The sequence below is a fragment of the Oxalicibacterium sp. genome (assembly GCF_035565035.1).
GTDB lineage: Bacteria > Pseudomonadota > Gammaproteobacteria > Burkholderiales > Burkholderiaceae_D > Oxalicibacterium.
The window spans coordinates 1-113999 of sequence record NZ_DATMTD010000098.1 but is presented as its reverse complement, the minus strand read 5'-3'; the positions used below and the strand labels follow the sequence as shown (position 1 = coordinate 113999).

Genomic DNA, 113999 nt, shown 5'->3' with positions numbered 1-113999 from the left:
GAGATACGGGTTGTGGAACAGGCCCATATCGTATTTCGCACCGAGGATTTCACGCACGGCGTTGTCGATTTCCTGAATGCTGACTTCACCGGATTTGACCAGATCCGGCAATTCGCGATCGTAGACCTGGTCGGCCATGCTCATGTCGATTCCGGCCTTGATCGCAAGCCTGGCCGCTTCGCGTTCGTCTTTCGCCACGCCATGCTTGAGCAGTTCGGTGATCGCGCCGTGGTCGCTGACGGTCACGCCCTTGAAGCCCCAGTCCTTGCGCAACAAATCCTGCATCAGCCAGACGTTCGAGGTGGCCGGTACGCCGTTGATTGAATTGAGTGCGACCATGACGGCCCCGGTACCGGCGTCCACCGCGGCGCGATACGGCGGAAGATAATCGTCGTACATGCGCATCGGACTCATGTTGACGACGTTGTAGTCGCGTCCGCCTTCGACGGCACCGTACAGCGCGAAGTGCTTGACGCTGGCCATCACACGATCAGCCGCGATCGGCAGGGTCGGGCCCTGAAATGCACGAACCGATGCCTTTGCGATCTGCGAAACGAGATAAGGATCTTCACCGAAACCTTCCGATGTGCGTCCCCACCGCGGATCGTGCGTGATGTCGACCATCGGAGCAAACGTCATGTCGATGCCGTCCGAGCTGGCTTCCATTGCGGAAGTGCGCGCACTTAATGCAATCGCATCCAGGTCCCAGCTGGATGCCTGCGCCAGACTGATCGGGAAGATAGTGCGCAATCCATGCACCACGTCATAGGCGAAAAACAGCGGGATCTTCATGCGGCTGTTCCGGACGGCGGCGTCCTGCAGCGGCCGGTTGTCGGCGCGCGTGACGGTGTTGAACATGCCGCCAATGCGGCCTTCGGCGATTTCCTTCAACAATTTCGGTTGCGGCATATCCGCGCCGATGCTGATCAGGCGCAGCTGGCCGATTTTTTCCTCGAGCGTCATTTGCCGCATCACGTCTGCGATGAAGGCCGGCTTGTCGTTGAGCAGTGCGGGATTGATGTCGGCACGCGCCACAGGACCGGCAAAGCCGGTGAACACGACCACGGCCAGCAGGTAGAACGTCTTCAATGAAGGGCGCTTCGGGCGGAAAATGGGAAAGAAATTTGCGGTACCGTATTTGTTGTCGTGATTGGCTGGCACTGTTGATCCGTTCGTTCAAATGTAAGGGCGAAAAGATGTTTCCGTTCAAGCGAAACATCTGCGCGATTGCCGGAAGATCGCATCCCGCGCTGCATGGGATCGAAACAATGGCAGGAAAGTTGCAAGTTGTCTGCATGCGGAAGCACGCATCATCACCGGATTTACGCTCTGGTCGCTATGATATTCTGTTCGGCTTTCTGCGAAGATACAAGCGCATGGCGTGATTCCAGCGTGCAAGCCTTCGACATCATGTGCAATATTTCTTGCGCATGGCTTTTGAAAAATAATGCAACCAAGGCGCTGAATGCCCGTCAGAGCACTGTTGAACAGTTGCCGCATCCTGCCGGTTTTTTGGAGAGATTTGTGATTTTTACCGAATTCAGCAGTTCTGCACGTCAAAGAACATTAACTGTTTCCCTTTTTCTGATCGCTGTTTCCGCATTGCTTGCATCGGTCCAGGCGCAGGCGTTTTCGCTCGACGACGTCACCGCCAGGGCTAAGGCCTTGATGCAGAAGCCGTACATTGCGCCCGTCAGCAATCTGCCGCCGGTCTTCAGTCAGATGCAGTTTGCCGATTATCAGAAAATCCAGCCGCGTCGTGACAAGTTCGAATGGCGCGATCAGGACACGCCGTTCAAGCTGGCTTTTTATCATCAGGGCATGCAATTCAACACGCCGGTAAAGATCAGCGAAATCGTCGGCAACAACGTGCAGGAAATCAAATACGATCCGCAGGATTTCGACTTCGGCAATCTGTCATTCGACAGCAAGGTCACCAGCAAGCTCGGCTATGCGGGATTCCGTGTGCTGTATCCGATCAATCGCGCAGGCAAGGAAGACGAGATCATGAGCGTGCTCGGCGCCAGCTATTTCCGCGTGATCGGCAAGGACCAGATCTACGGATTGTCCGCGCGCGGGCTGGCGATCGATACGGCGCTGCCGAGCGGAGAGATCTTCCCGCGCTTTACCGAGTTCTGGATCAAGCGTCCTGCGCCGCAGGACAAGCAGCTGACGATCTACGCGCTGCTCGATTCTCCGCGCGCGACCGGCGCCTATCAATTCATTCTCAAGCCCGGTGCCGATTCGGTGGTCGATGTGCAGGCGCGCGTATTCTTGCGTGATCAGGTCAACAAGCTCGGCATCGCACCGCTGACCAGCATGTTCCTGTTCGGCCCCAACCAGCAAGTGAACAAACGGAATTATCGTTCCGCGATCCACGATTCGAACGGACTGGCGATTCATGCCGGTAATGGCGAGTGGTTGTGGCGACCGCTCAACAATCCGCAGAACCTGACTGTCAGCACATTCCAGATCGAGAACCCGAAAGGGTTCGGCCTGCTGCAACGCGGTCGCGAATTCTCGCGCTTCGAGGACCTGAAAGATCGTTACGACCTGCGTCCTAGCGCATGGATAGAACCGCAGGGCAACTGGGGCAAGGGCAAGGTCGAACTGGTCGAAATCCCGACGGCCGACGAAACGAACGACAATATCGTTGCCTTCTGGACGCCCGATGAACAGCCGCGCAAAGGCGTGCCGTTGAAGGTCGACTATCGCATGCACTGGACCATGGATGAGCCGGCCCTGCATGACAAGGACACGGCGTGGGTCAAGCAGACGTTTCATACCGCAGGCGAACAGACACAAGCCAATCTGATCCGGCACTTCGATGGCAGTACGGCATTGATGGTGGATTTTGAAGGCCCGGCTCTGGCAAACCTGCCGGGCAATGCGTCGGTGGGATCGCAAGTCAGCGTCGGCGACAACGCTGAGTTGATCGACAGCGTGCTGCAGCCGAATCCGGTTATCAAGGGATACCGGCTGACCATGCGGGTAAAGATCAAGGATCCGCAGAAAGCAGTCGAAATGCGTGCAGCATTGGTCAGCGATGGCAAGACCTTGAGCGAAACCTGGAGCTATCAGTTGCCGCCACATTCGGGCGCATACGCGACGTATTGATCAGCAGGAAGTCATCGCGTTTAGTTTGTTCGCTTAATGGAAAAAGGGCCGGAGAAATTCTCCGGCCCTTTTTAATTTTTTATTGCGTTACGCCGGCATTGAAATTTCCGACAATGTTGCGCCAACTGTTTCGATGTCCGCACTCTCGACGGCAAAATCTCCGAGGGCAACGATGCCGACCAGACGCTTGTTCGCGTTGAGAACGGGCAGTCGCCGGATCTGGTGATCACTCATGATGCGCGCGGCGGCTTCCAGCGAATCCGTTTCGTAGGCCCACACGATGCCGTCGGACATGACGTCGCGCACTTTGGTGGTCGGCGATTTACCTTCCGCGATGCCGCGAATAATGATGTCACGATCGGAGATTGCGCCGATCATGCGATCGTTTTCGCCGACCGGCATCATGCCGAAATCGCCGTCGCGCATCTGTTCCGCGGCTTCCATGAGCGTGGCGTCCGGGCTGATGACCTGCACATCGGTGTTCATCACTTCCTTCAAGGTTTGCATCACGACTCCTTTACAACCGGGTTTGTTTATGCGAACAGGGGATGAAAAGTCGGCGGCTAGCGCGACAGCGCTTTCTCCAGTTGCGACTTGTTCATCTTCGAGCGTCCTTCGATGCCCTTGTGGCGTGCTTCGTTGTAGAGCTGTTCGTAAGTGCGGCCGGCGGCACCGCTGTGCGAACGCTGGCCGCCGCGTTTCGACGGCGACATGTCATGCGTTGACGTACGGCTCGTTTCCTTCGCTTCGCCGTGTTGCGCGCGTTCCTTGTTCACCGTGCGTGCGGCAATTTCTTCCGCACGCCCCGCGCTTTTTCCGCGGCTGCGAACGCTTTCCTTGATGTGCTGGTACTGGCGTTCGCGCTTGTTACTCCATTTTCCTTGTGGCATGACGTTCTCCTTCGATGTGCCGTTCCTTGTTACGGCAAGGAAGGGTGGCTCAACCGACATTGCGCTTGCCGCGCGGATGTTCGGATGTCTGCCAGTCGAGACTGCGATAGTCGGGACCGCCTGCGGTGCGATAACCATTGTTGAACTGTGCACCGCCGGTGCGGCCGGAGTTCGACGAGCGGCTTCGTTTGGATTGATCATTGCGTTTGCGTGCGTCCATTTCGGTTCCTCTTCAGTGCTGAAGTAGATGGAAGATGAAGTGATGCTGCGATGTTCGGTTGTTGCGTGCAGCGTGAACAAAAAGTCTACGCTTTGGACAATGGCCGACATGTAGGATTTTTTTGTGATGTCGTGTCAGAAAACAAAGCGGATTTGCGGGCAGGTATTGCGATTGATTGTCCGTTGGCACTTCCCGGGCGCAGTCTGGTCAGACAGGTTTGATCATGGAGGTTCTGATGGGCATACAACAACCGACGCCGCCGGAAATTCCGGTCGTTCCGCAGCCGCAACCGAAAATCGCTCCCTACGAAGTGCCGCAGCCGGAAATCCCGCCGCCATCGCCTGAGCCTTCGATTCCTCCCGGGCCGGAAGGGCCGGAAATTGTGCCGGAGCATTCACCGCCGGAAGCGCTGCCATTGCCGCCTGAACACGTCTAACAGGCATTAAGTGAATACAAACTAACTTGAATTTGTTGTTTTAAAGCATAGTTTCGGACAAGAGAAACACTTCATGCGATAATGCGAATCATTATCAATTAAGCGTGATCGGTTCTCATATGTTGTTGCGTTGGAATACCTTGCGTCTCCCTGTAACGGCGCTCCACTTTGTTTTATTTGGCCTTTTTGCCACAGCCGCAGGTTCGTTGGTTTATGCACAAGAAGTTGTGTCCACAGAAAATGTTCTGCCAGCGATCAATGTCAGTGGTGCGACTGATATCGACTATGGTTTTACAGCACAGAAGGCGGTCTCTAGTACCAAATCAGATAAACCTCTCTTCGAAACGCCACAATCGATCAGCGTATTGACACGTGAATTGCTTGATTCACGTCAGGTGACTACGTTAAACGAAGCGATTCAAACGACGGCAGGCGTGTCATCAGGCGGTTTCGGCCGACGTGGCTGGGACGACTTCTCGATTCGGGGGCAACGTGCTTCGGAGTCCATTTATGTTGATGGTCTAAAGCTTGGGCAGTCGAACTGGATTGCACAGGAAGTGTATGGCGTTGAACGCATCGAAATCGTGAAAGGTCCGGCATCGATTAATTTTGGACAGATGCAGCCCGGAGGTATTGTCAATATGGTCAGTAAGCGTCCGCGGCAGGAGGCCTTTAATGAGGTAGGGTTTTCAGTAGGCAGTTACGGATACAGGCAAGGGACATTCGACTTCGGGCGTCCGCTGCAATCGGAGAATGGCAAGGCGGCTTTCCGAATCAACGGCATGGCGTCAGATTCGGACGATCCAACCGATTTTGTCTATTTCAAGAATCGGTATATTGCGCCATCGCTATCCCTGGATTTTGGGCCACGGACCGATTTCACGATTTTGACTGCCTTCGACAAACGCGAATACATACGTCAGCAAGGGTTGCCGACAAAAGGCACCTTGCAAGCCAACCCCAACGGAAAACTTGATCGTGATCTGTTTATTGGTGATCCGGGGATTGGTCCCTACGAAGCGGAACAGGCATCGATTGGCTATTCGCTGACACACCGTTTTGACTCTGGTTGGAAGTTGCAACAGAATTTCCGCTGGCAACAGATCGATATGATTGGCCGCGCGGTATTCGTCAGAGGGGCATTGCAAAACAATACAACTCAACCGCGTAGTGTGACGTTCCAGGACGTGCAGGGAAACAACTACGGACTTGATACGAATGTTGAAAAGGCATATGACATTGGTGGCTTGCGTCATACGGTCATGGTGGGTTTGGATTTGAATCGGGATGAATTGCGCAATGGAAGCAACTCCTGCAATATCGCTTCACTGAACATCTACAACCCTGTATATAACCTTCCTTATACCTGCAACAATCCGATGTCGATGGAAACCACAACGGTTTCCTACGCGGCACTGTATTTGCGTGACCAGATCAAAATCAACGATCGCCTGAGCGTGAATCTGGCACTCCGCCATGACCGCGTCAACACGAAGACCGTCGATAATCGCAACGGCGATAGGCAGAATGAAGACAGCAGCGCAAACACCGGTAATGTCGCACTCATGTATCAGGTAACGCAGAATATCGCCCCTTACATCAGTTACGCGACATCCTTCCTCCCGATTACGGGCACTGATTTCTTCGGCACACAATTCAAACCGGAAGAAGGTGAGCAATCGGAAATCGGCGTCAAGTTCCAATCCGATGATAAGCGGTTGAATGCGAGTCTCGCCTATTACGACCTTACTCGGCAAAATGTGACGGTGGCTGATCCTGATCCGACGCATCCGAATTCCAGTGTGCAGATCGGTGAACAGCGCAGCAAAGGCTATGAAGCCGAGATTACCGCTGATTTGCGGAATGGATGGAGTTTGCAAGGCGCGTTGTCGCTTGTCGATGCGGAAATTACCGACGACACGACAGCAAGCAATATCGGCAAACGCTTGCAGAACGTGCCTCGCCGTACTGCCAGTGCATGGGCGAATTATCGTTTTCGTGATGGCGTGCTAAGCGGGTGGGGTGCCGGTTTGGGCGTGCGTCATGAAAGTTCGAAGACCGGACCCGCCGTCAGCTTTTCTGTCCCTGGTTATACCGTTGCAGATGCCAATGTCAGTTATCAGGGAGCGGGTTATCGCGTCATGCTGAACGTGAAGAATCTGTTCGACAAAGATTACTACGCTGGCACGTTGAATAATTTTGTCGTGCCGCTCGGCGATCCGCGTACTGTCATGCTAAAAGCCGTGTTTGACTTTTAACATGCTCTGATGGCCGCTTCCCGCCGCACGCTTGTCATTCTGTACGCCTTGCATTCATGGGCGGGAATTGTCACGGGACTTTTGCTGTTCGTGGTCTGTTTTTCCGGTTCCGTGATGGTGTTCAAGAACGAGATTGATCTGTGGGCAAATCCTTCATTGAAGAATTTGCCTCATGTGGCGCACCCGGCCGGACCTGACGCAGTTCTTGCCAGTTTGCATGCGCGTTATCCCGATCTCAAAGCCGAGGGCATGCTTCCACCGGATGACGTCAATTCGGCATGGTTCGTTTTTGCCAAACCATCAGACAGCCAATTGCGTGTGAAAATTGCTGCGCGTCCGGACAACGGTGAGGTCATCGGTCCGGTGGATAGCGAACTGGGGCAATTCTTTCGCATGCTGCATGTTTTCCTGTTCTTCGGTCCACGCTGGATTGTGGGCTTTCTTGGCGTGGCAATGTTTTTCTTGATCGTCTCCGGATTCGTCATTCATCGCAAGATCATCAAGGAATTATTCACTGTTCGCTGGCGCAAGAGCTTTCGTTTGACAACCTCTGATTTGCACAAAAGCGTTGGTATTTGGGCATTGGGATTCCATTTAATGATTGCGTTCACTGGCGCATGGCTTGGACTGACGCCTGTATTCGAGCGCGCGTATGCCTACGTCATTGGCAATACCAAGACGGAGGTTATGCAAAAAACGCGTGTGAAGACCGCCGTTCAGGTGCCATCGCAATCGATCGACCGGTTACTGGTGAATGCCGCGCAGGATTTGCCGGACTTGCGCGTGAAACGGATTGCATTACGTCCTGCAGAACAGGGAAGTGCGGTGTCCTTTTACGGACCGCTTGATGGACTTTTATTCAGCAACGCACACGTTACTTATCAGGCAGGAAAATTAAAGGAAAAGAACGATCCGCGCCTGAGCGGCTTCTGGAGTCAATTCAACGGTTTGATGGAGCCGTTGCACTTCGGTGATTACGGCGGGCTGGTACTGAAGTGGCTTTATTTTCTGATTGGCTTGAGTCCTGCGCTACTTTCTCTGAGTGGAACCTTGTTGTGGATTGAACGACGAAAATTGAAACAACGCCAGCGCGGCAATGCCCGCAATGTCATACAGGGAAAACAGAAGCATGTTTGAACGCAGCATGATCGGTTTGCACGTGACTTTCGCCGCGGTATTTGCGCTACTGGCATGTGCCGCCATTTGGTGGGGAGTTGATTTCGAGTTATTGTCGGCGCGCAACGGCCATGCAGCCTGGTGGTTTCTTGGTATCTGGTTATTACTGAGCCTGGCAATTGCTTTCATTCCCCCGAGTATCGTTACCGTATGGCGCACGGGTTTGTTTTTCTGTATGGCGGTACTGGTCTTGGTTGTCATTGCCGGTATTCGGCAAAATTCGCCGCTCGCCATGGATATGGCAGTGGCGTTGATGGTTATCGCAGCACCGATCATGTTTGTCACACAGAAGTTGCGTGCTCAGCCTGCAAAGTCGGTCAGAAATACAGCGCCTGTGCTTGCACCTCCGATGGCCAGACAAAAAATAAACTGGAGTCGCCGATTATGCTGGTGTGTACTTGCCTTGTGCATGCTGGAAGCATTCCGGCTTGGGCAGGTTAGCAGCAATTTGCTCAAGGGAGTCGGTAGCGCAGGCATGCTCCTAAGTTTTTTCGTGATGCTGCCGGCCTTGTCTGTGTCGACCTGGTTTCCACGAATAGCCAGTGCTTGCTGGTTTTTGGCGGCGGCATTGTTGATCGCCATGGCTTGGTATTCGTCTAGTATCAGTAGCGCACTTGGTGTCGCCCCAGTTGTAATTTGTGTAGTTCTTCTATGGCGCACGAAGCCGCAGGACATCAGTAAAAGCGAGTTGCCACAATGATTCTTCTTTCCTTGAGCATGACATTGTTCAGTTGCTTCTGGATCAGTTGCTGGTATGCGGATGCCAATGCACGTACGATTGATCAGGCGCAGTTGCCGGAAATCGTACGACGGCATGGCAAACGTATTGCGATGATGGGCGCTATCGCACAGTTGGTTCTTTCAGCAATGTTGATTGGTACGGCAACAGGGCCGTTACTGGTCGCCGTGGCATGGATGACGATGGGGAATCTGTTCGTTCTTTGCATCAATGCCTGGCCGAAACAGGTATCCCGCTGGGGATTTGCGCTGGGGATAGTCGGTGCAATCGGATTAATGTTCGCGTGATATATCGTGAGCCGATTGCCTGCAGGAATAAAATGAATCGGAACGTCGCTCCGATTCATTTTGCATATCAGGCAGCGACGCGCGACGCAATGTGCGCCAGCGCTTCTTCCACCTGATCGACCAGGATCAGGCAAAGGTCGCCGGATTGCAATGTATTCAATGCAGTATCGATGGCGAGAAATTCGCCCTGAATTTCATTGATCGACTGCGTGCGTTTTGCCTTCGACAATCCTTCGCGCAACAATCTCACCACTTCGCCGTCGGCGCGTCCGCGCTGACATTGATCTTCATACAGGATGACATCGTCGAATACGTCGCCGAGGATTTCGGTCTGGCGACGGATATCGTCGTCACGTCGATCGCCGGCGCCGCTGATGACGACGAGACGACGCTTCGATGACATGGCTTCGACTGCGCTGGTCAGTGCCTGGATCGCATCCGGGTTGTGACCGTAGTCGGCGATGACGGTCGCGCCGCGATGGTTGAACAGGTTGAAGCGGCCGGGTGTCGTGTCTGCGCCGTTCTGGAATGTGCGCAAGCCTTCGAGCGTGATGTTCCAGTCAAGGCCGAGACCCCATGCCGCGCCGATGGCAGCCATGGCGTTTTCCACCTGGAAGCCGACCGCGCCGTTGTGCGTGATCGGAATCTCGGCGACAGGAATGCGATGTTCCGACTTGCCTTCCGCCGCGACGATGTCGCCGCCGTCCAGATAGACGACACGCTTGCCTTGTGCGCGATGCGCGGCCAGCACAGCCTGGCTCGCATCTTTTGCGAAGAAGATGATGCCGCCCGGGCAGCTTGCCGCCATATTGGAAACCATCTTGTCGGCGGCGTTCAGCACGGCAAAACCGTTCGGCGCGACGTTCTGCACAATGACGCGTTTGACGACGGCGAGGTCTTCCACGGTGGAGATGTAGTTCAGCCCGAGATGGTCGCCGACGCCGATGTTGGTGACGACAGCGACGTTGCAGCGATCGAACGCGATGCCTTCACGCAGAATACCGCCGCGCGCGGTTTCGAAGACCGCGGCATCGACGTCCGGATGCTGCAGCACATTGCGTGCGCTGCGCGGACCGCTGCAGTCGCCGGTATCGATACGCTCGTTTTCGATGTAGACGCCGTCGGTGGTGGTCATGCCGACGCGGTATTTGTTGGTGCGCAGGATGTGCGCGATCAGGCGTACCGTCGTGGTCTTGCCGTTGGTGCCGGCAACCGCGACAACCGGAATGCGGCCGTCGTCGCCTTCCGTGAACATGCTGGAGACGATCGCTTCGCCGACCGGGCGGCCCTTGCCGAACGATGGCTTGATGTGCATGCGCAGACCCGGCGCTGCGTTGACTTCGACCACGCCGCCGCCTTGTTCTTCCAGTGTCTGGATCACGTTTTCGCAAACCAGATCGACGCCGCAAATGTCGAGACCGATCATCTGTGCGGCTTCGACCACGCGTGCCGCCAGTTGCGGATGCACGTCATCGGTAACATCGGTCGCCGTGCCGCCCGTGCTGAGGTTGGCATTGTCGCGCAGCAGAACCGGTGTGCCCTTGGCAGGGACGCTGTCGAGCGTGTAATTCTTTTTCGCCAGTGTCGCCAGCGTGATGCTGTCGACGCGAATCTTGGTCAATGGCGTAGCATGACCATCACCGCGCAGTGGATCGAGATTGACCTGTTCGATCAACTGCGCAATCGTGTGTTCGCCATCGCCGATGACGGCGGGTGGCGAACGGCGGGCGGCGGCGATCAATTGCTTGCCGACGACCAGCAAGCGATAGTCCTGTCCCGGCAGGTAGCGTTCGATGACCACATCGTCACAGATCTTGAACGCGACGTCGAACGCGGTTCTGACCTCGTCTTCCGTCTTCATGTTGACGGCGACGCCTTTGCCCTGATTGCCGTCGCGCGGCTTGATGACGACCGGTGCACCGATTTCCTGCGCGGCTGCCCAGGCGTCGTCGGCAGTCGATACCGAACGGCCGTCCGGTACCGGCACGCCGGCGGCGGCCAGCATCTGCTTGGTCATTTCCTTGTCTTGCGCGATGGATTCCGAGATGGCGCTGGTAAAGCCCGTTTCGGCAGCCTGAATGCGGCGCTGCTTGCTGCCCCAGCCGAACTGGACCATGCTGCCTTCGGTCATGCGGCGATACGGAATGCCGCGGGCGACGGCGGCATCGACGATGTTGCCGGTGCTCGGTCCGAGACGGATGTCTTCATCCAGCGAACGCAGTTTTGCCAGCGCTTCGGCCAGATTGAACAGGCGGTCGTCGACGGCGGCGATGCACAATTCCATTGCCAGATCGAATGCCAGACGGCCGACCTGTTCTTCCGTGTATTCGACGACGACCTGGAAAATGCCGTGTTCGATGGTGCGGATTGCGCGGCAGAAGGTGACCGGGCAACCGGCCTGCGCCTGCAGTCCCAGTGCGGCAGCGGCCAGCACGTGGGCGATGGACATACGGCCTTCGTCGCGCGTGACATCGAGAAACTTGATTTTCGGGAACAGCGCGCGCACGCGATTTTCAAAGCCGGTCATCGCGCCGATGTCGTGCTCGATGTCGCTGCACGACACGATGGCTTCGAGTGACGTGTGCCGACTCCAGAGATTGGGGCCGCGCAGCGCGCGGACGCGAGAGATTTCCATCAAGCTTTCCTTGTCGAGAGAACGCGGCCGATGGTCTGGTCGTTGTGATGCAGTGAACGATGCATTGGACTGTACCTCGGCCGCTTCTGTCTGTCTGATTTCATGGTGAGCGTTGTGCGGTCAGGCGGCAGCCGTCATGCTGGCGTGCTGGAAGGTTTCGATTCCAGTGCGCACGAGCTGGGCGTCGAGACCGAGCGCCCAGGCAGCCGCGACGGCGGCCAGTACGGATGCTGCAACCGACGGCTGGCTGGCTGAATCGGCATACGGACCGGCAACGGTTTCTTCTGCGCCGGTAGCCAGAATGATCTGGCCGTTGCGCACGAACACACTGCGACCGTTTCGGGCACGATGTTCGGTGATGACGGGTTCGTCGGGCGATACTGCAAAGAAGATCACTTCGCCATCGCACAACGATGCCAGTTCGGCCACGCGCGCATCGGCAGCATTCAGTACCGCGACGCCGTCCGGCAGCACGAGATCGACCTGCGTGCGTGTGACGCGTGCCATCTGGTCGGCATCGTCGATGTAGAACTTCGGCAGACGATGATCCGGATCGATATTTGTGACCACGCCGACCTGACAGCGGTCGTAGGCGAGGCCTTCGGACAGGATGGCTTCTGCACCGTTTTCGCAAATAGCGGTTTCGACCATGCGATTCATCAATACCTGATGCGCGGCGCGCCAGTTCGCGCTGTCGCGCTTGACGACCTGGCGTTCATGCAGGAACAGGCCGTCGCGGCAGGCGAGGCCGACGTATGTGCCTTGCAGGTGCAGCAGCCATGCGATCAAACGTGCAGTCAATGTGGTGCCGTGCGAACCGGTGACGCCGACGACCGGGATGCGGCCGGTTTCGGTTTCTGCAAACAGGTGATCGACGATGGCGCGCCCGACCGGGCGTGGCACGCCGCTGGCCGGTTTCAGGTGCATCAGCAGGCCGGGGCCGGCGTTGACTTCAACGATGGCAGCGCCTTGCTCGGCCAGCGGCCGAGAAATATCTTCGGCAACCAGGTCGATGCCCGCGATGTCGAGTCCGACCACGCGGGCGGCCAGCGATGCCGTGGCGGCGACGCTTGGATGAACCAGATCGGTGACATCGAAAGCGACGTTGCCGTGGCGCTGCACGAGGACTTCCTTGCCGGCAGGCGGAACCGATTCGGTGGTATAGCCCTGGCGCGACAGTTCGAGCAGGATGACGCCCGGGTCGTCGGCTTCATCGATCAGCAGCAGGTTCAGCGGGCAGTCCTCACCGGAACCGCGGCGCGGATCGCTGTTGAGTTGCGAGTTGATCAGCTCGGCGATGGTCGATTTGCCGTCGCCCACGATGGATGCCGATTCGCCGCGTGCGGCGGCAACCAGCTTGCCGCCGATAATCAGCAGGCGATGTTCGTTGCCGCGAATGAAGCGTTCGACGATGACTTCGCTGCCTTCGCGATCGGCCAGTTCCCAGGCTGCTTCGACTTCGGCTTGCGTATTCAGATTGGTGGAAACGCCGCGACCGTGGTTGCCGTCGGACGGTTTGACGACGATCGGCAGGCCGATGTCTTGCGCAGCTTCCCATGCGTCGGCGGCACTGTCGACCACGCGGCCTTCCGGAACCGGAATGCCGCAGGACGCCAGCAGGCTTTTGGTCAGTTCCTTGTCACCGGCGATGCTTTCGGCGATGGCACTGGTCTGGTCGGTTTCGGCAGTCCAGACGCGACGCTGCCTGGCGCCGTAACCGAGCTGGACCAGATTGCCGTCATTTAGGCGCAGCGACGGAATCTTGCGGTCGATGGCGGCATCGACGATGCAGGCGGTGCTGGGGCCGAGGGCGACGTCTTCATGGATTGCGCGCAGTTTGTCGACGGTGCCCTGCACGTCGAACGGCTTGTCTTCGATGGCGGCCATCACCAGATCGCGGGCGGCGACGAGGGCGGCGCGGCTGACTTCTTCGTAGCGGGCGCGAACCACGACTTTATAGACACCGCGTTTGGAGGTCTCGCGCGCCTTGCCGAAACCGCTCTGCATGCCGGCCAGATTCTGCAGTTCGATCATCACGTGTTCCATGATGTGACCGGGCCAGGTTCCCTCGCGCAGGCGCATCAGGAAGCCGCCGCGTTCGCCGACGCCACAGTGATGTTCGATCAGGCTGGGCAGGAATGCGACCAGACGCTCGTAGAAACCGGGAATGGTGTTGGATGGCGAATCTTCCAGTTCACCGATATCGACCCATGCCTCCAATGCCGGTCGATACGTCCAGATATTCGGTCCCCGCAGACTCATCACATCGATGATCTCGATGGTTTTGTTGTTCATCAGATAATGAAATCGATTATGGAAGCCAAAATGGATTTGGCTGAAAAAGGACACTAACGCGCTTGCTATTCTTTCGGTTTACACGGAAGCCGATTAATTTTTTACGCGTGGCCGAATGATACTAGCAATCCCCGTTTGGATATACTTGCCGCCACTTGAAAATAAACGCTTATCCTGAATACAACAGCATGAATTTCTGCTTTTCCAGAATTGCGCACCTGCCTTGATGAAAAACGCTCCACACTCTTCCCCGACAGCAGGAAATACCATCTCGCCGGCATGGCAGGATGTCCAGGCCCAATTGGGCGAGGGCGAAACCATTCTTGCCCGGCTGGAACTGGACCTCGATCCGGGGCTGCATTTCACGCCGGGCATTCTCGTCCTGACCAGTTTGCGTCTGTTGACGCGCTACCGCGATAGCGACTGGCAAAGCTGGACCTGCACGTCCGAGCTGGTATTGCGCCATCACGATCATGCCGGCGTCGGCACGCTGGAATTGCTCGACAGCGCATCGCGACGGGCATTGTGGCGCTACACGCTGGGCCACAACCCGGATGCATTGCACCTGATCGCCGAATTCGAGGCGCTCGGCAAACGGCTCACATCGGGCGTACCGGCCGAAACACGGCAGGCAATCGAGGAAGAGGAAGACGGCGACGAAGACGATGCGGAAGTTGCCGAAGAACAGGCACCGCCGGCTGCGCTGTTCCGTCTTTGGCGTTTCGCCAAGCCTTACAAGGGGCAGTTGATTCTCGGCTTCATCCTGACGCTGCTGTCGACCGCCGCGACGCTGGTGCCGCCGTACCTGACGCTGCCGCTGATGGATAACGTGCTGATTCCGTATCAGAACGGCGCGCCGATCGATACCGATCTGGTCAGCCTGTATCTCGGCGGGTTGTTTGCATCGGCGCTGGTGGCGTGGGGGCTGGGCTGGATGCGCACGTACATCCTGGCGCTGGTCAGCGAACGCATCGGCGCCGATCTGCGCACCACGGCCTACGAACATCTGCTGAAACTGTCGCTCGAATATTTCGGCGGCAAACGCACCGGCGACCTGATGACGCGCATTGGTTCCGAAACCGATCGCATCTGCGTATTCCTGTCGCTGCATCTGCTGGATTTCGCGACCGACGTGCTGATGATCGCGATGACGGCCGGCATCCTGATTTCAATCAATCCGTGGCTGGCACTGGTGACCTTGCTGCCGTTGCCGTTCATCGCATGGATGATTCACGTCGTGCGCGACAAGTTGCGTAACGGTTTCGAGAAAGTCGATCGCATCTGGTCGCAAGTCACCAACGTGCTGGCCGATACGATTCCGGGCATTCGCGTCGTGAAAGCCTTCGCGCAGGAAAAACGCGAAGCCGCACGCTTTCGCGATGCCAACCAGCACAATCTGCAGGTCAACGATCGCGTCAACAAGGTGTGGTCGCTGTTTTCGCCAACGGTGACCTTCCTGACCGAAATCGGCTTGCTCGTCGTGTGGGCGGTCGGTATCTGGCAAGTGTCGCGCGGGTTGATCACGGTCGGTGTGCTGACTGCCTTCCTCGCCTACATCAGCCGCTTCTACACGCGTCTGGATTCGATGAGCCGCATCGTGTCGGTGACGCAAAAGGCGGCGACCGGTGCCAAGCGCATCTTCGACATTCTCGATCATGTTTCCAGCGTGCCGGAAGCCATCAATCCGATGAAGCTGGACAAGGTGAAAGGTGAAATCACGATCAACAACATCGGCTTCCGTTACGGCAATCGTTCGGTGATTCGCGGCCTCGACCTGCACATTCGTCCGGGCGAAATGATCGGCCTGGTCGGTCACAGCGGTTCGGGCAAGAGCACGCTGGTCAATCTGATCTGCCGTTTCTACGACGTGTCGCAAGGGTCGATCATGGTCGATGGCATTGATATCCGCTCGGTCGCAATTCCGGAATATCGCCGCAACATCGGTCTCGTGCTGCAGGAGCCGTTCCTGTTTTTCGGCACGATTGCCGACAACATCGCCTACGGCAAACCGGATGCGACGCGCGAAGAAATCATCGCTGCCGCACGTGCCGCCAACGCGCATGAATTCATCCTGCGTCTGCCGCACGGCTACGACTCGATGGTCGGCGAACGCGGACAAACGCTGTCCGGTGGCGAACGTCAGCGCATCTCGATTGCACGTGCGCTGCTGATCGATCCGCACATCCTGATTCTCGATGAAGCGACATCGTCGGTCGATACCACGACCGAACGCGAGATTCAGAAAGCGCTCGACAACCTGGTGAGCGGTCGCACCACGATCGCGATTGCGCACCGTCTTTCCACCTTGCGTCGTGCCGACCGCATCGTCGTGATGGATCGCGGCCAGATCGTCGAGATCGGTTCGCATGAAGAACTGCTGGCGCGGCAAGGCGCGTATTACAAGCTGTATCAGGCACAGGCGCGTCAGGCAGAGAACGATCTGCTGGAAGATGCGGCACTGCTGAATGGAGGCAATGCATGAGCGACTTTCAACCCGGCTTTCAACTGACCCGCAACGCGTTTGCCAAACTGACGTTTACCGGCGCCGACGGCATCGTGCACGAAGGCGTGGTGCCGGTGCGCGCGTTTCCGATCGCTGCACCGGAAACCGGCATCGCCATCGTCAGCGCCGACGGTCACGAGCTGGCGTGGATCGACCGACTGGACGATCTGCCGGAAACGTTGCGCGCATTGGTGCAGGAAGAACTGGCGAACCGCGAATTCCTGCCGGAGATCCAGCGCATCAAGCACGTCTCCGCCTTTGCCTCACCCAGTACGTGGCAGGTGGTGACGACACGCGGTGATGCCACGCTGGTGCTGAAGGGCGAGGAAGACATTCGGCGTATCGGTGAATCGTCATTGATGATTGCCGACATGCATGGCGTGCAGTTCCTGGTCCGCGACCTGAAAAAACTCGACAAGCCGAGTCGCAAATTGCTGGATCGTTTCCTGTAGTCGAATTGCCGAGCGCGATCGCCGATTCGGCATCGTGTATTGTCATGTTTCGTCCAAAAGGAGCTGCGATGTCCGATCAAGTGCGGGACCGTCTTCCCGCGGTTTTACGTCATCTGTCGCTGCCCGTCATGGCCGCGCCGATGTTCATTGCCAGTGGCCCCGCACTGGTCGCCGCGCAATGCAAGGCCGGCATCGTCGGCGCTTTCCCTGCACTGAATGCGCGTCCGGCAGAAATGCTCGATAGCTGGTTGACAGAGATCAGGGACGAACTCGCCGCGTTTCAGCAAGCGAATCCATCGGCGACCATCGGGCCGATCGCCGTCAACCAGATCGTCCATCAATCCAATGACCGTCTCGCACACGACGTCGAAGTGTGCGTCAAACATCGCGTGCCCATCATCATCTCGTCATTACGCGCGCCACCGCGCGAGATGATGGATGCGATTCATGCTTACGGCGGTATCGTGCTGCACGACATCATTTCCCTGCGCCATGCGGAGAAGGCGCTGGAAGCAGGTGTCGACGGCTTGATCCTGGTGGCGGCAGGAGCCGGTGGACATGCGGGTTTGCTGTCGCCGTTCGCACTGGTTGGCGAAGTGCGCAAACTGTTTGACGGCCCGATCGCGTTGTCCGGTTCCATCGCGACCGGCGACGCGGTGCTGGCGGCGCAGGCGATGGGTGCCGACTTTGCCTACATCGGCACGCGCTGGCTGGCCGCGCAGGAAGCGAATGTGGCACCTGCGTATCGCGACGCCATCGTCGCATCGACGGCCGCCGATGTGGTCTATACCAACCTGTTCACCGGCGTGCACGGCAACTACCTGCGCGCGTCGATCGTCAATGCCGGGCTTGATCCCGACAACCTGCCCGTCGCAGACAAATCGAAAATGAATTTCGGTTCCGGCGGCGCCAGCAAGGCGAAGGCATGGCGCGACATCTGGGGCGCGGGGCAGGGCGTCGGCCTGATCGACGATGCGCCAAGTGTGGCCGATATCGTGCGACGACTGACCGTCGAATACAACGCGGCGAAAGCGCGTCTGGCAATTTGACGATACTCAATTGCGACAAATGAAAAGGCCGTTCCCTTTTCGGAAAACGGCCTTCGTCATTTACGAGGTTGAACGCGGCGTCAGAAGCCCATGCCCTCACCCATGCCGAGCAGCGTTACAACGCCGAGAATCGCGAAAATCACCGCGGCAATCCGATGCACCAGTGTCACCGGCATGCGACCGGCCAGCTTGTTGCCGCAATACACTGCCGGCACATTCGCCAGCATCATGCCGGACGTGGTACCCGCCAGTACCGGCCAGAACGCGTGGAATTTTGCTGCCAGCGCAATGGTCGCGACCTGCGTCTTGTCACCCATTTCCGCCAGGAAGAAGGCGATCAGCGTCGTCATGAACACACCGTACCTTGCGAATTTGGTATCGCCCTCATCGAGCTTGTCCGGGATCAGCGTCCAGCCCGCCATCAGCAGGAACGAGATGCCGAGTATCCAGCGCAACACTTCGGGTCCGAGAACCGTCGTGATCCAGGCGCCAACGGCCGCGGCGAAGGCGTGATTGAACAATGTCGCAACCAGAATGGCCGCGGCGATCGGTAACGGTTTGCGGAATTTTGCGGCGAGGAGAAAAGACAGCAGTTGCGTCTTGTCGCCGATTTCAGCGAGGGCGACGATGCCGGTCGATACGAAGAAGGATTCCATCGGGGTAAGACTTTCCTGGGCCGGACGAATAACCAAAGACCAAACAACGACTCCGGCCCAAAGCAAGTCGTCAGTTTGATCAATGGTCTCGCCAAGTCTTTCGACTATCTGCACCATGGCCTGCGGGCCAAGAATGTTGACGCAGATTCCCTTGTTGCCAAAGGCCGGCTACTCCCCAATGTTCGGTCGCCATCATAACAGAATCGCCCGGCGTCGCGAATCGTTTCGGGCGGGGAATTTTCTCTTGTTCTTTTACTCATACCAGATGAGCGACATGCAACGTTGCATGCGGTCAGGAATTTTACGCAGGCAATATATGAGGAGAACAGAGATGAAATCGACCATGAAGGAAGCGCATGTCAATACCGACAAGCAACATGACAAGACGGAAGAAACGCAGCATGCGGATGAACTGAAGTCTTCGCCGCGTCTGCCCCACGAGCGGGACGAATCGTTCGACCAGCAGAGCGATGCTGGCGGAGAGGTGCGCCAGAGCATCAAACAGGCGCACGATGATATCCAGGAAGGCCAACTCGATACCGATCGTCGCGGCATGCCCGGCGTGGAAGAAGTACGGCGCGACGATCCGGACGCCACGCAGAAGAAGGTGCCGGCATCGTCGCACATGCCTTCGAGCACACCGAAGAAATGAATTATTCTTGATGCGAAGAACAAAAAGCCCTCGTCACGAGGGCTTTTTTATGTCGGAGTCGGACGATGGTCTCAAACGAATCAGTCCGACACGCGCACATCACCCGACGCCGCCGAGCGGGTGCCGGGCAACGGCTGGTTGCTGCAGCCGTGATAGGCGAAAGCGACCGATGTCTTGACCTTGTCGGATGTGTTGACGCCAGCCGCGTGGAACAGCAGGCTGTGGAAGAACACGACATCACCCTGGTGCAGTTCGACGGCGGTTCCTTGCTGGAACAGTGCCTGGTTTTCCGGGTGTTCGGGGCGCAGGAATAGCAATTCGTCGAGTCGATCCGGTGCAATCGTCAAACGGTGCGAGCCGGGAATGAAACGTAGGCTGCCATTGCTTGTCACCTCGTCGCCAAGCGCCAGCCACACGCAAACCAGATCCGGCTGCGTGAACGACCAGTAGCGGATATCGCGATGCCAGCCGGTCGCCGTGCCGTATTGCGGATGCTTAGTCATCACGCAGTTGTGATGTGCCAGTGTCAGGCATACCGGTTCGCCGAACAGCTGATGTACCTTGCCGACCACGCGTGGATCTTCCGCCCAGGCGCGAAAGCAATCGTCGCGATCGTAGGCGCCGCGCAAGCGCCGCACGGTGCGACCGCCTTCGGCTTCGAGCGATGCCGGCGCACCTGCATAGCCGAGTTCCGCCTCGTACTCCAGCGGCTGTTGCGCTTCCTGCAATTGCCGTTTCGCCACCTTCAGCATCCGTTCGCAGGATGCGGTATCCAGCATGTTCCTGAAAACCAGATAGCCGTCCTTCTCGAATTGTGCGACCTGCGCAGCCGACAAGGCGGGTTCCGTTGCGTTGGTGGTGTTGCCCATGATTTTTGATGCGTGCGATGGAAGACGGTCAGTGTAACGCCGATTTTTTCAGCGTGCTGACCGGGAAAATCCTGTTTGTGCTTTCAGTCCGCTGCAGGCGCTTCGTCCTCGGTACTTTCGTTCCTCGCGGTTGCCGTCGGCGATACCGCGATGCGATTGCGGCCCTTGGCTTTTGCCTGATACAGCGCCTTGTCGGCACGTGTGAAGAAGTCGGCTGGCGTTTCCTCGCGTGCGTATTCGGCGATGCCGAGGCTGGCGGTCAGCAGAATGTCGCCGCCGCGCAGCGCGAAGTCGTGATTGGCAATGGTCTGCCGCATTTTTTCTGCAATCGCAATGGCTTGCTGCAACGGGCAATCTTTCAGCAGCACGAGAAATTCCTCGCCGCCCCAGCGGGCGACGATGTCGTTGTCGCGCACGGCACCTTTTGTGATGGTGGCGATTTCCTGCAGGATGCGGTCGCCGGCCAGATGACCGTGATTGTCGTTGACCAGCTTGAAGTAATCGATGTCGAACAGGACTGCGCAAAGCGGGCTGCCGCGCCGTTCGCTATCGAGTATCGCCTGCTGGAAAATCATCTCGAACGCCTGACGATTCAACAAGCCGGTCAGCGTGTCGGTACCCGCGATGGTTTCCATCAGCTGCTGCGAACGATTCACGATGAACAGCACGATGCTGAGGATCAGTAGCGTCACGAGCGCGCTGATTGCGATGTTGATGTAAAGAATGCGCTGCAACGGAACCACATCGTCCGTGATGTCCTGTTCCACCAGCAGATACCAGTCGAGTTCCGGAATGAAGCGGGAACTCAGCAAAATCGTTGTGTCGTTGCGCGTGTATTCCAGCTGCGTCGGCGTGATGCTCTTGTTCAGAATCTGTTTGGAGATGGCAGAAATGCCGGGCAGTCTGGTGATCGAACCATGCACGTCCTTCATCGATTTTCCGGTCATCTTGATGATGCCGTCGCGATCGACGAAGAAAATCGTGCGATGAAAACGTGTCTGGTAACTGTCGAGAATGTCGGTCATCGTGTCGAGCGTAAGACCTACGCCTGTTGCGCCGATGAAGTTGCCCTCGTAATCGAACACGCGATGGTTGATGAAGATCGTCATCGCGTCGCGGTTGGCCATGTCGATATCGACATTGGTTTCATAGTCGGTCTTCATGTCCCGCACGCGGTAGTACCACGCATCCCGCGGCTCCTTTTCCGCGACTGTTTTCAGCAAGCCGTCCGCATAGTAATAACGACGCGTGCCTTCCGATACGAGAAAGCTGCTGATCGTGTTGTATTTTTCCTTGACCTGCTTCAGGTAGCGGGCGATCTGGTCCGTGTCCTTTTCACCGTTGATCATCCAGTCGCGCAGGAAGGTATCGCTCGCCATCAGCGACGAAATGAAAACCGGCCGCAGGATGTCCTTCTGGATTTCGGAATAGATGTTGTCGCTGGTCAGTGGCAGCGCTTGCTCGACAACGCGCTGGCGGATGGTGTCGCGCGAGACAATATAGCTGGCGATGCTGGTGGTCAGGAAGCCGGCAACCAGCAGCAGGCTGATCCAGGTGAGCAGACGGTATTTTTCCGGAAGAGTGCGCATACGTTCGAGAAAGGAATCAGCTGCAGAAAACAGTGCGCGCACGGAGGAGCGGCATTCTTTCGGCATCGCGCATTATAAGGAGGACGGCTTGCGCGATGTTGAAAATTTGTGCAGCGTGTTGCCCCGGGATACCCGTCAGCCGGGCAATCCGTCCGGGATGTAGTGGTTGCCGGCGGCGTTCCATTTCTCGACATGCCACTTCCAGTGGATGCGGCCGGTCACGTTACCGTTTTCGTCCAGCCCTTCGACCGGTCCGTGGAACACGGCAAACATCACGCCCCCGTTCGGGCTGACCGGCTGATGCACGGCACCCTCGTTTTCCCACAGATAGCTGCCTGCATCGAAGCGCGTGTCCGGATCGTCCTTGTAATGAAAGCCGCCTTCTAGCATGTAGCCTTCAACTGCGCCGACATGACGATGGATGGGAGCTTCCGCACCGGCTTCGAACCTGATCAGCAACGCGAAGCCGCCGGTCGATGCATTTGCGTGCAGCAGCTTGAACTGCGCGCCCGGCATCGCCCAATCGAGCCATTCCATCTTGTCGGAACGGCAGGTGAAGAGTGTATCGAGGGGCATGTGTGAAGAAATATTGGTCATGGCATCAGGAAAGCGAAGGAATGCGGAGTGCATCGGGGACTGTGGCCACCGAAAGCATTCACATATAATAAAAATTCTATAACGATAGCCAACATCATGACGCGTATCTGCCCGAAGTGTTCGTACATCCGCAAACCGACTGACGAGGCGCCGGAATGGCAATGTCCGTCCTGTCAGGTGGCATACATCAAGGCAAGTGGCGAACCGGTCTCGACGAACTATGGCCGCTATGGCGCGCCTGTCATCAAAAGCAAACCGGCGTCATCGGGCGCGTTGAAATGGGTAATTCTAATTGCTGTCGTCGGTGTCGCTGTCATGCTCGGAAAACCGTTGCTGTCCCACAAGCAGCCGGTTGCGGCGGACGCATCGATTAGCCAGCCCGAAGTGACATTGTATGCGACCGAGTGGTGCGGTTATTGTGCGGCTACACGTGAGATGTTCGACAAGAACGGGATTGCTTACAAAGAACTGGACGTGGAAAAGAGTACGGCCGGTTATGAAGGTCACAAGAAATTGAACGGGAACGGCGTGCCGTTGATCGTCATCGGTGATGAAGTCATTCGTGGCTATAACGAAGAAAAAATTCGCTCCAGCCTGCAGCCGTGGTTCCATCGCGATAAACAGGGCGTGTGATACTGACGAGCCAGCAAGAGCAAAAGAGTAAAGGATTGATCCAATGCGTACGACAAAACTTCCTTCCGGCGAAGCCGTTCCCGTCCTCGGGCAAGGTACCTGGTACATGGGCGACGAGCCGCGCCGCCGCGCCGATGAAATCGCGACGCTGCGGCAAGGTCTCGATCTTGGCATGACGCTGGTCGATACAGCGGAAATGTACGGCGACGGTGCGGCGGAAAAACTGGTCGGCGAGGCAATCGCCGGTCGTCGCGATGAGGTCTTCCTCGTCAGCAAGGTGCTGCCGAGCAATGCGTCGCGCAGCGGCACGATTGCCGCATGCGAGCGCAGCCTGCGTCGCCTTGGCACCGATCGCATCGATCTTTATCTGTTGCACTGGCGCGGTCGCACGCCATTCGCCGAAACCATTGCGGCGTTCGAAGCGTTGCAGGATGCGGGCAAGATCCGGCACTGGGGCGTCAGCAACATGGATGTTTCCGACATGCAGGAACTGTTGCGTGCGCCGGGCGGCGATGCGGTCGCGACCAATCAGGTGCTGTACAACCTGACGCGGCGCGGCATTGAATACGATCTGTTGCCGCAGGCGCAGCAACGCGGTTTGCCGCTGATGGCGTATTCGCCGATCGAACAGGGCCGGCTCGCCGATTATCCGGAACTGGAAGAGATTGCCGAACGGCAGGGCGTGACGGCGGCGCAGGTTGCGCTGGCGTGGGTGTTGCGTCAGCAGGGCGTGATTGCGATTCCCAAAGCGTCTCGGCCGGAACATGTGAAACTGAATCGCGCTGCACTTGATCTGAAACTGACGCAGGAAGATCTGGATGCACTCGACGATGCGTTCACGCCGCCATCGGGTCCTGAGCCGCTGGAAATGATCTGACGTTCGATTGACGTTTGGTTACGCTGAATATGCGCCGCTTCGCCGGCGCATTTTTTAATCCGATTCGACCTTGACGGCGCCGCGCAGCAGATCGACCGCCTGCTTGCAGAATTCTTCCGCTTCACGGACTTTCATGCGCACGACCAGCGTGACGGCATCTCCGTACTGCGCATCGCAGACAATCGCATCGTGCTGTTCGCAATGACGACGCAGTGTCGACTCGTCGGCAAATTGCAGGATAAAGCGTCGATTGCACATGGGTTTGACTGGCGCCAGTTCGGCCGTTTTCACCGCTTCTGAAATGGCCTGACCATAGGCGCGCGTCAGGCCGCCGGCACCCAGCTTGATGCCGCCCCAGTAGCGCACGACCACCGCCAGCACGTTGAACAGTTCCTTGTGCACCAGCACGTTGTACATCGGTCGCGCCGCTGTGCCGGATGGTTCGCCATCATCGTCCAGCCCCGAATCGCCATCGCACATCAGCACCCAGCAAAAATGCACGGCGTTCGGATGCTGCACGCGCAATTCGGCCAGTTTTGCCTGCGCTTCGGCGCGCGTCGTCAACGGATACAGCAGAGCGATGAAGCGACTCTTCTTGATCTCGATTTCGGCAGAAGCGGGAGCGGCGAGCTGATACATGACGATGGGAAAAGCGGCGAAGACGCGATGATAAGCCATCCGCCATCTTTGCAGCCCGTGCGATTCATGCCGCAAGCGTCGTGACTGCGCAATTGATCAGGGCGCCGCCGGCAACCAGCCAGCCGAACAGCAAGGCGGCAAGAATCAGCGGTTTGAGGCCGGCGCGGCGGATTGCGGAAAGATGTGTCGTCAATCCGAGTGCGGCCATCGACATCGTCAGCAGCCAGGTATCGATCGCGGTAGCGTCGCGATGGAAGTCAGCCGACAGCGGCATCACCGTATTCAATCCCACGATCAGCAGAAAGGCAAAGGCGAACCACGGAATCGTTACGCGGGAAGCCTTGCCGTCGTCGCCGTCATGCGCTGCATTGCGGCGCATCCAGACAGACAGCGCGAGCAGAAACGGCGCCAGCATCATCACCCGCACCAGCTTCGCAATGACGGCACTATCGGCGGCCTGCGGACTGATGGAGCGCGCGGCAGCCAGTACTTGCGCCACCTCGTGCACCGTCGATCCGATGTAAATGCCGAAACCGGACATATCGGCAGGCAACAGGTGCCAGTTCAGATTCCACTGATACAGCAGCGGATAAACGACGATCGCCAGCGTGCCGAACACCACCACGGTGGAAACCGCAACCGTCACCTGCTCCGCACGTGCCTTGACGACCGGTTCCGTCGCCATCACTGCCGCCGCACCGCAGATCGCACTGCCTGCACCGATCAACACGGAAGTGTGACGATCCAGTCCCAGTACTTTTTGACCGAGCAACAACGCCAGCGCGAAAGTTGACGTCAGCACCAGCGCATCGATGACGACGCCGGCCGTGCCGACATGGGCGACATCATGGAAGGTCAGGCGAAAACCGTACAGCACAATGCCGGCGCGCAGCAGGGTCTGTTTGGAAAACGACACGCCGGGTCCGCAATATACGGCGATGCGCGGATAAATCGTGTTCCCGAGCAGGATCCCGAGCAGGATCGCGACGATCAGTGCGCTCAGTCCATGCGACTGCAGCCAGGGCAGATCGCCCAGCGTAATCGACACCATGGCAATGGCTGCACTCAATGCCAGGCCGGACACGCAATGCAATGCACGCGTGCCGACACTGTTGCGGTCGAAGATCAGGTTGGAAGAATGCATGACGTCTCCGATAGCGGCGGATAGCCGCGAGTTGGAGACAGTCTATGGAATGCCATTTAATTGATAAAACGATTTGTTTATCTATAATCGACCATAAAAACAGGTAAATAGACATGGAGCATCGGTATGCGTCTCACCTTGCGTCAATTGCAAATCTTTCTGGCGGTCGCCGATCGTGGCAGCACCATGGCCGCCGCCGAGGCGGTGGCGCTGTCGCAATCGGCCGCCAGCGCAGCATTGAATGAACTGGAAAGTCTGCTCGGCATACATCTGTTCGATCGCGTCGGCAAACGGCTGATCATCAACGACAACGGCCGCATGCTGTTACCGCAAGCGCGCCAGATGCTGGATGCTGCGGCGACGATCGAGGAGCAGTTCCACCAACCCGATGCCGCTGCTGCGAGTGGCTTGCATATCGGCGCCAGCACGACCATCGGCATTTACCAGTTGCCGCGCATGCTCGCGCATTTTGCGCAGATGCCGACACCGGCGGCACCACAGGTGACGATTGCCAACACGCGCGACGTAGCAGCCGCGGTGGCGGCTTTCGACGTCGATATCGGCCTGATCGAAGGTCCCTGTCATGAAGCGGAATTACATGCGGAACCCTGGATGACCGACGAACTGGTCGTGGTGTGCGCACCGCATCATCCGTTTGCGGGTCGGGATGGCAAGGTTCCGCTGGCCGATTTGCGACAGGCCGGCTGGCTGTTGCGGGAACCCGGTTCGGGTACGCGTGAAGCGGTCGAACATGCATTGCTGCCGCATCTGCACATGCTGCAATCCGCTGGTGAGTTCAGCAATTCGGAGGCGATCAAGCATGCGGCGGCGGCGGGGCTCGGGCTGGCTTGCCTGTCGCGACTGGTGGTGGCGGATCTGGTGGACACCGGCCGACTGGTTGAATTGCGTACGACCTTGCCGCGTTTGCAACGTCATTTCTATCTGATTGTTCGAAAAAACAAGCTGCTGTCTGCGCGGCTGGAATTTTTCATGCAGTTTTGCCGGCAGTGGGCCGGTTGAGCAGCAGATGTAAAGAATTCGTTAAATGTTTCTGCCAATTCATCAAGTCATTCACAAAGTTGCCGATAAATAACTTCTATGCCGCTCCCCCGCAAGAGAGCAAGGCGGGCGTCACGGCGTTGTCATAAGGGCCGAACGTCCGGGTAAGCAGGGCAGGATCGCCATTGTTTGTTAACCCTATGAAAGACACGTTCAAATGAAAAATCTTAAAATCGGCCAACGCCTGGCCCTGAGTTTCGGTAGTGTCGTCGTCGTACTGATCATCCTTGCAACAGTCGCTTTCTCCCGCATCGAACGCCTTGACCAGGCGATCACTCTGACCAACGAAGATCGTTATCCGAAAACGGTCCACGCCCACACCATCAAGGACGAACTCAACGAAACCGCGCGCAACATGCGCAATGCATTGCTGATGACGAACCCGGCCGAGATCAAGACCGAGCTCGACAACATCGGCCAGAGTTCGGACGTCATTTCCAAATCGCTCGGTGAACTCGATCGCACCATCCAGTCGGAAGAGGGACGTCGTCACATGACGACGCTGGTCGAGGCGCGCAACCAGTTTGCGCCGCTGAAGGACAAATTCGTCACGCTGATGCGTGACGGCATGAAAGAGGAGGCGCTGGTACTGCTGTTCGCAGAGTTGCGACCAGCGCAACTGGCGTACATGACCGGACTCGACAAGCTGGTGGATTTCCAGTCAGGTCTCATGACCAAGGCAGGCGATGAGGCACACGATATGGCGAATCAGGCACAGACGCTGGTCGGTGTGTTGTCGCTGATCGCAGTTGCCATCAGCCTGATTCTCGCATTTCTTGCCACGCGCAGCATTACGCGTCCGCTCAGCCAGGCAGTCGGATTGGCGCGCAAGGTGGCGGATGGCGATCTGACGGGCACGATTACCGTCACATCGAAAGATGAAACCGGTCAGTTGCTGCAAGCGCTGAAGGACATGAACGAAAGTCTGGTGAAGATCGTTTCGCAGGTCCGGGTCGGTACCGACACGATCGCCACTGCATCGACGCAGATCGCCACCGGCAATCTGGACCTGTCGTCGCGTACCGAACAGCAGGCCAGTTCGCTGGAAGAAACGGCGTCGTCGATGGAAGAACTGACGTCGACCGTCAAGCAGAACGCCGACAACGCGCGCCAGTCGAATCAACTGGCAATGACGGCGTCCGAAGTCGCCGTGCGCGGTGGCGATGTCGTCTCGCAGGTCGTCGACACCATGGGTTCGATCAACGATTCCGCCAGCAAGATCGTCGACATCATCGGCGTCATCGACGGCATTGCTTTCCAGACCAACATCCTGGCGCTGAACGCCGCGGTGGAAGCCGCACGGGCCGGCGAACAAGGCCGCGGTTTTGCCGTGGTCGCCTCGGAGGTGCGTACGCTGGCGCAACGTTCTGCCAGTGCCGCGAAGGAAATCAAGCTGCTGATCAACGACTCGGTCGACAAGGTCGCTATCGGTTCGCGCCTGGTCAACGATGCGGGCGACACGATGAAGGAAGTCGTCGAAAGCGTGCGCCGCGTTACCGACATCATGGCCGAGATCACCGCTGCCAGCCAGGAACAGACCGATGGCATCGAGCAGATCAATCAAGCCGTCATGCAGATGGATCAGGTTACGCAGCAGAATGCCGCGCTGGTCGAGGAAGCCGCGGCCGCTGCCGAATCGCTGCAGGATCAGGCCAGCAATCTGTCGCATGTCGTCAGTGTCTTCAAGCTGGATGGCAATGCGGTCGTGATGCCGGCTTCTGCACCGAGGGCTGCGCCAAAGCCTGCGGCAAAAGCGCCGGCTGCACAACCTAGATTGAAATCCCTGCCGGCACGGACCGAACGGAAGGAACCGCAGACCGTCACCGCCGGTGGCGACGAATGGGAACAGTTCTGATACCGGACATCGATCCGGTTGAATCGAAAAAGGCCATGCAATTGCATGGCCTTTTTCATGGAGTGACGAACGCAGGATCGCCGTCGTTCAACAGCCGGACATTACCAGCGCAGCACGCGTGGACCGATCAACACACCGATGACAGTCGGAATCATGATGCCGACCAGATACCAGAAGCCGACAAAGGGCGCGGCAATTTCAGGGCAATGCAGCGAATACACCATGGTCGCTGCCGCACCGGCCGCAAAGCCGGCCGTCGCACCGGCCAGTCGCAACCGCACCGGCGCCAGATTGCGCATGATTTTCAGCACGGCGACAAACAACGGCATTGACAGCAAGGCGATCAGGAACGGGCAATAACGCCAGGTCTGTCCCCAGAAAAGCTGTGCACGTTCTCCCGGTGCTGCATGCATCAGGGAGATTGCGCCCACGATCCAGATCAACAGCACCGGCAAGGCGATCAACAACGGCAACATCGTGATGCGCGTGCCGGGCGTCGACAGGCGTGCAGAAGCAACCCAGCCCACGGCTGCAAGGCAGACAACGAAGGCAATCTTGATCCAGAACGCCGGCATCATGATCAGCTCGTTCAGGTTCGGCCGCATGCCGAGGAAAGTCAGCATCATTCCAATGCTTGCCAGAAAGCCGAACGAGACGAGCAGGACGAATCGCTGCACCGGCATCGCCGGGGCAGAGACGTCCGGCCCGCTGGCCAGCATGTTGATCAGGTCATCTGTTTTCATGATTCATCCCGCAATTTTGCCGCCAGCGTTTTCAGCCCGCGGTGGACCGCCACCTTGACGGAGGCCTCCGATATTTGCATTGCTGCAGCCGTTTCCCGAACCGACAAGCCATCCACTTTTGTGTGGAGGATCGCGATACGTTGTTGTTCCGGCAGCAGGTCCAGCACCTTGCCCAGATCGCGCCGGGCATCGCTGCTGTCCGTATCCGCGGTCGAAAACAATTCGTTCTCGTCATCCAGCGGATCGTTCAGCATTTCGTGGCGCGCATGACGACGCAGCCAGTCAATGAGTTTGTACTTCGCGATCGCGTGAATCCACGCAGTCAGGGGCGCGTTCCGGTCATAGGTCATCCGCTGGTTGTGAATGGCCAGCAATGCTTCCTGCACCAGATCCTCGACTTCATCCGGCCAGCGGTTGAGCCTGCGCCGCAAGAATGCACGGAGATGGGTCGTCGTCGCCTGCAAAAAATGACGGTAGGCAACCGCATCGCCATCCATCCCCTGCACCAGCAGAGTGCGCAGCTTCGACTCCGCCTCGCTGAGCGCAGGTCGCTGTTCTCCCTTATGTATTCGCTGCATCTGCACTTTCGGTTACGCCGTAACGTAAATAAATATTTGGGGTTGAAACAGAAAATTCTTTTGATGACATGTAACCAATCCCGTTTCGGCCGCGAACTACCTTGCACATTCACTGAAACACGATGAAACGGTAGCGCAGATGAAACCAATCGCACTCACAGTCATGGCATGCATACTCGGCACGGGGGCGTCATCCTATGCCGGGAATATATCGGAAGTCAAAGGCACGGAAGTCAAAACCGCGGAAGTCAAAAGCGGTCCGTCAACCGCCGCGCTGGTCGAACTTTACACCAGCGAAGGCTGTTCGAGCTGCCCGCCGGCAGACAAACAGTTAAGCAAATTGAAGGAACAGCTTGGCCCCGATGCTGCCATTGTGCCGTTGTCGCTGCACGTCACGTATTGGGATGCAATCGGCTGGAAGGATGTGTTTGCGCAAAAAGCCTTCGATACACGACAAGGCGATCTGCTCGAAGGCAAGCCGAACCGTGTTGTCTACACGCCCCAGTTTTTTGTCAGCGGCAACGAGTTGCGTACATGGCGCAATGATTTGCCGGACACGATACGCCGAATCAATGCACGTCCTGCACCGGTTGCCATCACACTGAAGACGGCATCGGCAGAAAACGGCAAAGTCTCGCTGGATGTGCTGACGCAATCCGTCGGTGCCAAACAGGTCGATGGCGATCTGTACGTGGCGCTCAGCGAAAACGCTTTGTCTTCCAAGGTTCTGCGTGGCGAAAACAGCGGTGTCACGCTGCATCACGACAACACGGTACGCCTCTGGTACGGCCCGATCAAGTTGAAGCAGGGCACGGCGCAATTCCGTCAGGAAGTCAGTCTGCCCGGTGGCTGGAATCGCCGCAATCTGCAAGCCGTCGCGTTTGTCCAGGAACCGAATGACGGCAATGTGCTGCAAGCTGTTTCTACCGCGCGAGGCCTGTGATGAATCAATCGACGATGCAAACCGCGCAAGTTTCCGCACACGGCAATCGCACCATCCATCCGATCTGGCTGCGTCTCACGCACTGGTCGAATGCGCTTGCTGTCATTCTGCTGGTGACCAGTGGCTGGCGTATCTATAACGCGTCGCCATTCTTCGAATTCCGTTTTCCTTCCGACATGACCTTGGGCGGCTGGCTCGGTGGTGCACTGCAATGGCATTTCGCCGCAATGTGGTTGCTGATCATCAATGGCCTGATCTATCTGGCGATCAATATTTTTTCCGGTCGGCTGAAACGACAGTTTTTCCCTTTGACGCCGCGCCAGATCGCCGTCGATCTGCTGGCGGCGTTGAAAGGCAAACTGGCGCACGCCGATCCGCGTCATTACAACGCCGTGCAACGCGCTGCCTACCTGTTCGTCATTCTCGATATCGTCGTGATCGTGATGTCCGGTCTGGTGTTGTGGAAGTCGGTGCAGTTCCCGATGTTGCGTGAATTGCTGGGCGGTTACGAATCGGCGCGTCGTGTGCACTTCTTCGCGATGTCGGCACTGGTCGGATTCTTCGTTGTGCATGTCGTGATGGTGGCGCTGGTGCCGCGCACGTTGATTGCAATGATTCGCGGACGCTGAGGAAAACATCATGATCAAGAAAAAAATCACTTATTCCAAGGACAGCGAGTTGATGCTGGCCGATGCGATCCGCAAGTTCGCCCCTTCGCGTCGCGCCTTTCTGCAACGTACGGTCACGCTTGGCGGCCTGGCATTGCTGACAGGTTGTTCGCTCGATGACAACAGCAGCATTGAAGCTGCGCTCGGCAAGGTGTCGAGCCTGAACGATCGCATTCAAGGCGTGCTGTTCGATCCGAACAAACTGGCACCGACCTATCCCGATTCGATGATCACGCGACCGTTTCCGTTCAATGCCTTTTATGGCGAAGACGAAGCGCCGGAAGTCGATGGCGACGAATGGCGGCTGGAGCTGAGCGGCCTGATCGCGGACAAGACGCCATGGTCGTTGCGCCAGTTGCGCGCGATGCCGCAGGCGGATCAGATTACGCGTCACATCTGTGTGGAAGGCTGGAGTGCGATCGGTAAATGGGGCGGCGTTCCATTCGGAACTTTCCTCAAACGTATCGGTGCCGATCTGAATGCGAAATACGTCGGCTTCAAATGTGCCGACGACTATTACACCAGCATCGACATGGCGACGGCCTTGCATCCGCAGACATTGATGGCACTGACTTATGACGGCCAGACCTTGCCGACCAAGTACGGCTACCCGATGAAGCTGCGCATGCCGACCAAGCTTGGCTACAAGAATCCGAAGCACATCCACGCCATCTTCGTCTCGAACACCTATCCCGGCGGTTATTGGGAAGACCAGGGCTACAACTGGTTCGGTGGCAGTTGAGTTGCGCGTGTTGCGAATTCCGGCAATGCGGTTTCAAGCCTTTTGTTTTTGCAGTCCCCCGTCGTTCCCGCAGTATTTATTTGCAGTTCTTTTATTCACTTTGAGAGGAAACATCATGAAGAAAATCACTACCGCCATTCTGTCCGCAGCACTGTTGATGTCGACCGCAGCTTTCGCACAAGACGCCATGAACAAGGATGCGATGTCGCATGACGGCATGGCGAAAGACAGCATGTCCAAGGACGGCATGAAGAAGGATCACATGTCGAAAGACAGCATGTCCAAGGACGGCATGAAGAAGGATCACATGTCGAAAGATGGCATGAAAAAGGATGAAATGGCACACGACGGCATGAAAAAGGATGACGGCATGGCCAAAGATGGCATGTCGAAATAATTTTTGACAGAGCATCGATGCAACAAAAACGGCGCCGAGGCGCCGTTTTTTCCTTGTCTGTCGCGACTGACGATGAGGTCAGGTCAAGTAGTGAGCGGCTTGTAGCGAATCCGTTTCGGCTTCGCACCTTCCTCGCCCAACCGCTTCTTCTTGTCGGCTTCGTATTCCTGATAATTGCCGTCGAAGAACGTGACCTGTGAATTGCCTTCGAAAGCGAGGATATGTGTCGCGATGCGATCGAGGAACCAGCGATCGTGCGAGATCACCATCACGCTGCCGGCGAATTCCAGCAACGCATCTTCCAGCGCGCGCAGCGTTTCCACGTCCAGATCGTTCGACGGTTCATCCAGCAGCAACACGTTGCCGCCCTTGAGCAAGGTCTTCGCCAGATGCAGACGACCGCGTTCGCCGCCGGACAGGTTGCCGACGATCTTCTGCTGGTCGCCACCCTTGAAGTTGAAGCGACCGAGATACGCACGCGACGGCATTTCAAAACGGCCGACGCTCAGGATGTCGGCGCCGCCGGATACGTCCTCGAACACGGTCTTGGTATTGGCAAGATCGTCACGCGATTGATCGACCAGCGAGACTTTTGCGGTCTGCCCGATCACGACTTCGCCGTTGTCCGGTTTGTCGAGACCGGCAATCATCTTGAACAGTGTCGATTTACCGGCGCCGTTCGGACCGATAATGCCGACGATCGCGCCTGGCGGCACGATGAACGACACGTTGTCCATCAGCAGACGATCGCCGAATGCTTTCGACACGTTCTTGAATTCGATGACTTCATTGCCCAGACGCTCTGCGACCGGAATGAAAATCTCCTGCGTCTCGTTGCGCTTCTGGTATTCGTATTCGCTCAATTCGTTGAAACGGGCCAGACGTGCCTTCGATTTGGCCTGACGCGCTTTCGGATTCTGACGCGACCATTCCAGTTCCTTCTGCAGCGATTTCTGACGTGCCGATTCGGTCGCTTCCTCCTGCTTCAGCCGAGCCTGCTTCTGATCGAGCCACGATGAGTAATTGCCTTTCCACGGAATGCCGCTGCCGCGATCGAGCTCGAGGATCCATTCGGCTGCGTTGTCGAGGAAGTAGCGATCATGGGTGATGCCGACGACGGTGCCCGGGAAGCGCAACAGAAACTGTTCCAGCCACTCGACCGATTCCGCATCCAGATGGTTGGTCGGCTCATCCAGCAGCAGCATGTCGGGTTTGGAGAGCAGCAATTTGCACAGTGCGACGCGACGTTTTTCACCGCCGGACAGCACGCCGATCTTGGCGTCCCACGGTGGCAGGCGCAATGCGTCGGCCGCCATTTCCAGTTGCAGGTTCAGGTTGCCGCCATCGGACGACGAGATGATCGCTTCGAGGCGCGCCTGTTCGGCGGCAAGCGCATCGAAGTCGGCGTCTTCTTCCGCGTATGCAGCGTAGACGGCGTCGAGTTTGGCTTGTGCTTCGAATGCTTCGCCGAGGCCGGATTCGACTTCCTGACGCACGGTTTTTTCCGGATCGAGTTGCGGCTCCTGCGGCAGGTAGCCGATGTTCAAACCCGGCATCGGACGCGCTTCGCCCTGGATGTCGGTGTCGATGCCGGCCATGATTTTCAGTAGCGTCGATTTGCCGGAACCGTTCAGACCGAGCACGCCGATCTTGGCGCCGGGGAAGAACGACAGCGAGATGTCCTTCAGGATTTGACGTTTCGGCGGCACGATCTTGCCGACGCGATTCATGGTGTAAACGTAGTTTGCCATTGCAGTTCCGGTTGTTTGACGAGATACAAAACGAGAGGTACAAAAAGAGATACCAAAGTGCCACAAGGATAACCGATGGCGCGCTGCCGCGGTATGTGCGGTGCGGTCGCGCGGATAAATCGAGGTGGAAAATCCGGAACGAAACTTTTTGTATTTGTAAATACGGGCGACGGCGATTCGATGCCGATTCAACGCTGAAGCAACATCGTCCCGTGCAAGGCGGGCGATTTTCTTGCATTATCGAGTTGCTTGGCCTATTGTGCCTCGCACTATCTTAGCTAGTAGAGAGTGTTCTTTGGCTTCACCGGACAAAAAAAGCAGTCTCGCTGCATTGACCCTGGCCGCAGTCGGTATCGTCTACGGCGACATCGGCACCAGTCCTCTGTACACGATGAAGGAAGTGTTCTCGAAAGAACACGGCCTGCCCCTGACCCCTGAAAATCTGATCGGCGTGGTTTCGCTGATTGTCTGGGGCCTGATCATCATCGTCTCCCTCAAATACGTCACGCTGATCCTGCGCGCGAACAATCGCGGCGAAGGCGGCATCATGGCGCTGATGGCGCTCGCGCTGTCTTCCGTCGGACGGCATTCGCGCTGGTACTTTCCCTTGATGGCAATGGGCCTGTTCGGTGCGACGCTTTTCTATGGCGACAGTGTGATCACACCCGCCATTTCCGTGCTGTCGGCGATCGAAGGCCTGAGCGTGGCGACGTCGACCTTCGATCCCTACGTGGTGCCACTGACCGTTGTCGTATTGGGCGGCCTGTATTCGTTGCAGGCCCGCGGTACGGGTGGCATCGGCAAGTGGTTCGGACCGATCATGGTGTTGTGGTTTGCGGCGCTGGCCGTGATGGGCGTCATCAACATCATCGATGAGCCCTCAATCCTGTATGCGCTCAATCCGCTGAATGCGTTGCACTTCCTGGAAGGGAACAAGCTGCTCGCCTTCATCTCGCTCGGCGCGGTGGTGCTGGCGTTCACCGGTGCGGAAGCGCTGTATGCGGACATGGGCCACTTTGGCGCCAAGCCGATCCGCATGGCGTGGTTCATGATCGCCTTCCCGGCACTGGCGCTGAATTACCTGGGGCAGGGCGCGCTGCTGCTGATGCATCCGGATGCCGTCAACAATCCGTTCTATCAGCAACTTGGTGCATGGAGCATTTACCCACTGGTGATCCTGGCGACGATGGCCGCGATCATCGCATCGCAGGCGACGATTTCCGGCACATTCTCGATGACCAAGCAGGCGATTGCACTCGGCTTTTTGCCTCGCATGAAGATCGAATTCACCTCCGCCAGCCACATGGGCCAGATCTATATTCCAGCCGTGAACTGGCTGCAGATGATGGTCGTGATGATGGCAGTGATCGGATTCGGTTCATCTTCCGATCTGGCGGCGGCGTACGGTATTGCAGTGACGGCGACGATGACGGTGACGACCATCCTGACCTTCTTCGTGATTCGTTATCGCTGGCGCTACAGCCTGCTACTGTGTTTCGGCGCAACCGGCTTCTTCCTCGTGATCGACGTCGGCTTCCTGTCGGCCAACATGCTGAAACTGTTCCATGGCGGCTGGTTCCCATTGTTGCTGGGTACAGTGCTGTTTACGATCATGCTGACGTGGAAGCGCGGTCGTGAACTGGTGTTCGAGAATCTGCAAAGGCATGCGATTCCGCTGGAGGATTTCCTGTCGTCGCTGTTCGTTGCACCGCCGACGCGCGTGCCGGGCACGGCAATTTTCCTGCGCGGGGAATCGGACGGCGTGCCGCACGCAATGCTGCATAACCTGTCGCACAACAAGGTGTTGCATGAACGCGTCGTGTTCCTGACCGTGCACATGAAGGAAGTGCCGTACGTGCCGGTGGAAGATCGCGTACGCGTACAGACGCTGGGTGACGAGTGTTACCAGATGAATGTGTATTACGGCTTCAAGGATTTGCCGGATATTCCGCTGGCGCTGGAGCAGGCGAAGGACCAGGGACTGGAATTCGAAATGATGGAAACCTCGTTCTTCATTGCACGCCAAACTGTTGTTGCGCATCCGACGCGCGGCATGGCGTTGTGGCGCGAGCATATTTTCGTCACGATGTCGCGCCACGCGCGCGGTGCCGCCGACTACTATCAAATCCCGTCGAACCGCGTGATCGAACTGGGGACAAAGGTCGAGATCTGATCGCACGTTCTCGCGTAAGTCAAAAAGAAAAAGCGCTGTCGGAACAGCGCTTTTTTTCATGGACGTTCGGACAGCGTGGTCAGTTCGCCGACGGCTCGTCGAAGAAGAATTCGAACGAATCGTTCTTCTTGCCGTTGTCTATCAATCCGTCATTGATCAGTTCTTCGTAATAGCAGACGCGATTGCGGCCGCTTTCCTTTGCGTGATACAGCGCCTGATCGGCGTGGCCGAGGATGACGACCGGCGTTTCCTGCGTGATGGCGGCGAAGCCGACGCTGACGGTAATCTGTCCGACCTGCGGGAACGGATGCTGCTCGATGTTACTGCGGAAGCGGTCGAAGATCATGCGTGCATCGGCCAAGGTAGTGGAGCGCAGCAGAATCACGAATTCCTCACCGCCGAAACGGAACACACGGTCCTGCGAACGGAACGAGGAGCGCAACACGTTGGCGACGAGGATCAGCACTTCATCGCCGTACAGATGGCCGAACTTGTCGTTGACGCGCTTGAAGTGATCGATGTCGACCACGGCCAGCCACTGTGACTTGACGTCGCTGTGATGGCGTCGATCGTTGCAGTCGGACGGTTCGTGCGTCTTGCTGTTGATCATGCGCGCGAATTTTTCATCGAAGGTCTTGCGGTTCAGCAGACCGGTCAGCGAGTCGCGTTCGCTGTAATCGAGCAGACTCTGGTAATTGCGGTAGACGCTCAGGATGCCTTCCATTACCTGCAGCATTTGCGGCGAGAACGGCTTGTCGTTGACGATCTCGAGACAGGTCGACACCTTTTCGTTCTGCCAGATCGGAATCCACAATGCATGGTCGCCGTCCAGGCGCGCTTCCTCCATGCGGTTCTTGTGCTGCGCGATGCAATTCACCAGACACGGAAAATTGACGATGGGTTCGCACGGATGGTCGGCGGAACTGTTTTCCTCGTCGAACGTCTGCACCTTGTTGTCGGTGATCCAGACGCGCGGGCGGACCAGCAGGTCACCATGCGACTGGAACAGTTCCAGGACACGTGCCTGGGCAACGCCGACCATGTTCAGCAAGGCGCTCATGATCGAAATATCGAGCAGGTCGTGGTCGCGATGGCCGGTAATCTCCACCAGATGACCCAGCAGAGATTCCATCTTCAGCGGTTCGGAATCGATCACCCGGCGGTCCATGGTCGGGTGTCGATCGAAGTAAGCGGTTGAATCCAGTTAGGCATGCGGGCTTCAGGAAAAAAATCCGGTTGCGATCGGGAGTTGAAGCAAGGCAATAATTGTATGGCTGATTTTTATTGTTGCCCATCTTATATGAAGAGATTGTGGCAATCCCGTGCGCACCCAACGGGACACCATATTTAACGTTTCCATTCCTGTTCGGCCACAATCATTGTTACAGATGCAACAAAAAATTTCCGCAAGGAAATACTATGTCGCCACCCTGATCCTCTTGACCTTCCCATTGTGGCAAGCGTTAAAGTGATTCCGTTACTTACGAAAAGGAGTTTCCATGTACGAGCTACAGGTAGAAAACATGAGCTGCGGGCACTGCGTCAACGCGGTAACGAAGGCGGTGCAGGCGATCGACGCGCGGGCGACAGTCAATGTTGATCTGGCGCAGCGCAAGGTGCGTGTGCAATCCGCTGCGGCGCTGGAAAAAATCAGCGGCGCAATTGTCGAGGCCGGTTACCCGGTAACGGGCAGTTCGACGGTGTGACGACCCCGGGACGACGGGAATGACGTCCATGGCGCGTCAATGAAAAAAAGCGAGTCGTGATGACCCGCTTTTTTTGTTTGGGTGGGGAATTCAGTGCTTGCAGTGGCCGACAGCTTGATCGCCTGGTTCTGCGAGGCCCTGCAGGATCGGACATTCCGCGCGGGCGTCGCCGCTGCACGATTGCGCGAGGTGTTGCAGTGTGTCGCGCATCTCGCTCAATTCGGCGATGCGTTTTTCCAGATCGGTGACGTGATTCAGAGCGATCGTTTTGACATCGGCACTGGCGCGATGTGCGTCATTCCATAGCGACAGCAAATCCCTGATCTGTTCCAGTGAAAATCCGAGTGAGCGCGCACGCTTGATGAAGCGCAGTGTGTGCACGTCGTTGTCGCTATAGGTGCGATAACCGGCCGTTGTGCGCGGGCCGGGTTTGATGAGATTGATGCTTTCGTAGTGGCGGATCATCTTGGCGGAGATGCCGGAAGATTGGGAGGCCTGGCCAATGTTCATGATCTTGCTTTCCGGTTTGTTTGCGGTTGATTGTGTGTGATTGCTGTGATGCGATTGCTTGCTGTGTTCGTTCTTCGTTGATGCTTTCTTGCCGGGGGCGGCCCGGCAGCCGCTTACTTTCTTTGCTTCGCCAAAGAAAGTAAGCAAAGAAAGGCGACCGCAAGCCGTTGTCCCTGTGGGATGCCAAGTTGGCCCTTGCCTGATCGGGGCCGCAAACCAACTCGCTGCGCTCAAACATGTTTGCGTCCTTTATCCGACCAGCCAAGGGCCGACTTGGCAACGTCCCAGCGGCAACTGCACAGACGGTTCGCCTGCGGCATTGCCGTCCGGTTCGCTTGCCGTTGGCATCGCTTTTTTGGGCACGTTGATATTGGTTACTTTTTCGTTTTCCATCTTCTCAGCAGCAGTGCGTTGCCGATGACGCTGACTGAACTGAATGCCATTGCGGCGCCGGCGAACATAGGATTCAGTATGCCGAATGCTGCAAGTGGAATACCGACCACGTTATAGATGAAAGCCCAGAAAAGATTCTGGCGGATCTTGTTGTAGGTGCGTCTTGAAATATCGATCGCGTCGGCCACTAGTGCCGGATCACCGCGCATCAACGTGATGCCGGCGGCATGCATGGCAACGTCGGTGCCGGTGGCCATTGCGATGCCGATGTCGGCGGCGGCGAGTGCGGGGGCGTCGTTGATGCCGTCGCCGACCATCGCAACGATGTAACCTTGCGTTTTCAGTTCCTGAATCTTTGCGGTCTTGTCGGCGGGCAGTACTTGCGCAATGACCTGGTCGATGCCGAGAGCCGTTCCAACCGCATCGGCTGCGCTTTGATTGTCGCCGCTCAGCAGCACGGTATCGATGCCGAGTGCATGCAGGCCGGTAACGGCGCGCGAGGCGCTGTCCTTGATTGTGTCGCTGGTGGTGATAAAGCCGAGCAACTGCTGCGTCGGCGTCACCTGTGCCAGCCATGACAGGCTGCGACCGGTGCGTTCCAGTTCCTGCGCTTGCGTGTCCGCGGTGTCGAGTGCGACGCCGTGTTCGCGCATCAGGCGCGCGGTGCCGAGCAAATAGTGTCGGCCGTCGATGATGGCGCTGAGGCCGAGGCCGGCGAGCGCCTGTACCGCGCTGACATCGCCGGGCGTTATCTGCAGTTCCGCAGTGCGCTGCATGACGGCACGTCCGAATGGATGTTCGCTGCCGCGCTGAATGGTGGCGGCAAGTTGCAGCAGTTCGTGTTCGGTGATGCCGTATGGCTGCACTTCGCTGACACGTGCCTTGCCCTCGGTGAGCGTACCGGTTTTGTCGAATACGACGGTGGTGATGCGATGTGCATTTTCCAGCGCTTCGGCATCCTTGATCAGGATGCCGACCTTGGCGGCGACGCCGGTGCCAGCCATGATAGCGGCCGGTGTGGCGAGACCGAGTGCGCACGGACAGGCAATGACGAGCACGGTGACTGCATTGATGATCGCGGTTTCGGCGCCGACGCCGGCAATCCACCAGCCGACGAAGGTAAGCAATGCGATGACCAGCACGATCGGTACGAAGACCGCGCTGACCTTGTCGACCAGTCGCTGGATCGGTGCCTTTGCCGATTGCGCGTTCTCGACCATGCGGATGATGCGCGACAACACGGTTTCGGTGCCGATGGCGCCGGTGCGTACGAGCAGCAGGCCGTCGGCGTTGATCGATGCGCCAGTGACCTTGTCGCCAGGTTGCTTCGTTACCGGCAGGCTTTCGCCGGTGATCAGTGATTCATCGACCTGGCTCATGCCCTCGACGACGGTGCCGTCCACTGCAATGCGTTCGCCGGGGCGCACGATGACGATGTCGCCAATGCGGACCGCGTCAATCGCGATGTCTGCATCGATACCGTCGCGTCGTACCCGGGCAAATTCGGGTCGCAGTTTTTGTAGTGCGCGAATGGCGGACGCGGTCTGTTTCTTTGCGCGTGACTCCAGCCATTTGCCGAGCAGGATCAGCGTGATGACAACGACCGATGCTTCGAAGTACAGATGCGGCGCGTGCCCCGCATGTGCGGTCAGCAACAAATACACGCTTAATCCGTAGGCGGCGCTGGTGCCGAGCGCAACCAGCAGGTCCATGTTGCCGGTGCCGGCCTTGACCGCATGCCAGCCGGCGCGATAGAAGCGTGCACCCAGCCAGAATTGCACCGGTGTCGCCAGCAGCCATTGCAGCCAGCCGGGCAGCATCAGATGAATGCCGAACGGTTCCAGCAACATCGGCAAGGTCAGCGGTACCGCAAGTACGGCGGCGTACAACACCGGCAGCCAGTCCTTGTTGCCTGGCGGTTCTTCATGTGAATTTGCTTCGGCGGGCAATGCGGCGCCGTAACCGGCAGCTTCAACTGCCGCGATCAGCGACGACGGTGCGATGCCTGCGGCGGTTTGCACGCGTGCCTGGTCGGTTGCAAGGTTGATGCTGGCATCAAACACACCGGGCACTTTGCGTAATGCTTTTTCCACGCGACCGGCGCACGATGCGCACGTCATGCCGGTGACCGCGAGCGCCCATTCCTGTTGCGCCACGCCATATCCTGCCTGCTCGATTGCATGCCGGATCAGCGAGGCATCAACCGGTTTTGCGGTTTCGACGGAGACCGAATCGGTCGCGAGATTGACGCTGGCGCGTATGACGCCGGGAACGGCGGCGACGGCTTTTTCCACACGCATGGCGCAGGACGCGCAGGTCATGTCCTGCACGCCGATAGTGAGCCGGTCCGCGGTGGCCGAAACGGCGGGCAGGGATGAGGTCGAGGTTGTCATGATGAGACGGGTTGATGGAACACAGGATGAGTGTCGACCTTTACATGATGGGAAGGTCAAGTTCTTTCAAGGGATTCTCTCAAAAGCCTGTTCTTTTATTGTCTTTTGAAAAAGAAGATTGGACGAACAAGCGGACTATCTCGCGCTGAACAACTCCCGGCGAGTGCTGGCGGAAATTTTTTCGATAGTGGTCGCTTACTTCAAGGTGGCAAGGTAGGCCGCCATGTCACGTGCATGTTGCTCACTGACACCCATGTCGGGCATGGCTGTTTGCGGATCGACGGCCTGCGGGTTGCGTATCCAGTCGATCAGGTTATCCTGATTATTGGCCAGCCGGCCGGCGATCATCGGCCGCGAGGCAATCCCGTCGAGCGGCGGACCGACGAACACTTCGGAACCGGTAATGCCGGGAATCGTGTGGCAGGCGTGGCATGCATACTGGGTTAACGCAGTGCGACCTTTCTCAGGATTGCCCTGCAGGGATGCGACCGGTCTGTCGCCGCAGGCCGCCAGCAGTATCGGGGCAATGACGATCAGGCGCGGGAGAAATCGTCTCATGGCTGCCCACTCTTCTCGTCAGTTCCGCTCTCCTTCACCGCGGCGGCGTATTGCGCCGGTGTCAGTTCCGGCAGGCGCTGCATGAAGGCGACCACCTGCCACAACTGCTCATCGGACATCCGGTATTCCCATGCGGGCATGCCGCTCATCTTGATGCCGTGACGCACGATCCAGTACATCTGGTTGGGTTGCCATTTGCTGCGGGCATCGATCAGCGGTCCCGGTACCGGTTGCATTCCCATGCCGATACCGGCGGGCGCCACGCCCGGCGCGCCGTGGCACTGTACGCAGTGATCGCGATACAGAACGGCGCCGCGCGCGATCATTGCCTCATCGGTCAACGCGGGAGCGCTAATGTCACGTGCGTGGAAGCGTACCGAATGGTGCATGCCCTGTTCGAGAAATGTGTAGACGAACTGCAGATGCTGCGACGTTGCGGCGATGTTGTAGAAGCCGCTCCGCATGAATGCGTACGCACCGAGTGCACCGACAAGCGCCAGTATTGCCAGTGTGGCGCAAACGGTTTTGACGACGAGGCGGAATTCGGGTGAGCGCATCACGGCATCGTAAAGTGAGAGTGTCCTCGTCAGGCATGGCGACATCGTCAAAGTTCACAGGACAATGTGCGGTCGCGCACCGCCGACATGAAAAGTTTTGCCGAAACTGTGGTCAAACAAAGAGACACATTGCGCACCGGCAAGTCGCGACCGGAAATCGGTACGCGTGTTCCCATGCGAGGCCGTCTTATTACCCGACTGCCGCTCGAGGAAAAATCATGCACGATAACGACGTCGTCACGATCCGCTTGCGCTGCTGCGCAATGACGCTGGCCCTTGTTGCCATTGCCGGTTGCGATAACCGGTTCGCGGAAGATGTCGGCTCCGGCATCAGCATCGAGCGCGGCAAACTTCTGGTCGATCAATATCAGTGCGGTACCTGTCACGCGATTCCCGGCATACCGGCTGCACGCGGCACCGCAGGACCGCCACTGCAGGGTTTCGGTCGCCGCAGTTATATTGCCGGCCACATTCCGAACCAGCCGGACCTGCTCGCCAAATGGTTGATCGATCCGCGCGCCATGGTTCCTTCCACCACCATGCCGAGCATGGGTGTGACGCCAAACGATGCGCGCGACATGGCGGCCTATCTGCATTCGCTGCAATGACGGCGCGCATGGCAAACAAACACGGAGTCGCTATCGCAGGAGCCGGTGTGCGATCGCACGTGGTGCCGTTTGCTGCCGGCTTTGCCTTCCTGCTGAGCGGTTGCGAAAAAAACCGGCCGTTGCAATCGGTGCTGCATCCCGGCGGTGGCGATGCGCTGGTTATTTCCGATATTGCCTGGCTGTTGTTTGGCGGCGGCACGGTGATTTTTGCCGGCGTGATGGTGTTGCTTGCGTTCAGCCTGCGCGATGGTCGACGTTCGGTGCGGCCGGCAACCTGGCTGATTGGAGCCGGCGTCATTTTCCCTGTAACGGTATTGTCTGCATTGCTGATCTACAGCGTCGTGCGCAGCCAGCAGTTGCTGACGCCGATGTCGCAGGATGCGCTGGTGGTGTCGGTCACCGGCAAGATGTGGTGGTGGGAGGTCCGCTATCGCGATCCGGCAAGCGGACGCGACATCACGTTGGCGAATGAAATTCGCGTGCCCGCAGGTCGTCCGGTCTATCTCGCGTTGACCAGCGACGATGTGCTGCACAGCTTCTGGGTGCCGGCACTGGCGGGCAAGGTCGACATGCTGCCGGGCCGCATGACGCGATTGCGCATCCAGACCGACCGGCCGGGCGTGTTCCGCGGCCAGTGTGCCGAATATTGCGGCGAGCAGCATGCGCGCATGGCCTTGCATGTCGTGGTGGAAGAACCGCAGGCCTTCGATGCATGGCTGGGCAATCAGGCGAAACCGGCGTCGACTCCGAGCGGGGTGCTGGCCGAACGCGGACGTGCCATTTTTCTCGAGCAGCGTTGCAGTGCCTGTCACACGATACGCGGCGCGGCGGAGGAAACGGTCGCCGCCAACTCGCTCGCACCGGACCTGACGCACATCGGCAGCAGGATGTTCCTGGGGGCCGGCATTCTGCGTAACGATCCGCAGAACATGCGCGACTGGATCGCGCAGACGCAGTCCTTCAAGCATGGCGCACGCATGCCGTCGTTCAATGAGCTGGAGTCAGAAAAACTGCATGCGTTGTCGGCCTATCTGGAGCAGCTGAAATGACGTCCATCGACAAGAATCTCAGCGCACGGCCCGATGCGTCGGCAAACAATGCATTGCCGGAGGTGCAAACCGTGTCGAGCACGGCATTGCCGAATTCACTGCCGCGTCCGCCCGATGAAGTGAAGCGCTTGCGGGAGATCTGGCGTACGCCGCCCGGCTGGCGTTTCTTCAGTTCGGTCAACAACGTCAATATCGGCTTGCTGTACATCGGTACCGCGTTGCTGTTCTTTGTGCTGGCCGGCATCCTCGGCCTGATGATGCGTGCACAGCTTGCGGTGCCGGACAACACGCTGATTGCCGCGGGTTCGTACAACCAGATTTTCACGATGCATGGCACCGTGATGATGTTTCTGTTTGCGATTCCCGTGGTCGAGGCCATCGCCGTGTTTCTGCTGCCCGGCATGCTCGGCGCGCGTGATCTGCCATTTCCGCGCCTGAGCGCCTACGCCTACTGGGCTTATGCAATCGGCGGTCTCGCATTCTTCTGCACGTTGTTTGTCGGGCTGGCGCCGGACGGCGGCTGGTTCATGTACCCACCGCTGACGAGCAAGGAATTTTCACCGGGCATCAATGCGGACTTCTGGCTGCTTGGTATCGGGTTCATTGAAATTTCCGCGATCGCCGGCGCGATCGAATTGATCATCGGCATCCTGTTCACGCGTGCACCCGGCATGAGCCTCGGCAAAATGCCGATCTACGCGTGGTCGATGCTGGTGGTGGCGCTGATGATCGTGTTTGCGTTTCCTGCCGTGATCGCGGGCACCACGCTGCTGGAACTGGAGCGCGCATTCGACTGGCCGTTCTTCATCGCGGCGCGCGGCGGCGATCCGGTGTTGTGGCAACACCTGTTCTGGTTCTTCGGCCATCCCGAGGTCTACATCATCTTTCTGCCGGCAGCCGGCATGGTCTCGATGATGATTCCGACGATCGCGCAGACCAGGCTGGTCGGTTATCGCACGATCGTGGTGGCGCTGATCGGTGTCGGCGTGTTCAGTTTTGCGCTGTGGGCGCATCACATGTTTACCGCCGGACTGGGTGCGATGGAATTGAGTTTTGTCTCGGCGGCCAGCATGGCGGTTGCGGTGCCGACGGCAATTCAGGTCTTCGCGTGGATTGCGACGCTATGGCGCGGCAAGGTCAGGATGTCGACGCCGACCTTGTTCCTGCTCGGCTTCATGTTCATCTTCGTGCTTGGCGGCCTGACAGGCGTGATGGTCGCGGTACTGCCGTTCGACTGGCAGGTGCACGATACGTATTTCATCGTTGCGCATCTGCACTACGTGTTGATCGGCGGCATGGTGTTTCCGATGTTTGCCGGACTCTATTACTGGATGCCGCTGGTCAACGGCAATACCCTGTCGGAGCGATGCGGAACATGGGTGTTCTGGCTGATGTTCGTCGGATTCAATCTCGCTTTCTTTCCGATGCACCTATCCGGCCTGCTCGGCATGCCGCGTCGTGTTTATACCTATAGTGCCGACATGGGATGGGGCGTCTGGAACATGCTGTCGACCATCGGCGCGTTCATTCTTGCGATCGGTATTGCCTTGTTCTTCATCGACCTGATCCGGCTGGCACGCAAGCCTTCGCGATCCAGCAATAATCCGTGGCACGCTGCGACGCTCGAATGGCTGGAGCAGGAAGATCATTCGTCGCGCAGTCTGCCGGATGTGCGTTCACGTTATCCGTTGTGGGATCAGCCGGGATTGCGCGAGCAGGTCGAAGCAGGCCAGCACTGGCTGCCCGGTGCTGCGACCGATCAGCGCGAAACGATCATCACCAGTCCGGTGCGCGCCACGCCACTGCATGTGATGCCGTTGCCGGACGACAGCTGGTTGCCGCTGCTGGCGGCGGCGGGCACTGCGGGCTTCTTCCTGCTGCTGACGGTCGAGCAAACCCTGATTGCATTTGCCTGCGGCTTCATCGCCATTGCCGCCGTTGTCGGCTGGTTGTGGCAGGTCGACCGCGCGCCGACTGCTGCTTCCGTCAAGGTGGCCGATACGGTCTGGCTGCCGGTCGGCGCGGTCGGTGTCGCTTCGCATTCCTGGTGGGCCACCATCATCATGCTGGTGGTCGACGCGACCATCTTCGCAGCGTTTCTGTTTGCGTACATTCACGTCTCGATGCTGCTGCAGGTTTGTCCGCCGCCGAACGCCGCGTTGCCCGCACCATTGTGGCCGATACTGTCATGCGCGCTCCTGTTGTCTGGATCGCTGTTGTTCGAATTCGTGCGACGCAAATCGCGCACGATGACGGCGACGACGCACGCGGCATTTCAACCGTGGCTGCGTGTATGTGTGATCGGTGCGGTGGTGGCATTGATCGCGGCGTTCGCGGCAGACTTTAGCGGCCAGCGTCAGGCCGGACTCGATCCGACGTCGCAGGCGTGGAGCGCAACGGTTGCGGTGATGCTGGCCTATCAGGGTTTTCACGTGGTCGTGCTGGCGCTGGCCGGCGGTTATCTGCTGGCGCGTTCGTGGGCAGGACGATTGACACCGGCAAGTCGCGGAACGCTCGATAACACGGCGTTGATGTGGCATTACACGACGCTGCAGGGGTTTGTTGCGGCATTTGCAGTCAATGTGCTGCCAGGGTTGATGGAATTCTGATGAAGGGCAAAAGATGACGCGCGACGACGACATCCTTCGGCATTTTCTGGATGCGACAGCGCCGCTGTTGTTATGGGCACTGCATTTTTTTGCGGCTTACGCCTTCGCCGCAGCTGCGTGCGATTCTGCGCTGGCGCAGACGATCTGGGCCGGGCAACCGGCAATCCTGCTGATTCTTGCGGTTGCTACCGCAGCGACCTTTCTGGTGATTGTGCTGCTGGTGACACGTGCGGCGAGGTTGTGTCGAATTGCTCCCTGGCGATTGCTGTCCGGCGCACGACTCGGACTGTCGGTGCTGGCCTTGCTGGGCCTGGTGTGGGTGGCCATACCGTTGTTTGTGTTGCCGGTTTGCATGGAATGACGCGATTCTGTGCATTCGCCGCCGCGCAACTGCATCACGCTGACGGCGTAACTCGCGCTATCTAGCCTTATTTAGCGCCGCGTGTATTTCGGATCCGGCGTCAGATAGACGGTGACGCGGTGATCGAGAAAGCCGGGCGGCGTCACGCGATTGAGGTCGAACGACGCAATGGTTTGCGAATTGGTGAAAGACCACGTGAAGGTTTTGTTGCCGGCTACAAAACGCACGATCTGTCCGCTTTCGATATTCGTCCATTTTGTATTCGGATGGATGATGACGATTTGCGTCGCCGCAGCATCGTCGACTTGCTGGCCCAGTAACGAGACTGGCGGCAGCGCACCTTGCTGATCTCCCGTTGCACATGCCGACAGGATGGCCGCGGTGCAGATGGCCAATGCGCCGGCGCGAATATGATTTGCCATGATGTTCTCCTTGATTGCCATTTTTTCCGTGGAAGGAAGCGGCATTGCGTCCTGTCACTTTAGCCGATGCGGCATTTCTCCGTGCGTGACGCATGATTTTTGCGTACAGGCAAACTTCCCATCCATCATTTACATTATCGGCATGGCTGCATACCATGCGTGATCCTGAGCGACCCCGATGCGGCGGCAAGAACCACATGCGCATATTTTCCAGACTATTCCTGCTGATTGCATTGACCTTCCCGACGGGCGGGATTGTCGTTGCGCAGGCGGCTGACCTGAAAATCGCGCTCGCGGCCGATGTCTCGTCGCTCGATCCGCATTATCTGAACATCGCACCCAACGTCGGCTTCGCATCGCACATTTTCGATGCGCTGGTGAATGTCGATGCCAGCGGCCATTTGATTCCGGGTTTGGCGACATCGTGGCGCGCAGTCGATGCAACGACGTGGGAATTCACGTTGCGTCGCGGCGTGAAGTTTCACGACGGTTCCGACTTTACGGCGGAAGATGTCATCTTCTCGCTCGACCGTCCCGCGACATTGACGCGCAGCCCGGGTCCTTTTACCAGTTATACAAAACAGATTGCGACAAAGCAGATCGTCGATCCGTACACCGTGCGACTGACGACAAAAACGCCTTACGGTCCGCTGGCGCTCGACATGAGCGCGATCTTCATCGTGTCGAAGAAGGCTGCCGAGAACGCGACGACCGATGACTTCAACGGCGGCAAGGCGTTGATCGGTACCGGCCCCTATAAATTCCTCAGCTTCCGGCGTGGTGAAAAGATCGTGCTCAAGCGAAACGACGATTACTGGGGTGCGAAATCCGATTGGGACAAGGTCACCTTCCGCATTATCACCAGCGCCGCACCGCGACTGGCGGCATTGCTGGCGGGCGATGTCGACGTGATCGAAGGCGTGCCGACGGCCGATATCGCGAGGCTGAAAACCGATCCGAAGTTCAACGTTGAGCAGAAGATTTCATGGCGCACGATCTTCTGGCATCTGGATCAACTCGAGCACAGTTCGCCCGACATCACAGACAAGTCCGGCCGCCCGTTGAAAGTGAATCCATTGCGCGACGTGCGTGTGCGCAAGGCCATCTCGATGGCGATCAACCGCCAAGCGCTGGTCGAGCGCACGATGGAAGGACAGGCGATGCCCGCATCCAACATCGTCGCGCCCGGCATCCTGGGTTACAACGATGCATTGAAAGTGGAGACCTACGATCCACAGGGCGCAAGGAAACTGCTGGCCGAAGCCGGTTATCCCGACGGTTTTTCCTTGACGCTGCACGGTCCGAACGATCGCTACATCAACGACAAGCAGATCGTGCAGACGGTCGCGCAATTTCTTAATCACGTCGGCATCAAGACCGGCGTCGCCACGCTGCCGCTGTCGGTCTACTTTGGCAAGGCGCGCACCGGTGCGTTCAGCGTCTCGCTGCTCGGCTGGGGCACGCTGGCAGGTGATTTCGGTTTGCGCACGCTGGTCGGCACACCGGACCCGGCGATTGGCTGGGGTTCGTGGAACTGGGGCAAGTACAGCAATCCGCGAGTCGATCAACTGGTGAGGGCGTCGCTGTCATCCGTCGACCAGAAGAAGCGCGACGATTTCGCGCAGCAGGCAGCAGCCGTCGCCTTGCAGGATTACGCCGTCATCCCGCTGCACCACCAATATGCGACCTGGGCAATGCGCAAGGGCCTGAAGTACACTGCACGCACCGATGAATTCACTTTCGCCCATCAGTTCCATGCAGACTGAGCGCTGTCCGACATGACTTCCTTCCTGTTGCGCAGGCTGCTGCAAAGCATCGTCGTGCTGGTTGCGATGTCGCTGCTGGTTTTCATCGCGCTGTATGCGATCGGCAATCCGATCGACATCCTGCTGAGTCCCGACGCCGATCAGGCCGAACGCGCACGCACGATTGCCGCATTCGGACTCGACCAGCCGCTGTGGCAGCAATACTTCTTCTTCATCAAACAGGCATTGCACGGCGATCTCGGCCGTTCATTCTCGTTCGGTACGCCGGCGCTGCTGTTGATCGCCGAGCGTTTGCCTGCGACGCTGGAACTGGCGATCGGCGCCATTCTTCTCGCCATTGTGCTTGGCGTGCCGCTCGGATTGTGGGCGGGTTTGCGTCCGCATGGCATCGCAGGAAAAAGCATCATGACGATGTCCATCCTCGGCTTCTCGCTGCCGACGTTCTGGGTAGGCATGATGCTGATCATGCTGTTTGCCGTTCATCTCGGCTGGTTGCCGTCCGGCGGTCGCGGCGAAACGGCACTGTTGTTCGGCGTGCCGGTCAGCTTCCTCACGCTCGACGGCTTGAAGCATCTTGTGCTGCCCGCATTCAACCTCGCGCTGTTCAATATTGCGCTCGTTATCCGATTGACGCGTGCCGGTGCCCAGGAAGCATTGCTGCAGGATTACGTGCGCTTCGCGCGCGCCAAGGGCTTGCGCAACGCGCGCATTGTCGGTGTGCATGTGCTGAAGAACATCCTGATCCCGGTCATTACCGTGATCGCCTTGCAGTTCGGATCCATCATCGCCTTTGCCATCGTGACCGAATCGATCTTCGCATGGCCCGGCATGGGCAAGCTCATCATCGATTCGATCCGTGTGCTGGACCGGCCGGTGATCGTCGCCTACCTGATGCTGACAGTCGTGCTGTTCGTTGCGATCAACCTGATTGTCGATCTGCTGTATTCGCTGCTCGATCCGCGCGTGCGTTTGTCGGAAGTAAAGGGCTGATATGGAAAACCTTGTCGCCATCACCGACGTGAAACCGGAAACGCCGCTGCAGCGTTTCTCTCGCAATTATTTTTCCAGCCGCATTGCGCTGGCGGGTTTTGTGCTGTTGCTGCTGATCGTGCTGGCTGCCATTTTCGCGCCGCTGCTCGCACCGCAAAATCCGTACGACCTGTCGCAGGTCGATATCCTCGATTCGCGCCTGCCGCCGGGAGCGCATGCATCGCAGGGCAGCATGGTTTACCTGCTCGGCACCGACGAACAAGGGCGCGACATGCTGTCGGCAATTCTGTACGGTGTCCGCATTTCGATCACGGTCGGCGTCACCAGTACGGTCATCGCACTGGCACTCGGACTCGCGCTCGGCCTGCTGGCCGGGTATGCCGGCGGCCGCGTCGACAATCTGATCATGCGCATCGCCGACATCCAGCTTGCGTTCCCCCCCATCCTGGTTGCATTGATCCTGCTCGCACTGATGGGGCCGGGCATCGGCAAGATCATCGTTGCACTGGTGGCGGTGCAGTGGGCGTACTACGCGCGCACCGCACGCAGTGCCGCACTGGTCGAACGGCAGAAGGAATACATCGAGGCGGCACGCGGCCTCGGCTTGTCGTCGTCGCGCATCGTGTTCCGCCATCTGCTGCCGAACTGTCTGCCGCCGGTGATTGCGATTGCGGCGCTGCAGGTGGCGTCGGCCATTTCGCTGGAAGCGACATTGTCCTTCCTCGGCCTCGGCCTGCCGGTAACCGAACCGTCGCTCGGCCTGCTGATCGCCAACGGTTTCGAATATCTGCTGTCCGGCAAATACTGGATCAGTCTCTTCCCCGGCATTGCACTGGTGGCGACGGTGGTCGCGATCAATCTGGTCGCCGATCAATTGCGCGATGTGTTGAACCCGCGTTTGCAAACACAATGACGATCCACTCTACACAACCGGTGCTGTCGGTACGGAACTTGCAGATGCACTTCGCCACACGTGATGGCGTGGCGAAGGCGGTGGATGACGTGTCGTTCGCCGTGCGGCCCGGCGAGATCATGGGACTGGTCGGTGAATCCGGTTCCGGCAAATCGATGACCGCGTATTCGATCATGCGCTTGATCGATTCGCCTGGAAAAATCGTCGGCGGAAAGATTCTTCTGAATGGTCGCGACCTCGCTCAATTGTCGGAAGAAGAGATGCGGCAACTGCGTGGCAACGACATCGCGATGATTTTCCAGGATCCGATGATGACGCTCAATCCGGTGCTGCGCATCGATACGCAAATGATCGAGGCGGTGCTGGCACATCAGGATGTCAGCAAGGCCGTTGCGCATGCACTGGCGCGCGAAACATTGATGCGTGTCGGTATCGCCTCGCCGGACGAACGGCTGCTTGCCTATCCGCACCAGTTCTCTGGCGGCATGCGGCAACGCGTGGCGATTGCGATTGCCTTGCTCAACAAGCCCGACCTCATCATCTGCGACGAGCCGACCACGGCGCTCGACGTCACCATCCAGGGCCAGATCCTGCATGAGATGCAGACGCTGTGTCGCGAATCGGGAACGGCGCTGGTCTGGATCACGCACGATCTGTCCGTCGTCGCCGGTCTTGCCGATACCGTGGCCGTCATGTACGCAGGGAAGATTGTCGAAAGCGGCAGCGTGCGTGACGTGCTGCAAACGCCGCGTCATCCATATACCTATGGTCTGATCGCTTCATCGCCATCGAACAACCGGCGCGGCGAACCGTTGCGGCAGATCGCCGGCATGACACCGTCATTGCTGAATCTGCCGTCGGGCTGCGCGTTTCGCACGCGCTGCGACCGTGCGACCGAGGTATGTGCAACGCCGCCGCCGTTCGAGACCGATGGCGAACGCACGCTGCGCTGCTTTCATCCAATCGTGATTGCTGCGGGAGTCACGCATGGTTGATCTGCCTGAGCGCACGCCGCTGCTGTCGCTGCATGACGTCAGCAAGCGCTTCGTCAAACCGGCGGATGCAATCGATCGTATCGCCCGCGTATTCGGTGCAAAAAAAGAAGATGAAATCGTACATGCCGTCGATCGCGTCTCGCTCGATATCCATCGCGGCGAAGTCGTCGGTCTGGTCGGCGAATCCGGTTGCGGAAAATCGACGCTGGGTCGCATGGCCGTCGGACTGCACACGCTGTCTTCCGGTACGCGCACATGGCAGGGAGAAGACATCGACAAACTGCCTGCTGCGCAAAAACGTACGCGCCAGCTGGCGATGCAGATGATTTTTCAGGATCCTTACGCATCGCTCAATCCGCGCATGCGCGTACTCGACATTGTCGGCGAAGCGCCGGTCGCGCACCGCATGGTTGCCGCATCGCAGCAGAAGGAATTCGTGGAAGAACTGCTGCAACGTGTCGGACTCGATGCGGCATTGCTGCGCCGTTTTCCGCATCAGTTCTCCGGCGGGCAGCGCGCGCGCATCGGCATCGCACGCGCACTCGCGGTCAGGCCGGAACTGCTGGTCTGCGACGAAGCCGTCGCCGCACTCGACGTATCGATTCAGGCGCAGGTGCTGAATCTGTTCATCCGCCTGCGCGACGAATTGAACCTCACCTATCTGTTCATCAGCCACGATCTCGGCGTCGTGCGTCACGTCTCCGATCGCGTCGTCATCATGTATCTCGGCCGTATCGTCGAATCGGCGTCGACCGAAGAGTTGTTTGCGCAACCGAATCATCCGTACACCATCGGCTTGCTGGCCTCTGCGCCGACGCTGGACGTGAAGAAGATCGATTTCCATGCCGTCAGCGGCGAGATGCCATCGCCGTTGCATCCGCCATCCGGTTGCCATTTTCATCCGCGCTGTCCGCATGCGATGCCGCGTTGCCGCGTCGAGCAACCACTGCTGAAAGAAATCGCGCCACGCCATTTCTCCGCATGTCATCTGAACGATGACTGAGTGCGCTGACTGAGTACGCTGAAAGAACGCAGCGAGCCAAATAAGAGATAAGAAGAATGAACACAACGACAATACATCTTGTCGATCGTGCAAGGCTATTTGCCGCGAATAGTTTTTCTGGCGGAACTTCATCTTCGATCGCGACTCGCAGACATTCAAGGAGGAGGATCAATGAAGAAGTCGCGTGGTTTATTTTTTCTGATTGTTCTGCTGGCGGTCGCCGCTGCAGGCTATTTCTGGTGGCAGCACAATCAGTCCCGACCGGTAGCGCCGATTATCGATACACCTGCGGTCGAAGCGCCGCAGCCAGTCGAACCGCCGGCGACTGCTGCCGTGCCGCCGGCGATTCAGCATCCGATCGAACCGACGCCTGTGACGCAAGCATTGCCGGAAGTCGAGAACAGCGACCAGTTACTGGCGCAGTCCTTGCAGCCGTTGATGGGCAGCGAGTTGTGGCGCTTTCTGTTTTTGCCCGACATGATCGTTCGTCACATCGTGGCAACCGTCGACAACCTGCCGCGTTCCGAAGTATCGACCAAGGTGTGGCCGGTGCGTCCGGCAGGCGCGTGGCTGCAAACGGAAAACAATGGCGGCGAACTGCAGCTCGCCGCTTCCAATGCGCAACGTTATGCGCAATATGTCGAGCTGGTACAAAAGGTCGATGTGAAAAAGCTGGCCGATGTCTATCGTCAGTTCTATCCGCTGTTCCAGCGCGCGTATGTGCAACTCGGCTATCCGGACGGTTATTTCAACGATCGTCTGGTTGTTGCGATCGATGATCTGCTGGCGGCACCGGAACCGGACCAGCCGCCGTCGCTCGTGCAGAACAAGGTGCTGTACCAGTATGCCGATCCCGATCTGGAAAGCCGTTCGGCCGGTCAGAAAATCATGTTGCGTATCGGCGTCGATAACGAGCGCATCGTGAAGGCCAGGTTGCGTGCCTTGCGTGCGGAGATTGCAAAGGTGCGTCCTGCTTCACAGGCGACAACACCGGCAACGAATGTGCAGATGCCGAACGCACAACGCAAATAGGTGAATACGCGGGACGCGAATAAAAATTAATGAAGTCTGTCGCGGCCGAATCAATTGCGGTTGATCATGCGCCGCGACAGGATTTCAAGCGGGCCCTGCTCGTGATGCGCGAACCACCAGCGACTCCACACGGTCTGCAGCAACATGATCGCAAACGCCAGCGCAATCAGGCCGGATGGCGACAAGGTCGCGCCGAGCCCGAAACCGAACCCCTGCAACAGTACCGCACACACCAGCGACTGCGTCAGATAATGGGTCAACGCCATGCGTCCGACCGGTGCCAGCCATCTCTGCAATGGCTGCATGATGCCGTCGCCGGCCAGCATGAATGTCGCAACATAAGCGGCAGCGAGACAACTGCCGCCAACCGCCAGCAATGAATACAGTGCGTAATCCAGCATCGATGGATCCAGTGGATCGATGACTTCAGTCAGCTTCAGCGTTGCCCATAGCAGGTTGAACGGAATGCCGATCGCAAGGCCGATCCATTGCGTCCTGCGCCAGAATGTCCGGTGCCGCCAGGGTTGTGTCAGCCAGCGGCGACGCACCGACAACACACCGAGCAGGAACAGGACAGCGACATGCGGCAGGATGAAAATCGACTGCGTCGTCACGGCAGCATAATCGTTCAGTCGCTGCCAGGCGATGCCGAAGAGGCTGCCCTGGGTATAGATGAAATTCGCCATCTGCACGCTTTCCACTGCGGCTGCCGCCTGCGACGCCATGCTGCCGGCATTCAGCAGCAGGACGTTCAGCAGGAAACCGCTCACCACCAAAATGACGAACACGATTGCCCAGTTGCGCAGCGATGCCACGATTGCGCGCAGCCGCGCACCGGCCAGACCGGCCAGCACCCAGAAGCCGGCGATGCTGTACAGCGTCAGGACATCGCCGAACCAGATCAATGTGCCGTGCAGCACGCCGCAGCCGAGCAGCCAGCGCAGGCGACGACGATACAAGCGTTTCGCGTCGCTCCATTTGCCGGTACTGCGCTTGATCGATTGCGTGATCAGTACGAAGCTTGCGCCGAACAGGAAGGCAAAGATCGGATAAAACTTCTGCTCGGCGAAAAACGCGACAAAGGCAATCGACAGCATGTCGGCCAGCGTCGCATCCGGTTGCAGGATGCCGTAACGCATCGGCTCGAAGCCCCAGACGAAGGACCAGATGTTGACCAGCAGGATGCCGAACACGGCAAGGCCGCGCAACGCATCGATGCGGGTGTAACGGTCGGCGGGAAGATTCATGAATGAAATTGGCGGAAAGAAAAATTCCCGACAGCATAACGGTAATTGCGGCCGGCGCGTCGCGATGTAGGGCGCGAAAGAATCATCGAGCGTGGCAAGGGGCGGGACTGCTATGCTGGGGCACATTTGTTCTTCGTGAATCTTTCAATGCCGCGCCACCATCATCATGTCTACGTTGTCGAGCTGTCGCCGGACGTGCTGTACGAGCCACGCTTCAGGAAGGCCAATCCCGATTACATTCCCGGCAAGCCGTGCGTCTATGTCGGCATGACCGGACTCGATCCGGACCTGCGTTTCGACAAGCACAAGGCCGGCATTCAAGGTAACAAGTACGTCGAGAAATACGGCCTGCGCCTGTTGCCGGAACTGTATGCGATCTATAACCCGATGCCGTATCAGGCGGCGTGCGAGATGGAAGTCGAACTTGGCATTGGCTTGCGCGAAGCCGGATATGGCGTGTGGCAGGCTTGATGCATGGAGAGTTGAATCGGGATAGTTGAATCGGGAGCTGATCGGCACGATAATCGCCGGATAGCAGAATTCAGATGGCACGTCGTCCGAATTTATCCAGCAGGGCCGGCACTTCATCGGCGATTTCTCGCGCCAGGTAACCGAGCGAACCGATCCGCTTTGCCAGATTCTGCCCGGCCTGCGCATGCAGCAACACACCCCAAGCCGTTGCCTGCTCCAGCGTCGCACCGCGCGCTGCAAGACCGGCGATGATGCCGGCCAGCGTGTCGCCCGAGCCGGAAATCGCCAGTCCGACATTGCCGCCTTCGTGCTGCCACACGTCGCCGGTCGGCGAAGCGATAAAGGTGACGGCGCCTTTCAGCGCAACCACGGCATTCCAGTCCGATGCGGCATCACGCGCAGTGGTGTGCGGATCGGCCACGATCGCGTGTTTCTCGTCACCGAGCAAATGCGCCATTTCCCCTGCGTGCGGCGTCAGGATCAGGTGCGCGTCGCGGATATGCTCGACATCTTCCTGATACGACTGGCTGCCGCGCACGACCGCCATCGCACACGCGTCCAGAACGATTTTTGTATCGGGAAACTTCGGCAACAGTGCATGTACAAACGCGCAGATCGACGGTTCGTCCTGCATGCCGGGACCGATCAGGATCGCATCGATCTTTCCGGTCAGGTTGTCGAACAGCTCTGCCGATTCGGTGCGAATGCCGCCGTCATCGGTTTCAGGCAAACCGATGACGCGCGATTCCGGAATCGCCGATGCGACGAGTTGCGCCACGCTCGCACCGGTCGCAACGGTCAATTTTCCGGCACCGGCACGCAATGCCGCGTTCGCCGCGAGGATGACGGCACCCGGCATTTCCCGCGAACCGCCGATGACCAGCACGCGCCCCCGCGCTTCCTTGTCGCCGTCGCATGACGGCATCGGCAGCGGCCAGTCGCGCAGCAGGTCGACGTTCAGTTTTATCGGTTTGGCAGGAGGATGCGTCATGGTCAAGGTTTCGGTGCGCCGGAGATGTCCGGTTCGGCGGTGACCGGTGCGCCGGCTTCGAGCAGCGGCACGACGAAATTGACCAGACGTAGTTCGAGTTGGCCGAACTTGCCGACGGCGGGGTTGAATTGATATGACGTGACCGAACAGTTCGGGACATCGCTGGCGCGGTCGATCGTCAGGATCTTTTCTTCGTCCATGTGTTCCAGCAGATAGCGAAAACAGTTGACGATGACCTGATGGCCGACGATCAGCACGCGCTCGCCCGGATATTCACGTGTGATCGTGTCGAGTACATTGCGCAAGCGCAGGATCACGTCACACCAGCTTTCACCGCCAGGCGGGCGGAAATAGAATTTGCCGACATGCGTGCGCTGTTCGTGCAGTTCGGGATGCTTTTGCGCAATGCCGAAACGCGTCAGGCGATCGAGTATGCCGAATTCCTTTTCACGCAGACGTTCATCGCTGATGAAGGTGTGAACCTGGTCGGCCTGTTTTTTGCCATGAAGTTTCATGCCGTCAAGAATGATCCGGGCGGTGTTCCATGCCCGCAGATAAGGCGACGACAGCACGACGGTAGGGCGTTCTTCAACAGGCAGGTCGCGAAACCAGCAGCCGAGCGCCTGTGCCTGCTGTTCGCCCAAGGGAGAAAGCGGCACATCGATATCGCGCTCGGCAATATCGATCAACTCCAACCCGTTGGACTCGGCCAGATCGCGCGCCACATTGCCTGCGCTTTGACCATGACGCACCAGCCAGATCTGGTTCGGCCATTTTTGATTTGCCATCGAAGACGTCATCCTTGATCCTTGCGGCCGCAATTCGGCCTGCTGTAAGAAAAAATCCAGTGTCTTCCGATTGCAGGCGGCGGTCTGTACGAAAGACCGCATTTTCATGACTGCTGCCCGGCGGAAACTTTTTTGGCCTTCAAAGGAACCTTTCGGGTCCTTTTCAATCCATTCCCTCATTAAAGAGTTGCAAGGGTTGTCTCTCGGGCGCTGTTCGCGCCTGTCTGTCCCTGTTACGGTCGCCGGTACGCGGACGATGACAGGGAGTCAATGTAAAATCCGGTAATCTTGTCTGCCAGTTAATGCCGTTTACCCACGGCCCTCGGCTGCGGGTCTGCGCTGGCGATGACGCCATGACAACCTAGCCGGTAATGGCTGACGATTTGCAACATGCCTTCCCGCACGTATCGACGGGCAGGCTGCGATGTCTTTGATTGGAAATCATGTTCTTGAATGTTTTTAAACTGGTACTTCACCGTCGGGCGCTGGTCCTCGCGCTTACGCTCATCCCCTGCATTCCCTCCCTCGCATTCGATTTCAGCACCGTCGCCAAGAAGGCAAAACAACTCGCGGACAGTTCCTACAAGGAGCCGCAAAAGAATATTTCACAAGGACTGGCGAACCTGAATTACGACCAGTACCACCAGATCACTTACAAGCGCGACAAGGCGTACTGGCATGCACAGAACCTGCCGTTCGAACTGACGTTCTTCCATCAGGGGCGGCAGTACGACACGCCGGTGAAGATCAACGAAATTGCCAGCGGCCGTCCGCGTGCGATTCCGTTCGATCCGCGTGCATTCGATTACGGCAGCAACAAGCTGACGTCGCAGGATCTGCGCCATCTGGGTTTCGCCGGTTTCAGTGTGCATTTCCCGCTCAATGCGCAGAAGACGAAGGACGAGTTCCTGGTCTTCCTCGGCGCCAGCTATTTGCGTGCCGTCGGCAAGAACCAGGCATACGGCGCATCGGCGCGTGGCCTGGCAATCGATACGGCGCTGAACTCGGGTGAGGAATTCCCGCGTTTCGTCGAATTCTGGATCGAGCGTCCATCCGCCAAGAGCCGGCAACTGACGATCTATGCACTGCTCGATTCGAAGCGCGCGACCGGCGCCTATCGCTTCATCGTCAAGCCGGGCGATGAGACGGTGACCGACGTCAAGTCGCAACTGTATCTGCGCGAGAACGTGACCAAGCTCGGCATCGCGCCGTTGACCAGCATGTATTTCTTTGGCGAAAACCAGCGTGCACCGGTGGAGGATTACCGGCCGGAGGTGCATGATTCGGACGGACTGTCGATTGCCTCCGGCACCGGCGAATGGATCTGGCGTCCCCTCGTCAATCCGAAGCGTCTGCTGGTAACGTCCTATGCATTGAGCAATCCGACCGGTTTCGGCCTGATGCAGCGCGACGAACGCCAGAGCAGTTATGAAGACCTGCGCTCGCGTTACGAAACGCGGCCGTCCGCCTGGGTCGAGCCGACCGGCAAATGGGGTTCGGGTCGCGTCGAACTGGTACAGATTCCTTCCCCTGATGAAATGAACGACAACATCGTCGCCTACTGGGTGCCGGATCAATTGCCGAAACCGGGCATGCCGATCAATTTCGATTACCGCACATCGTGGGGCAAGGAAGCGCAGCAGCATCCGCCGCTGTCGTGGGTGACGCAGACACGGCGCGGCCAGGGCATGCCGCGCAAGCCGGATGGCAGCGTTGCGCTGTACATCGATTTCGACGGACCGATTTTCAAGAAACTGCCGCGCGACACGAAGGTGACCCTGCGCGTATCGGCCGATGCCAACGGCCAGATCGTTGAATCGCATGCGTATCCGAACGATGCGACCGGCGGCTGGCGTGCGGCGGTGCGCGTCAAGCGCGTCGATGACAACAAGCCGGTCGAGATGCGCGGCTTCCTGCAAACCAACAACACCACGCTTTCCGAAACGTGGAGTTACATTCTGCCGGTGGATTGATGGACGCCTCCAGAATCCCGCCGCCATGTCGGCATTATCTCGAACGCCTGTCGCTGCCGCAGGCGATGCGCGACGACATTGAAGAGCAACTGTCTGCCTTGCCTTCTGCATCGCCACGCGAAGCGATGGCACGATTGCACCGTTTGCTGGCCGGTGAAAATGCCGATGCCGGCAATCCGGCATTCGGATCGATCGCCGCCCGAGCGCAACTGGACGTTGCGCAGGACGCTGCATGGACCAAGCATGAAGCCGACGTGCCTTCGCAACTCTGTATCGCACCGCCCATCAACCGTGCATCGATGGTGCCGGAACCATGGGGCGCATTGAATCCGCTGGTGCGCTGGGGCAGTGCGCTGTTCGGTGGATCGAAGGAATCAGCAGGCAAGACGCCCGACGCACCGCCGCCGGTTCGTCCGGCAAACGGCGGCCTGCGCCGTCTGGTGCTGCTGTTCCTGATGATCGGGCAGACGGCACTCGCTACTTTCTACATGAGTCGCGTGCTGCCGTATCAGGGCACGACGCCGCTGGAAATGGGATTGCTTGCCCTGTTCGCATTGCTGTTCTGCTGGGTGTCGGCCGGCTTCTGGACGGCGATGACCGGTTTCCTGTTGCTGGTCACCGGCAAGGATCAATACCTGATTTCGAAGACCGCCATTACCGATGGTCCGATCGATCCGGCCGCGCGTACGGCGATCGTCATGCCGATCTGCAACGAGGACGTGACACGCGTGTTCGCCGGTTTGCGTGCAACCTATGAATCGGTGCAGAAGACGGGCAAGCTCGATCGTTTCGACTTCTTCGTGTTGAGCGATACCAACGGCAGCGATACCGCGGCTGCCGAAGTCGCTGCATGGACGCAACTGTGCAAGGCAGTCGGCGGCTTCGGACGCATCTTCTATCGTCGTCGCCAGCGCCGCGTGCGGCGCAAGAGCGGCAACATTGATGATTTCTGCCGTCGCTGGGGCAACGATTATCGCTACATGATCGTGCTCGATGCCGACAGCGTGATGAGCGGCGATTGCGTCACGAAACTGGTGCAGGCGATGGAAGCGAATCCCGATTCCGGCATCATCCAGACCGCGCCGCGTGCTGCCGGACGCGATACCCTGTATGCACGCATCCAGCAGTTTTCGACGCGCGTCTACGGTCCCTTGTTCACCTCCGGCCTGCATTACTGGCAGCTTGGCGAATCGCATTACTGGGGCCACAACGCGATCATCCGGATGAAACCTTTCATTGCGCATTGCGCATTGGCGCTGTTGCCGGGCAAGGGACCGTTTGCCGGAGAAATCCTGTCGCACGATTTTATCGAGGCAGCGTTGATGCGCCGCGCCGGCTGGAAAGTCTGGATCGCCTACGACCTCGACGGTTCGTATGAGGAAATGCCGCCGAACCTGCTCGACGAACTCAAACGCGATCGTCGCTGGTGTCAGGGCAACCTGATGAACTTCCGCCTGTTCATGGCGCGCGGCATGCATTCGGTGCATCGCGCCGTGTTCGTCACCGGCGTGCTGGCCTATCTGTCGGCGCCGCTATGGTTCCTTTTCCTGATTCTCTCCACCGCGTTGCTGGCGCAACATACGCTGACCGAACCAGCCTACTTCACCGAGCCTTGGCAATTGTTCCCGAACTGGCCGCAGTGGCATCCGGAAAAGGCACTCGCGCTGTTTTCGGCGACGGCAACATTGCTGTTTCTGCCGAAGGTCCTGAGCGTGCTGCTAGTCTGCATCCAGGGCGCCCGGGACTTCGGCGGCCGTTTCCGCGTCGTCATGAGCATGCTGATCGAGATGCTGTTCTCGATGATGCTGGCGCCGGTGCGCATGCTGTTCCATACGCACTTTGTCATTGCTGCGTTCATGGGATGGGCCCTGCGCTGGAAATCGCCCTCGCGCGAAGATTCCGAAACCACGCCGGGCGAAGCGTTTCGTTATCACGGCTATCAGACGTTGCTGGGACTGGCATGGGGCGGCGCAATCTTCTGGCTGAATCCCGCATTTCTGCCGTGGCTGCTGCCGATCTGCGGCTCGCTGGCGGTCGCGATTCCGGTTTCGATCTATTCAAGCAAGGTATCGCATGGTGTGCAGTTCCGTCGCGCCAAGCTGTTCCTGATTCCGGAAGAAAAGCAGCCGCCGATCGAACTGGCGGAAACGGTGCGTTATGTGAAGGCAGCGGAAGAGGAGGCGGATTTCGTTCAGGCTGTGGTCGAGCCGCGCTTCAACGCTGTCGTCTGCGCAACCGGCAAGCTGCATCCGCATCGTTCGCCACTGGCGCAGGCCATGCGTGCAAATCTGGTGCAGACAGCCTTGCTGAGCGGCCCGTCGGCACTGGCCGATGTGCAGAAGAACAGTCTGCTGAGCGATCCGATCTTCCTGTCGCGCCTGCATCTGGATGTATGGACATCCGACGATGCCCATCCGCACTGGTTCCGCGATATTCGTCCGGAGATGGCAGATCAGGAAGAGCAGCGCGTATTACGTCTGCGACGCGCTGCTTGAACCCCATCATTTGAATTTGCTGTTGTTCAGTGCGCACCGAACAGGATGTGCACGCTGGACAACAGCAACATCGATCCAGTCAACACGACACACGCTGTCGGCAACAACGTCACGATGAAAATCAGGCTCTGGATGACCACGCGTCCCGTGGGCGATTGCTGATGTCCGAAGCGGTCGGCGAATTTTTCCGACAGCAAGGTCGCCAGCGGCATCACCATCCACAAGATCAGTCGGCCTGTCGTTTCCAGGATGTTTCTCCTCTTTTGTTTGCGATCAGAACTGCAGGTGTTGCCGGCTTTCGAACTGATGCAGTTTGCCTGACAACGGATCGGTAAACCGGATCGACTTCGCCAGCAGTTGCAGCGGCCTGCTGTAATCCTGATGTTCACCTTCGTCCGGATACAGGTGGGGGTAGATACGGTCGTTGACGATCGGAATGCCGAGCGACGACATGTGTACACGCAACTGGTGCTTCTGTCCGCTGACCGGATGCAGGCGGTAGTGCGCCAGTTCCCCTTTCACTTCCAGCAGTTCGATCATTGTCTCCGCGTTCGGCTCGCCTTCGACTTCCTGCATCTGCATGAACGCCTCGCTTTCGATCAGGCGGCTGCGATGGGTGGTCGGCAGAATCAGGCTGGGACGCCACGGCGCGATTGCTTCGTAAACCTTGCTGACGGTGCGTTCGCGAAACAGCGTCTGATACAGGTTGCGCGTGGACGGCTGGATCGTGAACAGCACGAGGCCGGCGGTATCGCGATCGATGCGGTGCATCGGCGTCAGCGTGTCGATACCGAGCTTGCGCTTCAACCGTACCAGCAAGGTTTCCTGCAGATAACGGCCGGCCGGGGTCACCGGCAGAAAGTGCGGCTTGTCGACCGCCACCAGATACGCGTCTTGGTACAGCACGACTTCGTCGAACGGAATGCGCGGTTCAGTCGGCAGATTGCGGTAATAGTAGATCTTGCTGTTGGCGCGATACGGGCTGGTCACGGTCAACGCGTTGCCATCGGCATCGAGCACGTCGCCGCGTTGCATGCGCTGCAGCCATTCGTCGCGCGCGATGGCGGGGAAATGATGCATCAGAAAATCGATCAGCAGCGTCCACGTACCGGCCGGCAACGCGACGCTGCTGGCACCGACGCCGTCACGGTCCGGCGGGCGATAGACGCTTGCGGGATGTTCCCTTGCGTCCTTCAATCGCTTTCCTCGTCAAGACGCTTCGCACGCTGCAATCGCCATTCCCAGTCGGGTTCGCCGCCATAGACGTCTTCCGGCGTGGTGCCGGTTTCCTGCAGGTGCGTATCGAGCGCAATGCGGTTGTCGAAGACGAAGCACTCGCCTTGCCAATCCTTGTCCGCGTCCGGCATTTGCTGGAAGTAGTTGAGGATGCCGCCTTCGAGCTGATACACCGGCACGCCCATCTCCAGCATCCATGCGCTGGTTTTTTCGCAGCGAATGCCGCCGGTGCAATACATCGCGACACGCTTGTTCTGTTTTTTCCACTCCGGCACATGGTCTTCGATGAATTTCGGGAAGTCACGGAAATTATCGACGCCGGGATCGATCGCGTTTTTGAATTTGCCGAGTTTGTATTCGAAGCTGTTGCGATTGTCGATGACGACGACATCGTCCTGGGCAATCAGCTCGCGCCATTCCTGCGGGCTGACGTCGATGCCGGTCTTGCTGACTGCATCGACGTTATCGACGCCGAGGAAAACGATTTCCGATTTGCGATGGACCTTGATGCGTGCGAACGGCGCAGTCTTGCAGGCACTGCGTTTGAAGACGATGTCGGCAAAGCGTCCGCCGAACAATGGGTCGTCGCGCAATGCCTGTTCGAATCTGTCGAGCGCAGCGGCATTGCCGGCAAGCACGCCGTTGATGCCTTCATCCGCGACCAGGATGCTGCCGAGCAAATCCTGCGTCAGTTCGCGCAGGCGCATGACAACCGCATCGGCATCGTCGAGACGGACAAATTTATAGAAGGCGATATGGAACAGTGGCGCAACGTCTTCGGTTGCGGAGGAAAGCGGTGAATTCATGGGCGGAATTGTCGCAGATTTGATCCGCTGCGGCACAGACGTTGTTGCGTAACGGAAATGAAGCGATGGTGACAGCAAGAAGACACACGTTCAGGGACATAAATAAGGAGGAATTCTGACAAGAACTGACGCCACTGTCTGATACGCGCGGAACGTGTGCAGGACTAAATTTGCTACAGACATTTCACTGCATGGTGAAAGTCCCATACCAATTTCAATTCAGGAGACATCATGTCCAAGACAGCAAGCAAGCCAGCCACAAAGTCGTCAGCCAGCTCCGATGCAATTTCACTGCTGATGGACGATCACAAAAAAGTGAAAAAGCTTTTCAAGGAATTCGAAAAGCTAGCCAAGGCGGAAGACGTCGATGGCAAGGTCGAAATCGCCAACCAGATCTGCGAAGAGCTGACGGTTCACGCGACGATCGAGGAAGAAATTTTCTATCCGGCCGCGCGTAACGCGATCAATGATGAAGACATGCTCAACGAAGCGGAAGTCGAGCACGCCACTGCGAAAGATCTGATTGCACAGATTCTCGAAATGGCGGGCGACGATCCGATGTACGACGCCACCGTCAAGGTGCTGAGCGAATACATCAATCATCACGTCGAGGAAGAAGAAACGGAAATGTTCCCGAAAGCCAAAAAGGCCAAGATGGATCTGGAAGGTCTCGGCGTGCAATTGATGGAACGCAAGGAAGAACTGAGCGCAGAAGCCGTCGCCTGATGAAGGTGGCGTTCGCTCACGATGCACGGCAACGTGCATTTTGTGTGTCGCGCATGCGTCGCTCGCGGGCGGCGCAAGGAACACTATTCCGGGATGCAGGAGGAGGGCTCATGTCGAAAAAGAACAGTGGCATCAATGATCGCCACGACGCGGGAGGAGAACAGAGCCATATCGACGGCAACTCGGGTCTGGATAATCTGATCGATGGCGAGGCGTTGCCCGATCCACCGGATCAGATGAGCGGGGAAGAGGCGAGAGAAATGGAACGGCGCGCCAAGACGCCGACCAGACGCAAGAGCGAAATTGTTTAAACAAAAATTCTTGATACGGCGTCGTGCGCAACCCGCATGCATCGGGAGCCCGCGATGACCGATACAACGCCAAGTGACGTTGTCGGCTGGGCCAGTGCGTTGATCCTGCTGCTGACCGTTTCGTCACAGGTATGGAAGCAATGGCGCAGTAAAACCAGCGCCGGTGTATCGCAGTGGCTGTTCATCGGCCAGATCAGTGCGTCGCTCGGCTTCGTCGTCTATAGCCTGGCGGTCGACAATCTTGTTTTCGTGTTCACCAATTCACTGTTGCTGCTCGCTGCGATCGTGGGCCAATGCCTGTATATGCACAACAAGCGGTGTGAGCGTAAAGCCGGCCAGTCACAAAACAGGAAAAGCGGGACAGGTCAACGCGCAGTTACTTCATCGACAAACTAGTCCGGGCGCCGCAAGCGATCCGCGTCCTGTTTCTGATTGCCATGCGAAAACATGTTCCACAACGTGATGAACATCGCGGCGATGACAGGGCCGATGACAAAGCCGTTCAACCCCAGCAGTGCCATGCCGCCGACCGTGGAAATCAGCACGATGAAGTCCGGCATCTGTGTGTCCTTGCCCACCAGTATCGGGCGCAGGATGTTGTCCACCAGGCCGATCACAAGCACACCGAATGCAATTAACGTGACGCCTTGCCAGATTGCCCCGGTCAGCAGAAAGTAGATCGCGACCGGCGCCCAGATCATTGCGGCGCCGACTGCTGGCAGCAAGGACAGGAAGGCCATGATCACGGCCCACAAGAGTGCGCCCTGTACACCGAGAAACCAGAACGCGACACCACCCAGCGCGCCTTGTACCGCGGCGACGATGACGTTGCCTTTCACCGTGGCGCGAATGGCGGCCGTCAGATTGTTGAATAACGCGCGCTTGTGCTCGTTGTCCAGCGGCGTCGCCTGCTTGATCTGCACCGCCAGCTTGTCGCCGTCGCGCAGCAGGAAGAAGAGGATGTACAACATGATCGTGAAGCTGACCAGGAAATTGAACGTGTTCTGGCCGATGTTGATTGCCTGCCGCGTGAAGAATTCGCTGCCCTGCACTGCTGCCGATGCCAGCTTGGCTTGCAATGCGCTCAGGTTGCCGACACCGAAGCGGTCAAGGATGTTGACCAGCCATCCAGGCATTGCAGAGAACGCCTTCTGGATGAAGCCGGCGAAATCGATCTGGCCGGCGCGAATGTCGTTGTAGGCCACCGATGCTTCACGCACCAGGGAAATCGAGATCAGCACCAGTGGCAGGATTACCACGACCAGGCAGATGAGCAGGGTGGAGGTCGCCGCCAAATTAGGCCTCTTCGGCATTTTTGTCAGCAGTTTGCGATGAAACGGTGCAAACAGAATGGCCAGCACGATGGACCAGAAGACCGCGCCGTAGAACGGCAGCAGGATCACGACGAAGGCAATCGTGAAGGTAACCAAAAGAATCAGGAAAGTCTTTTGGCGGATTTTTGGATAGTCCATATATAGGCGTTTGAGCGGCTGTCAGTGTGCACCAATCGTACCTGAAGTTGAGCCGCGTGCGAGGTAATCCGTGTGGAATCCGTGTGCAATCTGCGACTTGCGGAACACACGACGCGCCAGGCTGTCCCACGCATGATCCGTTTGTCGTCGTTGCCATTACAGGAGAACGCCATGTCCTACCTGATGAAGCCCAATCTGATCCTGTTGCCGGGTTTGCTCAACGATGCGCGCCTCTGGCAGCATCAGGCAGATCGGCTGATGGAAATCGCCAACGTTTCGGTAGCGGATCTGACGCAGAGCGACACCATCGCCGGGCTTGCAGCGGATGTGCTGGAACAGGCGCCGACCGGCATGTTTGCAATGGGCGGCTTGTCGATGGGCGGTTATGTCGCGCTGGAAATCATGCGGCAGGCACCGGAACGCATCAGCGCGCTGGCGCTGATCGATACCAGCGCGCGACCGGATACAGAGGAAGCGAGCGCCAATCGTCATCGCCTGATCGAACTGGCGCAGAACGATTTTGCCGCGGTGCCGCGGGATCTGATGCAGAAGCTCTTGTATCCGCCGCATCTGGACGATCACGGCATCGTGGCCTGCGTGACTGAAATGGCGGCAGCGGTGGGCAAGGATGCATTCATTCGCCAGCAGCATGCCATCATGCATCGCATCGACAGTCGACCGACGCTGGCGCGCATCGATTGCCCGACGTTGTTGCTGTGCGGACGGGAAGACAAGGTCACGCCGGTTGACGTACATGAGGAAATGGCGGCGCTGATTCCGCGTGCGACGCTGACGATCGTCGAACATTGCGGTCATCTGTCGGCACTGGAAAAACCGGAGGCGGTGACCGAGGCATTGCGCAATCTGTTACAAGCCAGGCCGCGCTGAACTGTCGACCGGCGCAGGCAATGCGCTGCGCAACATAACGTAATGCAGCACTGAAAACGAACATGCAAAGCAAACGTGCATAAAAAAAGACCGGCGCGAGGCCGGTCTTGAAACGCTGCAGGTACGCAGTGATTACAACAATTACTCAGGCTTGCTCATGTGCTTGGCGCGCATTGGCTTCAGCACGAACCAGGCCATCAGTGCAGCAGCGCCGTTCAGCACGCTGGCCAGCACGAACACCGAGTACCAGCCGCCGCTTGCCGACGCCAGAACAGCCGACAGAGGAACCAGCAGCGATGCCGTACCTTTCGCGGTGTACAGCAGACCGGCGTTGGCCGATGCGTACTTGGAGCCGAACGTGTCAGCGCAGGTCGATGGGAACAGCGAGTAGATTTCGCCCCATGCAAAGAACACGATACCGGTCAAGATAACGAATGCGTATGGGTTGTGGCCGTAGTGGAACAGAGCCAGGATACCGACTGCTTCGATTGCAAACGCAATGAACATGGTCGGTTCGCGGCCGATCTGATCCGATACCCAGCCGAAGAATGGACGGGTCAGGCCGTTCAACACGCGGTCGATTGCCAGAGCAAACGTCAGTGCAGGCAAGGTCAGGCCCATCATGCTGACATCGATGTCGAACACTTTGAAGTCACGAGCGATCGAACCCAGTTGCGCAGTTGCCATCAGGCCGCCCGCTGCAACCATCACGAACATCATGTACATGATCCAGAACACTGGCTGACGCAATACTTCGCTAGGCTTGTATTCACGACGGGTTTGTTGGACGTTGGCGACTTGTTCCGCTTTCTTGTGCTCTGGAGCACGGGCGAGGAACAGCGAAACCAGCACAACGATGATGCCCTGACCCAGACCGAAGTACAGGAACGCAGCTTCGTAGCCCTGGCTCTTGATCATTGCCGAGATCGGGATGATCGTCACAGCCGAACCGGCACCGAAACCGGCAGCGGTCAAACCGGCAGCCAGACCGCGACGGTCCGGGAACCACTTCAACGCGTTACCGACGCAGGTACCGTACACGGCGCCAGCGCCGATACCGGAGATCACCGCAGCGAAGTACAGCGTAGGCAGCGAGTCAGCGAACGAGTTGATGAACCAACCCAGACCGCACAGGATACCGCCGACCAGAACGACAGGACGTGGACCGAATTTGTCGACGAACCAGCCTTCGATAGGAACCAACCAGGTTTCGGTCAGAACGAAGATCGTGAATGCGACTTGAATCGCAGCACGGCTCCAGCCATGTTTTGCAGCGATCGGATCGACGAACAACGTCCAGCCGTACTGCAAGTTTGCAATCATCGCCATGGCGACGATACCCAATACCAACTGCCCCCAACGGAAACCGTTTGAACGGTTAACAGCATCAGCACTAATCGTAGCTGTGTTCATATTGCCTCTCAACTCTCAAGTATCAAAACGCTCGAAGCGTATGCTTCGATGCCCTCGTTGCAATAAACACCTGATTCACTCGATCACTTGTAACGCGCCTTCATCATGTCAAGATTTCGTTAAGAAAAAAGACAATGTGAATTCGGTCCTGTGTTTATTAAATTCAACGAGTTCACTATCAATAAACGAGGTGTTGCGGGCAATGGAAAAACGCAAGATTGCGTGATATTCAGATTGTGGATATCACGTATTCACGTTGAAACAGCCGAATTGAATTGTGGATACCACGTAAGAAAAATGTGGATAGTACGTAAAACACAGGAATATGCGATTGCGCGGCGTGTCCAAGTGTGTTCGTTAGGATTTCGTTAAACACATTTCTCGCACGTTCGGGAAATTAACAATCGATTGTTCGAGACGTACTTTTGAACATGTGCTGATTTTTTAAGCAGTTTGTCTGCCTGTTTTTTAATCAGTGCTGTCGAGAAAAGAATAGCACCTCGCGGAATGGACGTTAGCTTCCAAAAGTGTCTGCCGCGCGAAACGATGACGTCGCCGACGCACAGAAGATCGATATCACACGCCAAGCTTTTCGACCAGAAAATCGATGAAGGCCCGCACGCGTAGCGGCAGATGACGGCCATGCGGATACATCAACGAAAACGCGCGCGTGCCGCCTGAATACGGTTGCAGCACTTCGACCAGTGTGCCGGCGCGCAGATCTTCTTCGACGATGAAACGATAGGTCTGGAACAGGCCCGCGCCTTTGCGTGCCAGCGTGACGGCACTGACGTAATCGCCGGACGTGCGATAGCCGCCTTGCGTGGCGATTTCTTCGACAATGCCGTTCTGACGGATCAACCACGGAATATCGCGCCCGCTGCTCGGCAACTCGAACTGGATGCAATCGTGTTTTTCCAGATCAGCCGGTGTACGCGGCGCGCCGGCGCGTTTCAGATAAGCGGGTGTGGCGACGATAACGAGTGGCGCGTCTTCCAGCTTGCGGCCGATCATGTTGGAGTCGTTCGGCAAGCGTCCGCGAATCGCGAGATCGTAGCCTTCCTCGATGAAATCGATATTGCGATTGCTGACGTGGGTTTCGATCGTCACGTCCGGATACTTGTTGCGGAATTCCGCCAGCAGCGGCAGCACGCGATAGTGCGCGTACGGCACCGGCAGGCTGATACGTAAGTGACCTGCGGGCGCGGTCTGTTTGCCGGTGACTTCGTTCTCCGCATCGACCAGTTGCGTCAACGCCTGGCGACATTGATCGAAATACGCCTTGCCGCCATCGGTCAGGCGGATCTGTCGCGTGGTGCGGACAAACAGTCGTGCACCGAGACGCTGTTCCAGTCGCGAGACGGAACGGCTGACCGCCGCTGGCGTGACGCCCGCCAGCGTCGCTGCCGCGGTAAAGCTGCCGAGCTCTGCCGCGAGGCAGAACAGCTCGATGCTGCCCAGCAGAATGTCGTCGAATTGTCGTTTCATCTCATTCCATTCATTACATCATGTATCAAGTAATTTGCTGATTCATGTATTTATCACTCCGTTCAGCATAAGTAAAGTTCGTTTCACGGTCAGCGCTGCAAATCATGCACGGCGGCCGCGGCAAGGACATCCGGTCCGGCTGCCATTGCAAACCTACTTTTACTTGAAGGAATAATCATGAACACAGCATCGAAAAACAACGCAGAAAACAAAACCGTTATCGTCACCGGCGCATCCAGCGGCATCGGTCTGGCCGTTGCCGAGGCTTACATCAAGCGCGGCTACAACGTGGTCGGCAACGCGCGTACCCTGTCGCGTCTGCAAGAGGTCGCCGAAAAACTCGGCCAGCGTTTCGTCCCGGTCGACGGCGATATCGGCGATGCCGCCGTCGCCAAGCGTGTGTTCGATACCGCCGTCGCGCAATTCGGCAAGGTCGATATCCTGATCAACAACGCCGGGATTTTCCTCGCCAAACCGTTTGCCGAATACACGACCGATGACGTTGATCGCATTTTCGATACCAACCTGAAAGGCTTTCTGTACATTACGCAATTGGCAGGCACGCACATGGTTGGCAATCGTGACGGCCACATCGTCAATGTGACGGCCAGCGTCGCACTGCAACCGTCGGCCAAGGTGCCGGCACTGTTGCCGGTATTGGTAAAAGGCGGATTGAATCAGGCCACGCGTGCACTGGCGATCGAGCTGGCACCGCACAATGTGATGGTCAACGCCGTCGCGCCCGGCGTGATCGATACGCCGATGCATCACCCTGATTCGCATGGTTTCCTGAAGGCGCTGCATCCGGTCGGCGCAATGGGCACCAATCAGGACATCGTCGATGCCGTTCTGTACCTGACCAGTGCGCGTTTCACCACGGGCGCGGTGCTGGCGGTGGACGGCGGCATGAGCGCCGGTTCGTTGTAATCAGCCGTTTCGCAGTCAGTTCGTCTTACTAATAGAGATTTATTTTTCAGGAGATCGTCATGCCATTCGTCAATATTCAAATCACCCGCGAGGGAAATGTCACCGCTGAACAGAAAGCCGCGCTGATCAAGGGCAGCACCGAGTTGTTGCAAAAGGTGCTGAACAAGAATCCGGAAACGACCTTCGTCATCATCGACGAAGTCGATACCGACAACTGGGGCGTCGGCGGCGAATCGGTCACCGTGCGCCGTGCGTCCGGGAAATGACAATCGATTGTTCGATCGGATAAATCGGTTGTGTGACAGCTGCGAGGATAGTTGCGCTGTCTGTTTTTGATTCGCGTCATTCGATGTCATCCCGATGACCTGTGACGGACGCATCTTGCAATTGCGTCCGTCGTTTTGGATCAGTACGACTTGTACGCCAGATACTTGCCGCTCATGACAATCTTCACGCGATCGCCGTTCGGGTCTGGCTCGCGCTGCAGATCCATCTTGAAGTCGATCGCACTCATGATGCCGTCGCCGAATTCTTCATGGATCAGTTCCTTGAACGTGGTGCCATATACCTGCACCAGTTCGTAGAAGCGATAGATGGTCGGATCGGTCGGCACGGCGGTCGGCAGCGAACCGCGGTATGGCACCACCATCAGCCATTTCTTTTCTTCATCGGTCAGGCCGAACAGTTTTGCAGCGGCGTCGGCTTGCGCCGCGTTCATCGTCATCTGTCCGTGGCAGGCGGCGGTGACCCATTCCTTGCTGAGGCCGACCTTGGTCGCGATCTCGGACCATTTCAGGCCTTTCGATACTTTGGCGGTGATGATTTTTTCGGTTACATCGAGTCGATTCACGTAATACTCCTCAAGATGGATGGCTTTCAATGTGGCGCTGGACGGAGATACCGGTTGACCTGCATCGGACCGCCATCATGGGGAATGCAAGATTCATGCGCATACGCGCCGGGATGAAGCGGAAACGGATAGGGAGGCGACGCGGCGTTCGGGAATGTCTGCACAGCAACAGGACAATGAGTGGCCGTTAACGCGATTGAACGCAATGGAATGCAGCGGAAATTATTTTTAATGAAAGTGGGAATAAACTGGCCGCTTCCACGTTTACGTCCATGTCAGCGCAGTATGCGCAATGACGTGACGGCGATGGATACGTATGTTTCGCTGCCGTCCTTTTATCGTCTTTTCCGGATTTTCCCATCTCAACGAAAAGGAATCACCATGAAAATTTCCCATCTCCTGTTGTCCGGCGTTGCCGCATTCGCATTCTCCAGCGCCGCTTTTGCCCAGAGCGTTCCGGTCAAGAAGGCCGACGGCATTCTCGTCACCAGCGAAGGCATGACCGTTTATACCTTCGACAAAGACACCGCCAACAGCGGCAAGAGCGTTTGCAACAGCGGTTGCGCAACGGCATGGCCGCCGGTTTCCGCTGCCGGCGTCAAGGCTGCCGAGCCGTATTCGGTCGTGACACGTGACGACGGTTCCGCACAACTGGCGTACAAGGGCAAGCCACTGTATCTGTTCGCGTCCGACAAGAAGGCCGGCGATCGTAATGGCGACAACTTCAAGGACGTCTGGCACGTCGTCAAGGATTGATCGGCTCATCCAATTAACAGCATGAAGAAGAATCGCCATGCAGGATGACCGCGAGCATCTGATTGCCTGCATTCCGCGCCTGCGCCGTTACGCGCGGGCGCTGGTCGGCGACCGAACGCGTGCGGACGATCTGGTGCAGGACACGATGGAGCGCGGCTGGAAAAAGCTGGCGTCGTGGCAACGCGGCAGCGACATGCGTGCCTGGCTGTTTGGCATCATGCACAACCTGCATGTCGACCAGGTACGGCGGCCGTCCATACAGACCGAAGTGCTGGACGAAGATTCGCTGCATCCTTCAGTTAGGGAATCGCATGTGGGCAATCTGGAAATGCGCGATCTCGAGTCCGCACTGCATGCATTGCCTGCCGAGCAGCGAGAAATCCTGCTGCTGGTTGCGCTTGAGGAAATGTCGTACGACGAGGTGGCTGCGACGCTCGGTTTGCCGATCGGCACCGTGATGTCGCGCTTGTCGCGCGCGCGACAAAAGATGCGCGCACTGATGGAAGGGCGACCGCTGGTGTCGCAATTAAAGGTAGTCAAATGAATCAGCTTCCCGTTACCGAAGCAGATCTGCACGCATACGCCGATGGTTTGCTCAGCACGACACGTTGCGAAGAGATTGCGGTTTATCTGGCAGTGCGTCCGGAAGAACAGGCGCGTGTCGATGCCTGGCGTGCGCAAAACGAAGGCTTGCGCCGGTTGTTCGATCCGGTGCTGGACGAGCCGGTGCCGGCACGTCTGTCGTCCGGCATGCTCGGGTGGTCGCAGCGTTTCGGTTCTTCTGTGAGCCCTTATCTGGTTCGTTATGCGGCGGCGGTGCTGCTGGCACTGAGCGGCGGCGTTGGCGGCTGGACCCTGCACGGCGCGATGCAGCCGGACGGCATGCTGGCGCGTGACGATATCGCGGCGCATATCGGCATCGCACCAGTGGATGCTGCGTTCGCACGCCAGGCGGCGATTGCACATGTGGTTTACAGCCCGGATGCGCGTCGTCCGGTCGAGATCGGCGCCGATCAGGAAGAGCAGCTGGTGGCATGGCTGTCGAAACGGCTCGGCACGACGATGCGTCCGCCGCATCTTGGCAGCCTGGGGTACGAACTGATCGGCGGGCGTCTGCTGCCGGGCGACAACGGGCCGGTTGCGCAGTTCATGTATCACGATGCCGGAGGCCAGCGCTTGACACTCTATGTATCAAACAAGGAACAGAGCGGGCGCGACACCGGCTTCCGCTTCGCTCAGGAAGGCTTGGTCAATGTCTTTTACTGGATAGACGGCCGCTTCGGCTACGCGCTGTCGGCCGGTATCGACAAGGGTGAACTGGCACGCGTTGCCAATGCCGTCTACGAACAACTGGAGAAAAAATCCTCATGAAGAAAACAATTGCGGCAGGCGCGCGCGCGTCTGCTACGTGGACGGCGCTCGCCTGTGCATTCTGGATGCAGGCATCGTTTGCACACGATATGGCACACGACATGCAGCACGACATGCCGGGGGCGCATATGCAAACACAGGCGCCGCCGCCGTTCGTTGCCAGCACCGCCAAGCCGTTCGACGACCTGATGAACGATGCGATGGTGGTTATGGAATACAGCATGACCGACGCACCGATGACGGGCAACGCCGACCACGATTTCGTCACGATGATGATTCCGCATCACCAAGGCGCGGTCGACATGGCGAAGGCAGTGCTGCTGTACACCGCCGACCCGGAAATGCGTAATCTGGCGCAGGGAATCATCACCGAGCAACAGTATGAAATCAAGCTGATGCAGTTGTGGCTGCAACGGCATCCGGCTGACGCCGCAATGGCACAGCCGGCGCAATGAACATCAACGACACAAGGAATCATCCATGAACATCTTTTCTGCATCGATGAAACAAACGGCTTTGGCTATCGCCATCGCCGGGATTACTGGCACGGCGTTCGCCGCTCCATCGGCACAGGACCGCGTCTATACGGCCGACCAGAACAGCAACACCGTCTCAGTCATCAACCCGGCGACGAATACGCTGCTGGGTCAGATTCGCCTCGGCAACGAACGGCCTGACGTGCTGTCTCCGCTGTACAAAGGCGAGATCAATGTGCATGGCATGGGTTTTTCGCCGGATCACAAGACCTTGATCGTCGTTTCCAACGGTTCCAATTCGGTGACCTTCATCGATACCGCGACGAACACGGTCAAGGGAAAAACCTATATCGGCCGTTCGCCGCATGAGGGATTCTTCACTGCCGACGGCAAAGAGGTCTGGGTTGTCGTGCGTGGGGAGGATTACATCTCTGTTATTGATCCGAAGACCTTCAAGGAGACGCGTCGCATCGAGACTGCACCGGGTCCGGGCATGGTGCAGTTTCTGCCGGACGGCAAGCTGGCGTTTGCCGTTTCCAGTTTTACACCGGAGGTCGATGTAATCGATGTGAAGAAGCACAAGATCGTCAAGCGGATTCCGGTCGTCAGTCCGTTCTCGCCATTCCTGCAGTTCACGCCGGACTACAAGGAAATGTGGATGACGCACAAGGACGTCGGCAAGGTTACCCGCATCGACACGAAGACGCTGGAAGTGAAGGGTGTCATCGATACCGGTTTCATCACCAATCATCTGTCGTTTGCAAAAGTCGGTGGCCAGACTTATGCGTACGTGACGATTGGCGGCGAGAATCTGGTGAAGGTCTATACCACCGGCGACGCACCAAAGCTGATTGCATCGATCCCGACCGGCGCGCTACCGCACGGCATCTGGACGTCGGACGACAGCAGTCGCGTTTACGTCGGGCTGGAGAACGGTGATGCCGTCGAAGTGATCGACACCGCCGTCAACAAGGTGACAGCGCACATTGCGATCGGCCAGGCGCCGCAAGCGCTGGTATTCCTGTCGCATGCGGTGCCGCACGGCGACGGCACGCAGAATCTGGTGGCACGCACGAATGGCGAGTCGATCAACGTCACACTGAAACCGGTCAATGGCGAGGCGAAGGGATTCGTCGTATCGCGCAATCTCGGCGTCGTCGATGCGCTGGAAGTGTCGCTGTTCAAGCTGAAGCCGATGACCAACTACAGCGTCTATGTCAGCGGACAGGACGCACCGGTCGCGCGTTTTCGCACCAATCCGAAGGGTATGGCAAACGGCACGGCTATCGGTCCGTTGCGCAATGTGGCGGCGACGCTATCATCCGAACAGGTCGGCGCCAGCCGTATCGTCGTGATGGAAGGCGATGCGCCGGCCGACCCGGCACAGGCGGTCCTAGTCAGCGCGAACGCCGCATAATTTTCTCGTCATTGCTGTTGCCGGCCATTGCGGATGTTTCGCGATGGTCGCCTTTTCATGGCAACCGTTGCGTTAGAATTGGCTCCGGAATGACCTTAAACCGGACGGGTGCAACGAGGAGACGACATGCATTATCAAGGTTCCTGCCATTGCGGCGACATCACGTTTGAAGCGGATGGCGAAATCGATCACGCGATCGAATGTAACTGTTCCTACTGCAGTCGCAAGGGGACGTTGCTGTGGTTCGTGCCGCGTATCAATTTCAAGCTGAAAAGCGGCGAGGACAAGGCCACCGTCTACAAATTCAACAAGCACCGGATCGAACATCGTTTCTGCACGACCTGCGGTTGTCAGCCGTTTGCGTTCGGCACCGATCCCGCAGGCAACGAAATTGCCGCGATCAATGTGCGTTGCGTGGATGGTGTCGATCTGGCGACGTTGAAGCGGCATCAATACGACGGCCGCAGCGCCTGACGTAATAAAGCGTTATTACGGATAGCCCACCGGCTTACCGGGAATGTCCGGCATCGGGATGAATTCGGTTTCGCCCGGCACGGCGGCAAAGCGTTGATGCTTCCAGTCTTCCTTCGCCTGCTCCAGACGATCCGGAGAGCTGGACACGAAATTCCACGATACGTAGCGCGAGCCATCCATCGGTTCGCCGCCAAGCAGCATCAGGCGTGTCGTACCCGGTCCTGCACCGCGCAGCGTGACCGCGGTATTTGCCTTCAATGCCAGCAACTGGCCGGCCTCGAACACGCCATCGCGGCCAAGGTCGAGTCTGCCTTCGACGACATACATCGCCTGCTCGGGATATTCGGCCGGTACGTCGAGCCTGGAACCTGCAGTCAGCGTCACATCGACATAAAACAGATCGGACAATGTCGGTACCGGCGCAGTCTTGCCGAAGAAACTGCCGGCGACCACGATTGCCGAAGCGCCATCGCCTTCCAGCTTCGGCAATGCATTGGCCGCGATGTGCGCAAAACCGGGGTCGGTTTCTTCGTGCTTTTTCGGCAGCGCGACCCAGCATTGCAATCCATACAGCGACGATGCCTGTTGGCGCGTCGTCGCATTGGTGCGCTCGGAATGCACGATGCCGCTGCCGGCCGTCATCCAGTTGACGGCGCCCCGCTGGATGGTCTGGACCGAACCGACGCTGTCGCGATGCTCGATCTCGCCATCGAATAAATAGGTGACGGTCGCCAGCCCGATGTGCGGATGCGGTCGCACGTCGAGGCCGTGACCGGCGGTAAATCCATGCGGCCCCATCTGGTCGAGAAAGACGAAAGGGCCGACCATGCGTTTTTGCGTCGTCGGCAGCGCACGACGGACTTCGAAGTTGTCGCCCAGATCGCGCGTACGCGGGACGACGACGATTTCCAGTGCGCTGTCGTTTTCCATGATCAGTTACCGTCGGTGATGATCTCGATCTTGCCGGACAGGATCTTGTGGATCGGGCACTTGTTGGCGATACCGATCAGGCTTTCCTTCTGTTCGGCTGTCAGGTCACCGTGGAAAGTCAGGTGACGGTGGAAGACATACGCGCCATCCTTGTCTGCGTGTTCGACTTTTACATCGACTTTTTGCAGGTCCATGCCCTTGCGCTGTGCATACATGTTCAGCGTCAATGCGGTGCAGGCACCGAGCGAAGAAGCCAGCAGGTCGTGCGGCGTGAAGCCGGCGTCGTCGCCGCCGTATTGCGACGGTGCGTCGGCGATCAGTTTGTGCGGGCCGACTTCGACCACATGTTGCAGCTTGCCTTCACCTCGGGTTACTAGTACGTCCATCCGGAAATCTCCAATCTATAAACAGGGAACATGGGCGGCAGAACAAACGCGCCGCCGACTGACCGTACTATAACGTACCGGCAGGTCGCAGTTCGCACAAAAAACTTTCATCTTCCCGGCATGAACGCGACGCGCAGGATCGGAATACACTGTCCGTCATTGCTTATCAACAGAGAGGAACACTCATGGCGAACGCAACATCCCCCGGCATTCCAGCGACTCTGATCCCCGGCGACGGTATCGGGCCGGAAATCGTTGATGTCGTCGTGCGTGTATTCGACACACTGGGCAGCCCGTTCGCATGGGAAACCTGCCAGGCCGGCGTCAATGCGCTGGAGAAAAGCGGTGACCTTCTGCCGCCCGAAACACTGGCCAGCATTCGTCGCACCGGCCTCGCGCTGAAAGGTCCGCTGACGACACCGATCGGCGGCGGCTTCCGCTCCGTCAACGTGCGACTGCGCGAAACTTTTCAACTGTATGCCAATGTGCGTCCCGCACGTACCATCGTCCCCGGCGGCCGCTACGAAAAAATCGATCTGGTGCTGGTGCGCGAAAACCTGGAGGGTCTGTACGTCGGACATGAACATTACGTGCCGATCGGCGACGATGCGCATGCCGTCGCGATGGCGACCGGCATCAACACGCGTGCCGGTGCACGACGCATCGCGCGCTTCGCCTTCGATTACGCGGTGCGCAACAACCGCAAGAAAGTCACCATCGTGCACAAGGCGAACGTGCTGAAGGCGCTGACAGGACTGTTTCTGGAAACGGCTCAACAGGTCGGGCTCGATTATGCCGACCAGCTTGAGTTCAACGACCGTATTGTCGACGCCTGCGCGATGCAACTGGTGTTGAACCCGTGGCAGTTCGACGTGATCGTGTCGACCAACCTGTTCGGCGACATTCTGTCGGATCAGATCGCCGGCCTGGTCGGCGGCCTCGGCATGGCGCCGGGCGCCAACATCGGCGAGGGTGCAGCAATCTTCGAAGCGGTGCACGGCTCGGCGCCGGACATTGCCGGTCAGGGTTTGGCGAACCCGACGGCGTTGCTGCTGGCCGGTGCGCTGATGCTCGATCACAAGAACCTGCATGCGCCGGCAAAAAAACTGCGCGACGCGATCGACGACGTACTGGGAGCGGAAAGCGGCCGCACCGCCGATCTCGGTGGCAAGACCTCGACGTCGAAATATGGCGATCTGCTGATCGAACGACTGCGCGGCTGAGGGCGATATCAATCGATATCAGGTCTTCGGAACAGGATCTGCAGAAAATAAAAAAGAGAGGAGAACGGTAGCGTTCTCCTCTCTTTTTTCATGGTGCCGGTAACGGCTGCATGTTCGCAGCGCAGGCGGTTTTCAAGGAATGATTGCAGGTGTCGGCGCAGCGGGTGCCGACATGGCGGTCGCGGGAGGAGCGGGCGCAGGAGCGGGGACCGGAACCTGCGCTGGAACCGGGGCTGCAATCGGAACCGGAACGGCAGTTGGTGCCACGACTGGCGCCGCAACGACTGGCGCTGACGGCAGCGTTGCCACTGGTGTTGCTATCGCTGCCGGTGCTTCGCTTACCGGTTTTGCCGAAATGCTCGGTGGATCGATCGGTTCCTGTTCCGTGTCGGGGCCGTTATCCAGGAATTTTTCGACCACATCGAAAAAGCGCGCATAAAACCCTTCCGCCGAAATCGTTTCACTCGCGACCTTCACCAGTGAGTCGTCGCTGGCAGAGAACGGTACCGATACCGAACCCAGCACGCCGACACCGAGGCTGGCGACATTGTTCACCTTCTTCAGCGCATAGCGATCTTCCAGCGCATTGACATAGACCGACGACTTGTCGCCCTTGGCATCGTCATCGGTGCAGACCACACGGAACGCAATCTGTACATGCGCATCGCTGCGCGGCTGGAAGCTCTTGGTGCCGTTGATCTGGTTCGCCGTGACGGCGCCGATCACATAGCCCTGGCTCAACAGCGTGCGCCGCACCGCCTCGCAGGCAACCGTGGAAGACACCTCGAAGCGACGCGAATAGATATCGGTCGAATCGAATTTCTCCTCCTTGTAGACGGTCGGCGGCGTCGACGAACAGCCGACAACGACGAAAGGAACGACGAGAAGCAGCATTGCCTGCAGCAAAGTGCGCGAACTGAATTGCATGAAGGATTCCCCAGAGTGACGCTGTGCGTGCGAATGGCGCTCGCGCCTTTCATTGACTGTGCGGAAGGGTAAAGATTCCAGGCAATCGCGGCTGCCGCGGGGGTGATTGCCGCAGGCAGACAAAAGGTTATCCACAAGTTTATTAACGGATTGCAAAACAATATCGGCGTTATTTGATGCGTAGCGCATATGGTATTCCATCCTGGACAACGCGCCTTCCCTTGCGGGCGATGACATCGCGTGCATCGAATAAAACGCAATGTTGATAAACCGCCATTCGCAATCTCGGTTAATCTTCATGCTTTGTCGTTTCCAACATGAGAAAAGAATGGGCAATCTGGTAATTGTTCGCCACGGCGAGTCGCAGTGGAACATGGAAAACCGTTTCACCGGCTGGACCGATATCGACATTACCGAAAAAGGCCGTCAACAGGCGCGCCGCGCCGGACGGGCACTGGCAGACGCCGGTTTTCATTTCGATCTCGCCGTCACGTCGGTGCTGAAACGGACCATCCGCTCGCAATGGCTGATCCTCGACGAGATGGATGCGATGTACACGCCGATCCTCAAGCACTGGCGGCTGAACGAACGGCACTACGGTGGCCTGACCGGGTTACGGCGTGATGACACGATTGCCCGATTCGGCGAAGACCAGGTCTGGAAATGGCGACGCGGTTTCGACAGTCGCCCACCGTTGATGGACGCAACCGATCCGCGCGCGCCGTTTCGCGAGGCGCGTTATCACGATATTCCGCAACAGCTGCTGCCCCTTGGTGAATCCCTGAAGGATACCGTCGAGCGGGTGCGCGTGTATTGGGACGAGGCCATCGTGCCGGTTCTCAAACAGGGGAAAAACGTGATCATCTGCACGCACGGCAACAGCCAGCGCGCGCTGGTCAAGCTGGTGGAGGACATGCCTGACGACGAGGTCGCCAGTTTCGACGTGCCGAACGGCGTGCCGCTGATCTATAAGCTGGACGCCGACTTGCGCGTGCTGGACCGGCATTCGATGCAGATCGCGGAAGCAACAGTATCGGCAATCCTCTGATCGTGTAACACCGTGATGCGGCGATGACCTCAACAGTCGTCGCCGCTTTTTTTTGCTCAATCGGGCGACGTCAGTCCGAGCCGTTCATGCCAGTCGGCCAGCGATTCCTTCGGATAGACGCCGAACTTCCTGTCTTTTTTCCCCGCGTCGATTTCCACCCACGGCGCCTTGAAGTCCAGCATCAGGTGCGTGGTTTCCGGCGGTACCGGCAGTGGCGTATCGATCGCCGAGGCGAACGGATGAACGAGGTCCGGCCATTCCGGATCGTACAGCCATAGCGCGCTGCCGCAGCGCCGGCAGAAATGGCGTTCGGCCCCGCTGGCATGCGTGCGTTGTCCCTCGACGCGCATCACCGCGTGATAGACGCTGATGTCGTCCTTGCCTTTTACCTTGAGAGTTTTCGCGTCGCCGCCGATATTGATGGCATAACCGCCACCGCCTTGCGTCTTGCGGCAGATCGAGCAGTAGCAGCGCTGGTAGGGAACAGGTGTTTTGCTATGCAGCGTAAAGTGCACGGCACCGCAGTGGCAGGAACCTTCAAGTTGCATAATGCCTCCTAATCATGAGGGGATCGGCAAAAGAGAGGGATTGTTCACCGATGACCGGTTCGGTTCGATTCGCAGGAAGGTAAACAATTTCAGATATTTTCCAAACAATCGTCAAATAGCCGTATAAATAGTCATGTAAATAACGTTTTATGCTGCAAAGCTGTTCAATGTATGCCTCGCCTTGGGTTACCATTTTGATGACTCGCCTACGTGGATACTATCTTGACGAATGCGCATCGTAAAATCGATCACCGCCTTTCAGGACCATTGAAAAAGTACGGCTACCTGAAAGACCATCTCGGCGCTATCCTCCTCTGGCCCGCAGGCTGCCTGCTGCTGGCATTGATCGTCTGGGGCATCACGCTCAGCAAGATCAGCATGGACAGGGAAGCGGCTGAAAAGAATGCCTACGCCACGGCGACTTCGCTGTCCGATGCCTATTCTGAACAGCTTGCCCGCACCGTCGAACAGATCGATGCGCTGACACTCAGCCTCAAGTACTACTGGGAGCACAGCCAGGGCAAGATCGACCTGCAGGACCAGTTGCGCGAAGGCCTGTATCCGCCCTCCACCGATCTGTACCTGACCGTCATCGATCGTAACGGCGTTGGCATTGCCAGCACGCTGGGCGGCCCGCAGATCAACGTCTCCGACCGGCCGTACTTCCGGTTCCACCGTTCCCATCCGGAAGCCGGCCTGCGTGTGGATCCGTCACTGAGCAAAGGCCGCCGTTCCGGCCGTTCCGTGATTCGGTTCACGCGCCGCCTGAATACATCAGGCGGCGTGTTCGACGGCATCGTCTCGGTCGGCGTCGAACCGGCATTCCTTGCATCCTTCAATGACGAAAGCAGTCTCAAGCCGCACGACTTCATTTCGGTGCGTCATGACGACGGCACCCTGCTGGTCAGCGAAAAAGGCGAGGAAATCCGTGGCGGTCAGGTCCATCTGCAGCCTCCGGTTTTTCCGACCGATAGCGGCGTGATCCGCATGTCGGCAGACAAGTATCGCGACAACGAGGCACGCATTCTTGCGTGGCACAAACTGCACGGTTATCCGCTGGTGTCGTATGTCGGCCTGTCGGAAAAGGACTTGTTCGCGGCACAGAGCGAGACGGCGGAAAGCTATCGTCAGATTGCCGCCGCAGCCAGCGTGCTGTTCCTGATCGTGGCGTTGATCGGCATGCACTTTTCGACACGGCTTGCGTGGCGCAAGAAACAGGCGGAAGAAGTCAAACGCACGTATCACCTCGCGATCGACGATGCGCGCGAAGGGTTCTACATGGTGCGGGCGGTCTATACCGACAACAACGTGTTGCAGGATTTCGTGGTCGAGGATTGCAACGAGCGCGGCGCTTCGCTGGTCGGCCACCTGAAGAAAACGCTGATTGGTACCAAGGTGTCGGACGTCAAACTCGGGCAGGATCCGCAACAGTGCCTGTCGGTGTATCGGCGCGCGATGGAGGTCGGATTCTATGAAGATGAATTCCAGTTCGTCGACCCCAAGCCCGGACAGCCGAGCTGGCTGCATCGTCGGCTCGTGCGTTCGCAGACCGGACTGGCAGTGACGTTGCGCGACATTTCAGAAACCAAGGAACACGAGCAACTGTTGCTGACGATGGCCAACACCGATGCGCTCACGGGTTTGCCGAACCGGTACTGGCTCATCAACTATCTGCCGACCGCACTGCGTAACGCCAAGAGTCGCGACGGCATTCTCGCCGTGCTGTTCATCGATCTGGACAACTTCAAGAACGTCAACGATTCGCTCGGTCACGCGATGGGCGACAAGCTGCTGCGTCTGGCGGCGGCACGGCTCAAATCGGTGCTGCGGTCGGAGGATCACGTCATCCGCCTCGGCGGCGACGAGTTCACGGTGCTGCTCGGTTCCGTCGCCAATCATGAAGAAGTCACGCATGTCGCCACCCGCATCACCGAAGCCTTCCGCGAATCGTTCGTCATCCTCGGCCGCGACATGCGCATCGGTACTTCGATCGGCATCAGCATGTTTCCGCGCGACGGCGTCGAGCCGGATGCACTGATCCAGAAGGCCGATATCGCAATGTATGCCGCCAAGGACGAGGGCAAGGGCACGTTCCATTTCTACGATCAGCAGTTATACGAAGGCATACGCACCAAGCTCAATGTCGAGGCCGAACTCGTGCGTGCGATCGGCGAGAACCAGTTCGAGATGTTCTACCAGCCGCGCGTCGATACCTTTACCGGGCAGATCACCGGACTGGAAGCGCTGGTGCGCTGGCGGCATCCGCAACGCGGCATGATCCTGCCCTCCGAATTCATCCCGTTGGCCGAAAAGAACGGCTGTATCGTGCAGCTCGGCGAGCTGGTGATCGATCAGGTCTGCGCACAGATTGCGCAATGGCAGCGAGAAGGCGAGCCGCTGGTGCCGATCTCGATCAATATTTCGCCGCGCCAGCTCAATGCCGGCGGCGTCGATACGCTGATTGCGGGTTTGCTGAAGAGTCATGGCGTGGCGCCGAGCGCGATTGAAGTCGAATTGACGGAATCGGCCATGATGAGCGAAGCGTCGGATGTGATCGGCCAGGTCGCCGCGATCAGTAACGTCGGCATCAAAATCCATCTCGACGATTTCGGCACCGGCTATTCATCGCTGTCGCGCCTGCAGGAAATCAACATGCACATCATCAAGGTCGATCGCGCGTTTACTTCCAAGCTCGGCCTTGGCAGGGAAGGCGAAATCCTGTTCAAGACCATCGTGTTGATGGCGAAGGCGCTCGACATGGGCGTCATCGCCGAAGGCGTGGAAACGGAAGAGCAGTTGCGCGTTCTGCGCGAACTGGGCTGCGACGAGATACAGGGATATTTCGTCTCGCGTCCGTTGCCGGCGACGGATATTTTGCCGTTGATGCGTCAGCAGATTCTGCTGGCAGATGCGACCGTTCCATAAGCGATCGTCCATAAACAACTACGGCATCGATACGAAGACATGATCTGACGACGCATGTCTGATCATGCCCCACATTCGCAGTATTTCATGCTGCGTCATGCACATGCCTGTTTCAGGCAATCCTGATTCAATTCCTCCTGCCAAATTTCCTTGTCGAAAGACGATGATGAGGAAACTCGTGAAGACCCTCATTTCGTCAGAACCAATTTTTCATGTCGGACTCCCATTAGCCTGAAAACGTTTTGCATTTATTTCTTCAGGAGAACCGTTCATGAATAAAAGAAATCTGCTTCAGCTAGCCGGTGTCGCATCCGTGGTCGTCACACTTGGCCTTACTGCACATGCGCAAACATCGACGTCCAAGGATCCTGCTGCTGCCACCGCAGAAGCCCGTGTCAGCAGCGGTGACCGTGAATTGATGCAAGACATCGCGCAGGCAAATCTGGCTGAAATCGATACCGGCAAGCTTGCGCTGGAAAAATCGCAAAACCCTGAAGTCAGGAAATTTGCGCAAATGATGATCGACGATCATACGAAGGCGCAACAGGACCTGCTGACGATTGCCCAATCGAAAGGAGTGACCTTGCCGACGGAGCCCGACATTCAGCACAAAACCCTTGCCACTGCGTTGAAGCTGCTGAGCGGCAACACGTTCGATAGCCAATATATTTCGCGTGTCGGCGTAGGGGATCACGAACGTGCGGAGAAGCTGCTCGACAAAACGATCAAGGAAACATCGGATCAGGACTTGAAGGCCTACGCGGAAAAAACCATCAAGGGCGTGCAGCACCATCTGGGCGTGGCGCAGGGTATGGAAAACAGCCAGAAGAAGTAACGCGCCTGATTGATTGCCAGCCGCTCACGCGGCGGCTGCGTCGGGAAACGTCGGTGCATTCAACTCAAGCCTGACGTATTCCGGTCCTATTGGAAGAATTCCTTCATCAGAAATTCCTCCAGTTCGGCATTGTCCTTCTGACGTGCCGACAGCGTGACAACGCGGCCCAGGCGATCCGACTCCCACGGAAAATCGCCCGCCTGCGTCTGCCGAATCACCTCGATGATCTTGCGGATGATCGCGCGATCCACGTCGCCGTTCGGCCCCGCATCTACTTGAATCAACTGACGCATATCGCTTCTGCGTCGCACATTCCAGCCGCGGAAGATGAACTCGGCGTTGCGCACGCCTTTATAAGTGATCTGGAACACGCCGCCCGAATCGTTGCGGCCGCGTGACTGCATCTCCATCATGTGCTGGATGTTCTCTCGTGCAATCGCGTTGTCGTCCTGCGGCGGTGCGCTTTCCGGTTCCACGATGCCGGCGGCGCGACGTCGCTCACGCGCGGCGGCCAGCATGTCGGAAATGTCTGCGGCAGGCGCAACCTGATTAGGGGCTTTCGGCGACGGTGGCAATTGCAGTTTGGCGACGCTGGATGATTTGGGCGCGTCGGATTTTTTCTGTGCGGTGCGTACTTGTGACGGTTTTTGGGGCGTCGGTTTTTTCGCCATGGGCGGCGGTTCCAGCACGGTCTTTTTCGGCGGTGCGGCCGGCGCGGGCCTGGCGGGCGGCGACATCGGCAACAGGCGCACGGTCAGCGGCTGGTTGCCTTTTGGCCCCGGTGCGCTGAGATCCATGGGCGGCGACTGGTCTTCCGCCGCGTGGAATAGGAGCAGGCCGTGCAGCAACAGGGAAAGCGCAAGGCCGATCGCGGTACGTGCGCGGTGGTTGGCAAGAATCGGTTGGGACTTCATGTGCAGCAACAGGTGAAAACCGCTCCATTATGGGCCCGCCACGATTTTTGCGTGGTGTGGCGTATTTGCGCGGACCGCAATAAGAGTGGCCGCGCCGTGCTTGGTTCATTCCTTTTCCGCTCTCGACAGATCTCTAATATGCCTTTGGACATACGTATTAACACGTAGTGAATTTACGTACTAATACGTATTGTTGCCCCCGACCTAAATCCGTATCGTCACGAAATCTTAACGACGGCCTAACTCTATCCTGAGATAAAAGGCTTGGCTGAAGAAACGGCGTGTCTTACAAAGATGGCAATTCTACTCGGCAATGATGGCAAGACTTGGTTGCTTCACCGCGGAACGGTTGTTACGAAAACGAGGTGCAGCAACCGATTGACAGACCGCCAGGACGATCGGTAACGATTCGTGCCAGCGGGGGCGGAACGGCGATCGACCGGACCAGATATGGCCGCCTGACAAAAAATATGCGCCGCCGTTGCAATTGCATCAGCGACATTAAACAAGCAATCGTCTTCCGGGCCGTTCCCCACGCGGCTCCAGATGGCATGAGGATACAAACATGACAGAAGTAACAACCATCCGGTCGGATCGCGTTTCTGCGCGTGCATCCGCCACATTCGTTCAGTGCGATTTTGCCCTGCAATTCAACCCATCGATTCAAGGAGCTGGCAAATGAGCGGCGGACCTTCGGCAACATTAGACAAACCAGTATCCAACAAGCGTTGGTGGCAGCTGGTCGTCGGCGTGATCTGCATGATCGCGACCGCAAACATTCAATACGCATGGACGCTGTTCGTTCCTGAGATTCAAGACAAGTTCGGCTGGGCGCGTGCAGAGATCCAGATCGCGTTTACGCTGTTCGTCCTGGTTCAAACCTGGCTGGCACCGATCGAAGGTTACTTCATCGATAAACTCGGCCCACGTCTGATGGTGGCATTCGGCGCGATCTTCATCGGTCTCGCATGGGTCATCAACTCGCAGGCTGATTCGCTGATGGGCTTCTACATCGGCGCGGCATTCGGTGGTATCGGCGTCGGTTCGATCTACGCTACCTGTATCAACAACGCGTTGAAATGGTTCCCGGACCGCCGTGGTCTGGCAGTCGGCCTGACCGCTGGTGGTTACGGTGCCGGTTCCGCTGCAACGATTCTGCCGATCGCGGCAATGATCGAAAAGTCGGGCTTCCAGGAAACCTTCCTGTTCTTCGGCCTGCTGCAAGGTGGTCTGGCATTTGCTGCTGCATGGTTCCTGCGTTCGCCTGCAAAAGGTGAAGTGTCGGTGTCGGCAAAACTGGCTCAAGCCAGCCGCGACTACACGTTGAAGGAAGCGCTGAACACCAAACTGTTCTGGCTGATGTTCTTCATGTTCATCTGCGTCGTCACCGGCGGCATGATGGCAGTTGCACAGCTGGGCGTGATCGCAACCGATCTGGGCGTCAAGCACTTCGAAGTCGACATGTACTTCTTCGTGATGGCTGCGTTGCCACTGGCACTGATGCTCGACCGCATCATGAACGGTATCTCGCGTCCGCTGTTCGGCTGGATTTCGGACAACATCGGCCGTGAAAAAACCATGGTCATCGCGTTCACGCTGGAAGGCTTCGGCATCATCGCTCTGGGCTACTTCGGTCACAACCCATGGGCGTTCCTGATCCTGTCGGGCGTCGTGTTCCTGGCCTGGGGTGAAGTGTATTCGCTGTTCTCGGCTCTGGCTGGTGACGCGTTCGGCACCAAGCACATCGGCAAGATCTACGGCGTGCTGTACACCGCGAAAGGTATCGGCGCACTGTTCGTTCCAGTCGGTAACCTGATGATGGAAGCAACCGGTACGTGGTCGACCGTTCTGTACACCGTTGCGTGTATGGACATCACTGCAGCGATTCTCGCGGTCGTCGCCCTGCGTCCGACCCTTGCCAAGCACGTCGCCAGATCCAAGGCGCTGCAGCAAGAGGAAAACGCAGCGCGCGGTGGCGCACCGGCTACGGCCTGAAGCAATCTGTAGTTAGTACGATCTCAACTTTCATGGGCCCTTCGGGGCCCTTTTTTTTGTTTGGCGCAAATGGAAAAAACGAAGGCGGCTCTATTTGAAAACAATAGAGGCCGAAGTGTCTGATTGTTGAACAAACGAGATCAGCGTTGAAATTCCGCCAGAATCTCTTCTACATACGCGACGAACGCTCGGGCTTTTATGCTCGCCATTCTTCCGGTCGGATACACCGCCCAAAGTTCAATCGTGGGAAGCGTCCATTCGCCGAGCACGACCTGCACTTCTCCGCTGCGCAGTTCCGGCACGAACATCCATTCGGAAGCGATGGCCAATCCCATGTCGGAGAGAACCGCCGCGCGCACGCCTTCGGCCGCATTCAACGCGATACGTCCCGACACTGCAACAACGACTTCTTCGTCATCGCGCTTGAATGCCCACACGCCGCCGCCGCCGCGCTGCTCATAAACGATGGCCTGGTGATCGAGCAAATCCTTGGGTTGGGTGGGAATGCCTGCTGCAGAAAAATAGGCGGGCGTGCCGACGACAAAGCGTCGGCTTTCGCTGATTTTTCGTGCGGTCATGGCGGAATCGTCCAGCGTGCCCATGCGCAGGGCGACATCCACGCCGGCTTCCAGCAAATCGATGTTCCGGTCGTCCAGTACGATCTCGATCACCAGATCGGGATGCATTGCCAGAAAATTTTTCATCGCCGGCACGATATGCAGTCGCGCGAAGCTGACTGCAGCGCTGACTCTCAGCCTGCCGGATAAATTCGCGCCCGCGCCTCTGGCGGAAAATTCGGCTTCATCCGCCTCTTCGATCGATCGTTTGGCGCGCTCATAAAATCGCTGGCCTGCTTCGGTCGGCGTCAGTCCTCGCGTCGAGCGCGATAGCAGGCGCACGTTGAGTTTGGCTTCCAGTTGCGCAATCGCTTTTGAAACGGCAGGCTGGCCCACATTCATCCTGCGCGCGCCACCGGAAAACGATCCCGTTTCAAACACCGCGACATACGTTTCCATCACCGCCATGCGATCCATAGGCCATTCCCCCTTGGAATGGATGATAGCACTCGTTCTTCGCATTCTATTTGAAGGCGAAGCACTGTTTAAAGCGGGGATGGCCGTTCTTCGTAGATTTGGCTAAGAGTTTTATTCCTTGAAGGAATAAGTGATATTGCCATTGGACGGCTACCTAGGTGCTGATGAACTTGCGACTATCGTTCTCACCAACTAACCCAAAAGGAAAAATCATGATCCGTTTAAAAGATAAAGTCGTTGTCATTACTGGCGGCAGCAGCGGCATCGGCCTCGCCACCGCGCAGCGATTCGTTGAAGAAGGCGCGTACGTCTACATTACCGGTCGTCGCCAAGGTGAACTGGATAAAGCGGTGGCTTTGATCGGCCGCAACGTGGCAGCCGTTCAGGGCGATGTTTCGAAACAGGAAGATCTGGATCGTCTCTACGCAAAAGTGAAAGCGGAAAAGGGACGTATCGATGTCCTGTTCGCCAACTCCGGCATCATCGAACACAAGACAATCGATGCAGTGACAATGGAGCATTTCGACAAAACGTTTGACGTGAACGTGCGCGGACTTCTTTTCTCCGTACAAAAAGCGTTGCCGCTGATGTCGTCCGGCGCAAGCATCATCCTGACCAGTTCCATCGCTGGTTACAAAGGCATGCCGGCGCACGGCACGTACAGCGCGACCAAAGCCGCCGTGCGCTCGTTTGCTCGTACGTGGACATTGGAACTGAAAGACCGCGGCATCCGTGTCAATACCCTGAGTCCCGGTGCCACCGATACACCGATCATCGATGGACAGGTCCAGACGAAGGAACAGGCTGCAGCGTTACGTGCAAATTTTGCCGCAGCAATCCCACTGGGTCGCCTTGGTCGCGCAGAAGAAATCGCTGCCGCCGCACTGTTTCTTGCGTCAGATGAAAGCAGCTATGTTGCAGGCATTGAACTGTCGGTCGACGGCGGTCTGGCGCAAGTTTGATCTTGCTCGCGGTTGAGCATCGAGCAGCGGCTGTCAAGTTGAGCGTTGCAGCGTGCTGAATAAAAAATCGATGGCGTCATTGCCATCGTTTTTTTATTTACGCCGCTATGTTCGATGCAAAGAGGATGCACCGGGATGCGGTCAGGCTCCATTATCATGGCGAAAGGCCGTGATCGATGCGATTAGTTCGTGCGGCATTGGTTGGTATTTCATCCGATTGCGCGGTGATCTGATCGATTTCCCCTGCTTTTGCCATTTGCAGCGCTTGCAGGCGGATAAACGTGTTTATTCGCGGGTTTTCGACGGCAAGAGAGTAAACTGCGTGCCATCTTTCGCATTCCTGCGAAACGAGCCTTCTTGCGAGCAATTATGTCTGAATCATCCTTCCCCCTCTTTGCCGACCTGAACCTGAGCGAGCCGCTGCTGCGTGTGCTGAAGGAACTGGGTTACGAATCGCCATCGCCGATTCAGGCCGCGACGATCCCGCTGTTGCTGAATAACCGCGATGTGCTGGGTCAGGCGCAGACCGGTACCGGCAAGACGGCAGCATTTGCTTTGCCGATTCTGTCGCGCATCGACATCAGACAGACTGCGCCGCAAGCGCTGGTGCTGGCGCCGACGCGCGAACTGGCGATCCAGGTGGCGGAGGCTTTTCAGCGTTATGCATCGCATATCCCCGGCTTCCACGTATTGCCGATTTATGGCGGCCAGAGTTATGGTGCACAGTTGAGCGCATTGCGTCGTGGTGTGCATGTGGTTGTCGGCACGCCGGGTCGCGTGATCGATCATCTGGAAAAAGGCTCGCTCGATCTGTCGAAGATCAAGACGATGGTGCTGGATGAAGCCGACGAGATGCTGCGCATGGGCTTCATCGACGATGTCGAAATGATCCTGCAAAAAACACCGGCGACACGCCAGACCGCGTTGTTCTCGGCGACGATGCCTTCTGCGATCAAACGCATTGCGACGACATATCTGCGCGATCCCGATCTGATTACCGTCGCGGCCAAAACCGGTACCGCCGACAATATCCGCCAACGTTACTGGCTGGTCAGCGGCATGCAGAAGCTGGACGCGCTGACGCGCATTCTGGAAGCGGAAGCCTTTGACGGCATGATCATCTTTGCGCGTACCAAACTGGGTACCGAAGAACTGGCGACCAAATTGCAGGCGCGCGGCTTCTCCGCGGCAGCGATCAACGGCGACATTCAACAGCAGCAACGCGAGCGCACGATCCAGCAACTGAAGGACGGCAAGATCGACATTCTGGTCGCGACCGACGTCGCCGCGCGCGGCCTCGACGTGGAACGCATCAGTCACGTCATCAACTACGACGTGCCGCACGATCCGGAAAGCTATACCCACCGCATCGGTCGTACCGGCCGCGCCGGTCGCAGCGGCGAAGCGATCTTGTTCATCGCACCGCGTGAACGCAACCTGCTGAAAGCGATCGAGCGCGCCACGCGCCAGCCGATTTCGGTCCTGGAATTGCCGAGCATCGAAGCGGTCAACGACGTGCGCATCGCACGCTTCAAGGATCAGATCGCCGAGACTTTGGCAGGCGGTGGACTGGAAGCATTCCATTCGCTGATCGAGGATTACGAGCGCGAACACAACGTGCCGGCGGTCGAAATCGCCGCCGCATTGGCGAAGATGGCACGCGGCGACGTGCCGCTTCTGCTGGATAAAAAAGCGCCATCGCGTGAACCATCATGGAGCAACGACAAGCCGGTCAGCGGCGGTCGCTTCGAACGCGCGGAACGTTTCGAGCGCAGCGATCGGCCTGAACGTTTTGAACGACCAGAGCGCGCAGAGCGTCCCGACCGCGCCGAACGTTCACCCATGCCGCGCAAGGAACGCGTGATGCGCGCACCGGACGAAGGCATGCAAACCTTCCGCATCGAAGTCGGCCACGCGCACGGCGTCAAGCCGGGCAACATTGTCGGCGCGATCGCCAACGAAGCGTCGCTCGATTCCAAATACATCGGCCGCATCGAAATCTACGACGACTACAGCACGCTCGATCTGCCCGATTCGATCCCGGACGACATGCTCGATCACCTGAAAAAAGTCTGGGTCGCCGGTCAACAGTTGAACATCAGCCGCGACGGCGAAACACCGGCCGCAAAACCTGCGGCCAAATCGGATTTCAAAAAGCCGTCGTTCGACAAGCCTGAACGTGCAGAGCGCAGTGAACGTACCGAACGTTCTGAGCGTACCGAGCGTCCGGCCCGTAGCGAACCACGCGCGGAGAAATCGTCGTTCGCCGAAAACAGCGGACGTCCGACGCGCGACACCTTCGCCGAAATCGCCGCCGTGCCGAAGAAGGAACGTGTCAGCAACAAGCCGGGTGCAGTCGACATGCAGTCGTTCCGCATCGAAGTCGGCAACACGCACGGCGTCAAGCCGGCCAACATCGTCGGCGCGATTGCCAACGAAGCCGGACTGGAAGCGAAGTACATCGGCCGCATCGAAATCTTCGACGACTACAGCCTGCTCGACCTGCCTGCCGGCATGCCGAATGAAGTGTTCGAACAATTGAAAAGCGTCGTCGTCGCCGGCAAGCAAATGCGCATCAGTCACTCCGGCGTGGCGCCAACGCAGCAGGAAAATTCCGGCAAGAAGATCGCGCTGACCGGACCGAACAAGGGTGCCGACCGTCGCATCGCCGAAAAAGCGCGTGGCGCCAAAACGCCATTCCGTAAAACCGGCGATGCGACTGGCCGCCCATCCGATGCAAAAGACAAACCGAAGACACATCGCAAGGGCGGCAAGTCTGCCTGAGGCCCGCAACGTTTTATCCAATCGGATTGCGGAATTTTTGCGCGCGGCTGCGCACCGGGCTGACCTGCCAGGGCACAGTAGATAAAAAAAGAGGACGATGATTCGTCCTCTTTTTTTATCGGTATGGAGACTGTGATCTAGACCAACCCCAGCGCCTGCACCACCAGCCACAGATTGGCAGCGGAAATCACCGAGAACAATGTCCACGCCAGCAGTATCGTCAAACGCGAATTCGCAAAGCTGCCCATGATGTCGCTGCGCGTCGTCAGCCTGATCAGCGGATACATCGCAAACGGCAATTGCAGGCTCAGCACCACCTGACTCAACACCAGTAACTGGCCGACCGAATGTTCGCCCAGCATCAGCACGCCGATCAATGCCGGACCCAGCGCCAGCAGGCGCGTGATCAGGCGTCGCTGCCAGCATGGAATGCGCAGCTTCAGGAAGCCGTCCATGATCACCTGTCCCGCAATCGTGCCGGTGAAGGTCGAACTCTGTCCCGATGCCAGCAGTGCCAGGCCGAACAGGATGGCCGCGGCCGCGCCGGCAAACGGATCGAGCAGGTGGTACGCGTCGTCGATGCCGATCGCAACCGGATTGCCCGGGTTGAAAAACGCCGTGCCCGCAAGAATCAGGATCGCCGCATTGATCACCAGCGCCAGCAGCAGCGACACGATCGTATCGATGCGCGCCAGAGAAATCGCCTCGCGGCGTGCGCCGTCGTTCTTCGCCACCACGCGCGTCTGCACCACGGAAGAATGCAGGTACAGGTTGTGCGGCATCACCGTCGCACCGAGGATGCCGATCGCCAGATACAACGGCTCCTGACTGGAGATCGCCTGCAACGACGGCACCGCACCGGCCAGCACGCCGTGCCAGTCCGGCTTGATGAACAGCAGTTCCGCAAACAGGCAGACGCCGATGGTCACGATCAGGCCGAGGATGATCGCCTCGATCTGGCGGAAGCCCTTGCCCTTCAATCCCAGCACGATCAGCGTATCGAATGCGGTCAGCAACACGCCGACCGGCAGTGACACGCCCAGCAACAATTTGAATGCCAAGGCGCTACCAAGTACTTCCGCAAAGTCGCAGGCGACGATGGCGACTTCTGCAAAGAACCACTGCATCTTGCCGACCCTGGGTCCGTACTGCTCGCGGCAATGCACCGCCAGATCCTTGCCGGTCGCAATGCCGAGCCGCATCGACAGGCATTGCAGCACGATCGCCGCCAGGCTCGACAGGATCACCACGAACAGCAACTGATAACCGTATTGCGAACCGGCCTGGATCGACGTCGCCCAGTTGCCCGGGTCCATGTAGCCGACCGAAATCAGCAGGCCGGGACCGGCAAAGCGTGCGATCTTTTTCCAGAGCGGTGCGTTTTGCGGAACGGTGACGGTGCCGGCGACTTCGGCCGGACAGAAGGGGGCAGTGGCGGTGGTGGGCAGGCCAAACATGATGATTCGTCGTAATTGTTCGTTGGGATTTGTCATGCGCCGGATGGCGCATGCGGAAACACACATGATTCCACAGCGCAAATTTCCATGCAAAAGAATGTCGCTATTGTCGCGATAAGAAAAAACATGAAAGTACCCGCAACGTTTCGTTTCCTCTGGCACGCTATGTGCAATTGTGTAAAGCGACACCCTCTATATAATGAGCAGCTTGTGATTGTTCCGCGGCCCCTATCTTGAAAACCCAACTTCCCCGCTCATCCACCGTTCCGCTGTATACACAGATCAAGGAAGCATTACGGGCAAAGATCATGGATGGCACCTATGTCGCGCATGAGCGCCTGCCGTCCGAGAGCGAGATGATTGCCGCCTTCGGCGTCAGCCGCATCACGGTGCGTCAGGCCATCAACGATCTGCAGAAGGACGGCTTGCTGTTCAAGGTGCACGGCAAGGGCACGTTCGTGGCCATGCCGAACGTGTCGCAGGAACTGACGCACTTGCAAGGCTTCGGCGAAGCCATGCGCCTGCTGGGACATGAAACCTTTTCCGAAGTGTTCGGCCTGAAAACAGTCAAGGGCGGCGCCATTGCCTGTGCCAAGCTCGGGGTTCCGGACGGCACGCCGCTGACGGAAATCCACCGTGTGCGCTATTTGAATAGAGAGCCCGTTTCGATCGACCATTCCTGGGTGCGTCACGAAGTCGGTTCGCGCCTGACCGAAAAAAACCTGCGTGAAAAAGACCTGTTTTCCCTGCTGGAAAACGAACTGCATCAACCGCTGCATTCTGCCGATGTCGAAATCGATGCAACCTCGGCAAGCGCAGAAGTTGCATCGCGCCTGCATGTACAGACAGGTGCGCCGATCCTGCGCATCGAACGGTTGACCTATGCGGCGGAAGACCGGCCGCTCGTCTTCGAATACCTTCACTATCGCGCCGAAACCTTCAAGTACAAGATGAAGGTATTGCGTTAGCACGTTGCAGAAACTCGTACAGAAAACTTATGCGGAAAATGCATATTCAAGTTTGAAACGATTCGTTCCGTTTCCATCCTCGCGCCGTTAATCTCTTCCTTCATTGCACAGCATCGGAAGAGAAATGAAACAGTACGGCCATTCCGGCAGATTCACGTCAATACAAATCTCCATACAGGAGATGTCTGCTCGAACGCGACAGCCATCCACCGCAGAAAATAGTCATCACATGTATGTGCACAGCGAAACAAACCGTGCGCTGACATGACACATCCGCCCCACTTTGGCATGTCGTTCACCATAAAGACGATTGTCTTTGTGTGCGCGCACTGTTCCTGACCACTCTTTCGTTTAAATCGCCGCAATAAGCGGAAAAAATCGGCAAAAAGCATTGGCACATGTTTTGCTATAACTGGTTATGACGAGTTATGACTAGATGTTGACTGAAGCCAACGTCTGCCAACTTGATCTGCTGTATCGATCTGCTGAATTGCAAGCGGCTCCTTGATGTGTGCACTTTTTAACATGCATCGTCGCGCCATCTATTTGACTGAAAGGATGACATGAAAACCATCGAACTTGAATACGACGTCGTGATCGTCGGCGGCGGTACCGGCGGCCCGATGGCGGCCGTCAAGGCCAAGGAAAAAAATCCGAAGCTGCGCGTGCTGGTGCTGGAGAAAGCCAACGTCAAACGCAGCGGCGCGATCTCGATGGGGATGGATGGCTTGAACAACGCCGTCATCCCGGGCCATGCAACACCCGAACAATATACAAAGGAAATCACGGTCGCCAATGACGGCATCGTCGATCAGAAAGGGGTGTACGCCTACGCCAGCAACAGTTACGCAATGATCGAGGAGCTGGATCGCTGGGGCGTGAAATTCGAGAAGGACGAGACCGGCGATTTTGCCGTGCGCAAGGTGCACCACCTCGGCAGTTACGTGTTGCCGATGCCGGAAGGGCATCACATGAAGAAGGTGTTGTATCGGCAGTTGAAGCGCCAGCGCATCGAGATCACCAACCGTGTGGTCGCAACGCGCCTGATTACCGGTGCGAACGGCGAGATCGCAGGCGTGATGGGTTTCGATTGCCGCACTGCCGATTTCTATGTGATCAAGGCGAAGTCGGTGGTGCTGTGCACAGGCGCGGCAGGTCGTCTCGGCCTGCCTGCGTCCGGCTACATGTTCGGCACCTACGAGAATCCGACCAACAGCGGCGAGGGTCACGCGATGGCCTATCACGCCGGCGCCGAACTGACGAACCTCGAATGCTTCCAGGTCAATCCGCTGATCAAGGATTACAACGGTCCGGCCTGTGCGTACGTCACCGGCCCGTTCGGCGGCTACACCGCCAACTCGCAGGGATCGCGTTTCATCGAATGCGATTACTGGAGCGGCCAGATGATGCTGGAGTTCTACAACGAACTCGAAGGCGGACGTGGTCCGGTCTTCCTCAAGCTCGATCATCTGGCAGAGGAAACGATTGCGGAAATCGAACACATCCTGCACACCAACGAACGTCCGAGTCGCGGTCGCTTCCATGAGCGTCGCGGCAACGATTACCGGCAGAAGGCGATCGAGATGCACATCTCCGAAATCGGTTTCTGCAGCGGACACAGCGCATCCGGCATCTGGACCAATGAAAAAGGCGAATGCTCGATTCCCGGTCTGTATGCGGCGGGCGATTGCGCCAGCATCCCGCACAACTACATGCTCGGTGCTTTTGTATACGGCAAGTTCTGCGGCGAAAACGCAGCGGACTACGTCTCTGGAAAATCCGAATCGGTCATCAATACCGACATGGTCGAAGCCGAACGCCAGCGCATCATGGCGCCGCTGTCGCGCAGTGAAGGCCTGACGCCGTTCCAGGTCGAGTACAAGACGCGTCGCATCGTCAACGACTACCTGCAACCGCCGAAGATCACCCGCAAGATGGAAATCTCACTGGAACGTTTCGGCGAAATCAAGGACGACCTGAACGACATGAGCGCGGAGAACCCGCACGAACTGATGCGAGCGATGGAAGCGCACACCATTCGCGATTGTGCCGAACTCGCTGCGCGCGCCTCGCTGTTCCGCACCGAAAGTCGCTGGGGTCTATACCACCTGTGTGTCGATCATCCGGAGAAGGACGACGAGAACTGGTTCTGCCACACCAACGTCAAGCTGGGCGGCGACGGCAAGATGGCTTTCCGCAAGCGCGAGATCGAACCGTACATCGTCGAATTGAATGCAGAAGAGAAAGCCGCCTATCAGCGCCTGCGCGTCGCCGGTGGCCAGGCCGCCAGCTAAACGAACATACAGCGAACATAAAACGAACGCGAAAGGAAAGACCATGACCATTGCAACCACCAGAACGCAGGCGCCCGTCGTCGTCGATCAGTCCAAATGCATCGCCGAAAAAGGCTGCACCGTTTGCGTGGACGTTTGTCCACTCGACGTGCTGGCCATCGACTTTGTCAGCAACAAGGCCTTCATGAAATTCGATGAATGCTGGTACTGCATGCCGTGCGAACAGGACTGCCCGACCGGCGCAGTGCACGTCAACATTCCGTATCTCGTGCGATAGGAGTGCCGACGATGATGACCACAAGCATTCATGAAAGGCTGCAAAGCGACGATCCCGGCGTGCGCCGGATTGCGGTGATCGATCTGCCGTACTCGGAAGAAGAGGACGACATCGTGCCGCTGCTGGTCGCAGCGCTCGCCGATCCGGACGCCAGTGTGCGCCTCGAAGCGGCGAAGGCGATCGAGGGATATGAAGAACCGGAGGCGCTGGAAGCGCTGGTGCCGTTGCTGAAGGACGCAGATGCAGATGTGCGGCTGGCGACGGCGATCACGCTGGCCGAATTGAAGGATGCTGCATCCGCCCCCTATCTGCTGCCGTATCTGGCTGACGAGGAAGCGTCGGTGAAAGTGGCCGCGCTGCATGCGATTCGCGCATTGCGTGTCGAGGCCGCGTTCGCACCCGCCTTGCAGGCACTGCAGGACGAGGACGCCGGCGTGCGTCGCGAGGCGGTCGGCGTGCTCGGCTATCTGAAGAAGCCGGAAGCCATCGGGGCACTGACCAACGCTGCCGCCAACGACGCCGATCCTGACGTGCGACGGACTGCGGTGGGCGCGCTCGGTTACGCGTCGGAGGTCAGCATCCAGCCGACGCTAAGCCGCGTGCTTGCCGATCCGGCATGGCAGGTGCGCGAGGAAGCCGCGGTCACGATGGGCAAGCTCGGCCTGACGCTCGGCATTCCGGATCTGGTCAAGGCAATGGAGGACGAATTCTGGCAGGTACGGGTGAAGGCGGCACGCAGTCTCGGCAAGCTGAAGGCCAGGGCCGGCGTCACCGCATTGTGCGACGCCTTGCAGCATCCGATGAGCAATCTGCGCAAGGAAGCCGTCATTGCGCTGGGCGAGATCGGCGACACCCGTGCCATCGCGTTTCTCGAACTGTCCTTGCGCGATGTGGATTCGGATGTGCGCAAGCTGTCCAAGCTCGCGCTGACCAGCATACAACTGAACGGAGGTGCGTCATGACACACGTCGTCGGCGAATCGTGCATCGGCTGCAAGTACACGGACTGCGTTGCGGTCTGCCCGGTCGAATGCTTTCACGAGGGTCCCAATTTTCTCGTCATCGATCCGGAAGTCTGCATCGACTGCGGTGTCTGCGTCGCCGAATGTCCGGTGGAAGCGATCTTCGACGAGAAGGTGCTGCCGGCGGAGCAGAAAGAATATGCCGAACTGAACGTGCGACTGGCCGCGCAATGGCCGTTGATCACGCAATCGATGGAACCACTGCCCGACGCCGACAACTGGGCGGACCGGCAGGGCAAACGCGAGCATCTGATGGAGACGGCTTGAACCGGCGCCGCCAGTGCGCACGACCATTCATCGTGAACCTAACCTTGAAGGAATTCAACATGGCACTCTCGTATTCGAACATTCGTTGCACCGCGAAGGGCAGGGTTGCTGCCGCCACCCTGACATTATCTTTTGCCCTGCTGGCCTGCGCTGGTGCGCACGCCAGGGAAGTGGTCACCATCGGCATCGGCACGCAAAACACGACAACCAATACGGTAACCGGCGGCGTCGTCATCAAGGAATTGGGTTTGCTGCAGAAGTTTCTGCCGAAGACCGGCAAGTACAGCGATATCGACTTCAAGCTGGAATGGCAGAACGCGACGTCGGGACCGCCGATCACCAACGGCATGATGGCCAACAAGATCCAGATCGGCATGATGGGCGACTACCCGTTGCTGGTGAACGGCGCCATCGGACAGAACAGCAGCGGTAACGAAACCGAACTGATCGCCATCATCGCTTACAACCAGTTCGGTGCCGGCAACGGCGTGGTGGTGCACAAGGACAGTCCGTATTATCAGCTCTCCGACTTGAAGGGCAAGACGGTGTCGGTGCCGTTCGGTTCGGCAGCACACGGCATGCTGATGCAGGCGATGCAGGCGCGCGGATGGAAGGACGACTACTGGAGTTTGATCAGCCAGTCGCCGGAAGTGGGCACGACGAACCTGCAGGAAAAGAAGATCGACGCACATGCCGATTTCGTTCCTTTCCCCGACCTGCTGCCGTACCGCGGTTTCGCCCGCAAGATCTTTGACGGCGTGGAAACCAGGGTGCCGACCTTCCACGGGGTCGTCGTCCGCAAGGATTTCGCCGAGAAATATCCGGAAGTGGTGGTGGCTTACATCAAGGCATTGATGGCCGCCGACGACTGGCTCCGGAAGAATCCGAAGCTGGCCGCGGAGAACATCGAGAAATGGACCGGCATCGAGAAGGAAGTGGCGTATCTCTATCTTGGCCCTGGCGGCATTCACACACTCGATCCCACCATCAAGCCGATCCTGGTCGATGCCATCAAGACCGACCATGCCGTGCTGGAAAAACTCAATCGCGTCAAACCGCTCGACGTGAAGGCATGGGTCAACGAAAAGTATGTGCGCGACGCCTTCAAGGAAGGCGGCCTCGACTATGACGCACAGAAAAAATCGCTGGACAACTATTACAACGTCAGCGGTCGTGATCCGATTTGCAACAAGGACATCACCGACTCCAGGGTTGCGGCAGAAATCTGGGTAGACGGTGGCGACATCGTGCCGGTCAGTTCGCCGGTGTGTGCATTCAAGGGCATTGCGCAGTACCAGAAGGCAGGCAAGAAAATTGCTGTGACCTATGTGTACGACCAGGCATTGGGCATCAAGGTCTTCGGCAGCAAGGCGTTCTATTCGATGTCGGGCAGCACCCCCGCCAAGCTGGACATCGTGCCCTTCCTGCTGAAGAAGGATGCAGAAGCGTACGCGCAGAAGAACGGCGGCACCGTTGTTACCTATGAGCAGGTTCTTGCAAAAATGGAGAAATAATCATGGCCATGACCGATCGAGCCATCGAATCGCCCGCTGAGGTGATTCCTTCGGCGCACAAAAAAAGTGCTCCGGCATCCAGACCGCCGTTGCAGGCGATACAAGGCGGCATGAGCGACGAATCGTCCATGCGGGCAAGACAGGGATGGTCATGGACGACGGTGCTGTCGTCTGCCTGGATGCAAACCTTGCTGGGTGCGGTGTCGATCGGGAGTGTGTTGCTGTTCTGGCATTTTGCGACTGAATACCGTTGGGATTTCTATATCCGATTCAGCAATATTCCGACCCCCGGCGATGTCTGGCACACGATGGTCGAGGTCAATCAATCGACCAAGTTCATGACCAATGTGTGGATGAGCCTGCGCCGGATTCTGGAAGGATTTTTCATCGCCGCTGTGCTCGGCGTATTCCTCGGCATTCTGGTCGGACGCTACCGGCTGTTTCGCTCTTTGACGATGCCGGCGATGGAAGTATTCCGCCCGATTCCGGCGATTGCATGGGTGCCGATGGCGATCATGATCTGGCCCAGCAATGAAGGCAGCATCATCTTCATTACCTTCATCGGCGCCTTCTTCCCGATCCTGCTCAACACCATCCACGGCGTGGAAGAGATCGACGACGTGCTGTTCCGCGCCGCCGCCAGCCTCGGCACGAAGGAAAAGGACCTGATGCTGTACGTGATTCTGCCCGGCGCGCTGCAGCACATTTTCACCGGTCTTGCGGTCGGCATGGGCGTGGCGTGGGTGTCGCTGATTGCGGCGGAAATGATCTCGGGCCAGTACGGCATCGGCTACTTCACGTGGGAGGCGTATTCGCTGATCGAGTATCCGAAGATCGCACTCGGCATGCTGACCATCGGCGTACTGGGTCTGCTCTGCAGCAAGGTCATCCAGTTGTGTTCGAAGTGGTCGACACCGTGGATCGGTGCAGCAGCGGGAGGTAAAAAATGAGTGCGGCGCTAGGACATGTCAATGTGCGCGATGTCAGCATCAGCTTCAAGTCGCGCGGCAGTACGGTGCGGGCTGTCAAATCAGTCTCGATCAATGTGCAACCGGGCGAGTTCGTTTCCATCATCGGGCCTTCGGGTTGCGGCAAGTCGACGTTGATGAATGCCGTTGCCGGTTTCACGCAAGCCAACACCGGCACGCTCACGCTGGACGGCAAGCCGATCACCGGGCCGGGCGCCGATCGCGGCGTGGTCTTCCAGCAGTACTCGCTGTTTCCGTGGATGACGGTGCGGAAGAATGTCGAGTTCGGCCTGAAGATGCAGGGCATGGCGGCGACGCAGCGCGAAACGCAAGCGCGCACGCTGCTCGGACTGGCCGGTCTGCTGGCGTTCGAGAATCATTACCCGTCGCAACTGTCGGGCGGCATGCGGCAGCGCGTCGGCATCGTTCGCGCGCTGGCAACCAGCCCGCAGGTGCTGTTGATGGACGAACCGTTCGGTGCGCTCGATTCGCAGACGCGCACCGTGATGCAGGAAATCCTGACCAACATGTGGCAACGCCTGCGCCTGTCCGTCCTGTTCATCACGCACGATATCGAGGAAGCGATTTTCCTGTCCGACCGGATCTATGTGATGACGGCGCGACCGGGTCGCGTGAAGGCGGAGATTCAGGTGCCGCTGCCGCGTCCGCGCAAGCCGGAAATGATGGATACGCCGGAATTCAATTCGCTGCTGCGTTCCATCAAGAAACTGATCCGCGAAGAAAGCCTGGCGTCGATGGGCGGCGAACTGTCCGCCGGCGGCTGCGAAGGCCTCAGCATGGAAATCGGACCGGAAGGAGTACAGCATGTTCTCTGACGTTCTCTGTGCCGAAACCGTGCGCGCACATGCCGCGGCTGTACTCGGATGGCCGTCCGACATCCGCATCGATCGCGAGGCCCGTACGCTGGAACTGGTATGGACAGAGCACTCCGCCGAGCTGTCGCATCGTGTGCTGCGCCGTTCCTGCCGCTGCAGCGAGTGCGAAAGTACGCGACGTCGCATCGATGATGTGCTGCCGGTTGCAGCCGATGTGGAATTGCTGAAAATCGAACAGGTCGGCAGCGTCGGACTGCAACTGTTTTTCTCCGATGGGCACAGTCGCGGCATTTATCCGTGGGCCTATCTGGAACAGATCGCCTTCGGCGTCCAAACGCCGGGCTTTACCCAATCCCTGATGAAAGGTTGGCGCGATGAGTAACTTCTACCAGGCAGAAGTCCTGTCGGTACATCACTGGACGGACCGTCTTTTTTCCTTCACCACCACTCGCGAATCCAGTTTCCGATACCAGAGCGGACAGTTCGCCATGATCGGACTGGATGTCGACGGCAAGCCGCTGATGCGGGCGTACAGCATGGTCAGTCCGCATTACGAAGAGCAGCTCGAATTCCTCAGCATCAAGGTGCCGGACGGCCCGCTGACATCGCGCCTGCAGAACATCAAGGTTGGCGATTCCATCCTCGTCGGGCGAAAGGCGTCCGGCACGTTGCTGAGCCAGAATCTGCTGCCCGGCAAGCGACTGTATCTGCTGGGAACCGGCACCGGACTGGCGCCGTTCATGAGCATCATTCGCGATCCGGATATCTACGAAAAATTCGAGCAGGTCATCCTCATGCACGGCTGTCGCCAGGTAAGCGAACTGGCCTATCAGCAGCGCATCATGGATGAATTGCCGAAGGACGATTTTCTCGGCGAGCTGATCGGCACGCAACTGATCTACTACCCGACCGTGACGCGCGAGCCGTTCGAGAACCAGGGGCGCATTCCCGACCTGCTGACCAGCGACAGTTTCTACGAAAAGATCGGCGCACCGCCCATGTCGATGCAGGACGATCGCTTCATGCTGTGCGGCAGTCCGGCCATGTTGAAGGACACCGTGCAGGTGCTGGAAACACGCGGCCTGACCGAAGGCAACATGAGTCATCCGGGCCACTACGTGATCGAGCGTGCGTTCGTCGACAAGTAAGCCCGTGCAGGCGCATCGCACGCGCCTGCACATTCTTTGCAACATCCCTCTTGCTGAAAAGACGGCGGTACGGCCGCCGGGGGAGCGTGTTGTCTCCTGTTTTGCAGCAGAGGCAGTCAAGTTAAAAGGAGCAGGCATGAAGATTCTCGTTCCCGTCAAACGTGTGGTCGATGCCAACGTCAAGGTCCGCGTCAAGGCGGATGGCAGCGGTGTCGAACTGGCGAACGTCAAGATGGCGATCAATCCGTTCGATGAAATCGCGATGGAAGAAGCCGTGCGCCTGAAAGAAGCAGGCAAGGCAACCGAAGTGATCGCCGTATCCTGCGGCGTCACGGCCTGCCAGGACGTTCTGCGTACGTCGCTCGGTATCGGCGCCGATCGCGGCGCACTGGTCGAGACCGATGTCGAGCTGCAACCGCTTGCAGTAGCCAGACTGCTTGCCGCCATCGCGCAACAGGAAATGCCGCAACTGATCATCCTCGGCAAGCAGGCCATCGATGACGATTGCAATCAGACCGGGCAGATGCTGGCGGCATTGCTCGACTGGCCGCAGGCGACCTTTGCATCCGCCATCCGGCTGGAAGACGACAAAGCCATCGTCACGCGCGACGTCGATGGCGGTTCGGAGACCGTGCAACTGACGTTGCCGGCCGTCATCACCGCCGATCTGCGCCTGAACGAGCCGCGCTTCGTCAGCCTGCCGAATCTGATGAAGGCGAAAAAGAAGCCGTTGCAAACCATCGCCGCTGCAACGCTCGACGTCGATATCGCGCCACGCTGGCGCACGTTGAAGATCAGCGAGCCGTCGGTGCGACAGGCCGGCGTAATCGTGCGCGACGCCGGCGAGCTGCTGCAACGATTGCGGCAAGAGACCAACGTCCTTTAAGCCGACGGCTTGAAGCAGGTTCGTCACGCCGCGTCCTCTCAACCAACTTCTTCAAACTGGAGCAAACATGACAGCATTGATGACCGCACTGGTGATTGCCGAACACGACAACGTGTCACTGAAGGGGGCGACCTTGCACGCGGTGACGGCGGCACGCGAATGCGCCGCGCAAGTCCATCTGTTGATTGCCGGTCACGCTTGCCATCCCGTCGCAATGGAAGCTGCAACGCTGGCCGGTGTCGATCGCGTATTGCTCGCCGATTCGCCGGCCCTTGCCGACGGCCTGCCGGAAAACATCGCCGAGCAAATCGTTGCGCTGGCTGCGCATGGCGCTTACACGCACGTCGTGGCGCCGGCCAGCGCATGGGGGAAAAGCGTGTTGCCACGCGTCGCTGCCCGGCTCGGTGTCGGCCAATTATCGGAAGTGACCAAGGTTGTCGCATCGGATACGTTCGAGCGTCCCATCTATGCCGGCAACGCGATCGCCACCGTGCAGTCGCTCGATCACATCAAGGTGCTGACGGTGCGCACCGTCAGTTTCGACCAGGCGACAACCGGCGGCGCGGCGGGAGTGGAGGCCATCACGCCGATTGCCGATAGCGGCAGGTCGACCTGCATTGCACGCGAACAGACGCGATCCGAACGTCCCGAACTGACGTCCGCGCGCATCGTCGTCGCGGGCGGCCGCGGGTTGGGATCGACAGACAATTTCCGCCTGCTGGAGCCGCTGGCCGACGTGCTGAACGCCGCCATGGGCGCATCGCGCGCTGCGGTCGACGCCGGATTCGTGCCGAACGATCTGCAGGTCGGGCAGACCGGCAAGATCGTCGCGCCCGATCTGTATATCGCCGTCGGCATTTCCGGTGCGATCCAGCATCTGGCCGGCATGACCGGCTCCAGGGTCATTGTCGCCATCAACAAGGATGCGGAAGCGCCGATCTTCGGCGTTGCCGATTACGGCATCGTTGGCGATTTGTTCGACGTGGTGCCGCAACTGGTCGAGTTGTTGCAGGAGCAGCAGGGTGGAATGGCAGCCTGATTTCGCGTTTCCCAACTCATTATAACGAGTTATAATGTCGGACTTGCCACCCCTTGATCGGACCCCCATGCTGACGCACGCCGGCCTCGTACTGATATCCATTGCAATCGGTGCGATGGTCGGCGCTGCCGGCGTAGGCGGCTTCTTCATGCCACCGGCGTTGACATTGCTGATGGACGTGACGATTCACGAAGGCATGGCGACGTCGCTGTTCACGTTCATTTTTACCGGCGTGGTCGGCACGTTCTATTTCCATCGCAAGGGCAGCATCGACTGGTCACTTGCATGGCCGTTGTGTCTGGGTGCGGCATGCACCGGATTCTTGGGCGCATGGGTCGGCCATCAATTAAGCACGGTCACGCTGTCACTGATTCTGGCGGCGGTGATCCTGATTGCAGGGGTTTACACGCTCAGCACCGTCAGCCGGTGCTGGACGCTGCAACTGCCGGACGACGCGCGGTCGCAGCAACTGACGATGGCGATCATCGGCGCATTGACCGGATTCCTTTCCGGCTTGACAGGCATCGGCGGCCCGGCCTTGTCGGTCCCGTTGATGGTGTTGTGCGGCTCGTCCATTCTTCCCGCCATCGGCGTCGGACAGGTATTGCAGATCGTCGGCGCACTCTCCGGTTCGGCGGCGAATCTGCGCTACGGCAGCATCGATTTCGGCCTCGCTGCGTTCATCTCTGCGTTTGAAATCGTCGGCGTGCTGGTGGGCGGTTTTATCGTTCATCGCGTACGGATCGTGCTCATCAAGCAACTTGTCGGCGGACTCTGCCTGATCGCCGGCTGCACCTTCATCCTGCGCACACTGTGAACCACGATCCCCGACGTGAAGAATCAATCGTGACGAATCAACCATGACGAATCGACCATGAAGAATCGACCATGACGCAACAGACTGCCCCGCGCGAAGCAATGGAATACGACGTCGTGATCGTCGGCGGCGGTCCGGCAGGGCTGGCAGCGGCAATCCGGTTGAAGCAACTGGCAATCGCGCAGCAGCGTGACATCACGGTCTGCGTGCTGGAAAAAGCAAGCGAGCCGGGCGCGCACACGCTGTCCGGCGCAGTGATGGATCCGCGCGCACTGAACGAACTGTTTCCCGACTGGCAGCAACGCGGTGCGCCGCTGCATACGCCGGTGAGCGAAGACCGCTTCCTGTTCCTGACGCAGACCAGTGCCTTGCGAACGCCGAACTTCCTGCTGCCGGCGTGTTTCATCAATCACGGCAACTACGTCATCTCGCTGGCCAACGTCGTGCGCTGGCTTGCACAGCAGGCAGAAGAACTGGGCGTCGACGTGTTCCCCGGCTTTCCCGCATCCGAAATCCTGTACGACGATCAAGGTGCGGTGCGTGGCGTGGCGACCGCCGATATGGGCGTCGGCCGCGACGGACAACCGACGGCGGCATTCCAGCCCGGCATGGAACTGCTCGCGAAGTACACTCTGTTCGCCGAAGGCGCGCGCGGTCACCTGGGACGTCAACTGATCGCGCGCTTCCATCTGGATGCCGGCCGCGCACCGCAAACCTATGCACTCGGCATCAAGGAATTGTGGGAAATCGATCCCGCCAAACACCAGCCGGGCCTCGTGATCCACACCGCTGGCTGGCCGCTGCAGCGCGACACCTACGGCGGTTCCTTTCTTTATCATCTGGAAAACAACCAGGTCGCGGTCGGCTATGTCGTCGGCCTGGGATATGCGAATCCCTATCTGTCGCCGTTCGAGGAATTCCAGCGCTACAAGACGCATCCGGCGATTAGCGGTTTTTTCGAAGGCGGCAAGCGCATCGCGTATGGCGCGCGCGCCATCACCGCCGGCGGATTGCAGTCGTTGCCGGAACTGATCTTTGCAGGCGGGGCGTTGATCGGTTGCGAAGCGGGATTCCTGAACGCCAGTCGCATCAAGGGCAGTCACACCGCAATCAAGAGCGGCATGCTGGCAGCCGAGGCAGTCTGTTCAGCGCTGGCACAAGGGCGGCAGCACGATGTACTGACCGATTACCCGACTGCATTTGAACAATCGTGGCTGCATGAGGAACTGCATGTGGCGCGCAACTTCAAGCCGTGGATGAGCAAGGGATTGCTGATCGGTGCGCTGATGGTCGGCATCGACCAGTTGCTGCTGCGTGGCAAGGCACCGTGGACATTGCGTCACACGCACACAGATCACAGTCGCCTGCAACCCGCAGCGCGGCACCAGCCGATTGCCTATCCGAAGCCGGACAACACGCTCACCTTCGATCACCTGTCGTCGGTTTTTCTGTCGGGCACCAATCACGCGGAAGACCAGCCGGCGCATCTGAGGTTGAAGGACGCGACGGTGCCGGTGGCAGTCAACCTGAAAACATACGCCGGGCCGGAAGCACGTTACTGTCCTGCAGCAGTGTATGAATTCATCAAGAACGATGCCGGCGAAGACCGCCTGCAGATCAACGCGCAGAACTGTGTGCATTGCAAGACCTGCGACATCAAGGACCCGACGCAAAACATTGTCTGGGTCGCGCCCGAGGGCGGCGGCGGTCCCACTTATCCGAACATGTAATGCCGTCGCCTGCGTTGCACCGCATTGCACACTGCACTTTTTCCTCTTCATGATTGTTTTGTTCGGGGTTTGCTGCCGGACTGACAAGGGTATTCGCGTCAAAGCGGGATAAAATCGTTGCCGTGCACCGGCGTATCGGTGCCACTGCATTACTTTTTTAATCGCTTCGACCGGATCGCAAGACATCATGCAAACACTTCCCGCCTGCCCGCAATGCCAGTCCACGTACACCTACGAGGACGGCGGCAATTTCGTCTGTCCCGAATGTGCGCATGAATGGTCGGCGCAAGCCGCAACCGAATCCACAGGCGAATCGGCAACCGGTGCCAAAGTATACAAAGACGCCGTCGGCACCGTATTGCAGGACGGCGATACCGTCAGCATCATCAAGGATCTGAAACTGAAAGGATCGGGCGGCACGCTCAAGATGGGAACCAAGGTCAAGAATATCCGTCTGGTAGATAGCGATCACGACATCGACTGCAAGATCGACGGCTTTGGTGCAATGAGCCTCAAGTCCGAATTCGTCAAGAAAGTCTGATCGCGTCCATGCTCACCTGAACCCAACACTGATTCGTCGCCATGTCGCAATTGTTCACCGTCCCCCTCCGCGTCGAATGCCCGCCCGGCGCATGCGGCTGCGAGCGCGAGATTCTGCTGAACGATCCGGCCAGCGACCGACGCGTGCTGATGCTCACCAGGCAGGAAGAAAAAAAACTGCTGGCGCGCATCGAAGCCATCGCCAATTACGCCGAACTGCTCTACATCAAGGAGCGCATGTTCGAACAGCTTGGCATCGTGCTGCAGATCGGCCCCGGCGACAACGAAGTGCGCACCGTGCGCGGCCTCAACATCCAGTTGATCGAGCAACCCGGCTTGTGCAAGAAGACGCGACAGACCGTGCCCGCTGCCGTGCGCAAATGCCTTGAAAAGAACCCGGGTATTGTCTATGCGATTCTGGATGCAGACGGATTGTTTGGGGCAGGTTGAGTGCGGAGGCGGTGTTAGGGCGTTGCTCTGTGATGAATCAAGTCCGGGAACACTGAGAACAAATAAAAAGGCGACCGATCGGTCGCCTTTTTATTTCATCATCCACATCCAGATGCATGGTTCGCCAAAACGTCCGACCCACCTTCAGTGATGCCGCAGGTCGGTATTCAAGGACGAAGCTTCTATGCGGTCACGCTTGCCGGATGAAGAGGTGAATGATGCTGAATGCAAACCTAATGACTTGGATTCATGGAATGGTTCCCCTTGCCTTCGCCGGTAATTGCCCATTCCAGCTTCTGAATCAGGGTATCGAGGTTAAAGGGCTTTCGTAGCACGGTGTACGAGCCGGTGGAGGTGATCAACTCTGGCGTCGAACTCATAAATACGAACGGCGTCGCGTAGTTGTTATGCGAGCCTCTGACCCTGTCGAATAACTCCGACCCGTTCAGGTTCGGCATTTGAAAGTCAGCCAGAATGATGCCCGGACTTTCATCGCGCAGCATTTCCCAAGCCTGTTGACCATCCCGCGCACGATGGACGACATACTGTTTGAAGACAAGTGCCTCTTCGATGACCTCCAGCATATCGGGATCGTCATCCACTACAAAAATCGTTTCGCCCATTGGTTTTCCTTTTAACCACCATCCCATAGCGTGGCACCGGCTACAAGAGGCGCAACACACGTTATGTTGTAGGACAACACGCCAGCTTCGCCTTTAGAGGGGAATGACGACTGTAAAAACCGTTCCGGTCAGTTTTTCCGAGACGACAGAGATGGTGCCGCCATGCGCGGCGGTGATCGTCTTGGCAATATACAAGCCGAGACCTAGACTTGTCGGCGCGCGTGCCGGTTGCTCATTGGTGATTGCAAGTTGCACCATGGGATCGAATATCGCATCGATCGCATCCTTCGGAATCAACGCACCAGAGTTCCGGATTGCGACCATCACGCTCTGCGCCGTCGACGACATCGTCATGGTGACCGGCTTTTCGTCTCCCCGGTACTGGGCGGCATTATTCAGCAGATTCGTCAGCACCTGCTGAAGTCGCACGCGGTCGAACTCGCCGATGGTTGATTCCGGCGCATCCAGCAAGAACGGACAATTCGGATGAAGGGCTGACGCATCCGCAATTGCTGCCTGGCAGATATCCAGTATGTCTGCCGTTGCAAACGTCATGGGCATTTCACCGCCCAGCTCGGCGCGCGCATATTCAAGCAGATCGTTGACCATTGAGTTCATGACCGACGCACTTCGTTTTATCCGCGAGGCGGCCGTTGCAACGGCTTCCATCTTGATGCCAGGCTGGCTCAGCAGGCTGCCCGATAAGGCGATTGTCGCGAGAGGGCCGCGCAGATCGTGCCCCAGTATCGCCAAAAAAGTATCTCTGGCAAGTGTTGCTTGCGCCGAATAGGTCACTACGGATTCAGCCAACGCCTGATCGATTGCCTCATTGAAGCGGATAAGATCGGCGCTGTGCTCCGGTGACAACTCGTTACCAAGAGCAAACCACAGACGTTGTACGGTCGCACGAAGAGCGCGATATTCTGCAGTCAGTTGCAACAGCGTAAACCCGTCGCCCTGTCGCGCCGTTCCATGTATGGATGCGCCGGTCGTGGCCGTTTTGTCGGAGGACATGCCGCGAGATTTATCAAGCTGCTCTCCAGGGCTCTGTCGGGTATCGATATCGACGGCAATTGCGCGCAGTATCTGTTCTGCATGATCCCGGATTTCCTTCTTGGAGAGGATGCGTTCGGGCTCAAGTATGCTTGCAAAATGATCCCATTCCGTAAGAATCTCTTGCATATTACTGGTGATGAATGTCGAGAGCTTCATGTTATCCACGGTAGCGGTCATTGGTCTAACCGCACAGCGTGAGGCAATTCTCGCTTTAAAGCAATCAATGCACGCGCAGCATGAAGCAATACTCCGAAAGACCGAAAATCCACGCGAAGAAACGACAATCCATGACTCATATCGTCCACAGCCTGCTGGAAACCGACCTCTACAAATTCACCATGTGGCAGGCGCTGCTGCACAGCCATCCGGCGGCGCAGGCGAGTTATCGTTTCGTCTGTCGCAACCAGCCCGCCTATCCGCTGGCCGAACTCAAGCAGGACGTCGAACGCGAACTCGATCATCTGTGCACGCTCACCTATCGCGACGACGAGCTGGCGTATCTGCGCACCTTGCGCTTCATCAAGAGCGACTTCGTCGACTTCCTCACCGTGTTCCGCTTCCAGCGTCATTTCATCGACGTCTCGACCGACGGCGATCAACTGGAAATCGTCGCCAGCGGCCCGATGGTGCATGTGATGGGATTCGAGATTCACGTCCTCGCCATCGTCAACGAACTGTACTTCCGCCGCTTCGATCAGCAGAAGGCGTTGACGGAAGGCCGCGCGCGCCTGCAGGCGAAGATCGACCTGCTGCGCACATTTTCAGCAGAGCTACCGTGCACCAACCCGTTCGAATTCTTCGACTTCGGTGTGCGCCGCCGCTTCTCTGCTGCATGGCATGAAGAAGTCGTCTCGACCTTCGCGCGCGATGTGCCGCAATTCTTCAAGGGCACGTCCAACGTCTACTTCGCCAAGAAGTTCGGCCTTGTTCCCATCGGCACGATGGCGCACGAATATCTGCAGGCGTATCAGGGATTCGGCGTGCGTCTGCGGGATTTTCAGAAGGCCGCGCTGGAAGACTGGGTGCAGGAATATCGCGGCGACCTCGGCACCGCACTGACCGACGTGGTCGGCATGGACGCCTTCCTCGCCGACTTCGATCTGTATTTCGCCAAGTTGTTCGACGGCCTGCGCCACGATTCCGGCGATCCGTTCGAATGGGGCGAGAAGGCGCTCGCGCATTACGTGAAGTTGAAGATCGACGCCCACACCAAGCGCCTCGTCTTCTCCGACGCACTCGACCTGCCACGCGCGCTGGCGCTGTACCGCCACTTCGCCGATCGCACGATGACCGGTTTTGGCATCGGCACCGATCTGACGAACGACGTCGGTTATGAACCCTTGAGTATTGTGATGAAGCTGGTTGCCTGCAACGGGCAACCGGTCACCAAGCTGTCCGATTCACCGGGCAAGGCGCTGGTGACGGACGGGACGTTTTTGGCTTATTTGAAGAAGGTATTTCAAGAACCATCGGTTTTATGAGCTTTTTAAAGGGATGGCGTCGTCAATTAATCCTAATGGCAGGTTGTTTCTTCCCTCAGAACTATAATGAGCGACAACAAATCCTGAATATTTTTCCTGAATACCTGCAGGAACATCGTTGTCGACCAAAATCATTTGGCATCGAACGTCATTCATCTCAGCAAATTCCGCAATATCAATAATATGTTCATACATATTGTTGTACTTTGATGGATCCGAAATCTCTTCTGCTTTATCTTGATTCTTGTCGGTCTCGTTGTACTGTGTTTGGGTTTTCCCTAAATACTTACCTACCGTATCAATCATGAGGAATGCCGGAAGATTGGTGTTATTTTCAACGGCATATTCTAATAAGCTTAAAAAATATCCAATTGATAGTATTGTTCGGAGGCCACCCGAGGTTATGTCTTTGTAAAGGCGTTGGCGTAACGTCGGAAGCATGGATGTCTCATCGATTCCAACTTCTAGACGATCTTTAATTTTTACTTTCTTTAGATAAGCGTCAAGTTTTTTACCGAGGTTATTCAATACTTCGGTCATAGAAGGTGCAGATTCTTTCAAACTCTCCAGTTTGACGTTCAATGCATCTATACGATTTGTCAAATCATCAATATATTCGCCAATAGATTTTTGTTGATTGCGTATTTTCAAAGAATGATGAAGTTGCTTTGATTTTTGGCGAACCGTAGCTAGTTCGGACGCTAATCCATCTCGCTCCGAAAGGTAAGGAGTAATCATTGATCTAGATTCTTCATCCAACATTCTGCGAGTGCGCAGTTGTTCATCAAATAGATCGTTTAACTTAAATGTAAATTGATGATGCTGATCTCGTTCAGAATTTATTAAGAGATCAATTTCTCGAATTCTTCTGACTAACGTATTGACCTCATGATTGACTTTGTCTTCTTCCGCTATATTGTGTTCATGCTTAATGTCAGGCAGGCTTAAGTCATTATTGCAAATCGGACATAAGAAAATTTCCTCCGATGGTTTACCAATAACTATGTTCGCTGATTTGATTGCCTTTAATTTTGAAATATCGTTTTGGTAATC

The 113999-nt window shown here is 57.8% G+C and carries 111 protein-coding genes and 1 riboswitch (1 of these 112 running past the window's edge); of the genes, 69 read left to right on the top strand and 42 right to left on the bottom strand.

From position 1 onward, the window contains the following. A protein-coding gene (gene bglX, locus VN114_RS09500; RefSeq protein ID WP_325514272.1) for a beta-glucosidase BglX crosses the window boundary here: on the bottom strand, positions 1–1059 show its start. Its footprint begins 1215 nt before the window's first position; the window shows 1059 of its 2274 coding nt (coding positions 1–1059); the start codon lies at positions 1057–1059; the stop codon falls past the left edge of the window. Between the two features lie 525 nt (positions 1060–1584). On the opposite strand from bglX, the gene VN114_RS09495 reads away from it, so the two are divergent. Then, entirely contained in the window at positions 1585–3117 is a 1533-nt protein-coding gene (locus VN114_RS09495; RefSeq protein WP_325514271.1) for a glucan biosynthesis protein G, read from the top strand. A gap of 87 nt (positions 3118–3204) precedes the next feature. Here VN114_RS09495 and VN114_RS09490 read toward each other — a convergent pair whose 3' ends face one another. The 3 genes from VN114_RS09490 to VN114_RS09480 are packed head-to-tail and all read right to left on the bottom strand — an operon-like array spanning position 3205 to position 4227. Beyond that, entirely contained in the window at positions 3205–3624 is a 420-nt protein-coding gene (locus VN114_RS09490; protein ID WP_325514252.1) for a CBS domain-containing protein, read from the bottom strand. Between the two features lie 56 nt (positions 3625–3680). Continuing rightward, positions 3681–4007 carry a plasmid stabilization protein gene (locus VN114_RS09485; protein ID WP_325514250.1) on the bottom strand — a complete coding sequence of 109 codons (327 nt, stop codon included), beginning with the start codon at positions 4005–4007 and terminating at the stop codon, positions 3681–3683. 49 nt (positions 4008–4056) lie between these two features. After that, the gene (locus VN114_RS09480; protein WP_325514248.1) at positions 4057–4227 is read right to left on the bottom strand and encodes a hypothetical protein; all 171 of its coding nucleotides are present in this window, start codon (positions 4225–4227) and stop codon (positions 4057–4059) included. 235 nt (positions 4228–4462) lie between these two features. Here VN114_RS09480 and VN114_RS09475 point away from each other — a divergent pair, with 235 nt between their 5' ends. The 5 genes from VN114_RS09475 (at position 4463) to VN114_RS09455 (ending at position 9123) form a co-directional block, all read left to right on the top strand. Beyond that, positions 4463–4663, top strand: coding sequence for a hypothetical protein (locus VN114_RS09475; RefSeq protein ID WP_325514246.1), 201 nt, complete (start codon positions 4463–4465; stop codon positions 4661–4663). Between the two features lie 104 nt (positions 4664–4767). Further along, positions 4768–6921, top strand: a complete 2154-nt coding sequence (locus VN114_RS09470) for a TonB-dependent siderophore receptor (protein ID WP_325514244.1) — start codon at positions 4768–4770, stop codon at positions 6919–6921. Between the two features lie 9 nt (positions 6922–6930). Continuing rightward, positions 6931–8058 carry a PepSY-associated TM helix domain-containing protein gene (locus VN114_RS09465; RefSeq protein WP_325514242.1) on the top strand — a complete coding sequence of 376 codons (1128 nt, stop codon included), beginning with the start codon at positions 6931–6933 and terminating at the stop codon, positions 8056–8058. Continuing rightward, on the top strand, positions 8051–8797 hold the full coding sequence (locus VN114_RS09460) for a hypothetical protein (RefSeq protein ID WP_325514240.1): 747 nt from the start codon (positions 8051–8053) through the stop codon (positions 8795–8797). The genes VN114_RS09465 and VN114_RS09460 overlap by 8 nt, the downstream gene beginning before the upstream one ends. Beyond that, positions 8794–9123, top strand: coding sequence for a hypothetical protein (locus VN114_RS09455; protein WP_325514238.1), 330 nt, complete (start codon positions 8794–8796; stop codon positions 9121–9123). The genes VN114_RS09460 and VN114_RS09455 overlap by 4 nt, the downstream gene beginning before the upstream one ends. Before the next feature lie 67 nt (positions 9124–9190). Here VN114_RS09455 and cphA (VN114_RS09450) read toward each other — a convergent pair whose 3' ends face one another. Next, a complete protein-coding gene (gene cphA, locus VN114_RS09450; RefSeq protein ID WP_325514236.1) occupies positions 9191–11758 on the bottom strand; it encodes a cyanophycin synthetase in 2568 nt (855 codons plus the stop codon). Positions 11759–11878: 120 nt separating this feature from the next. Beyond that, a complete protein-coding gene (cphA, locus tag VN114_RS09445; protein ID WP_325514234.1) occupies positions 11879–14053 on the bottom strand; it encodes a cyanophycin synthetase in 2175 nt (724 codons plus the stop codon). A 226-nt stretch (positions 14054–14279) separates the two neighbouring features. On the opposite strand from cphA (VN114_RS09445), the gene VN114_RS09440 reads away from it, so the two are divergent. The 3 genes from VN114_RS09440 (at position 14280) to VN114_RS09430 (ending at position 18057) form a co-directional block, all read left to right on the top strand. Continuing rightward, on the top strand, positions 14280–16535 hold the full coding sequence (locus VN114_RS09440) for an ABC transporter ATP-binding protein (RefSeq protein WP_325514232.1): 2256 nt from the start codon (positions 14280–14282) through the stop codon (positions 16533–16535). Next, positions 16532–17008, top strand: coding sequence for a DUF1854 domain-containing protein (locus tag VN114_RS09435; protein ID WP_325514230.1), 477 nt, complete (start codon positions 16532–16534; stop codon positions 17006–17008). The genes VN114_RS09440 and VN114_RS09435 overlap by 4 nt, the downstream gene beginning before the upstream one ends. Before the next feature lie 68 nt (positions 17009–17076). Continuing rightward, positions 17077–18057 (top strand): nitronate monooxygenase family protein, encoded by a 981-nt coding sequence (locus VN114_RS09430; RefSeq protein ID WP_325514228.1) that lies wholly within the window; start codon positions 17077–17079, stop codon positions 18055–18057. 80 nt (positions 18058–18137) lie between these two features. Here VN114_RS09430 and VN114_RS09425 read toward each other — a convergent pair whose 3' ends face one another. After that, entirely contained in the window at positions 18138–18713 is a 576-nt protein-coding gene (locus VN114_RS09425; RefSeq protein WP_325514226.1) for a TMEM165/GDT1 family protein, read from the bottom strand. 22 nt (positions 18714–18735) lie between these two features. Then, a riboswitch (yybP-ykoY riboswitch) is annotated at positions 18736–18902 on the bottom strand. Positions 18903–19044: 142 nt separating this feature from the next. Here VN114_RS09425 and VN114_RS09420 point away from each other — a divergent pair. Further along, positions 19045–19365 carry a hypothetical protein gene (locus tag VN114_RS09420; protein WP_325514224.1) on the top strand — a complete coding sequence of 107 codons (321 nt, stop codon included), beginning with the start codon at positions 19045–19047 and terminating at the stop codon, positions 19363–19365. Between the two features lie 80 nt (positions 19366–19445). On the opposite strand, the gene VN114_RS09415 is transcribed toward VN114_RS09420, so the two are convergent. From VN114_RS09415 to VN114_RS09405, 3 genes are all read right to left on the bottom strand, one after another. After that, positions 19446–20234: a phytanoyl-CoA dioxygenase family protein gene (locus VN114_RS09415; RefSeq protein WP_325514222.1), complete on the bottom strand. Its 789-nt coding sequence runs from the start codon at positions 20232–20234 to the stop codon at positions 19446–19448. Positions 20235–20317: 83 nt separating this feature from the next. Beyond that, positions 20318–21823: a sensor domain-containing diguanylate cyclase gene (locus VN114_RS09410; RefSeq protein WP_325514220.1), complete on the bottom strand. Its 1506-nt coding sequence runs from the start codon at positions 21821–21823 to the stop codon at positions 20318–20320. Positions 21824–21958: 135 nt separating this feature from the next. Then, positions 21959–22399: a 2,4'-dihydroxyacetophenone dioxygenase family protein gene (locus tag VN114_RS09405; RefSeq protein ID WP_325514218.1), complete on the bottom strand. Its 441-nt coding sequence runs from the start codon at positions 22397–22399 to the stop codon at positions 21959–21961. A gap of 117 nt (positions 22400–22516) precedes the next feature. Here VN114_RS09405 and VN114_RS09400 point away from each other — a divergent pair, with 117 nt between their 5' ends. Together VN114_RS09400 and VN114_RS09395 are read left to right on the top strand one after the other, a co-directional pair. Then, positions 22517–23053 carry a glutaredoxin domain-containing protein gene (locus VN114_RS09400; protein WP_325514216.1) on the top strand — a complete coding sequence of 179 codons (537 nt, stop codon included), beginning with the start codon at positions 22517–22519 and terminating at the stop codon, positions 23051–23053. 43 nt (positions 23054–23096) lie between these two features. Further along, positions 23097–23930 carry an aldo/keto reductase gene (locus VN114_RS09395; protein ID WP_325514214.1) on the top strand — a complete coding sequence of 278 codons (834 nt, stop codon included), beginning with the start codon at positions 23097–23099 and terminating at the stop codon, positions 23928–23930. 54 nt (positions 23931–23984) lie between these two features. Here the strand turns inward: VN114_RS09395 and VN114_RS09390 are convergent, their stop codons facing one another. Both VN114_RS09390 and VN114_RS09385 read right to left on the bottom strand, forming a co-directional pair. Beyond that, positions 23985–24608, bottom strand: coding sequence for a YigZ family protein (locus VN114_RS09390; protein WP_325514212.1), 624 nt, complete (start codon positions 24606–24608; stop codon positions 23985–23987). A 25-nt stretch (positions 24609–24633) separates the two neighbouring features. Then, positions 24634–25713 (bottom strand): YeiH family protein, encoded by a 1080-nt coding sequence (locus VN114_RS09385; RefSeq protein ID WP_325514211.1) that lies wholly within the window; start codon positions 25711–25713, stop codon positions 24634–24636. 126 nt (positions 25714–25839) lie between these two features. On the opposite strand from VN114_RS09385, the gene VN114_RS09380 reads away from it, so the two are divergent. Together VN114_RS09380 and VN114_RS09375 are read left to right on the top strand one after the other, a co-directional pair. Beyond that, the gene (locus tag VN114_RS09380; RefSeq protein WP_325514209.1) at positions 25840–26733 is read left to right on the top strand and encodes a LysR family transcriptional regulator; all 894 of its coding nucleotides are present in this window, start codon (positions 25840–25842) and stop codon (positions 26731–26733) included. Between the two features lie 196 nt (positions 26734–26929). Continuing rightward, entirely contained in the window at positions 26930–28627 is a 1698-nt protein-coding gene (locus tag VN114_RS09375; protein ID WP_325514207.1) for a methyl-accepting chemotaxis protein, read from the top strand. Positions 28628–28728: 101 nt separating this feature from the next. Here the strand turns inward: VN114_RS09375 and VN114_RS09370 are convergent, their stop codons facing one another. Together VN114_RS09370 and VN114_RS09365 are read right to left on the bottom strand one after the other, a co-directional pair. Further along, a complete protein-coding gene (locus VN114_RS09370) occupies positions 28729–29370 on the bottom strand; it encodes a DUF1109 domain-containing protein (protein ID WP_325514205.1) in 642 nt (213 codons plus the stop codon). Then, a complete protein-coding gene (locus VN114_RS09365; RefSeq protein WP_325514203.1) occupies positions 29367–29948 on the bottom strand; it encodes a sigma-70 family RNA polymerase sigma factor in 582 nt (193 codons plus the stop codon). Before VN114_RS09365 ends, VN114_RS09370 begins: the two co-directional genes overlap by 4 nt. 139 nt (positions 29949–30087) lie before the next feature. Here VN114_RS09365 and VN114_RS09360 point away from each other — a divergent pair, with 139 nt between their 5' ends. The 4 genes from VN114_RS09360 (at position 30088) to VN114_RS09345 (ending at position 32698) form a co-directional block, all read left to right on the top strand. Next, the gene (locus VN114_RS09360) at positions 30088–30891 is read left to right on the top strand and encodes a DUF1223 domain-containing protein (RefSeq protein WP_325514201.1); all 804 of its coding nucleotides are present in this window, start codon (positions 30088–30090) and stop codon (positions 30889–30891) included. Then, the gene (locus VN114_RS09355; RefSeq protein WP_325514199.1) at positions 30891–31520 is read left to right on the top strand and encodes a cytochrome b/b6 domain-containing protein; all 630 of its coding nucleotides are present in this window, start codon (positions 30891–30893) and stop codon (positions 31518–31520) included. Before VN114_RS09360 ends, VN114_RS09355 begins: the two co-directional genes overlap by 1 nt. Before the next feature lie 52 nt (positions 31521–31572). Further along, complete coding sequence (locus tag VN114_RS09350) at positions 31573–32301, top strand: molybdopterin-dependent oxidoreductase (protein ID WP_325514270.1); 729 nt, start codon at positions 31573–31575, stop codon at positions 32299–32301. A 115-nt stretch (positions 32302–32416) separates the two neighbouring features. After that, positions 32417–32698: a pentapeptide MXKDX repeat protein gene (locus VN114_RS09345; protein ID WP_325514197.1), complete on the top strand. Its 282-nt coding sequence runs from the start codon at positions 32417–32419 to the stop codon at positions 32696–32698. Positions 32699–32781: 83 nt separating this feature from the next. Here the strand turns inward: VN114_RS09345 and ettA are convergent, their stop codons facing one another. Then, entirely contained in the window at positions 32782–34449 is a 1668-nt protein-coding gene (gene ettA, locus VN114_RS09340) for an energy-dependent translational throttle protein EttA (protein ID WP_325514195.1), read from the bottom strand. A 295-nt stretch (positions 34450–34744) separates the two neighbouring features. Here ettA and VN114_RS09335 point away from each other — a divergent pair, with 295 nt between their 5' ends. Then, a complete protein-coding gene (locus VN114_RS09335) occupies positions 34745–36622 on the top strand; it encodes a potassium transporter Kup (RefSeq protein ID WP_325514194.1) in 1878 nt (625 codons plus the stop codon). A 79-nt stretch (positions 36623–36701) separates the two neighbouring features. On the opposite strand, the gene VN114_RS09330 is transcribed toward VN114_RS09335, so the two are convergent. Further along, positions 36702–37790: a GGDEF domain-containing protein gene (locus tag VN114_RS09330; RefSeq protein ID WP_325514192.1), complete on the bottom strand. Its 1089-nt coding sequence runs from the start codon at positions 37788–37790 to the stop codon at positions 36702–36704. Between the two features lie 331 nt (positions 37791–38121). On the opposite strand from VN114_RS09330, the gene VN114_RS09325 reads away from it, so the two are divergent. Then, positions 38122–38328: a heavy-metal-associated domain-containing protein gene (locus tag VN114_RS09325; protein ID WP_325514190.1), complete on the top strand. Its 207-nt coding sequence runs from the start codon at positions 38122–38124 to the stop codon at positions 38326–38328. Between the two features lie 90 nt (positions 38329–38418). Here VN114_RS09325 and cueR read toward each other — a convergent pair whose 3' ends face one another. The 5 genes from cueR to VN114_RS09300 all read right to left on the bottom strand — a co-directional run bounded on the left by cueR (position 38419) and on the right by VN114_RS09300 (position 42739). Beyond that, positions 38419–38838 (bottom strand): Cu(I)-responsive transcriptional regulator, encoded by a 420-nt coding sequence (cueR, locus tag VN114_RS09320; protein ID WP_325514188.1) that lies wholly within the window; start codon positions 38836–38838, stop codon positions 38419–38421. A 249-nt stretch (positions 38839–39087) separates the two neighbouring features. Continuing rightward, on the bottom strand, positions 39088–39231 hold the full coding sequence (locus VN114_RS09315) for a hypothetical protein (protein WP_325514186.1): 144 nt from the start codon (positions 39229–39231) through the stop codon (positions 39088–39090). Next, positions 39213–41624, bottom strand: coding sequence for a heavy metal translocating P-type ATPase (locus VN114_RS09310; RefSeq protein ID WP_325514184.1), 2412 nt, complete (start codon positions 41622–41624; stop codon positions 39213–39215). Before VN114_RS09310 ends, VN114_RS09315 begins: the two co-directional genes overlap by 19 nt. Positions 41625–41819: 195 nt before the next feature. Further along, positions 41820–42182, bottom strand: coding sequence for a c-type cytochrome (locus VN114_RS09305; protein ID WP_325514182.1), 363 nt, complete (start codon positions 42180–42182; stop codon positions 41820–41822). Continuing rightward, positions 42179–42739 (bottom strand): cytochrome c, encoded by a 561-nt coding sequence (locus tag VN114_RS09300; protein ID WP_325514180.1) that lies wholly within the window; start codon positions 42737–42739, stop codon positions 42179–42181. Before VN114_RS09300 ends, VN114_RS09305 begins: the two co-directional genes overlap by 4 nt. 218 nt (positions 42740–42957) lie before the next feature. Between VN114_RS09300 and VN114_RS09295 the strand changes: the two genes are divergently transcribed. Genes VN114_RS09295 through VN114_RS09280 form a run of 4 tightly spaced genes read left to right on the top strand, consistent with a single transcriptional unit; the run spans position 42958 to position 47366 of the window. Continuing rightward, the gene (locus VN114_RS09295) at positions 42958–43347 is read left to right on the top strand and encodes a c-type cytochrome (RefSeq protein ID WP_325514178.1); all 390 of its coding nucleotides are present in this window, start codon (positions 42958–42960) and stop codon (positions 43345–43347) included. An 8-nt stretch (positions 43348–43355) separates the two neighbouring features. After that, the gene (gene coxB, locus VN114_RS09290; protein WP_325514175.1) at positions 43356–44396 is read left to right on the top strand and encodes a cytochrome c oxidase subunit II; all 1041 of its coding nucleotides are present in this window, start codon (positions 43356–43358) and stop codon (positions 44394–44396) included. Beyond that, positions 44393–47005 (top strand): cytochrome c oxidase subunit I, encoded by a 2613-nt coding sequence (gene ctaD, locus VN114_RS09285; RefSeq protein ID WP_325514173.1) that lies wholly within the window; start codon positions 44393–44395, stop codon positions 47003–47005. Before coxB ends, ctaD begins: the two co-directional genes overlap by 4 nt. Before the next feature lie 13 nt (positions 47006–47018). After that, positions 47019–47366, top strand: a complete 348-nt coding sequence (locus VN114_RS09280; protein WP_325514171.1) for a hypothetical protein — start codon at positions 47019–47021, stop codon at positions 47364–47366. Positions 47367–47437: 71 nt separating this feature from the next. On the opposite strand, the gene VN114_RS09275 is transcribed toward VN114_RS09280, so the two are convergent. Then, positions 47438–47788: a CzcE family metal-binding protein gene (locus VN114_RS09275; protein WP_325514169.1), complete on the bottom strand. Its 351-nt coding sequence runs from the start codon at positions 47786–47788 to the stop codon at positions 47438–47440. Positions 47789–47985: 197 nt separating this feature from the next. Here VN114_RS09275 and VN114_RS09270 point away from each other — a divergent pair, with 197 nt between their 5' ends. From VN114_RS09270 to VN114_RS09245, 6 genes are all read left to right on the top strand, one after another. After that, positions 47986–49554: an ABC transporter substrate-binding protein gene (locus tag VN114_RS09270; RefSeq protein ID WP_325514167.1), complete on the top strand. Its 1569-nt coding sequence runs from the start codon at positions 47986–47988 to the stop codon at positions 49552–49554. A 12-nt stretch (positions 49555–49566) separates the two neighbouring features. Beyond that, positions 49567–50544, top strand: a complete 978-nt coding sequence (locus VN114_RS09265; RefSeq protein ID WP_325514165.1) for an ABC transporter permease — start codon at positions 49567–49569, stop codon at positions 50542–50544. 1 nt (position 50545) lies between these two features. After that, positions 50546–51457 carry an ABC transporter permease gene (locus VN114_RS09260; protein WP_325514164.1) on the top strand — a complete coding sequence of 304 codons (912 nt, stop codon included), beginning with the start codon at positions 50546–50548 and terminating at the stop codon, positions 51455–51457. Beyond that, on the top strand, positions 51454–52452 hold the full coding sequence (locus VN114_RS09255; protein ID WP_325514162.1) for an ABC transporter ATP-binding protein: 999 nt from the start codon (positions 51454–51456) through the stop codon (positions 52450–52452). Before VN114_RS09260 ends, VN114_RS09255 begins: the two co-directional genes overlap by 4 nt. Further along, positions 52445–53455 carry an ABC transporter ATP-binding protein gene (locus tag VN114_RS09250; RefSeq protein ID WP_325514160.1) on the top strand — a complete coding sequence of 337 codons (1011 nt, stop codon included), beginning with the start codon at positions 52445–52447 and terminating at the stop codon, positions 53453–53455. The genes VN114_RS09255 and VN114_RS09250 overlap by 8 nt, the downstream gene beginning before the upstream one ends. 171 nt (positions 53456–53626) lie before the next feature. Further along, positions 53627–54487, top strand: coding sequence for a DUF3014 domain-containing protein (locus VN114_RS09245; RefSeq protein WP_325514159.1), 861 nt, complete (start codon positions 53627–53629; stop codon positions 54485–54487). A gap of 50 nt (positions 54488–54537) precedes the next feature. Here VN114_RS09245 and VN114_RS09240 read toward each other — a convergent pair whose 3' ends face one another. Continuing rightward, positions 54538–55734: a DUF418 domain-containing protein gene (locus VN114_RS09240; RefSeq protein WP_325514158.1), complete on the bottom strand. Its 1197-nt coding sequence runs from the start codon at positions 55732–55734 to the stop codon at positions 54538–54540. Between the two features lie 147 nt (positions 55735–55881). Between VN114_RS09240 and VN114_RS09235 the strand changes: the two genes are divergently transcribed. Then, the gene (locus VN114_RS09235) at positions 55882–56205 is read left to right on the top strand and encodes a hypothetical protein (RefSeq protein ID WP_325514157.1); all 324 of its coding nucleotides are present in this window, start codon (positions 55882–55884) and stop codon (positions 56203–56205) included. A 70-nt stretch (positions 56206–56275) separates the two neighbouring features. Here the strand turns inward: VN114_RS09235 and VN114_RS09230 are convergent, their stop codons facing one another. Together VN114_RS09230 and VN114_RS09225 are read right to left on the bottom strand one after the other, a co-directional pair. Further along, positions 56276–57196 (bottom strand): NAD(P)H-hydrate dehydratase, encoded by a 921-nt coding sequence (locus VN114_RS09230; RefSeq protein ID WP_325514155.1) that lies wholly within the window; start codon positions 57194–57196, stop codon positions 56276–56278. Positions 57197–57198: 2 nt separating this feature from the next. Further along, entirely contained in the window at positions 57199–57984 is a 786-nt protein-coding gene (locus VN114_RS09225) for a histidine phosphatase family protein (protein ID WP_325514154.1), read from the bottom strand. A 443-nt stretch (positions 57985–58427) separates the two neighbouring features. On the opposite strand from VN114_RS09225, the gene VN114_RS09220 reads away from it, so the two are divergent. Both VN114_RS09220 and mdoH read left to right on the top strand, forming a co-directional pair. Beyond that, entirely contained in the window at positions 58428–59957 is a 1530-nt protein-coding gene (locus VN114_RS09220) for a glucan biosynthesis protein G (RefSeq protein WP_325514152.1), read from the top strand. Beyond that, complete coding sequence (mdoH, locus tag VN114_RS09215; protein WP_325514151.1) at positions 59957–62452, top strand: glucans biosynthesis glucosyltransferase MdoH; 2496 nt, start codon at positions 59957–59959, stop codon at positions 62450–62452. Before VN114_RS09220 ends, mdoH begins: the two co-directional genes overlap by 1 nt. 26 nt (positions 62453–62478) lie before the next feature. Here the strand turns inward: mdoH and VN114_RS09210 are convergent, their stop codons facing one another. The 3 genes from VN114_RS09210 to VN114_RS09200 are packed head-to-tail and all read right to left on the bottom strand — an operon-like array spanning position 62479 to position 64494. Continuing rightward, positions 62479–62676 carry a hypothetical protein gene (locus VN114_RS09210; protein ID WP_325514149.1) on the bottom strand — a complete coding sequence of 66 codons (198 nt, stop codon included), beginning with the start codon at positions 62674–62676 and terminating at the stop codon, positions 62479–62481. A gap of 49 nt (positions 62677–62725) precedes the next feature. Next, the gene (locus VN114_RS09205) at positions 62726–63649 is read right to left on the bottom strand and encodes a pseudouridine synthase (protein WP_325514147.1); all 924 of its coding nucleotides are present in this window, start codon (positions 63647–63649) and stop codon (positions 62726–62728) included. Further along, positions 63646–64494, bottom strand: a complete 849-nt coding sequence (locus VN114_RS09200) for a rhodanese-related sulfurtransferase (RefSeq protein WP_325514145.1) — start codon at positions 64492–64494, stop codon at positions 63646–63648. The genes VN114_RS09205 and VN114_RS09200 overlap by 4 nt, the downstream gene beginning before the upstream one ends. 231 nt (positions 64495–64725) lie before the next feature. Here VN114_RS09200 and VN114_RS09195 point away from each other — a divergent pair, with 231 nt between their 5' ends. The 3 genes from VN114_RS09195 (at position 64726) to VN114_RS09185 (ending at position 65927) form a co-directional block, all read left to right on the top strand. Then, positions 64726–65220, top strand: coding sequence for a hemerythrin domain-containing protein (locus tag VN114_RS09195; RefSeq protein ID WP_325514144.1), 495 nt, complete (start codon positions 64726–64728; stop codon positions 65218–65220). A 110-nt stretch (positions 65221–65330) separates the two neighbouring features. After that, entirely contained in the window at positions 65331–65531 is a 201-nt protein-coding gene (locus VN114_RS09190; protein WP_325514142.1) for a hypothetical protein, read from the top strand. Between the two features lie 54 nt (positions 65532–65585). Further along, positions 65586–65927, top strand: a complete 342-nt coding sequence (locus VN114_RS09185) for a hypothetical protein (protein ID WP_325514140.1) — start codon at positions 65586–65588, stop codon at positions 65925–65927. On the opposite strand, the gene VN114_RS09180 is transcribed toward VN114_RS09185, so the two are convergent. Then, the gene (locus VN114_RS09180; protein ID WP_325514138.1) at positions 65924–67003 is read right to left on the bottom strand and encodes an AI-2E family transporter; all 1080 of its coding nucleotides are present in this window, start codon (positions 67001–67003) and stop codon (positions 65924–65926) included. The genes VN114_RS09185 and VN114_RS09180 overlap by 4 nt on opposite strands. Before the next feature lie 171 nt (positions 67004–67174). On the opposite strand from VN114_RS09180, the gene VN114_RS09175 reads away from it, so the two are divergent. Continuing rightward, a complete protein-coding gene (locus VN114_RS09175; protein WP_325514136.1) occupies positions 67175–67891 on the top strand; it encodes an alpha/beta hydrolase in 717 nt (238 codons plus the stop codon). Between the two features lie 141 nt (positions 67892–68032). Here the strand turns inward: VN114_RS09175 and oxlT (VN114_RS09170) are convergent, their stop codons facing one another. Both oxlT (VN114_RS09170) and VN114_RS09165 read right to left on the bottom strand, forming a co-directional pair. Beyond that, a complete protein-coding gene (gene oxlT, locus VN114_RS09170) occupies positions 68033–69304 on the bottom strand; it encodes an oxalate/formate MFS antiporter (RefSeq protein WP_325514134.1) in 1272 nt (423 codons plus the stop codon). A 576-nt stretch (positions 69305–69880) separates the two neighbouring features. After that, positions 69881–70792: a LysR family transcriptional regulator gene (locus VN114_RS09165; RefSeq protein ID WP_325514132.1), complete on the bottom strand. Its 912-nt coding sequence runs from the start codon at positions 70790–70792 to the stop codon at positions 69881–69883. A 177-nt stretch (positions 70793–70969) separates the two neighbouring features. On the opposite strand from VN114_RS09165, the gene VN114_RS09160 reads away from it, so the two are divergent. Together VN114_RS09160 and VN114_RS09155 are read left to right on the top strand one after the other, a co-directional pair. Then, positions 70970–71719 (top strand): SDR family NAD(P)-dependent oxidoreductase, encoded by a 750-nt coding sequence (locus VN114_RS09160; RefSeq protein WP_325514130.1) that lies wholly within the window; start codon positions 70970–70972, stop codon positions 71717–71719. Positions 71720–71778: 59 nt separating this feature from the next. Beyond that, entirely contained in the window at positions 71779–71985 is a 207-nt protein-coding gene (locus VN114_RS09155) for a 4-oxalocrotonate tautomerase family protein (protein ID WP_325514128.1), read from the top strand. 140 nt (positions 71986–72125) lie between these two features. Here VN114_RS09155 and cynS read toward each other — a convergent pair whose 3' ends face one another. Then, positions 72126–72569 (bottom strand): cyanase, encoded by a 444-nt coding sequence (gene cynS / locus VN114_RS09150; RefSeq protein ID WP_325514126.1) that lies wholly within the window; start codon positions 72567–72569, stop codon positions 72126–72128. 381 nt (positions 72570–72950) lie between these two features. Between cynS and VN114_RS09145 the strand changes: the two genes are divergently transcribed. From VN114_RS09145 to VN114_RS09120, 6 genes are all read left to right on the top strand, one after another. Further along, the gene (locus tag VN114_RS09145; protein ID WP_325514124.1) at positions 72951–73325 is read left to right on the top strand and encodes a hypothetical protein; all 375 of its coding nucleotides are present in this window, start codon (positions 72951–72953) and stop codon (positions 73323–73325) included. Positions 73326–73362: 37 nt separating this feature from the next. Further along, positions 73363–73869 (top strand): RNA polymerase sigma factor, encoded by a 507-nt coding sequence (locus VN114_RS09140; RefSeq protein WP_325514122.1) that lies wholly within the window; start codon positions 73363–73365, stop codon positions 73867–73869. Beyond that, positions 73866–74696: an anti-sigma factor gene (locus VN114_RS09135; protein WP_325514120.1), complete on the top strand. Its 831-nt coding sequence runs from the start codon at positions 73866–73868 to the stop codon at positions 74694–74696. Before VN114_RS09140 ends, VN114_RS09135 begins: the two co-directional genes overlap by 4 nt. After that, a complete protein-coding gene (locus VN114_RS09130) occupies positions 74693–75151 on the top strand; it encodes a DUF305 domain-containing protein (protein ID WP_414694213.1) in 459 nt (152 codons plus the stop codon). Before VN114_RS09135 ends, VN114_RS09130 begins: the two co-directional genes overlap by 4 nt. Before the next feature lie 46 nt (positions 75152–75197). After that, a complete protein-coding gene (locus VN114_RS09125) occupies positions 75198–76589 on the top strand; it encodes a hypothetical protein (RefSeq protein WP_325514267.1) in 1392 nt (463 codons plus the stop codon). A gap of 126 nt (positions 76590–76715) precedes the next feature. After that, positions 76716–77063, top strand: a complete 348-nt coding sequence (locus tag VN114_RS09120) for a GFA family protein (RefSeq protein ID WP_325514118.1) — start codon at positions 76716–76718, stop codon at positions 77061–77063. A gap of 15 nt (positions 77064–77078) precedes the next feature. On the opposite strand, the gene VN114_RS09115 is transcribed toward VN114_RS09120, so the two are convergent. After that, a complete protein-coding gene (locus VN114_RS09115) occupies positions 77079–77993 on the bottom strand; it encodes a pirin family protein (RefSeq protein ID WP_325514116.1) in 915 nt (304 codons plus the stop codon). Positions 77994–77995: 2 nt separating this feature from the next. After that, on the bottom strand, positions 77996–78379 hold the full coding sequence (locus tag VN114_RS09110; protein ID WP_325514114.1) for an OsmC family protein: 384 nt from the start codon (positions 78377–78379) through the stop codon (positions 77996–77998). 185 nt (positions 78380–78564) lie between these two features. Between VN114_RS09110 and VN114_RS09105 the strand changes: the two genes are divergently transcribed. Then, the gene (locus VN114_RS09105; RefSeq protein ID WP_325514113.1) at positions 78565–79602 is read left to right on the top strand and encodes an isocitrate/isopropylmalate dehydrogenase family protein; all 1038 of its coding nucleotides are present in this window, start codon (positions 78565–78567) and stop codon (positions 79600–79602) included. Positions 79603–79734: 132 nt separating this feature from the next. Here the strand turns inward: VN114_RS09105 and VN114_RS09100 are convergent, their stop codons facing one another. Then, a complete protein-coding gene (locus tag VN114_RS09100) occupies positions 79735–80529 on the bottom strand; it encodes a DUF2242 domain-containing protein (RefSeq protein WP_325514111.1) in 795 nt (264 codons plus the stop codon). A 328-nt stretch (positions 80530–80857) separates the two neighbouring features. Between VN114_RS09100 and gpmA the strand changes: the two genes are divergently transcribed. Beyond that, the gene (gpmA, locus tag VN114_RS09095; RefSeq protein WP_325514109.1) at positions 80858–81577 is read left to right on the top strand and encodes a 2,3-diphosphoglycerate-dependent phosphoglycerate mutase; all 720 of its coding nucleotides are present in this window, start codon (positions 80858–80860) and stop codon (positions 81575–81577) included. Positions 81578–81633: 56 nt separating this feature from the next. Here the strand turns inward: gpmA and VN114_RS09090 are convergent, their stop codons facing one another. Then, the gene (locus VN114_RS09090; protein WP_325514107.1) at positions 81634–82125 is read right to left on the bottom strand and encodes a GFA family protein; all 492 of its coding nucleotides are present in this window, start codon (positions 82123–82125) and stop codon (positions 81634–81636) included. A 210-nt stretch (positions 82126–82335) separates the two neighbouring features. Here VN114_RS09090 and VN114_RS09085 point away from each other — a divergent pair, with 210 nt between their 5' ends. Further along, complete coding sequence (locus VN114_RS09085; protein ID WP_325514105.1) at positions 82336–85050, top strand: bifunctional diguanylate cyclase/phosphodiesterase; 2715 nt, start codon at positions 82336–82338, stop codon at positions 85048–85050. A 271-nt stretch (positions 85051–85321) separates the two neighbouring features. Next, the gene (locus VN114_RS09080; protein WP_325514103.1) at positions 85322–85885 is read left to right on the top strand and encodes a DUF4142 domain-containing protein; all 564 of its coding nucleotides are present in this window, start codon (positions 85322–85324) and stop codon (positions 85883–85885) included. An 86-nt stretch (positions 85886–85971) separates the two neighbouring features. Here the strand turns inward: VN114_RS09080 and VN114_RS09075 are convergent, their stop codons facing one another. Beyond that, complete coding sequence (locus VN114_RS09075; protein WP_325514101.1) at positions 85972–86799, bottom strand: hypothetical protein; 828 nt, start codon at positions 86797–86799, stop codon at positions 85972–85974. A gap of 678 nt (positions 86800–87477) precedes the next feature. On the opposite strand from VN114_RS09075, the gene oxlT (VN114_RS09070) reads away from it, so the two are divergent. Further along, on the top strand, positions 87478–88794 hold the full coding sequence (oxlT, locus tag VN114_RS09070) for an oxalate/formate MFS antiporter (RefSeq protein WP_325514099.1): 1317 nt from the start codon (positions 87478–87480) through the stop codon (positions 88792–88794). Between the two features lie 140 nt (positions 88795–88934). Here oxlT (VN114_RS09070) and VN114_RS09065 read toward each other — a convergent pair whose 3' ends face one another. Then, on the bottom strand, positions 88935–89828 hold the full coding sequence (locus tag VN114_RS09065) for a LysR family transcriptional regulator (protein ID WP_325514097.1): 894 nt from the start codon (positions 89826–89828) through the stop codon (positions 88935–88937). A gap of 212 nt (positions 89829–90040) precedes the next feature. Here VN114_RS09065 and VN114_RS09060 point away from each other — a divergent pair, with 212 nt between their 5' ends. Continuing rightward, the gene (locus VN114_RS09060) at positions 90041–90790 is read left to right on the top strand and encodes a glucose 1-dehydrogenase (RefSeq protein ID WP_325514095.1); all 750 of its coding nucleotides are present in this window, start codon (positions 90041–90043) and stop codon (positions 90788–90790) included. A gap of 369 nt (positions 90791–91159) precedes the next feature. Beyond that, positions 91160–93574 carry a DEAD/DEAH box helicase gene (locus tag VN114_RS09055; protein WP_325514093.1) on the top strand — a complete coding sequence of 805 codons (2415 nt, stop codon included), beginning with the start codon at positions 91160–91162 and terminating at the stop codon, positions 93572–93574. Between the two features lie 137 nt (positions 93575–93711). Here VN114_RS09055 and VN114_RS09050 read toward each other — a convergent pair whose 3' ends face one another. Beyond that, a complete protein-coding gene (locus tag VN114_RS09050; RefSeq protein ID WP_325514091.1) occupies positions 93712–95031 on the bottom strand; it encodes an Nramp family divalent metal transporter in 1320 nt (439 codons plus the stop codon). 233 nt (positions 95032–95264) lie between these two features. Between VN114_RS09050 and VN114_RS09045 the strand changes: the two genes are divergently transcribed. The 16 genes from VN114_RS09045 (at position 95265) to VN114_RS08970 (ending at position 109786) form a co-directional block, all read left to right on the top strand. Next, complete coding sequence (locus VN114_RS09045; RefSeq protein WP_325514089.1) at positions 95265–95999, top strand: GntR family transcriptional regulator; 735 nt, start codon at positions 95265–95267, stop codon at positions 95997–95999. Positions 96000–96562: 563 nt separating this feature from the next. Continuing rightward, positions 96563–98293 carry a fumarate reductase/succinate dehydrogenase flavoprotein subunit gene (locus tag VN114_RS09040; protein WP_325514087.1) on the top strand — a complete coding sequence of 577 codons (1731 nt, stop codon included), beginning with the start codon at positions 96563–96565 and terminating at the stop codon, positions 98291–98293. Positions 98294–98336: 43 nt separating this feature from the next. After that, positions 98337–98570: a ferredoxin family protein gene (locus VN114_RS09035; protein ID WP_325514086.1), complete on the top strand. Its 234-nt coding sequence runs from the start codon at positions 98337–98339 to the stop codon at positions 98568–98570. An 11-nt stretch (positions 98571–98581) separates the two neighbouring features. Further along, positions 98582–99532: a HEAT repeat domain-containing protein gene (locus VN114_RS09030; RefSeq protein WP_325514084.1), complete on the top strand. Its 951-nt coding sequence runs from the start codon at positions 98582–98584 to the stop codon at positions 99530–99532. Beyond that, the gene (gene fdxA, locus VN114_RS09025) at positions 99529–99858 is read left to right on the top strand and encodes a ferredoxin FdxA (protein ID WP_325514083.1); all 330 of its coding nucleotides are present in this window, start codon (positions 99529–99531) and stop codon (positions 99856–99858) included. The genes VN114_RS09030 and fdxA overlap by 4 nt, the downstream gene beginning before the upstream one ends. Before the next feature lie 59 nt (positions 99859–99917). Next, positions 99918–101372 carry an ABC transporter substrate-binding protein gene (locus tag VN114_RS09020; RefSeq protein ID WP_325514082.1) on the top strand — a complete coding sequence of 485 codons (1455 nt, stop codon included), beginning with the start codon at positions 99918–99920 and terminating at the stop codon, positions 101370–101372. Positions 101373–101374: 2 nt separating this feature from the next. Beyond that, positions 101375–102322, top strand: a complete 948-nt coding sequence (locus tag VN114_RS09015) for an ABC transporter permease (RefSeq protein ID WP_325514080.1) — start codon at positions 101375–101377, stop codon at positions 102320–102322. Then, entirely contained in the window at positions 102319–103176 is an 858-nt protein-coding gene (locus VN114_RS09010; protein ID WP_325514079.1) for an ABC transporter ATP-binding protein, read from the top strand. The genes VN114_RS09015 and VN114_RS09010 overlap by 4 nt, the downstream gene beginning before the upstream one ends. Then, positions 103166–103558, top strand: coding sequence for a DUF971 domain-containing protein (locus VN114_RS09005; protein WP_325514078.1), 393 nt, complete (start codon positions 103166–103168; stop codon positions 103556–103558). Before VN114_RS09010 ends, VN114_RS09005 begins: the two co-directional genes overlap by 11 nt. Next, the gene (locus VN114_RS09000; protein WP_325514076.1) at positions 103551–104324 is read left to right on the top strand and encodes a ferredoxin--NADP reductase; all 774 of its coding nucleotides are present in this window, start codon (positions 103551–103553) and stop codon (positions 104322–104324) included. The genes VN114_RS09005 and VN114_RS09000 overlap by 8 nt, the downstream gene beginning before the upstream one ends. A gap of 136 nt (positions 104325–104460) precedes the next feature. Then, entirely contained in the window at positions 104461–105210 is a 750-nt protein-coding gene (locus VN114_RS08995) for an electron transfer flavoprotein subunit beta/FixA family protein (RefSeq protein WP_325514075.1), read from the top strand. A 79-nt stretch (positions 105211–105289) separates the two neighbouring features. After that, positions 105290–106249 carry an electron transfer flavoprotein subunit alpha/FixB family protein gene (locus VN114_RS08990; RefSeq protein WP_325514265.1) on the top strand — a complete coding sequence of 320 codons (960 nt, stop codon included), beginning with the start codon at positions 105290–105292 and terminating at the stop codon, positions 106247–106249. Positions 106250–106316: 67 nt separating this feature from the next. Beyond that, on the top strand, positions 106317–107066 hold the full coding sequence (locus VN114_RS08985; protein ID WP_325514074.1) for a sulfite exporter TauE/SafE family protein: 750 nt from the start codon (positions 106317–106319) through the stop codon (positions 107064–107066). 101 nt (positions 107067–107167) lie between these two features. Further along, positions 107168–108796, top strand: a complete 1629-nt coding sequence (locus tag VN114_RS08980; protein ID WP_325514264.1) for an electron transfer flavoprotein-ubiquinone oxidoreductase — start codon at positions 107168–107170, stop codon at positions 108794–108796. A gap of 187 nt (positions 108797–108983) precedes the next feature. Beyond that, a complete protein-coding gene (locus tag VN114_RS08975; RefSeq protein ID WP_325514072.1) occupies positions 108984–109337 on the top strand; it encodes a zinc ribbon domain-containing protein YjdM in 354 nt (117 codons plus the stop codon). Positions 109338–109378: 41 nt separating this feature from the next. Further along, positions 109379–109786 (top strand): hypothetical protein, encoded by a 408-nt coding sequence (locus VN114_RS08970; RefSeq protein ID WP_325514071.1) that lies wholly within the window; start codon positions 109379–109381, stop codon positions 109784–109786. A 233-nt stretch (positions 109787–110019) separates the two neighbouring features. On the opposite strand, the gene VN114_RS08965 is transcribed toward VN114_RS08970, so the two are convergent. After that, positions 110020–110409 (bottom strand): response regulator, encoded by a 390-nt coding sequence (locus tag VN114_RS08965; RefSeq protein WP_325514069.1) that lies wholly within the window; start codon positions 110407–110409, stop codon positions 110020–110022. A gap of 93 nt (positions 110410–110502) precedes the next feature. Continuing rightward, on the bottom strand, positions 110503–111621 hold the full coding sequence (locus VN114_RS08960; RefSeq protein ID WP_325514068.1) for a HAMP domain-containing sensor histidine kinase: 1119 nt from the start codon (positions 111619–111621) through the stop codon (positions 110503–110505). A gap of 131 nt (positions 111622–111752) precedes the next feature. Here VN114_RS08960 and pncB point away from each other — a divergent pair, with 131 nt between their 5' ends. Continuing rightward, complete coding sequence (gene pncB, locus VN114_RS08955) at positions 111753–112946, top strand: nicotinate phosphoribosyltransferase (protein ID WP_325514066.1); 1194 nt, start codon at positions 111753–111755, stop codon at positions 112944–112946. On the opposite strand, the gene VN114_RS08950 is transcribed toward pncB, so the two are convergent. After that, the coding region (locus VN114_RS08950; RefSeq protein WP_325514064.1) for a DUF3732 domain-containing protein at positions 112941–113999 on the bottom strand (1059 nt) is incomplete at its 5' end. The genes pncB and VN114_RS08950 overlap by 6 nt on opposite strands.

Coding starts and splice junctions, on each gene's coding strand:
- VN114_RS09490 (WP_325514252.1), bottom strand. CDS start 3,624: ATGCAAACCTTGAAGGAAGTGATGAACACCGATGTGCAGGTCATCAGC.
- VN114_RS09485 (WP_325514250.1), bottom strand. CDS start 4,007: ATGCCACAAGGAAAATGGAGTAACAAGCGCGAACGCCAGTACCAGCAC.
- VN114_RS09480 (WP_325514248.1), bottom strand. CDS start 4,227: ATGGACGCACGCAAACGCAATGATCAATCCAAACGAAGCCGCTCGTCG.
- VN114_RS09475 (WP_325514246.1), top strand. CDS start 4,463: ATGGGCATACAACAACCGACGCCGCCGGAAATTCCGGTCGTTCCGCAG.
- VN114_RS09465 (WP_325514242.1), top strand. CDS start 6,931: ATGGCCGCTTCCCGCCGCACGCTTGTCATTCTGTACGCCTTGCATTCA.
- VN114_RS09460 (WP_325514240.1), top strand. CDS start 8,051: ATGTTTGAACGCAGCATGATCGGTTTGCACGTGACTTTCGCCGCGGTA.
- VN114_RS09455 (WP_325514238.1), top strand. CDS start 8,794: ATGATTCTTCTTTCCTTGAGCATGACATTGTTCAGTTGCTTCTGGATC.
- cphA (WP_325514236.1), bottom strand. CDS start 11,758: ATGGAAATCTCTCGCGTCCGCGCGCTGCGCGGCCCCAATCTCTGGAGT.
- cphA (WP_325514234.1), bottom strand. CDS start 14,053: ATGAACAACAAAACCATCGAGATCATCGATGTGATGAGTCTGCGGGGA.
- VN114_RS09440 (WP_325514232.1), top strand. CDS start 14,280: ATGAAAAACGCTCCACACTCTTCCCCGACAGCAGGAAATACCATCTCG.
- VN114_RS09435 (WP_325514230.1), top strand. CDS start 16,532: ATGAGCGACTTTCAACCCGGCTTTCAACTGACCCGCAACGCGTTTGCC.
- VN114_RS09430 (WP_325514228.1), top strand. CDS start 17,077: ATGTCCGATCAAGTGCGGGACCGTCTTCCCGCGGTTTTACGTCATCTG.
- VN114_RS09425 (WP_325514226.1), bottom strand. CDS start 18,713: ATGGAATCCTTCTTCGTATCGACCGGCATCGTCGCCCTCGCTGAAATC.
- VN114_RS09420 (WP_325514224.1), top strand. CDS start 19,045: ATGAAATCGACCATGAAGGAAGCGCATGTCAATACCGACAAGCAACAT.
- VN114_RS09415 (WP_325514222.1), bottom strand. CDS start 20,234: ATGGGCAACACCACCAACGCAACGGAACCCGCCTTGTCGGCTGCGCAG.
- VN114_RS09410 (WP_325514220.1), bottom strand. CDS start 21,823: ATGCGCACTCTTCCGGAAAAATACCGTCTGCTCACCTGGATCAGCCTG.
- VN114_RS09405 (WP_325514218.1), bottom strand. CDS start 22,399: ATGCCCCTCGATACACTCTTCACCTGCCGTTCCGACAAGATGGAATGG.
- VN114_RS09400 (WP_325514216.1), top strand. CDS start 22,517: ATGACGCGTATCTGCCCGAAGTGTTCGTACATCCGCAAACCGACTGAC.
- VN114_RS09395 (WP_325514214.1), top strand. CDS start 23,097: ATGCGTACGACAAAACTTCCTTCCGGCGAAGCCGTTCCCGTCCTCGGG.
- VN114_RS09390 (WP_325514212.1), bottom strand. CDS start 24,608: ATGGCTTATCATCGCGTCTTCGCCGCTTTTCCCATCGTCATGTATCAG.
- VN114_RS09385 (WP_325514211.1), bottom strand. CDS start 25,713: ATGCATTCTTCCAACCTGATCTTCGACCGCAACAGTGTCGGCACGCGT.
- VN114_RS09380 (WP_325514209.1), top strand. CDS start 25,840: ATGCGTCTCACCTTGCGTCAATTGCAAATCTTTCTGGCGGTCGCCGAT.
- VN114_RS09375 (WP_325514207.1), top strand. CDS start 26,930: ATGAAAAATCTTAAAATCGGCCAACGCCTGGCCCTGAGTTTCGGTAGT.
- VN114_RS09370 (WP_325514205.1), bottom strand. CDS start 29,370: ATGAAAACAGATGACCTGATCAACATGCTGGCCAGCGGGCCGGACGTC.
- VN114_RS09365 (WP_325514203.1), bottom strand. CDS start 29,948: ATGCAGCGAATACATAAGGGAGAACAGCGACCTGCGCTCAGCGAGGCG.
- VN114_RS09360 (WP_325514201.1), top strand. CDS start 30,088: ATGAAACCAATCGCACTCACAGTCATGGCATGCATACTCGGCACGGGG.
- VN114_RS09355 (WP_325514199.1), top strand. CDS start 30,891: ATGAATCAATCGACGATGCAAACCGCGCAAGTTTCCGCACACGGCAAT.
- VN114_RS09350 (WP_325514270.1), top strand. CDS start 31,573: ATGCTGGCCGATGCGATCCGCAAGTTCGCCCCTTCGCGTCGCGCCTTT.
- VN114_RS09345 (WP_325514197.1), top strand. CDS start 32,417: ATGAAGAAAATCACTACCGCCATTCTGTCCGCAGCACTGTTGATGTCG.
- ettA (WP_325514195.1), bottom strand. CDS start 34,449: ATGGCAAACTACGTTTACACCATGAATCGCGTCGGCAAGATCGTGCCG.
- VN114_RS09330 (WP_325514192.1), bottom strand. CDS start 37,790: ATGGACCGCCGGGTGATCGATTCCGAACCGCTGAAGATGGAATCTCTG.
- VN114_RS09325 (WP_325514190.1), top strand. CDS start 38,122: ATGTACGAGCTACAGGTAGAAAACATGAGCTGCGGGCACTGCGTCAAC.
- cueR (WP_325514188.1), bottom strand. CDS start 38,838: ATGAACATTGGCCAGGCCTCCCAATCTTCCGGCATCTCCGCCAAGATG.
- VN114_RS09315 (WP_325514186.1), bottom strand. CDS start 39,231: ATGGAAAACGAAAAAGTAACCAATATCAACGTGCCCAAAAAAGCGATG.
- VN114_RS09310 (WP_325514184.1), bottom strand. CDS start 41,624: ATGACAACCTCGACCTCATCCCTGCCCGCCGTTTCGGCCACCGCGGAC.
- VN114_RS09305 (WP_325514182.1), bottom strand. CDS start 42,182: ATGAGACGATTTCTCCCGCGCCTGATCGTCATTGCCCCGATACTGCTG.
- VN114_RS09300 (WP_325514180.1), bottom strand. CDS start 42,739: ATGCGCTCACCCGAATTCCGCCTCGTCGTCAAAACCGTTTGCGCCACA.
- VN114_RS09295 (WP_325514178.1), top strand. CDS start 42,958: ATGCACGATAACGACGTCGTCACGATCCGCTTGCGCTGCTGCGCAATG.
- coxB (WP_325514175.1), top strand. CDS start 43,356: ATGGCAAACAAACACGGAGTCGCTATCGCAGGAGCCGGTGTGCGATCG.
- ctaD (WP_325514173.1), top strand. CDS start 44,393: ATGACGTCCATCGACAAGAATCTCAGCGCACGGCCCGATGCGTCGGCA.
- VN114_RS09280 (WP_325514171.1), top strand. CDS start 47,019: ATGACGCGCGACGACGACATCCTTCGGCATTTTCTGGATGCGACAGCG.
- VN114_RS09275 (WP_325514169.1), bottom strand. CDS start 47,788: ATGGCAAATCATATTCGCGCCGGCGCATTGGCCATCTGCACCGCGGCC.
- VN114_RS09270 (WP_325514167.1), top strand. CDS start 47,986: ATGCGCATATTTTCCAGACTATTCCTGCTGATTGCATTGACCTTCCCG.
- VN114_RS09265 (WP_325514165.1), top strand. CDS start 49,567: ATGACTTCCTTCCTGTTGCGCAGGCTGCTGCAAAGCATCGTCGTGCTG.
- VN114_RS09260 (WP_325514164.1), top strand. CDS start 50,546: ATGGAAAACCTTGTCGCCATCACCGACGTGAAACCGGAAACGCCGCTG.
- VN114_RS09255 (WP_325514162.1), top strand. CDS start 51,454: ATGACGATCCACTCTACACAACCGGTGCTGTCGGTACGGAACTTGCAG.
- VN114_RS09250 (WP_325514160.1), top strand. CDS start 52,445: ATGGTTGATCTGCCTGAGCGCACGCCGCTGCTGTCGCTGCATGACGTC.
- VN114_RS09245 (WP_325514159.1), top strand. CDS start 53,627: ATGAAGAAGTCGCGTGGTTTATTTTTTCTGATTGTTCTGCTGGCGGTC.
- VN114_RS09240 (WP_325514158.1), bottom strand. CDS start 55,734: ATGAATCTTCCCGCCGACCGTTACACCCGCATCGATGCGTTGCGCGGC.
- VN114_RS09235 (WP_325514157.1), top strand. CDS start 55,882: ATGCCGCGCCACCATCATCATGTCTACGTTGTCGAGCTGTCGCCGGAC.
- VN114_RS09230 (WP_325514155.1), bottom strand. CDS start 57,196: ATGACGCATCCTCCTGCCAAACCGATAAAACTGAACGTCGACCTGCTG.
- VN114_RS09225 (WP_325514154.1), bottom strand. CDS start 57,984: ATGGCAAATCAAAAATGGCCGAACCAGATCTGGCTGGTGCGTCATGGT.
- VN114_RS09220 (WP_325514152.1), top strand. CDS start 58,428: ATGTTCTTGAATGTTTTTAAACTGGTACTTCACCGTCGGGCGCTGGTC.
- mdoH (WP_325514151.1), top strand. CDS start 59,957: ATGGACGCCTCCAGAATCCCGCCGCCATGTCGGCATTATCTCGAACGC.
- VN114_RS09200 (WP_325514145.1), bottom strand. CDS start 64,494: ATGAATTCACCGCTTTCCTCCGCAACCGAAGACGTTGCGCCACTGTTC.
- VN114_RS09195 (WP_325514144.1), top strand. CDS start 64,726: ATGTCCAAGACAGCAAGCAAGCCAGCCACAAAGTCGTCAGCCAGCTCC.
- VN114_RS09190 (WP_325514142.1), top strand. CDS start 65,331: ATGTCGAAAAAGAACAGTGGCATCAATGATCGCCACGACGCGGGAGGA.
- VN114_RS09185 (WP_325514140.1), top strand. CDS start 65,586: ATGACCGATACAACGCCAAGTGACGTTGTCGGCTGGGCCAGTGCGTTG.
- VN114_RS09180 (WP_325514138.1), bottom strand. CDS start 67,003: ATGGACTATCCAAAAATCCGCCAAAAGACTTTCCTGATTCTTTTGGTT.
- VN114_RS09175 (WP_325514136.1), top strand. CDS start 67,175: ATGTCCTACCTGATGAAGCCCAATCTGATCCTGTTGCCGGGTTTGCTC.
- oxlT (WP_325514134.1), bottom strand. CDS start 69,304: ATGAACACAGCTACGATTAGTGCTGATGCTGTTAACCGTTCAAACGGT.
- VN114_RS09165 (WP_325514132.1), bottom strand. CDS start 70,792: ATGAAACGACAATTCGACGACATTCTGCTGGGCAGCATCGAGCTGTTC.
- VN114_RS09160 (WP_325514130.1), top strand. CDS start 70,970: ATGAACACAGCATCGAAAAACAACGCAGAAAACAAAACCGTTATCGTC.
- VN114_RS09155 (WP_325514128.1), top strand. CDS start 71,779: ATGCCATTCGTCAATATTCAAATCACCCGCGAGGGAAATGTCACCGCT.
- VN114_RS09145 (WP_325514124.1), top strand. CDS start 72,951: ATGAAAATTTCCCATCTCCTGTTGTCCGGCGTTGCCGCATTCGCATTC.
- VN114_RS09140 (WP_325514122.1), top strand. CDS start 73,363: ATGCAGGATGACCGCGAGCATCTGATTGCCTGCATTCCGCGCCTGCGC.
- VN114_RS09135 (WP_325514120.1), top strand. CDS start 73,866: ATGAATCAGCTTCCCGTTACCGAAGCAGATCTGCACGCATACGCCGAT.
- VN114_RS09130 (WP_414694213.1), top strand. CDS start 74,693: ATGAAGAAAACAATTGCGGCAGGCGCGCGCGCGTCTGCTACGTGGACG.
- VN114_RS09125 (WP_325514267.1), top strand. CDS start 75,198: ATGAAACAAACGGCTTTGGCTATCGCCATCGCCGGGATTACTGGCACG.
- VN114_RS09120 (WP_325514118.1), top strand. CDS start 76,716: ATGCATTATCAAGGTTCCTGCCATTGCGGCGACATCACGTTTGAAGCG.
- VN114_RS09115 (WP_325514116.1), bottom strand. CDS start 77,993: ATGGAAAACGACAGCGCACTGGAAATCGTCGTCGTCCCGCGTACGCGC.
- VN114_RS09110 (WP_325514114.1), bottom strand. CDS start 78,379: ATGGACGTACTAGTAACCCGAGGTGAAGGCAAGCTGCAACATGTGGTC.
- VN114_RS09105 (WP_325514113.1), top strand. CDS start 78,565: ATGGCGAACGCAACATCCCCCGGCATTCCAGCGACTCTGATCCCCGGC.
- VN114_RS09100 (WP_325514111.1), bottom strand. CDS start 80,529: ATGCAATTCAGTTCGCGCACTTTGCTGCAGGCAATGCTGCTTCTCGTC.
- gpmA (WP_325514109.1), top strand. CDS start 80,858: ATGGGCAATCTGGTAATTGTTCGCCACGGCGAGTCGCAGTGGAACATG.
- VN114_RS09090 (WP_325514107.1), bottom strand. CDS start 82,125: ATGCAACTTGAAGGTTCCTGCCACTGCGGTGCCGTGCACTTTACGCTG.
- VN114_RS09080 (WP_325514103.1), top strand. CDS start 85,322: ATGAATAAAAGAAATCTGCTTCAGCTAGCCGGTGTCGCATCCGTGGTC.
- VN114_RS09075 (WP_325514101.1), bottom strand. CDS start 86,799: ATGAAGTCCCAACCGATTCTTGCCAACCACCGCGCACGTACCGCGATC.
- oxlT (WP_325514099.1), top strand. CDS start 87,478: ATGAGCGGCGGACCTTCGGCAACATTAGACAAACCAGTATCCAACAAG.
- VN114_RS09065 (WP_325514097.1), bottom strand. CDS start 89,828: ATGGATCGCATGGCGGTGATGGAAACGTATGTCGCGGTGTTTGAAACG.
- VN114_RS09060 (WP_325514095.1), top strand. CDS start 90,041: ATGATCCGTTTAAAAGATAAAGTCGTTGTCATTACTGGCGGCAGCAGC.
- VN114_RS09055 (WP_325514093.1), top strand. CDS start 91,160: ATGTCTGAATCATCCTTCCCCCTCTTTGCCGACCTGAACCTGAGCGAG.
- VN114_RS09050 (WP_325514091.1), bottom strand. CDS start 95,031: ATGTTTGGCCTGCCCACCACCGCCACTGCCCCCTTCTGTCCGGCCGAA.
- VN114_RS09040 (WP_325514087.1), top strand. CDS start 96,563: ATGAAAACCATCGAACTTGAATACGACGTCGTGATCGTCGGCGGCGGT.
- VN114_RS09035 (WP_325514086.1), top strand. CDS start 98,337: ATGACCATTGCAACCACCAGAACGCAGGCGCCCGTCGTCGTCGATCAG.
- VN114_RS09030 (WP_325514084.1), top strand. CDS start 98,582: ATGATGACCACAAGCATTCATGAAAGGCTGCAAAGCGACGATCCCGGC.
- fdxA (WP_325514083.1), top strand. CDS start 99,529: ATGACACACGTCGTCGGCGAATCGTGCATCGGCTGCAAGTACACGGAC.
- VN114_RS09020 (WP_325514082.1), top strand. CDS start 99,918: ATGGCACTCTCGTATTCGAACATTCGTTGCACCGCGAAGGGCAGGGTT.
- VN114_RS09015 (WP_325514080.1), top strand. CDS start 101,375: ATGGCCATGACCGATCGAGCCATCGAATCGCCCGCTGAGGTGATTCCT.
- VN114_RS09010 (WP_325514079.1), top strand. CDS start 102,319: ATGAGTGCGGCGCTAGGACATGTCAATGTGCGCGATGTCAGCATCAGC.
- VN114_RS09005 (WP_325514078.1), top strand. CDS start 103,166: ATGTTCTCTGACGTTCTCTGTGCCGAAACCGTGCGCGCACATGCCGCG.
- VN114_RS09000 (WP_325514076.1), top strand. CDS start 103,551: ATGAGTAACTTCTACCAGGCAGAAGTCCTGTCGGTACATCACTGGACG.
- VN114_RS08995 (WP_325514075.1), top strand. CDS start 104,461: ATGAAGATTCTCGTTCCCGTCAAACGTGTGGTCGATGCCAACGTCAAG.
- VN114_RS08990 (WP_325514265.1), top strand. CDS start 105,290: ATGACCGCACTGGTGATTGCCGAACACGACAACGTGTCACTGAAGGGG.
- VN114_RS08985 (WP_325514074.1), top strand. CDS start 106,317: ATGCTGACGCACGCCGGCCTCGTACTGATATCCATTGCAATCGGTGCG.
- VN114_RS08980 (WP_325514264.1), top strand. CDS start 107,168: ATGGAATACGACGTCGTGATCGTCGGCGGCGGTCCGGCAGGGCTGGCA.
- VN114_RS08975 (WP_325514072.1), top strand. CDS start 108,984: ATGCAAACACTTCCCGCCTGCCCGCAATGCCAGTCCACGTACACCTAC.
- VN114_RS08970 (WP_325514071.1), top strand. CDS start 109,379: ATGTCGCAATTGTTCACCGTCCCCCTCCGCGTCGAATGCCCGCCCGGC.
- VN114_RS08965 (WP_325514069.1), bottom strand. CDS start 110,409: ATGGGCGAAACGATTTTTGTAGTGGATGACGATCCCGATATGCTGGAG.
- VN114_RS08960 (WP_325514068.1), bottom strand. CDS start 111,621: ATGAAGCTCTCGACATTCATCACCAGTAATATGCAAGAGATTCTTACG.
- pncB (WP_325514066.1), top strand. CDS start 111,753: ATGACTCATATCGTCCACAGCCTGCTGGAAACCGACCTCTACAAATTC.